General features: G+C 37.6%; 93 protein-coding genes, 6 tRNA genes and 6 pseudogenes (1 of these 105 cut by a window edge). 59 read left to right on the top strand and 46 right to left on the bottom strand.

Going from position 1 to position 115,343, the window contains the following annotated elements:
- The first annotated feature begins 9 nt into the window (after nucleotides 1-9).
- From EV694_RS02970 to pgi, 10 genes are all read left to right on the top strand, one after another.
- Nucleotides 10-807, top strand: a complete 798-nt coding sequence (locus tag EV694_RS02970) for a SirB1 family protein (protein WP_132689000.1) — start codon at nucleotides 10-12, stop codon at nucleotides 805-807.
- Nucleotides 808-822: 15 nt separating this feature from the next.
- Nucleotides 823-1,680 carry a 3-deoxy-8-phosphooctulonate synthase gene (kdsA, locus tag EV694_RS02965; RefSeq protein WP_132688997.1) on the top strand — a complete coding sequence of 286 codons (858 nt, stop codon included), beginning with the start codon at nucleotides 823-825 and terminating at the stop codon, nucleotides 1,678-1,680.
- Between the two features lie 37 nt (nucleotides 1,681-1,717).
- Nucleotides 1,718-2,659 carry a 2-hydroxyacid dehydrogenase gene (locus tag EV694_RS02960; RefSeq protein ID WP_132688995.1) on the top strand — a complete coding sequence of 314 codons (942 nt, stop codon included), beginning with the start codon at nucleotides 1,718-1,720 and terminating at the stop codon, nucleotides 2,657-2,659.
- A gap of 138 nt (nucleotides 2,660-2,797) precedes the next feature.
- Nucleotides 2,798-3,985: a lipoprotein-releasing ABC transporter permease subunit gene (locus EV694_RS02955; RefSeq protein WP_132689235.1), complete on the top strand. Its 1,188-nt coding sequence runs from the start codon at nucleotides 2,798-2,800 to the stop codon at nucleotides 3,983-3,985.
- Nucleotides 3,978-4,694 carry a lipoprotein-releasing ABC transporter ATP-binding protein LolD gene (gene lolD / locus EV694_RS02950; RefSeq protein ID WP_132688992.1) on the top strand — a complete coding sequence of 239 codons (717 nt, stop codon included), beginning with the start codon at nucleotides 3,978-3,980 and terminating at the stop codon, nucleotides 4,692-4,694. Before EV694_RS02955 ends, lolD begins: the two co-directional genes overlap by 8 nt.
- A gap of 30 nt (nucleotides 4,695-4,724) precedes the next feature.
- Nucleotides 4,725-5,978, top strand: a complete 1,254-nt coding sequence (gene lolE / locus EV694_RS02945; RefSeq protein ID WP_132688989.1) for a lipoprotein-releasing ABC transporter permease subunit LolE — start codon at nucleotides 4,725-4,727, stop codon at nucleotides 5,976-5,978.
- 99 nt (nucleotides 5,979-6,077) lie between these two features.
- Nucleotides 6,078-7,172 carry a 3-deoxy-7-phosphoheptulonate synthase AroG gene (gene aroG / locus EV694_RS02940; RefSeq protein ID WP_279386847.1) on the top strand — a complete coding sequence of 365 codons (1,095 nt, stop codon included), beginning with the start codon at nucleotides 6,078-6,080 and terminating at the stop codon, nucleotides 7,170-7,172.
- Nucleotides 7,173-7,374: 202 nt separating this feature from the next.
- Entirely contained in the window at nucleotides 7,375-8,766 is a 1,392-nt protein-coding gene (locus tag EV694_RS02935; RefSeq protein ID WP_132688986.1) for a replicative DNA helicase, read from the top strand.
- 8 nt (nucleotides 8,767-8,774) lie between these two features.
- Nucleotides 8,775-9,851 (top strand): alanine racemase, encoded by a 1,077-nt coding sequence (gene alr, locus EV694_RS02930; RefSeq protein WP_132688983.1) that lies wholly within the window; start codon nucleotides 8,775-8,777, stop codon nucleotides 9,849-9,851.
- Between the two features lie 20 nt (nucleotides 9,852-9,871).
- Nucleotides 9,872-11,518 carry a glucose-6-phosphate isomerase gene (gene pgi, locus EV694_RS02925; protein ID WP_132688980.1) on the top strand — a complete coding sequence of 549 codons (1,647 nt, stop codon included), beginning with the start codon at nucleotides 9,872-9,874 and terminating at the stop codon, nucleotides 11,516-11,518.
- Nucleotides 11,519-11,676: 158 nt separating this feature from the next.
- Here pgi and metC read toward each other — a convergent pair whose 3' ends face one another.
- The gene (metC, locus tag EV694_RS02920) at nucleotides 11,677-12,876 is read right to left on the bottom strand and encodes a cystathionine beta-lyase (RefSeq protein ID WP_132688977.1); all 1,200 of its coding nucleotides are present in this window, start codon (nucleotides 12,874-12,876) and stop codon (nucleotides 11,677-11,679) included.
- Nucleotides 12,877-13,030: 154 nt separating this feature from the next.
- On the opposite strand from metC, the gene EV694_RS02915 reads away from it, so the two are divergent.
- Together EV694_RS02915 and rng are read left to right on the top strand one after the other, a co-directional pair.
- Entirely contained in the window at nucleotides 13,031-13,633 is a 603-nt protein-coding gene (locus tag EV694_RS02915) for a peroxiredoxin C (RefSeq protein WP_132688975.1), read from the top strand.
- A gap of 387 nt (nucleotides 13,634-14,020) precedes the next feature.
- Nucleotides 14,021-15,496 (top strand): ribonuclease G, encoded by a 1,476-nt coding sequence (rng, locus tag EV694_RS02910; RefSeq protein ID WP_132688972.1) that lies wholly within the window; start codon nucleotides 14,021-14,023, stop codon nucleotides 15,494-15,496.
- Nucleotides 15,497-15,568: 72 nt separating this feature from the next.
- Here the strand turns inward: rng and dnaJ are convergent, their stop codons facing one another.
- Together dnaJ and dnaK are read right to left on the bottom strand one after the other, a co-directional pair.
- Entirely contained in the window at nucleotides 15,569-16,699 is a 1,131-nt protein-coding gene (gene dnaJ, locus EV694_RS02905; RefSeq protein ID WP_132688969.1) for a molecular chaperone DnaJ, read from the bottom strand.
- 107 nt (nucleotides 16,700-16,806) lie between these two features.
- Nucleotides 16,807-18,711: a molecular chaperone DnaK gene (gene dnaK / locus EV694_RS02900; protein ID WP_132688966.1), complete on the bottom strand. Its 1,905-nt coding sequence runs from the start codon at nucleotides 18,709-18,711 to the stop codon at nucleotides 16,807-16,809.
- 415 nt (nucleotides 18,712-19,126) lie between these two features.
- Between dnaK and EV694_RS02895 the strand changes: the two genes are divergently transcribed.
- Nucleotides 19,127-20,539 carry a YdgA family protein gene (locus tag EV694_RS02895; RefSeq protein WP_132688963.1) on the top strand — a complete coding sequence of 471 codons (1,413 nt, stop codon included), beginning with the start codon at nucleotides 19,127-19,129 and terminating at the stop codon, nucleotides 20,537-20,539.
- A 76-nt stretch (nucleotides 20,540-20,615) separates the two neighbouring features.
- Nucleotides 20,616-21,701: a lytic murein transglycosylase gene (locus EV694_RS02890; RefSeq protein ID WP_132689229.1), complete on the top strand. Its 1,086-nt coding sequence runs from the start codon at nucleotides 20,616-20,618 to the stop codon at nucleotides 21,699-21,701.
- Between the two features lie 162 nt (nucleotides 21,702-21,863).
- Here the strand turns inward: EV694_RS02890 and EV694_RS02885 are convergent, their stop codons facing one another.
- Nucleotides 21,864-22,688 carry a D-hexose-6-phosphate mutarotase gene (locus EV694_RS02885; protein ID WP_132688960.1) on the bottom strand — a complete coding sequence of 275 codons (825 nt, stop codon included), beginning with the start codon at nucleotides 22,686-22,688 and terminating at the stop codon, nucleotides 21,864-21,866.
- A gap of 81 nt (nucleotides 22,689-22,769) precedes the next feature.
- Here EV694_RS02885 and yoaA point away from each other — a divergent pair, with 81 nt between their 5' ends.
- The 4 genes from yoaA to rnd all read left to right on the top strand — a co-directional run bounded on the left by yoaA (nucleotide 22,770) and on the right by rnd (nucleotide 28,363).
- The gene (yoaA, locus tag EV694_RS02880; RefSeq protein ID WP_132688957.1) at nucleotides 22,770-24,698 is read left to right on the top strand and encodes a DNA repair helicase YoaA; all 1,929 of its coding nucleotides are present in this window, start codon (nucleotides 22,770-22,772) and stop codon (nucleotides 24,696-24,698) included.
- Complete coding sequence (gene tsaB / locus EV694_RS02875) at nucleotides 24,695-25,396, top strand: tRNA (adenosine(37)-N6)-threonylcarbamoyltransferase complex dimerization subunit type 1 TsaB (protein WP_165865493.1); 702 nt, start codon at nucleotides 24,695-24,697, stop codon at nucleotides 25,394-25,396. Before yoaA ends, tsaB begins: the two co-directional genes overlap by 4 nt.
- 78 nt (nucleotides 25,397-25,474) lie before the next feature.
- Complete coding sequence (gene fadD, locus EV694_RS02870) at nucleotides 25,475-27,157, top strand: long-chain-fatty-acid--CoA ligase FadD (RefSeq protein WP_132688951.1); 1,683 nt, start codon at nucleotides 25,475-25,477, stop codon at nucleotides 27,155-27,157.
- A gap of 57 nt (nucleotides 27,158-27,214) precedes the next feature.
- The gene (rnd, locus tag EV694_RS02865) at nucleotides 27,215-28,363 is read left to right on the top strand and encodes a ribonuclease D (RefSeq protein ID WP_132688948.1); all 1,149 of its coding nucleotides are present in this window, start codon (nucleotides 27,215-27,217) and stop codon (nucleotides 28,361-28,363) included.
- Between the two features lie 45 nt (nucleotides 28,364-28,408).
- Here rnd and hflX read toward each other — a convergent pair whose 3' ends face one another.
- From hflX to EV694_RS02815, 11 genes and pseudogenes are all read right to left on the bottom strand, one after another.
- On the bottom strand, nucleotides 28,409-29,758 hold the full coding sequence (gene hflX, locus EV694_RS02860) for a ribosome rescue GTPase HflX (RefSeq protein WP_207859776.1): 1,350 nt from the start codon (nucleotides 29,756-29,758) through the stop codon (nucleotides 28,409-28,411).
- A 5-nt stretch (nucleotides 29,759-29,763) separates the two neighbouring features.
- On the bottom strand, nucleotides 29,764-30,063 hold the full coding sequence (hfq, locus tag EV694_RS02855; RefSeq protein ID WP_132688943.1) for an RNA chaperone Hfq: 300 nt from the start codon (nucleotides 30,061-30,063) through the stop codon (nucleotides 29,764-29,766).
- A gap of 162 nt (nucleotides 30,064-30,225) precedes the next feature.
- Complete coding sequence (miaA, locus tag EV694_RS02850; RefSeq protein ID WP_132688940.1) at nucleotides 30,226-31,164, bottom strand: tRNA (adenosine(37)-N6)-dimethylallyltransferase MiaA; 939 nt, start codon at nucleotides 31,162-31,164, stop codon at nucleotides 30,226-30,228.
- Nucleotides 31,151-33,034, bottom strand: a complete 1,884-nt coding sequence (gene mutL / locus EV694_RS02845; protein ID WP_132688937.1) for a DNA mismatch repair endonuclease MutL — start codon at nucleotides 33,032-33,034, stop codon at nucleotides 31,151-31,153. The genes miaA and mutL overlap by 14 nt, the downstream gene beginning before the upstream one ends.
- Nucleotides 33,034-34,161, bottom strand: a pseudogene (locus EV694_RS02840) (N-acetylmuramoyl-L-alanine amidase); the annotation flags it as partial. The gene mutL and the pseudogene EV694_RS02840, both read right to left, overlap by 1 nt.
- A 99-nt stretch (nucleotides 34,162-34,260) precedes the next feature.
- A pseudogene (locus EV694_RS11010) lies at nucleotides 34,261-34,548 on the bottom strand (AMIN domain-containing protein); the annotation flags it as partial.
- 214 nt (nucleotides 34,549-34,762) lie between these two features.
- Complete coding sequence (gene tsaE / locus EV694_RS02835) at nucleotides 34,763-35,260, bottom strand: tRNA (adenosine(37)-N6)-threonylcarbamoyltransferase complex ATPase subunit type 1 TsaE (protein ID WP_207859775.1); 498 nt, start codon at nucleotides 35,258-35,260, stop codon at nucleotides 34,763-34,765.
- Between the two features lie 96 nt (nucleotides 35,261-35,356).
- Nucleotides 35,357-35,432, bottom strand: a tRNA-Gly gene (locus EV694_RS02830).
- A 21-nt stretch (nucleotides 35,433-35,453) separates the two neighbouring features.
- Nucleotides 35,454-35,529: transfer RNA gene (locus tag EV694_RS02825), tRNA-Gly, on the bottom strand.
- Between the two features lie 70 nt (nucleotides 35,530-35,599).
- The gene (locus EV694_RS02820; RefSeq protein WP_132688931.1) at nucleotides 35,600-36,313 is read right to left on the bottom strand and encodes a YwiC-like family protein; all 714 of its coding nucleotides are present in this window, start codon (nucleotides 36,311-36,313) and stop codon (nucleotides 35,600-35,602) included.
- Between the two features lie 70 nt (nucleotides 36,314-36,383).
- On the bottom strand, nucleotides 36,384-37,403 hold the full coding sequence (locus EV694_RS02815; protein WP_132688928.1) for a branched-chain amino acid aminotransferase: 1,020 nt from the start codon (nucleotides 37,401-37,403) through the stop codon (nucleotides 36,384-36,386).
- Nucleotides 37,404-37,958: 555 nt separating this feature from the next.
- Here EV694_RS02815 and EV694_RS02810 point away from each other — a divergent pair.
- The 9 genes and pseudogenes from EV694_RS02810 to EV694_RS10845 all read left to right on the top strand — a co-directional run bounded on the left by EV694_RS02810 (nucleotide 37,959) and on the right by EV694_RS10845 (nucleotide 44,344).
- Nucleotides 37,959-38,849, top strand: coding sequence for a transcriptional regulator GcvA (locus EV694_RS02810; protein WP_132688925.1), 891 nt, complete (start codon nucleotides 37,959-37,961; stop codon nucleotides 38,847-38,849).
- A 16-nt stretch (nucleotides 38,850-38,865) separates the two neighbouring features.
- Nucleotides 38,866-39,285 carry a DUF423 domain-containing protein gene (locus EV694_RS02805; protein ID WP_132688922.1) on the top strand — a complete coding sequence of 140 codons (420 nt, stop codon included), beginning with the start codon at nucleotides 38,866-38,868 and terminating at the stop codon, nucleotides 39,283-39,285.
- 10 nt (nucleotides 39,286-39,295) lie between these two features.
- Nucleotides 39,296-40,396 (top strand): 23S rRNA (cytidine(2498)-2'-O)-methyltransferase RlmM, encoded by a 1,101-nt coding sequence (gene rlmM / locus EV694_RS02800; protein WP_132688918.1) that lies wholly within the window; start codon nucleotides 39,296-39,298, stop codon nucleotides 40,394-40,396.
- Entirely contained in the window at nucleotides 40,393-41,205 is an 813-nt protein-coding gene (gene dapB, locus EV694_RS02795; protein WP_132688915.1) for a 4-hydroxy-tetrahydrodipicolinate reductase, read from the top strand. Before rlmM ends, dapB begins: the two co-directional genes overlap by 4 nt.
- Nucleotides 41,206-41,362: 157 nt before the next feature.
- Nucleotides 41,363-42,022 (top strand): CsgG/HfaB family protein, encoded by a 660-nt coding sequence (locus tag EV694_RS02790; RefSeq protein WP_132688912.1) that lies wholly within the window; start codon nucleotides 41,363-41,365, stop codon nucleotides 42,020-42,022.
- A 14-nt stretch (nucleotides 42,023-42,036) separates the two neighbouring features.
- Nucleotides 42,037-42,396, top strand: a complete 360-nt coding sequence (locus EV694_RS02785) for a DUF4810 domain-containing protein (protein ID WP_132689224.1) — start codon at nucleotides 42,037-42,039, stop codon at nucleotides 42,394-42,396.
- 10 nt (nucleotides 42,397-42,406) lie between these two features.
- Nucleotides 42,407-43,069 carry a DUF799 domain-containing protein gene (locus tag EV694_RS02780; protein ID WP_132688909.1) on the top strand — a complete coding sequence of 221 codons (663 nt, stop codon included), beginning with the start codon at nucleotides 42,407-42,409 and terminating at the stop codon, nucleotides 43,067-43,069.
- Between the two features lie 179 nt (nucleotides 43,070-43,248).
- A pseudogene (locus EV694_RS11100) lies at nucleotides 43,249-43,380 on the top strand (transposase-like zinc-binding domain-containing protein); the annotation flags it as partial.
- A gap of 817 nt (nucleotides 43,381-44,197) precedes the next feature.
- Nucleotides 44,198-44,344: a hypothetical protein gene (locus EV694_RS10845; RefSeq protein ID WP_165865486.1), complete on the top strand. Its 147-nt coding sequence runs from the start codon at nucleotides 44,198-44,200 to the stop codon at nucleotides 44,342-44,344.
- On the opposite strand, the gene EV694_RS02775 is transcribed toward EV694_RS10845, so the two are convergent.
- Nucleotides 44,319-44,870: a hypothetical protein gene (locus tag EV694_RS02775; protein WP_132688907.1), complete on the bottom strand. Its 552-nt coding sequence runs from the start codon at nucleotides 44,868-44,870 to the stop codon at nucleotides 44,319-44,321. The genes EV694_RS10845 and EV694_RS02775 overlap by 26 nt on opposite strands.
- A gap of 295 nt (nucleotides 44,871-45,165) precedes the next feature.
- Here EV694_RS02775 and EV694_RS02770 point away from each other — a divergent pair.
- Nucleotides 45,166-45,336: pseudogene (locus EV694_RS02770) on the top strand (ribbon-helix-helix protein, CopG family); the annotation flags it as partial.
- A gap of 347 nt (nucleotides 45,337-45,683) precedes the next feature.
- Here the strand turns inward: EV694_RS02770 and EV694_RS11095 are convergent.
- Nucleotides 45,684-45,899: pseudogene (locus EV694_RS11095) on the bottom strand (hypothetical protein).
- A 13-nt stretch (nucleotides 45,900-45,912) separates the two neighbouring features.
- Between EV694_RS11095 and EV694_RS02760 the strand changes: the two are divergent.
- The gene (locus EV694_RS02760) at nucleotides 45,913-46,083 is read left to right on the top strand and encodes a YegP family protein (protein WP_132688904.1); all 171 of its coding nucleotides are present in this window, start codon (nucleotides 45,913-45,915) and stop codon (nucleotides 46,081-46,083) included.
- A gap of 394 nt (nucleotides 46,084-46,477) precedes the next feature.
- Here EV694_RS02760 and EV694_RS02755 read toward each other — a convergent pair whose 3' ends face one another.
- From EV694_RS02755 to EV694_RS02745, 3 genes are all read right to left on the bottom strand, one after another.
- Nucleotides 46,478-47,293 (bottom strand): DNA adenine methylase, encoded by an 816-nt coding sequence (locus tag EV694_RS02755; RefSeq protein ID WP_132688901.1) that lies wholly within the window; start codon nucleotides 47,291-47,293, stop codon nucleotides 46,478-46,480.
- 44 nt (nucleotides 47,294-47,337) lie between these two features.
- The gene (locus tag EV694_RS02750; protein ID WP_132688898.1) at nucleotides 47,338-48,726 is read right to left on the bottom strand and encodes a ParB N-terminal domain-containing protein; all 1,389 of its coding nucleotides are present in this window, start codon (nucleotides 48,724-48,726) and stop codon (nucleotides 47,338-47,340) included.
- 206 nt (nucleotides 48,727-48,932) lie between these two features.
- Nucleotides 48,933-49,607 carry an XRE family transcriptional regulator gene (locus EV694_RS02745; protein ID WP_132688896.1) on the bottom strand — a complete coding sequence of 225 codons (675 nt, stop codon included), beginning with the start codon at nucleotides 49,605-49,607 and terminating at the stop codon, nucleotides 48,933-48,935.
- Nucleotides 49,608-49,732: 125 nt separating this feature from the next.
- Here EV694_RS02745 and EV694_RS02740 point away from each other — a divergent pair, with 125 nt between their 5' ends.
- Nucleotides 49,733-49,930 (top strand): helix-turn-helix domain-containing protein, encoded by a 198-nt coding sequence (locus EV694_RS02740; RefSeq protein ID WP_132688893.1) that lies wholly within the window; start codon nucleotides 49,733-49,735, stop codon nucleotides 49,928-49,930.
- A 98-nt stretch (nucleotides 49,931-50,028) separates the two neighbouring features.
- Here the strand turns inward: EV694_RS02740 and EV694_RS02735 are convergent, their stop codons facing one another.
- Nucleotides 50,029-50,670 (bottom strand): IS1595 family transposase, encoded by a 642-nt coding sequence (locus EV694_RS02735; protein WP_132688890.1) that lies wholly within the window; start codon nucleotides 50,668-50,670, stop codon nucleotides 50,029-50,031.
- A 90-nt stretch (nucleotides 50,671-50,760) separates the two neighbouring features.
- Between EV694_RS02735 and EV694_RS11090 the strand changes: the two are divergent.
- From EV694_RS11090 to xthA, 3 genes and pseudogenes are all read left to right on the top strand, one after another.
- Nucleotides 50,761-51,197, top strand: a pseudogene (locus EV694_RS11090) (phage antirepressor N-terminal domain-containing protein).
- 419 nt (nucleotides 51,198-51,616) lie between these two features.
- Nucleotides 51,617-52,342 carry a dethiobiotin synthase gene (bioD, locus tag EV694_RS02725; RefSeq protein WP_132688887.1) on the top strand — a complete coding sequence of 242 codons (726 nt, stop codon included), beginning with the start codon at nucleotides 51,617-51,619 and terminating at the stop codon, nucleotides 52,340-52,342.
- A gap of 81 nt (nucleotides 52,343-52,423) precedes the next feature.
- Nucleotides 52,424-53,224 carry an exodeoxyribonuclease III gene (xthA, locus tag EV694_RS02720; RefSeq protein ID WP_132688884.1) on the top strand — a complete coding sequence of 267 codons (801 nt, stop codon included), beginning with the start codon at nucleotides 52,424-52,426 and terminating at the stop codon, nucleotides 53,222-53,224.
- A gap of 49 nt (nucleotides 53,225-53,273) precedes the next feature.
- Here the strand turns inward: xthA and folM are convergent, their stop codons facing one another.
- The gene (gene folM / locus EV694_RS02715; RefSeq protein ID WP_132688882.1) at nucleotides 53,274-54,002 is read right to left on the bottom strand and encodes a dihydromonapterin reductase; all 729 of its coding nucleotides are present in this window, start codon (nucleotides 54,000-54,002) and stop codon (nucleotides 53,274-53,276) included.
- Nucleotides 53,987-54,877, bottom strand: a complete 891-nt coding sequence (locus EV694_RS02710; RefSeq protein ID WP_132688879.1) for a LysR family transcriptional regulator — start codon at nucleotides 54,875-54,877, stop codon at nucleotides 53,987-53,989. Before EV694_RS02710 ends, folM begins: the two co-directional genes overlap by 16 nt.
- Nucleotides 54,878-55,031: 154 nt before the next feature.
- Here EV694_RS02710 and topA point away from each other — a divergent pair, with 154 nt between their 5' ends.
- Nucleotides 55,032-57,638: a type I DNA topoisomerase gene (topA, locus tag EV694_RS02705; protein WP_132688876.1), complete on the top strand. Its 2,607-nt coding sequence runs from the start codon at nucleotides 55,032-55,034 to the stop codon at nucleotides 57,636-57,638.
- 38 nt (nucleotides 57,639-57,676) lie between these two features.
- Here the strand turns inward: topA and folK are convergent, their stop codons facing one another.
- From folK to EV694_RS02685, 4 genes are all read right to left on the bottom strand, one after another.
- Nucleotides 57,677-58,189 (bottom strand): 2-amino-4-hydroxy-6-hydroxymethyldihydropteridine diphosphokinase, encoded by a 513-nt coding sequence (gene folK, locus EV694_RS02700; RefSeq protein ID WP_132688873.1) that lies wholly within the window; start codon nucleotides 58,187-58,189, stop codon nucleotides 57,677-57,679.
- A complete protein-coding gene (gene pcnB, locus EV694_RS02695) occupies nucleotides 58,186-59,544 on the bottom strand; it encodes a polynucleotide adenylyltransferase PcnB (RefSeq protein ID WP_132689221.1) in 1,359 nt (452 codons plus the stop codon). Before pcnB ends, folK begins: the two co-directional genes overlap by 4 nt.
- A gap of 430 nt (nucleotides 59,545-59,974) precedes the next feature.
- Nucleotides 59,975-60,622 (bottom strand): glutaredoxin 2, encoded by a 648-nt coding sequence (gene grxB, locus EV694_RS02690; RefSeq protein ID WP_132688870.1) that lies wholly within the window; start codon nucleotides 60,620-60,622, stop codon nucleotides 59,975-59,977.
- A gap of 125 nt (nucleotides 60,623-60,747) precedes the next feature.
- Nucleotides 60,748-61,557 (bottom strand): TOBE domain-containing protein, encoded by an 810-nt coding sequence (locus EV694_RS02685; RefSeq protein WP_132688867.1) that lies wholly within the window; start codon nucleotides 61,555-61,557, stop codon nucleotides 60,748-60,750.
- Between the two features lie 178 nt (nucleotides 61,558-61,735).
- On the opposite strand from EV694_RS02685, the gene modA reads away from it, so the two are divergent.
- From modA to ybaL, 4 genes are all read left to right on the top strand, one after another.
- On the top strand, nucleotides 61,736-62,503 hold the full coding sequence (gene modA, locus EV694_RS02680; RefSeq protein ID WP_132688864.1) for a molybdate ABC transporter substrate-binding protein: 768 nt from the start codon (nucleotides 61,736-61,738) through the stop codon (nucleotides 62,501-62,503).
- 119 nt (nucleotides 62,504-62,622) lie between these two features.
- The gene (gene modB / locus EV694_RS02675; protein WP_165865491.1) at nucleotides 62,623-63,333 is read left to right on the top strand and encodes a molybdate ABC transporter permease subunit; all 711 of its coding nucleotides are present in this window, start codon (nucleotides 62,623-62,625) and stop codon (nucleotides 63,331-63,333) included.
- Nucleotides 63,320-64,387 (top strand): molybdenum ABC transporter ATP-binding protein ModC, encoded by a 1,068-nt coding sequence (modC, locus tag EV694_RS02670; RefSeq protein WP_132688861.1) that lies wholly within the window; start codon nucleotides 63,320-63,322, stop codon nucleotides 64,385-64,387. Before modB ends, modC begins: the two co-directional genes overlap by 14 nt.
- A 129-nt stretch (nucleotides 64,388-64,516) precedes the next feature.
- Nucleotides 64,517-66,238, top strand: a complete 1,722-nt coding sequence (gene ybaL, locus EV694_RS02665) for a YbaL family putative K(+) efflux transporter (protein WP_132688858.1) — start codon at nucleotides 64,517-64,519, stop codon at nucleotides 66,236-66,238.
- Nucleotides 66,239-66,910: 672 nt separating this feature from the next.
- Here ybaL and nagE read toward each other — a convergent pair.
- Nucleotides 66,911-68,377, bottom strand: a complete 1,467-nt coding sequence (nagE, locus tag EV694_RS02655; RefSeq protein ID WP_132688854.1) for an N-acetylglucosamine-specific PTS transporter subunit IIBC — start codon at nucleotides 68,375-68,377, stop codon at nucleotides 66,911-66,913.
- 233 nt (nucleotides 68,378-68,610) lie between these two features.
- Here nagE and nagB point away from each other — a divergent pair, with 233 nt between their 5' ends.
- From nagB to EV694_RS02620, 7 genes are all read left to right on the top strand, one after another.
- Nucleotides 68,611-69,426, top strand: a complete 816-nt coding sequence (gene nagB / locus EV694_RS02650) for a glucosamine-6-phosphate deaminase (protein ID WP_132688851.1) — start codon at nucleotides 68,611-68,613, stop codon at nucleotides 69,424-69,426.
- Nucleotides 69,423-70,562 (top strand): N-acetylglucosamine-6-phosphate deacetylase, encoded by a 1,140-nt coding sequence (gene nagA / locus EV694_RS02645; RefSeq protein ID WP_132688848.1) that lies wholly within the window; start codon nucleotides 69,423-69,425, stop codon nucleotides 70,560-70,562. Before nagB ends, nagA begins: the two co-directional genes overlap by 4 nt.
- Before the next feature lie 139 nt (nucleotides 70,563-70,701).
- On the top strand, nucleotides 70,702-71,925 hold the full coding sequence (locus EV694_RS02640; protein WP_132688845.1) for an ROK family transcriptional regulator: 1,224 nt from the start codon (nucleotides 70,702-70,704) through the stop codon (nucleotides 71,923-71,925).
- Nucleotides 71,926-72,231: 306 nt separating this feature from the next.
- Nucleotides 72,232-72,308 (top strand) — tRNA-Met (locus tag EV694_RS02635).
- A 2-nt stretch (nucleotides 72,309-72,310) separates the two neighbouring features.
- Nucleotides 72,311-72,395, top strand: a tRNA-Leu gene (locus EV694_RS02630).
- Nucleotides 72,396-72,423: 28 nt separating this feature from the next.
- Nucleotides 72,424-72,498: transfer RNA gene (locus EV694_RS02625), tRNA-Gln, on the top strand.
- A 34-nt stretch (nucleotides 72,499-72,532) separates the two neighbouring features.
- Nucleotides 72,533-72,607 (top strand) — tRNA-Gln (locus EV694_RS02620).
- 314 nt (nucleotides 72,608-72,921) lie between these two features.
- Here the strand turns inward: EV694_RS02620 and EV694_RS02615 are convergent.
- The 5 genes from EV694_RS02615 to EV694_RS02595 form a co-directional block, all read right to left on the bottom strand.
- Nucleotides 72,922-73,974 (bottom strand): AI-2E family transporter, encoded by a 1,053-nt coding sequence (locus tag EV694_RS02615; protein WP_132688842.1) that lies wholly within the window; start codon nucleotides 73,972-73,974, stop codon nucleotides 72,922-72,924.
- On the bottom strand, nucleotides 73,971-74,309 hold the full coding sequence (glnB, locus tag EV694_RS02610) for a nitrogen regulatory protein P-II (protein WP_132688839.1): 339 nt from the start codon (nucleotides 74,307-74,309) through the stop codon (nucleotides 73,971-73,973). Before glnB ends, EV694_RS02615 begins: the two co-directional genes overlap by 4 nt.
- Nucleotides 74,310-74,311: 2 nt before the next feature.
- Entirely contained in the window at nucleotides 74,312-74,890 is a 579-nt protein-coding gene (gene mog / locus EV694_RS02605) for a molybdopterin adenylyltransferase (RefSeq protein ID WP_132688836.1), read from the bottom strand.
- A 135-nt stretch (nucleotides 74,891-75,025) separates the two neighbouring features.
- Nucleotides 75,026-76,126 carry a porin gene (locus tag EV694_RS02600; protein WP_132688833.1) on the bottom strand — a complete coding sequence of 367 codons (1,101 nt, stop codon included), beginning with the start codon at nucleotides 76,124-76,126 and terminating at the stop codon, nucleotides 75,026-75,028.
- A 216-nt stretch (nucleotides 76,127-76,342) separates the two neighbouring features.
- A complete protein-coding gene (locus EV694_RS02595) occupies nucleotides 76,343-77,428 on the bottom strand; it encodes a porin (RefSeq protein WP_132688830.1) in 1,086 nt (361 codons plus the stop codon).
- A 480-nt stretch (nucleotides 77,429-77,908) separates the two neighbouring features.
- Here EV694_RS02595 and priC point away from each other — a divergent pair, with 480 nt between their 5' ends.
- The 3 genes from priC (at nucleotide 77,909) to EV694_RS02580 (ending at nucleotide 81,480) form a co-directional block, all read left to right on the top strand.
- The gene (gene priC, locus EV694_RS02590) at nucleotides 77,909-78,490 is read left to right on the top strand and encodes a primosomal replication protein PriC (RefSeq protein ID WP_132688826.1); all 582 of its coding nucleotides are present in this window, start codon (nucleotides 77,909-77,911) and stop codon (nucleotides 78,488-78,490) included.
- Nucleotides 78,491-78,617: 127 nt separating this feature from the next.
- Complete coding sequence (gene ushA, locus EV694_RS02585) at nucleotides 78,618-80,267, top strand: bifunctional UDP-sugar hydrolase/5'-nucleotidase UshA (protein WP_132688823.1); 1,650 nt, start codon at nucleotides 78,618-78,620, stop codon at nucleotides 80,265-80,267.
- Nucleotides 80,268-80,487: 220 nt separating this feature from the next.
- A complete protein-coding gene (locus tag EV694_RS02580) occupies nucleotides 80,488-81,480 on the top strand; it encodes a siderophore-interacting protein (protein ID WP_132688820.1) in 993 nt (330 codons plus the stop codon).
- 156 nt (nucleotides 81,481-81,636) lie between these two features.
- Here the strand turns inward: EV694_RS02580 and EV694_RS02575 are convergent, their stop codons facing one another.
- The 5 genes from EV694_RS02575 to EV694_RS02555 form a co-directional block, all read right to left on the bottom strand.
- The gene (locus EV694_RS02575; RefSeq protein ID WP_132688817.1) at nucleotides 81,637-82,584 is read right to left on the bottom strand and encodes a ribose-phosphate pyrophosphokinase; all 948 of its coding nucleotides are present in this window, start codon (nucleotides 82,582-82,584) and stop codon (nucleotides 81,637-81,639) included.
- Between the two features lie 57 nt (nucleotides 82,585-82,641).
- Complete coding sequence (gene ispE / locus EV694_RS02570) at nucleotides 82,642-83,526, bottom strand: 4-(cytidine 5'-diphospho)-2-C-methyl-D-erythritol kinase (protein ID WP_132688814.1); 885 nt, start codon at nucleotides 83,524-83,526, stop codon at nucleotides 82,642-82,644.
- Complete coding sequence (lolB, locus tag EV694_RS02565; RefSeq protein ID WP_132688812.1) at nucleotides 83,526-84,161, bottom strand: lipoprotein insertase outer membrane protein LolB; 636 nt, start codon at nucleotides 84,159-84,161, stop codon at nucleotides 83,526-83,528. The genes ispE and lolB overlap by 1 nt, the downstream gene beginning before the upstream one ends.
- Before the next feature lie 341 nt (nucleotides 84,162-84,502).
- A complete protein-coding gene (gene ycaO / locus EV694_RS02560; protein WP_132688809.1) occupies nucleotides 84,503-86,269 on the bottom strand; it encodes a 30S ribosomal protein S12 methylthiotransferase accessory factor YcaO in 1,767 nt (588 codons plus the stop codon).
- 191 nt (nucleotides 86,270-86,460) lie between these two features.
- Complete coding sequence (locus tag EV694_RS02555; protein ID WP_132688806.1) at nucleotides 86,461-87,705, bottom strand: chloride channel protein; 1,245 nt, start codon at nucleotides 87,703-87,705, stop codon at nucleotides 86,461-86,463.
- Nucleotides 87,706-87,895: 190 nt separating this feature from the next.
- On the opposite strand from EV694_RS02555, the gene ycfP reads away from it, so the two are divergent.
- From ycfP to recD, 5 genes are read left to right on the top strand one after another with little or no spacing between them, the layout of a single operon-like run.
- A complete protein-coding gene (ycfP, locus tag EV694_RS02550) occupies nucleotides 87,896-88,435 on the top strand; it encodes an alpha/beta hydrolase YcfP (RefSeq protein ID WP_132688803.1) in 540 nt (179 codons plus the stop codon).
- Complete coding sequence (locus tag EV694_RS02545) at nucleotides 88,435-90,174, top strand: protein-disulfide reductase DsbD (RefSeq protein WP_132688800.1); 1,740 nt, start codon at nucleotides 88,435-88,437, stop codon at nucleotides 90,172-90,174. The genes ycfP and EV694_RS02545 overlap by 1 nt, the downstream gene beginning before the upstream one ends.
- 44 nt (nucleotides 90,175-90,218) lie before the next feature.
- Entirely contained in the window at nucleotides 90,219-90,575 is a 357-nt protein-coding gene (locus tag EV694_RS02540; protein WP_132688797.1) for a DsrE/DsrF/TusD sulfur relay family protein, read from the top strand.
- 30 nt (nucleotides 90,576-90,605) lie between these two features.
- The gene (gene recB / locus EV694_RS02535) at nucleotides 90,606-94,205 is read left to right on the top strand and encodes an exodeoxyribonuclease V subunit beta (protein ID WP_132689215.1); all 3,600 of its coding nucleotides are present in this window, start codon (nucleotides 90,606-90,608) and stop codon (nucleotides 94,203-94,205) included.
- A gap of 8 nt (nucleotides 94,206-94,213) precedes the next feature.
- A complete protein-coding gene (gene recD / locus EV694_RS02530) occupies nucleotides 94,214-96,154 on the top strand; it encodes an exodeoxyribonuclease V subunit alpha (protein ID WP_132688795.1) in 1,941 nt (646 codons plus the stop codon).
- Between the two features lie 361 nt (nucleotides 96,155-96,515).
- On the opposite strand, the gene ettA is transcribed toward recD, so the two are convergent.
- Nucleotides 96,516-98,186, bottom strand: coding sequence for an energy-dependent translational throttle protein EttA (gene ettA / locus EV694_RS02525; protein ID WP_132688792.1), 1,671 nt, complete (start codon nucleotides 98,184-98,186; stop codon nucleotides 96,516-96,518).
- 449 nt (nucleotides 98,187-98,635) lie between these two features.
- Between ettA and EV694_RS02520 the strand changes: the two genes are divergently transcribed.
- From EV694_RS02520 to EV694_RS02495, 6 genes are all read left to right on the top strand, one after another.
- On the top strand, nucleotides 98,636-99,292 hold the full coding sequence (locus EV694_RS02520) for a DUF1007 family protein (RefSeq protein WP_132688790.1): 657 nt from the start codon (nucleotides 98,636-98,638) through the stop codon (nucleotides 99,290-99,292).
- Entirely contained in the window at nucleotides 99,283-100,308 is a 1,026-nt protein-coding gene (zevB, locus tag EV694_RS02515) for a zinc transporter permease subunit ZevB (RefSeq protein WP_132688787.1), read from the top strand. The genes EV694_RS02520 and zevB overlap by 10 nt, the downstream gene beginning before the upstream one ends.
- Nucleotides 100,309-100,421: 113 nt before the next feature.
- Nucleotides 100,422-101,384: an ABC transporter permease gene (locus EV694_RS02510; protein ID WP_132688785.1), complete on the top strand. Its 963-nt coding sequence runs from the start codon at nucleotides 100,422-100,424 to the stop codon at nucleotides 101,382-101,384.
- Complete coding sequence (locus tag EV694_RS02505; RefSeq protein ID WP_132688782.1) at nucleotides 101,368-102,336, top strand: iron chelate uptake ABC transporter family permease subunit; 969 nt, start codon at nucleotides 101,368-101,370, stop codon at nucleotides 102,334-102,336. The genes EV694_RS02510 and EV694_RS02505 overlap by 17 nt, the downstream gene beginning before the upstream one ends.
- Nucleotides 102,327-103,097, top strand: a complete 771-nt coding sequence (locus tag EV694_RS02500; protein ID WP_132688779.1) for an iron ABC transporter ATP-binding protein — start codon at nucleotides 102,327-102,329, stop codon at nucleotides 103,095-103,097. Before EV694_RS02505 ends, EV694_RS02500 begins: the two co-directional genes overlap by 10 nt.
- A 24-nt stretch (nucleotides 103,098-103,121) precedes the next feature.
- The gene (locus EV694_RS02495; RefSeq protein WP_132688777.1) at nucleotides 103,122-104,036 is read left to right on the top strand and encodes a siderophore ABC transporter substrate-binding protein; all 915 of its coding nucleotides are present in this window, start codon (nucleotides 103,122-103,124) and stop codon (nucleotides 104,034-104,036) included.
- 181 nt (nucleotides 104,037-104,217) lie between these two features.
- Here the strand turns inward: EV694_RS02495 and EV694_RS02490 are convergent, their stop codons facing one another.
- The 7 genes from EV694_RS02490 to EV694_RS02460 form a co-directional block, all read right to left on the bottom strand.
- Nucleotides 104,218-105,258: an immunity 49 family protein gene (locus EV694_RS02490; protein ID WP_132688774.1), complete on the bottom strand. Its 1,041-nt coding sequence runs from the start codon at nucleotides 105,256-105,258 to the stop codon at nucleotides 104,218-104,220.
- Nucleotides 105,259-105,270: 12 nt separating this feature from the next.
- A complete protein-coding gene (locus tag EV694_RS02485; RefSeq protein WP_132688772.1) occupies nucleotides 105,271-106,947 on the bottom strand; it encodes a hypothetical protein in 1,677 nt (558 codons plus the stop codon).
- Between the two features lie 26 nt (nucleotides 106,948-106,973).
- On the bottom strand, nucleotides 106,974-107,342 hold the full coding sequence (locus EV694_RS02480) for a hypothetical protein (RefSeq protein WP_132688769.1): 369 nt from the start codon (nucleotides 107,340-107,342) through the stop codon (nucleotides 106,974-106,976).
- On the bottom strand, nucleotides 107,342-108,916 hold the full coding sequence (locus EV694_RS10935; protein ID WP_207859774.1) for a hypothetical protein: 1,575 nt from the start codon (nucleotides 108,914-108,916) through the stop codon (nucleotides 107,342-107,344). The genes EV694_RS02480 and EV694_RS10935 overlap by 1 nt, the downstream gene beginning before the upstream one ends.
- Nucleotides 108,917-108,952: 36 nt before the next feature.
- A complete protein-coding gene (locus tag EV694_RS10990; protein WP_243645954.1) occupies nucleotides 108,953-109,360 on the bottom strand; it encodes a hypothetical protein in 408 nt (135 codons plus the stop codon).
- A 74-nt stretch (nucleotides 109,361-109,434) separates the two neighbouring features.
- Nucleotides 109,435-109,863, bottom strand: a complete 429-nt coding sequence (locus EV694_RS10985) for a hypothetical protein (protein ID WP_243645953.1) — start codon at nucleotides 109,861-109,863, stop codon at nucleotides 109,435-109,437.
- Between the two features lies 1 nt (nucleotide 109,864).
- Nucleotides 109,865-115,343: the 3' portion of a two-partner secretion domain-containing protein gene (locus EV694_RS02460; protein ID WP_132689205.1), read on the bottom strand. It continues 2,414 nt past the right edge of the window; the window shows 5,479 of its 7,893 coding nt (coding positions 2,415-7,893); its start codon lies off the right edge, out of view — the gene reads right to left on this strand; the stop codon is at nucleotides 109,865-109,867.

Below are 115,343 nucleotides of genomic sequence, written 5' to 3'. Positions count from 1 at the left end.
ACAGTGAATATGAAGAAATATAATCAAAAAGCATTGTTTGATACCTTAGTGAGTTTTTATTTAATTACTTGCGACGATGAGGGAGAATTGTTATCTCATATTCGATCCTCTATGGGGGGCTTAGTTCGTAAAGCACGCAAGCAGATTGGAGAAGAATTAAGCTCTAAACAGAAAGTGGAACATTTATTGAGGTTAGTTTATCAAGAATGGGGATTTCATTGCGATCCCGATCAGTATTTTTATGTGGATAATCTCTATTTAGCTAAGGTTTTTGAGCGTAAACAGGGTATGCCTGTCAGTTTGGGGGCGATTGTACTGTATTTGGCGGCTTCCCTACAACTGCCTATTTATCCTATTAATTTCCCTACCCAATTAGTGCTAAGGGTTGATCTTGAGGAGGAAACCTTGTTTATTGATCCTTGGGACGGAAAATTTATTTCACGATCAATGCTCGCTACTTTATTTGAAGGCTATTTGGGATTTGGGCATCAGTTAAGGGAAGAAGATTTATCCATAAGTTCTGAGGCAGAAATTGATCATCGTGTTTACCAAGTGGCGAAACACGCCTTAATTCGTGAAGGGCGAAATTTCTCGGCTTTGCAGGTTATTGAACATTTATTACTTTGGCATCCTGATGATCCTTATGAAATTCGTGATCGAGGATTAGTGTTAGCCAATATGCAATGTATTGATGCGGCTATCGCCGATTTAGATTATTTTGTGGAGAAATGTCCTGATGATCCTACGGCGGTTTTATTAGTGGCGCAATTAGCAGAATTAAAACAACATAATGATGTACTTCATTAAAGTAAGGAATAAAAAATGCAACAAAATAAAATTGTTAAAATTGGTCAAATTGAAGTAGCAAATGATAAACCTTTTGTTTTATTTGGCGGTATGAATGTGTTAGAAAGCCGAGATATGGCGATGCGGGTTTGTGAGGCTTATGTGGAAGTCACAGATAAGCTCAACATTCCTTATGTGTTTAAAGCCTCCTTTGATAAAGCAAATCGCTCTTCCATTCATTCTTATCGTGGGCCGGGTATGGAGCAAGGTTTGGCGATTTTTGCTGAATTAAAACGAGAATTTGGAGTAAAAATTATTACTGATGTGCATGAAATTTATCAATGCCAACCCGTAGCTGAGGTGGTTGATGTCATTCAATTACCTGCCTTTTTAGCTCGTCAAACGGATTTAGTTGAGGCAATGGCACGCACGGGAGCGGTGATTAATGTGAAAAAACCGCAGTTTTTAAGCCCGGGACAAATGGGCAATATTGTGGAGAAAATCGCCGAATGCGGTAATGATCAAGTGATTTTATGTGATCGAGGTAGCAATTTTGGTTACGATAACTTGGTGGTGGATATGCTTGGCTTTAGTATTATGCGTAAGGTATCTAAAGGTTGCCCAGTGATTTTTGATGTAACCCATTCATTGCAATGTCGTGATCCTTTTGGTACAGCTTCTGGTGGTCGCCGAGGTCAGGTTACCGAATTAGCTCGAGCAGGTATGGCGGTTGGATTGGCTGGATTATTCTTAGAGGCACATCCTGATCCGAATAGTGCGAAATGTGATGGGCCTTCTGCCTTGCCATTATCGGCATTACCTGGTTTTGTGAGCCAAATGAAAGCCATTGATGATTTGGTAAAAAGTTTTGCGCCATTAGATACTGAACGCTAATTAGAACATTAAGTAAACAACCCACTAAGGAGAGCCTATGAAAATTGTCTTTTTAGATCGTACAGCAATTCCCGCACATATTGATATTCCTCGACCGAAATTTGAGCATGAATGGATTGAATATGATCATACTTCCGCGGAGCAAGTGTTAGAACGTTTGCAAGGGGCAGAGATAGCGATTACCAGCAAAGTGGTTTTTTCTCGTGAGTTAATGCAACAATTACCACAATTAAAATTAATCGCCATTACTGCCACAGGCACAAATAATGTGGATCTTGAAGTGGCTAAAGCCTTAGGCATTTGTGTAAAAAATGTGGCGGGGTATTCTAATGTTACGGTTCCTGAACATGTTTTAGCGATGATTTTTGCCTTAAAACATAGTTTAGTGGGTTGGATTAAGGATCAATTAACGGATAAATGGGCAGAAAGTAAACAATTCTGTTATTTTGATTATCCTATTACCGATGTTCGTGGTTCGACTTTAGGGATTTTTGGTAAAGGATGTTTAGGGCAAGAAGTGGGACGTTTAGCTCAAGCATTGGGTATGCAAGTATTATATGCCGAACATCAAGGAGCGGAACAATGCCGAGAGGGTTATACCCCTTTTGAAGAGGTTTTCAAACAAGCGGATATTCTCAGTTTACATTGTCCATTAACGGAAAGTACAAAAAATTTGATTAATCAAGATACCTTAGCCTTGTGTAAGAAAGGGGCATTATTGATTAATACTGGGCGTGGGCCATTAGTGGACGAGCAAGCCTTGTTAGCGGCTTTGAAATCAGGGCAATTAGCTGGGGCAGCGATTGATGTGATGATCAAAGAACCGCCAGAAAAAGATAATCCATTACTTCAAGCGGCAAAAACCATGCCAAATTTACTGATTACACCACATATTGCTTGGGCAAGTGATTCTGCGGTAACCACCTTAGTAAAGAAAGTCAGTGAAAATATTGAGGAATTTGTTGCTACAGGTAAATAGTCGCATACTTTAAAATAATACTGCATTGGTAAGTCTTGTCTTATTTTAAATTGGAAACGGCGACAGGTTAATCTTTGATAACAGCTGAATAAGGGCTGTTATCAAAGTGTTTTTTGTTATTCTTTGTTGCATAGGAACATTAGGTTGAATATTTCTTTGTTTATTGCTTTACGTTATTGGCGAGCAAAAAGTGCCGAACGTTTTGGGCGATTAGTGACCTATCTTGCCAGTATTGGGATTATATTAGGCGTGATGGCATTAATTATTGTGTTATCCATTATGAATGGGTTAGAACGCCAGCAAAAACAACAGGTTTTATCGACTATTCCTCATGGGATAATTACCCCACAACAAGGGGAATTAAATGCTCAGTCTGTCCCTCCGCATTTCCCTTCGTGGGTACAAAAAGCCATTCCAATAAATAGTACCAATGCGATTTTACAAAGTCATCATAGTGTCAGTGCGGGCGTTGTCATTGGTATTCGAGCATTGAGTGATGATCCTATATTGGCGAATTTTCCCGCTCAAGAGTTTGAAAATTGGTTACCTGCTGGACAATTTAATATCATCATTGGTTCAAGATTAGCGGAGCAACTACAGCTAAACATAGGGGATAAAGTGCGGGTAATGTTGACGGAAAATAGCCAATATACCCCTTTAGGGCGTGTGCCTACTCAACGCCTGTTTACAGTGAGCCAAATTTATTATTCCAATGCGGATGCCTCAACTTATCAAGTGTTTACCAATTTAGCGGATATTGGACGTTTAATGCGCCTTTCGGCGGAGCAATTTCAAGGGTATCGCCTTTTTTTATCCGATCCTTTTGATATTGTGAAATTGCCAGATGTGTTAAAGTCAGATTGGCATATTAGCGATTGGCGTTCGCAAAAAGGCGAATTTTTCCAAGCGGTACGCATGGAAAAAAATATGATGGGCTTATTGATTAGTTTGATTATTATTGTGGCAGTGTCTAATATTGTTACCTCGTTAAGTTTAATGGTTATGGATAAACAAGGCGAAATTGCGATTTTACAAACACAAGGTATGACGAAAGCACAAATACGCCATATTTTCATTTATCAAGGATTTTTTGTTGGCTTAGTAGGGAGCTTGATCGGCACCCTATTGGGCGTTGTGGTTAGCCTTTCTTTAGCGGATATTTTGCAATGGTTTCATCAAGAGGTGATTCATCTGCCAACTTTACTTCATTATCAACAGATTATAGCGATCTTTTTCTTTTCTCTGTTGCTTTCGCTTTTATCTACCCTTTATCCAGCTTATCGAGCATCAAAAATTGAACCCGCAGAGGCGTTACGTTATGAATAATGCGATAAAAATAAATGAAAAATCCACCGCACTTTTAACTTGCCAGCAGTTGTCAAAGTCTTATCTTGAAGGCGACAAACAAACGCAAGTGTTAAAAAATGTGAGTTTCTCTATGCAAGCGGGCGAGCTTGTGGCGATTGTGGGCAGTTCTGGCTCAGGAAAGTCTACTTTATTGCATTTATTAGGGGGATTGGATAAGCCTAGTGTAGGGGAGGTGGCGATTAATGGACAACCGTTATCAGCATTGTCCGAAAGCCAGTTAGCCAAATTACGCAATCAATATTTAGGCTTTGTTTATCAATTTCATCATCTTATGGCGGACTTCAGTGCCTTAGAAAATGTGATGATGCCATTATTTATTGGCAAAATGAATAAAACAGAAGCGGCGCAACGGGCGGAACAGATGCTGATTTCGGTGGGGTTAAAACATCGTATGGATCATCGTCCTGCGGCGTTATCAGGTGGCGAACGTCAACGGGTTGCCATTGCTCGGGCTTTGGTCAATAATCCCGCTTTAGTGTTAGCTGATGAACCTACTGGTAATCTTGATCGGGCGACAACGGAAAGCATTTTTGAATTAATTCAAGAGCTTAACCAACAACAAAATATTGGTTTTTTATTGGTTACTCATGATTTGCAGTTGGCACAAAAATTAAATCGCCGTTTGGTGATGCAAGATGGTGTGTTACAGCCTGAAAGTGCGGTATAAAATAGGAAAATTTTTAATAGGAAAAATTTTATGAATACAGCATTTTTTATTAGTTGGCGTTATCAGCGAGGGCGACAAAAAAATCGTTTGGTCTCCTTAATTTCGGCATTTTCTACCATAGGCATTGCCCTTGGGGTCGCTGTGTTAATTTTAGGTCTAAGTGCAATGAATGGCTTTGAACGGGAGCTAAATCAGCGTATTTTAGCCGTTGTTCCCCATGTGGAAATTTTGCCTTATCAGGCTGAGAGAGAGAATGATCGTTTGTATCATTATCAAAATTTAGTGGAATTATTGCAACAATCGCCACAGATTAAAGGTGTATCTCCCTTTGTAGGGTTTACGGCTTTGGTAGAAAATGGCACTAAACTTAAGGTGGTGCAAGTTAAAGGCGTGGATAAACAACAGCTCGATCAAGTGAGCGCCTTGGGGCATTTTGTACTTGATAACGCCTGGCAACATTTTAATGCCAATAGTGGGCTTATTTTAGGTTATGGCATTGCACAGGAGTTAGGGGTAAAGGTAGGCGATTGGGTAAGTTTACTGATTTCCCAACAAAATGGCGGTACACAACTAAGCCAACCATTAAGAGAACGTATTCAAGTGTCAGGCATTTTACGCTTAGATGGGCAATTAGATCATAGCTATGCGTTAATGCCTATGGCACAGGCACAAAAATTGTTGGGCTATCAGCCTGATCAAGCCAGCGGAGTAGAATTTGCGGTGAAGCAACCCTTTGCTGTCCAACAATTCGATTATTCGCTATTAGCCCATTATCCACAAGCCTTAACCGCACAAACTTGGATCAGCAAATTTGGTTATATGTATCGTGATATACGCTTAATTCGTATGGTGATGTATATTGCTATGGTGCTTGTGGTAGGGGTTGCCTGTTTTAATATTGTGTCAACCTTAATTATGGCGGTCAAAGATAAGCAATCAGATATTGCCATTATGCGAACCTTAGGGGCGAATAATGGTTTTATAAAACGCATTTTTATTTGGTATGGTTTACAAGCGGGTATGAAAGGCTGTTTTATTGGTATTGTATTGGGGATTTGTTTATCCTTGAATTTAACCGAGCTGATTAAAGGCATTGAATTTTTATTAGGGCATAAATTGTTATCCGATGGCATTTATTTTGTGGACTTTTTACCTAGTGAATTACATTGGCAAGATGTGGTATTTGTTTTTAGTGCCGCTTTGATTTTGAGTTTACTTGCCAGTATTTACCCAGCTAATCGAGCGGCGAAGTTACAGCCTGCTCAAGTATTAAGCAGTCATTAACAAAAAGCAAAATTTAAACTTAAACTAGTTTACTAGTACAGTAATAAGTGTTAGATTAGAACAAATTTTTATCATAGCATAACAAAAATGAGGCGTAGTATGACCGACAAGCATAATAATGATATTTTAATTGAAAATGATGACACACGCATTGAACGTGTTGATCAAGTTTTACCACCTGTGGCATTAATTGAGCGTTATCCTGCTACAAAAGTAGCCGCCAATACGGTAAAAGAAGCTCGTAAAGAAATCCACGACATTATTCATCGTAAAGATGATCGTTTATTGGTGGTGATTGGGCCTTGTTCTATTCATGATCCTAAAGCAGCGTTGGATTATGCACAACGTTTATTAAAAATGCGTGAAAAGTATGCCGATAATTTACAAATTGTGATGCGTGTTTATTTTGAAAAGCCTCGTACAACTGTGGGTTGGAAAGGATTAATTAATGATCCTCATTTAGACGGTAGCTATGCGTTAAACGATGGATTGCGTATGGCACGCAAATTATTGTTGGATATTAATGAATTAACTGTGCCTACCGCAGGAGAGTTTTTGGATATGATTACGCCACAATATGTGGCAGATTTTATGAGCTGGGGAGCGATTGGTGCAAGAACCACAGAATCACAGGTGCATCGTGAATTAGCTTCTGGTTTATCTTGTGCCGTAGGTTTTAAAAATGGTACAAATGGTGGGGTGCGTATTGCCCTTGATGCAATGGGATCAGCTGAATCACCACATCATTTCTTATCGGTGACCAAATTCGGGCATTCCGCTATTGTGAGTACCAAAGGAAATAAAGATTGCCATATTATTTTGCGTGGTGGCGATAAAGGCCCAAATTACAGTAAAGAAGATGTGAGTGCAGTTTGTGCTGATATTGAAAAATCAGGGCGTATTCCTCATGTTATGGTGGATTTTAGCCACGCAAACAGCAATAAACAATTTAAGAAACAATTAGAGGTTTGTGCTGATGTGGTAGAACAGATTCGTCAAGGTTCAAACCAAATCTTCGGCGTAATGATTGAAAGTAATTTAGTAGAAGGTCGCCAAGATTTAATTGAAGGGCAAGCGGATAAGCTAACCTATGGTCAGAGTATTACGGATGCTTGTATCGGTTGGGAAGATACTGAACAGGTTTTACAAGCCTTGTCTGAGGCAGTGGTTGCTCGTCGTCAGCATAAAGGTTAAGCAAGATAATAAGGGCATAGGATTATGCCCTTATTTATCCATATAGTAAGCCTTGCCATGTGCTTTGGCGTACCGCCTCGTCTTATTTTAAATTGAAATGAGGATAAAATTTTTTTCAAAATCCACCGCACTTTTCACATTTCAATCCCGCTTGAATTTGTTATCATATAGCCTTTCATTTTAACCAGCATACCGATTTATTATGGCACAACAAAAAACAACCAATAGTATGGAACAAGAGGCCATTTCGCCCCATTCCTTAGAAGCGGAGCAAGGGGTACTTGGCGGTATTTTATTGGCTAATCAGGAATGGGATAATATTACCGATCATCTTGTGGTAGAGGATTTTTATCATCATGCTCATCGCGCGATTTTTCAGCAAATGGAAAATTTAATGCGTGCTCAAAAGCCTATTGATTTAATTACTTTAGAACAAGCGTTAAAAGATCAGGGCATTTTGCAAGATATAGGGGGGTTTGCTTATTTAGCGGAGCTATCTAAAAATACCCCAAGTGCTGCTAATATCGTGGCTTATGCGGAAATTGTACGAGAAAAAGCGGTTTTAAGAGAGCTGATTGCCACAGGACATAGTATTGCTAAAAGTGGTTATCAATATAAAGGCGAGGATATTCGCGAAGTCTTAGACAAAGCGGAGCGTGATGTTTTTGCTATTGCAGAACGCCGAGCGAATAAGAATGAGGGGCCGCAAAATATTCTGGGTATTTTAGCCGATACCATTGATAAAGTGGAAAAGCTAGGCAAAATGAAAGATCACGATGGGGTAACGGGGGTAAGCACAGGCTTTCGCGATTTAGATCGGAAAACCGCAGGTTTACAACCCTCCGATTTGATTATTGTCGCTGCTCGCCCTTCTATGGGAAAAACCACTTTTGCCATGAATTTATGTGAAAATGCGGCAATGTTAAGTGATAAACCCGTCTTAGTTTTTAGTTTAGAAATGCCAGCCGAACAAATTATGATGCGTATGCTCGCCAGCCTTTCTCGGGTGGATCAAACAAAAATCCGTACAGGACGTATTACCGATGATGAAGAATGGGCAAGATTAGCCAGTACCGCAGAAATGTTAAATAATAAGCCGAATATGTATATTGATGATACACCAGGATTAACCCCAACGGAGTTACGCTCAAGAGCAAGACGGGTTTATCGTGATCATGGTGGCTTAAGTATGATTATGGTGGATTATTTACAATTAATGCGAGCCCCAGGCTTCTCCAATAATCGAACCTTAGAAATCGCCGAGATTTCTCGTTCATTAAAAGCCTTAGCTAAAGAGTTAAATATCCCCGTAGTGGCATTAGCACAGTTAAACCGCCGTTTAGATGACCGACAGGATAAACGCCCAGTAAATTCCGACTTGCGTGAGTCAGGATCTATTGAGCAAGATGCGGATTTAATTATGTTTGTGTATCGTGATGAGGTTTATAACGAAACCTCAGAGAATAAAGGTATCGCCGAAATTATTATCGGAAAACAGCGGAATGGGCCTATTGGTAAAGTGCGTTTAACCTTTTTAGGGCAATATTCTAAATTTACCGATTATGCCGGCGAGGCTTATAGTGATGAGTATTAAACAGTTTTATGAAACCAGCAACAGCCAAAATTAGTTCCTCAGCCTTAAAGCATAATATCCAAGTTATCCGCCATAAAGCCCCAAAGAGCAAAATTATCGCGGTGGTCAAAGCCAATGCTTATGGGCATGGTGTGTTTTTTGTGTCTTCAACATTAGCGCCTTTAGTGGATTGTTTTGGCGTAGCACGCTTAGAAGAAGCCCTTGCTTTACGTTCCAACGGCATTATTAAACCCATTGTGTTGCTAGAAGGCTTCTTTTCTGCCAAAGATCTTGCCATTTTGGCGGTCAATAATTTACAAACCATTGTGCATTGCGAAGAGCAAATGCAAGCCTTAGAACAAAGTGCGTTACCTAATCCCATTAAGGTTTGGCTAAAAATTGATACAGGTATGCACCGCTTAGGCGTGCATTTGGAACAAGTAGAGCATTTTTATCAACGCTTAAAAAATTGCAAAAATGTATTGCCTCAAATCGGCTTTATTAGCCATTTTAGTCGAGCAGACGAGTTACAATCCGACTATACTCAACGTCAACTTGACCGCTTTTTATCGGTAACCCAAGGGAAAGAACAAGAACGAAGTATCGCTGCTTCAGGGGGCATTTTATTTTGGCAACAATCTCATTTGGAATGGATTAGACCGGGGATTATTATGTACGGCATTTCGCCTAATGATATTCACGGACAACAATATGGCTTAAAGCCTGTGATGACCTTAACCTCTTCATTAATTGCGGTGCGTAGCCATAAAAAAGGCGAGCCAGTAGGCTATGGTGGCAGCTGGATCAGCCCACAAGATACCCATATTGGCGTGGTTGCCATTGGTTATGGTGATGGTTATCCAAGAAATATTCCAATGGGGACACCGGTTTATTTAAATGGGCGTTTAGTACCAATAGTGGGACGTGTTTCCATGGATATGCTTACGGTGGACTTAGGGCAACACTGTCAAGACAAGGTGGGCGATGAAGTGATTTTATGGGGTAAGGAATTACCGATTGAAGAAATTGCCCGCCAAACGGGTTTACTAAGTTATGAATTAATTACAAAATTGACCCCACGGGTTATCACCGAATATATTGATTAAATTTAATAAAAGGAAATGTTATGCAAAATATTAATCCTACTCAAACCAACGCTTGGAAAGCCTTAGAACAGCATAATGCCGAGCAAAGTGCGGTTACAATTCAACAACTTTTTGCCTTGCAAAATGATCGTTTTGAACAATATTCATTAAATTTTAATGATGAAATTTTAGTGGATTTTTCAAAAAACAAGATCAACCAAGATACCCTAAAATTATTGCGCCAATTAGCGCAAGAATGTGCTTTGCCACAAGCCATTGAAGCGATGTTTAATGGCGAAAAAATCAATCGTACCGAAAATCGTGCGGTGTTACATACCGCTTTGCGTAATCGTGATAACTCGCCAGTGATAGTGGACGGCAAAGATGTGATGCCAGATGTGAACGCTGTATTGGTGAAAATGAAATCTTTCTGCCAACGTATTATTGATGGCGAATGGAAAGGTTATACTGGCAAAGCCATTACTGATGTGATTAATATTGGTATCGGCGGATCAGATTTAGGCCCTTATATGGTTACCGAAGCATTACGCCCTTACAAAAATCATCTCAATATGCACTTTGTGTCTAATGTTGACGGCACGCATATTGTTGAAACCCTAAAAAAAGTGAATCCAGAAACCACATTAATTTTGGTAGCGTCAAAAACCTTTACCACTCAAGAAACCATGACCAATGCCCATACGGCAAGAGAATGGCTATTAAATGCAGCTAAAGATGAAACCCATATTGCTAAACATTTTGCGGCTCTCTCAACCAATGCCAAAGAAGTAGAAAAGTTTGGTATTGATACCGATAATATGTTTGAATTCTGGGATTGGGTAGGCGGACGTTATTCCTTATGGTCAGCCATTGGCTTATCCATTGCCTTATCCATTGGCTTTGAGAATTTTGAACAATTACTATCAGGGGCGAATGCGATGGATAAACATTTCCGCAACACCCCGATTGAACAAAATATTCCAACCACATTAGCCTTAGTGGGCTTATGGAACACCAATTTCTTAGGGGCACAAACGGAAGCCATTTTACCTTATGATCAGTATTTACACCGTTTTGCCGCTTATTTCCAACAAGGCAATATGGAGTCTAATGGTAAATATGTTGGACGTGATGGCAAAGAAGTGGATTATCAAACCGGGCCGATTATTTGGGGCGAACCGGGTACTAACGGACAACACGCGTTCTATCAGCTTATTCATCAAGGTACAACCTTAATTCCTTGTGATTTTATTGCGCCAGCACAAAGTCATAACCCGATTGGCGATCACCATAGTAAATTATTATCCAATTTCTTTGCGCAAACCGAAGCGCTCGCTTTTGGTAAAAGCCAACAAGAGGTAGAACAAGAATTTGTCAATGCCGGTAAACCCTTGGCAGAGGTAAAAGAGATCGTGCCGTTTAAAGTCTTTAAGGGCAATAAACCAACTAACTCAATCTTATTGAAAAAAATTACGCCATTTTCCTTAGGGGCGTTAATTGCGATGTACGAACATAAGATTTTTGTTCAAGGCGTAATCTTCAATATTTATAGCTTTGACCAATGGGGCGTAGAGCTAGGTAAACAACTGGCTAACCGTATCCTCCCTGAGCTAGAAAATAACCAAAAAATTACCAGCCACGATAGTTCAACCAATGGGTTAATTAATCAATTTAAACAGTGGCGTTAATGTTTAAGTGTTAAAATGGTTGCTAATAATTTGAGGAAATTATTAGCAACCATTTGTCCATTACACCACCTATTTGTATAGTCGCCCCACTTTAAAATGATACAGTGTTGTACTCCTTGCTATATTTTCGGTGTTCCGCCTTGTGAAACGATTATAAATTATTTCGCTAAGTCTAAACGTTCAAATCCTGCTTTAAGATCGGCAATAAGATCATCAACCTTTTCTAAGCCAATATGTACACGAATTAATGTCCCCGTTAAAGTGCGGTCTATATTAGGACGAATTTTAGCGATTTCTTCAGGTTGATTAAACAAAATAAGGGATTCATACCCCCCCCAAGAATAGGCCATACTAAATAATTTAAAATGATCCATAAAGGCTTCAAGTTGCGTTTGTGAGAGTTTTTGTTGTAATTCAAAAGAAAACAAACCACTTGAACCATTAAAATCACGTTTAAAATATTCATGTCCAGGACAACTTGCTAAAGCAGGATGATAAACTGCCTTAACTTTTGGCTGTTGACTAAGCCAATTAGCAACTTCAATACTACTTTGCTCGTGTTGTTTTAAACGCACAGCCAAAGTTCGTAATCCTCTTGCTGTCATATAAGCACTATCAGCATCAAGCATTTGCCCCATAAGATAAGCATTTTCTCTCAGTTGATCCCAACAACGGGCATTGGAAACCACTGTTCCCACCATGACGTCAGAATGTCCAACAAGGTATTTTGTGCCCGCTTGAATTGAAATATCAATGCCATATTGCAAAGCATTAAATAAAATACCGCCTGACCAAGTATTATCAATCATAATTACAATATCTGGATTTATCGCTCTAACAGCCTTAACCATCGCGGGAATATCTGGAATTTCAAAGGTCAATGAACTCGGACTTTCTAAAAATAAAACTTTGGTATTTGGTTTTACAAGTTGAGCAATTTTTTCACCACATAAAGGATCATAATAACTGGTTTCTACCCCAAAATTTTTTAAGGTTTTATTACAAAACTCTTGTGTGGGTTCATAAGCTGCGCCCGTCATTAAAATATGATCACCTGTTTTCACAAAAGCCAATAATGTATTTGTCACTGCCGCTGCACCACAAGGGAATAAATAACATCCTTCTCCCCCCTCAAGCTCACACATAGCTTCCTGTAATGCAAAATGCGTTAAAGTGCCTCGCCGCCCATAAAACAAACCGCCTTTAGCACGATTGATGGTTGCCTGCTTTTTTTCAGCAAGATTATCAAAAACAAGGGAAGATGCACGCTGGATAACTGGATTAACGCTTCCCTGAGTAACACGTTTATTACGTCCACTATGAATAAGTGCGGTAGAAAAATCAGTTATTTTTGCCATAAATACCTCTATAATAAATTTATCATTCTTATTAGATAAAAATAATTGATTTAATAGATAAAAACAACTATTCAAATAAAATTATCTTTTTTAGAATAATCAGATTGTCGATCTTTTTAACCATAATGTTTTATTTTAGTAAGGAGATTTTACTATGGTATTAGTAACACGCCAAGCACCAGATTTTGATGCGGCAGCTGTATTAGGTAACGGCGAAATCGTTGATAACTTTAACTTCAAAAGACACGTTGCAGGTAAAGCAGCGGTGATTTTCTTCTATCCATTAGATTTTACATTTGTATGCCCTTCTGAGCTTATTGCTTTCGATCACCGTTATGAAGAATTTGCTAAACGTGGTGTAGAAATTATTGGTGTTTCTATTGATTCTCAATTTAGCCACAACGCATGGCGTAAAACCCCAACAGATAAAGGTGGTATCGGCGAAGTAAAATATGCTTTAGTGGCAGATGTTAAACACGAAATTGCTAAAGCCTATGGTATTGAACACCCTGAAGCGGGTGTAGCATTACGTGCTTCATTCCTAATTGATAAACACGGCGTTGTTCGTCACCAAGTGGTTAATGATTTACCATTAGGTCGTAATATTGATGAAATGTTACGTATGGTTGATGCTTTACAATTCCATGAAGAACATGGCGAAGTTTGCCCTGCACAATGGGAAAAAGGCAAAGAAGGAATGAAAGACAATCCTGAAGGCGTAGCAAGCTACTTAAAACAACACGCAGATAAACTATAATCATAGTTTAGTTTCTATTTCAGTAAATAGCCAGTTGTATGGTTATTTTTTAGAATATCAAACTTAATTTGACGTCCTCATTTTATAGAGGATGTCAAATTAATTTCATTCTAAATTCTTTTTATTCCGAATATGTTTTCTATCAAATTATTAATATATTCAGTGCAGTCATAGACTTACTTTTTTTTATTTCTCTTCAAAATTGATTCAACGATAAAAATATTCAGTATTTTGAAAATGGCGCCCATTTTTAATGGGGGAATTTCGTGTATCTTACAGTATTATTTTAAGTTGAATAACTATAATTAATTCTAATTTACCACTATTATTCCACTGCCCTTTTAGTTAGACTATTGCCAAGATAAATTGATTATTGTAAGGAAAACAATGAGTAGCATAGAGTTATTAATGAATGTTACCCCAAATGAAACCCGTATTGCTTTGGTGGATACAGGGGTATTAAGGGAAATGCATATTGAGCGAGAAGCCAAACGCGGTATTGTCGGTAATATTTATAAGGGACGTGTAACAAGAGTTTTACCGGGAATGCAATCGGCTTTTGTGGATATTGGTTTAGAAAAAGCGGCATTTTTGCACGCCTCAGATATTGTTTCCCATACAGAATGTGTGGAAGAAAGTGAACAAAAACAGTTTGTGGTAAAAGATATTGCCGAATTAGTGCGAGAGGGGCAAGATATTGTGGTACAAGTGGTCAAAGATCCCCTCGGCACGAAAGGAGCAAGATTAACCACAGATATAACTCTACCTTCTCGTTATTTGGTGTTTATGCCAGAAAATAGCCATGTGGGCGTTTCTCAACGGATTGAAAGCGAAGAAGAACGAGCTCGCTTAAAAGAGTTAGTCTTACCTTTTTGTGATGAATTAGGGGGCTTTATTATTCGTACTGCCGCAGAGGGGGTAAGTGAGCAAGAATTGCGTCAAGATGCGGAGTTTTTAAAGCGGTTATGGCGTAAAGTGCTTGAACGCAAAGGAAAATATCCCACTAAATCTATGCTCTATGGCGAGCTAAAATTAGCTCAGCGTTTATTGCGTGATTTTATTGGGGCAGAGCTGGATATTATTCGTATTGATTCTAAATTATGTTTTAGTGAAGTCAAACAATTTGCCGAAGAATTTATGCCTGCTCTGGTTAACCGCTTAGCGTTATATTCAGGTAATCAACCCTTGTTTGATATGTATGGCATTGAACGAGCAATCCAACAAGCCTTAGATAATCGTGTCAACTTAAAATCAGGCGGTTATTTGATAATTGAACAAACTGAGGCAATGACCACCATTGATATTAATACAGGTGGTTTTGTGGGACATCGCAATTTAGAAGAAACCATTTTTAATACCAATATTGAAGCCACACAAACCATTGCTCAACAATTACAGCTGCGTAATCTCGGTGGAATTATCATTATTGATTTTATTGATATGCAAACTGATGAACATCGCCAGCGAGTTTTACAATCATTACAAGAGGCTTTAGCCAAAGATCGGGTTAAAACCAATGTTAATGGCTTTACCCAATTAGGTTTAGTAGAAATGACCCGTAAACGAACTAGAGAAAGCCTTGAGCATGTTCTTTGTGGCGAATGCCCTGCTTGTAAAGGACGAGGGCGAGTGAAAACCCTAGAAACGGTTTGTTATGAAATTATGCGTGAAATCATTCGGGTACATCACTTATATAGTAGCGAACAATTTTTGGTTTATGCTTCTCGTGCAGTGGCGGATTATCTCATCAATGAAGAATCTCATGGCTTATTAGCGGAATTAGAAGTCTTTATTGGTAAACAAATTCAAATTAAAACTGAAGTATTTTATCATCAGGATCAGTTTGATGTGGTGGTGATGTAGTGGGGTAGTTGATAGGTATTAAAATAGCTAACCAAAATTGGTTAGCTATTTTTAATAAGTTAAAGTTAGAAATTACTTCGTTAAATCATCAAAGAATTTTTTTACTCCATCAAAGAAACCCGAGGATTTAGGACGTTGTTTAGGTTGCCCTTCTAGGCTTTCTTCAAGTTTGCGTAATAGGTCTTTTTGTTCTTCGTTAAGATGTACAGGAGTTTCCACAATAATCTTAACAATTAAATCACCCGCATAACCACTGCGTACACTTGCGACTCCTTTACCACGCATACGGAATAATTTACCTGTTTGAGTTTCCGCAGGAATTTTGAGTTTGACTCTGCCGTCTAAGGTTGGCACTTCCACTTCGCCACCTAATGCCGCCATAGTAAAGCTAATTGGCACTTCACAATACAAGTTATTGCCATCACGCTCAAAAATATGGTGTGGTCTAACATGGATAACCACATATAAATCCCCTGCTGGTGCACCTTGTTCGCCTGCTGCGCCCTCGCCTGATAAGCGTAGTTGGTTACCTGTATCCACCCCTGCTGGGATTTTTACAGAAAGATTTTTTGGTTTTTGTACACGCCCATCACCATGGCATTTTTTACAAGGTTTCTCAATTTTTTTACCCGTACCACGACAGGTTGGGCAAGGGGTTTCTTGAACGAAAAAGCCAGATTGACGGCGTAAACGACCAGAACCATGACAAGTAGGACAAGTTTCCACTTTGCTGTCTTTTTCAGCACCACTACCATGGCAATGATCACATTCCGCCAAGGTAGTAATTTGAATATCTTTAGTTGTACCTTTGACCGCTTCTTCAAGGCTAATTTCTAAATCATAGCGTAAGTCATCGCCACGAACGACACGCTGGCGACCTCCACGTCCACCAAACATATCACTAAAAATATCGCCGAAAATATCGCCAAAATCAGCGCCGCCGCCAAAGCCGCCGAAACCGCCAGCACCACCGCCTTGTTCAAATGCAGCATGCCCATATTGGTCATAAGCCGCACGTTTTTGGCTATCACTTAATACTTCATAGGCCTCTTGAATTTCTTTAAATTTCTCGGCAGCTTCTTTATCGCCTTGATTACGGTCAGGGTGATATTTCATTGCAAGACGTTTGTAGGCTTTTTTGATCTCTTTTTCGTCAGCCCCTCTGTTCACGCCGAGCAGTTCGTAATAATCTTTTTTTGCCATAATGTTTACTGTGTTAGGTTGTTTTTATTTGAAATAAATACACCAAAAGGGCGACAACGCCCTTATGGAAACTAGGACAAGACCAGCTTGTCCTAATAGTTGTGAAATTATTTATCTTTCACTTCTTCAAACTCAGCATCAACAACACCGTCATCGTTGTTTTTACCGCTTTGTGTTTGTTGAGCGTTGTTTTCAGCCTGTGCTTGACCTGCTTGGATCAATTTTTCTGAGGCTTGGATTAATGCTTGTACTTTTGCATCAATTTCTGCTTTATCTTCCCCTTTTGCCACCGTTTCTAATTCCTCTACGGCTTTTTCAATCGGTGCTTTATCTTCAGCAGATAATTTATCGCCCACTTCCGCTAATTGTTTGCGGGTTGAATGTACAAGGTGATCCGCTTGGTTACGAGCCTGTACTAATTCTTCAAATTTGCGATCCGCTTCGGCATTGGCTTCTGCATCACGAACCATTTGTTGAATTTCTTCATCACTTAAACCTGAAGAGGCTTTAATGGTAATTTGTTGCTCTTTACCTGTGCCTTTGTCTTTGGCTGAAACATGGATAATACCGTCAGCGTCAATATCAAAGGTAACTTCAATTTGTGGCATACCGCGTGGTGCTGGGTTAATACCTTCTAAATTGAATTGACCAAGTGATTTATTGGCTGATGCTTGTTTACGTTCACCTTGTAATACATGAATTGTTACCGCACTTTGGTTATCTTCCGCCGTTGAAAATACTTGCGATTTCTTCGTTGGAATCGTGGTATTTTTTTCAATTAAGGTCGTCATTACGCCGCCCATAGTTTCAATACCTAATGATAATGGTGTAACGTCTAATAACAACACATCATGCACATCGCCAGCAAGTACCCCACCTTGAATTGCAGCACCAATCGCCACAGCTTCATCAGGGTTCACATCTTTACGAGGATCTTTACCAAAGAATTCTGACACTTTTTGTTGTACCAATGGCATACGGGTTTGACCGCCCACTAAGATCACTTCGTTAATATCACTCACATTTAATCCTGCGTCTTTTAAAGCCACACGCACAGGCTCTAAAGAACGGGTTACTAAATCTTCTACTAAAGATTCTAATTTCGCACGTGTTAATTTAATGTTTAAGTGTTTTGGCCCTGTTGCGTCTGCTGTAATATAAGGTAAATTGACATCAGTTTGTTGGGCTGATGAAAGTTCAATTTTGGCTTTTTCAGCGGCTTCTTTTAAACGTTGCATTGCTAACGGGTCATTGCGTAAATCAACACCTTGTTCTTTTTTGAATTCATCAACTAAGTAGTTAATTACACGATTATCAAAGTCTTCACCACCTAAGTGAGTGTCGCCGTTAGTGGCTAATACTTCAAAGGTTTTTTCGCCATCTACTTCATCAATCTCAATGATAGACAAGTCAAATGTACCGCCTCCTAAGTCATAAACAGCGATAGTATGATTGCCTTTATCTTTGTCTAAACCATAAGCTAACGCTGCCGCAGTTGGTTCGTTGATAATACGTTTCACATCTAAACCAGCGATACGTCCTGCATCTTTAGTGGCTTGACGTTGAGCATCGTTAAAGTAAGCAGGCACAGTAATTACTGCTTCAGTAACAGGCTCACCTAAATAATCTTCCGCTGTTTTTTTCATTTTTTTCAATACTTCAGCAGAAATTTGTGGTGGTGCTAATTTTTCACCTTTTGCTGATACCCAAGCATCGCCATTGTCTGCTTTGATAATTTCAAATGGCATAATGCTCACATCACGTTGCACTTCATTATCTTCAAAACGGCGACCAATTAAACGTTTGATTGCAAATAATGTATTTTTTGGATTGGTTACCGCTTGACGTTTTGCAGGTTGACCAACTAAGGTTTCGTTATCTGCGGTGTAAGCAATAATTGATGGTGTGGTGCGATCGCCTTCGGCATTTTCAATCACACGTGGTTTATCGCCGTCCATTACAGCCACACAAGAGTTTGTTGTACCTAAGTCAATACCAATAATTTTTCCCATTTTGTTTCTCCTAATTAAATTTGTAAAATCATTCACGATACCTTAAATAAGGTTTGAATTTTGTTTTTCAAGGACATTTTTTTAAAAATTTATTTAATAAAAAATCACTTGATTTTGGCTTGTTGCTATAAATAAGGCTAAAAAATCAGAGTTCAAGGGCAAAGAAAAAATTATTTGAATTTTCACCGCACTTTTGTGTAAGTGGTATATTCGGTTGTTTATTATAGTCGTTTCAATTTAAAATAAGACAAGGTGGCTCGCCGAAGACAGTACGAATAGTACGGCGAGGCGTGCCAACGCTGTATTATTTTAAAGTGGGACGGCTATATGTAAAGATTTGTTTGTATAAGTCATAATCTGTGTTAAGTTAGTGCATTGTGATGAACCTGTTAATAATAAATTAAAGGAAAACAATATGAAAAAATCCACTATTGCTATTGGAATTATCGCTGTATTAGGTGCAGTTTGGACAGGCGCAGCTTGGTTTACGGGCAGTAAGGCTGAAGAGTATTATCGGCAAGCTGTGGCTGATGCCAACGTTCAATTACAACAAATTGCAGAAAGTTCAAATCAAGCATTAACCTTACATATCAATACCCTCGATTTTCAACGGGGCATTTTTTCGTCTCAAATTAAAGATGAATTGGTCATTAATGCAGAAATTAAGGGGGAAAAAAGACAATGGATCGTTCCTTTTACGGACAGGCTCTATCATGGTCCCTTACCTTTTAATCAATTAAAAACCTTTAATTTTATGCCAAATATGGTTAGCTGGGTATCAGAAGCTACGCCACACGAAAGTATTGCCCCATGGTTTAAGGCAACGCAAGGCGTTTCTCCTGTTATGATGGATTTTGTAGTGGGTTATAATCAAAAAGCGACAGGTGTATTGAAAGTTGCTGATACGGATTATTCTGATTCAGAACTTCATTTCGTTTTACAAAATCTAACCCTTAATATTAAGGATATGGATTCTCATGGTACAGGAAAAAGCCAAATACACTTAGGCACATTACAATTAAATACGCCTACAGGAGAAAGTTTCGCTTTAGATAAACTTGATATTAATGCAGATATAAAAACATTATTGGCGAATAATTTTTATATTGGCGAAGCTCAAGCTCAATTTGCCCAACTGACTTTACAAGCAGATCAACAACAGGTTTTGGTTAAAGAGGGTAAAATTGCTCAAAATGTTGAGGAAAAAGACGAATTCATTGACATTGCTTTATCGTTAAAAGCAAAAGAAAGCTATTGGCAAGAGAAGCCATTAGGGGAAATAAAGCTCTTGGCAGATTTCAAACATTTAGAAAAGCAAGCCCTTATTGATTTTGCCCAATTACCAAATATCGAGCAACCTACCGAAGAAGAGCTTTCCATTTATAGACAAGCAGAACAAAAAATTCTGCAAAATCAACCGCACTTTATATTAGAATCTTCTTTGGAAAATACAGCGGGCGAACTAGAGGCGAAAGTAAATATTGAATTATCTGAACCTCAGCAGCAATCCTTAACTCAAAGCGAATTGCTACGTTTATTTAAACAATTTGAGATTAAACTTGATTTAGATAAAGGGGCGTTAGAACAATATACCAGCATTTTGATTCAAAATATTTTGGGTCTATCGGAGCAACAAGCTCAGCAAGATGCACAACAATTCATTCGCGAGGTCATTGAGGGGTTACAAGCAGACAATTTCATTGTTGATAAAGACAAAGAAGTAAAAGCCAGCTTGATTTTAGAGGATGGCAATATGAAACTCAATGGCGAAACTTTATCAGAACAACAGTTACAATTATTATTGTTTGCTTTAATGTTTGGGTTATAATTTTATCACTATACATTTGAGGGCTGTGAAACAGCCCTTTTTATCGCTCATTTATCAAGATTTTATTGAGGAAATTATGCGTTTAGCCAAAACCTTTATCCCTTGTTTTTTAAGCACATTATTATGGGCTTGCAGTAGCCAACCTAAAGTTGACCCCCTTGAGCCACAAGCGATCTATCCAAATTCGCGAGAATTACATTATTTCGCCGATTATGTGGATTTTCTAAAACGCAAAGCCGCAGGGCAAGGCGTATCTAGCCAAACCTTACAAGCCAACCAAAATATTCGTTATATTCAACAAGCTGTGGATCTTGATCGCAAACAAGCGGCACGCCCCCGCCGAGATCCTAGCCAACCGAGAGTTGCTAATCCAAATGGAGCAACTAATTACCTTAAGCGAGTCCTCACCAATAATAAAGTGGAGGTGGCGAGCCGCCGTTATGTGGGTGTGCAATCTCATGTAAAAAAAGCAAGCCAAAAATATGGCGTACAACCTGAATATTTAATGGCGTTATGGGGTATGGAAAGCAGTTTTGGCTATTATCAAGGCAATTATGATGTGTTATCGGTGTTAGCCACTTTGGCATTCGAGGGGCGGCGAGAAATCCTATTTAGCCAAGAATTTATTAATGCCATGAAAATGCTTGAGCAAGGCGATATTAACCGCAAAGATATGCTAGGTTCTTGGGCTGGCGCAATGGGACAAACACAATTTATGCCTACTTCATATTTAAATTATGCCGTTGATGGTAATAATGATGGCGTGAAGAATATTTGGCAAGATCCTGCCGATGTATTTGCTTCCATTGCAAATTATTTATCTACTGTGGGTTGGGACAATAATTTACCTTGGGGCGTAGAAGTGGAAATTAATGGGAATTTACCCCTTGCCCTGGCAGGTACAGAACCCCAAAAATCTCGCTCCTTACAGGCTTGGCAAGCACAAAGCATTCGCTTAAAAACCCGTAGTTTGCAAGAATTACAAAAATGGAATGCCTTAGCTAACGCAGATCTATGGCTTATTCGCCCTGATCAAGAAAAAGGGCGGGCTTTTTTAGTGTCTAATAATTTTAGAACCCTATTAAATTGGAACCGCTCAAATTATTTTGCCCTAAGCATTGGTATGTTTGCCGATCGTATTCAGCAACGTATTAGGGATTGATTTTGAGTGAAAGGGCGGTGGATTTTTAGGTTATTTTTTATTTTATGTTTCCGTTTTTGTTAATGGTTTTCCCTTCTTTTATAAAGGGGACAAAGACCGTTAGCAAAAACGGAGAAATAAAAACAAAAAATCCTAAAACCCCACCGCTCTTTAGATTAGTTCTTAATAATTTTCTACCCCAATACTCAATCTAACACTTTCCCCTATGGCGAGCGGTTGATGAATTCTGGCGGTTTCTAGGCAAAGCATAGATTGATACGCTTGTTCAGTCATAGCACTGGTAGGTTTATGCCAAGGATTCCATAATACCATATCGCTGGCGTAATGATGTTCAAGCTGAATGGTGCGTTGCCAACCTTGATCTTGAATGGCGTTATGACAATGCGCTTGGGTAGGATAAATACAATCTACATTTTGCTCGATTTGACGTGGGCTTGCGACTTTTTCTTGTTGTTGAGTGAGGCTATTAAAACAAGTGTTGCCTAATCCGTAAATTTGGGTTTGTTGAATATGGCTGACTTGAAAATAGCTGTGGAGGGCAAGTTGTGCATTGTCTTGGGCGTGGTTGGTAAATTCAATGTTACATTTTTCACTAAAGGTAAACTGGATTTCTGCTTGTAATTGCTGTTCTAAAAATAATTGAAAAACTAACCGCACTTTGTCTTTGTGGATATCATATTGTTTAAGTTGCCATAAACTAATACGAGCAAAACCATGGGCGGGCGTGCCGTTGTTGTTAAACCAAGGAAAGCAAAGGGGAATACCGCCACGAATGGCTTTGCCTTGTTGATAGGGTTCAATGTCGCTTAACCAAAGTACGGGTTGTTTGGCGTGCTTGGGTTGCCATTGTAATAATTGGGCACCTTGCAAGGCAATTAAGGCGGTGCCTACGGAATGGGAAAGTTTGAGAAGTTGGATTTGGTTAATTTGGATAAGTTGCAATTCGGGGCTGAGTGTCGCAATGAGGGAGAAAGGGCTATTTAACATGATTTATCCTTATACTGTTCTTTTGTTCAGTGTATTTAGGTATAATACCCTAATTTTTTGGCAAAGCAATTTAAAATACCTATGGCTAATATTGATAATGTCCAGTCTGTTTTTGCTCCTCAAGGGGTGTTAAGCCGTAATATTACCTCATTTCGTCCGCGTGATGAACAAGTGGCAATGGCGCTTGCGGTGGAACAAGCCATTCAGGATAAAGGAAATTTGGTAGTTGAAGCGGGTACAGGCACAGGCAAAACCTTTGCTTATCTTGCCCCTGCGTTATTAGCAAATAAAAAAACCATTGTGTCCACTGGATCTAAAAATTTACAGGATCAGTTGTTTAATCGTGATTTGCCTACCATAAAAAAAGCCTTAAATTATCAGGGAAAAATCGCTTTATTAAAGGGGCGAGCCAATTATTTATGTTTAGAACGTCTTGCCCAATTAACCAGTCAAGGGGTGGTGGGCGATCGCTCGGTGTTGGCGGATCTAGCTAAGGTGGCTAAATGGAGTATTTCAACGAAAACTGGGGATTTAATTGAATGTGTGGAGCTTGCTGAAGATAGTCCTTTATTACCGCAACTGATTAGCACAACAGAAAGCTGTTTGGGCAGTGATTGCCCTAATTATGCGGATTGTTATGTGGCATTAGCTCGCAAAAAAGCAATGAGTGCGGATTTAGTGGTCGTCAATCATCATCTCTTTTTTGCGGATATGGCGGTAAAAGAAAGTGGGTTTGGCGAGCTTATTCCCAATGCTGAAGTGATTATTTTTGATGAAGCCCATCAATTACCTGATATTGCCAGTCAATATTTTGGGCAATCGTTAACCGCACGTCAGCTTAATGATTTGTGTAAAGATATTACGGTGGTACATCGTACAGAACTCAAAGATCTTGCTCAATTAGGGGCGGGAGCGGATCAGCTGTTGAAAGCGGTACAGGATTTTCGTTTATTATTGGGCGAGGGAAGTTTGCGTGGTAATTGGCGACAACTTTTGCAACAGAGCAGTGTGCAAAAAGGCTTGGCTTGGTTACAACAACGTTTAGATTTTTTAACCAAAGTGATCACGCAGGCATTGGGACGTTCGCAGACCTTAGATAATATTTTTGAGCGAATTAATCAGATTAATCAGTTATTATCACGCTTGGCACAAACGGAAATCACAGGCTATTGTTATTGGTATGAAACTATGGGGCGTTATTTTGCTTTACATATAACCCCCTTAACGGTAGCGGATAAATTTCATCAGCAGATGAAGGCACAGCAAGCCAGTTGGATCTTTACTTCTGCCACTTTAGAAGTTGGGGGAGATTTTGAGCATTTTTGTCAGCGTATGGGCATTGAACAAGCCCATAAACAGATTTTACCCAGTCCTTTTAATTATCCTGAACAGGCAATGCTTTGTGTGCCTCGTTTTTTGCCAAATTTAAATCAAAAACAGACCGCACTTCAATTAGGCGAAATGCTCTTACCTGTGATTGAGGCAAATCAAGGGCGTTGTTTTGTATTATGTACCTCTTATTCTATGATGCGTGCTTTAGCAGATTATTTTCGTCAGCATAGTCGCTTGGATATTTTGTTACAAGGCGAAATGGTAAAACCAAAGTTATTAGCCCAGTTTGTGCAACAGCCTCATTCTGTGTTGGTGGCGACTTCCAGTTTTTGGGAGGGGGTTGATGTGCGGGGCGACAGTTTATCTTTGGTGATTATTGATAAATTACCTTTTACTTCCCCTGATGATCCCTTACTTAAGGCACGAATGGAAGATTGTCGTTTACAAGGTGGCGAGCCTTTTTATGATATTCAAATTCCAGAGGCGGTGATTACCTTAAAACAAGGCGTAGGGCGTTTGATTCGTGATGTGACTGATCGTGGTGCGGTAATTATTTGTGATAGCCGTTTAGTTATGCGAAACTATGGCGGTATTTTTTTACGTAGTTTACCTAATGCGAAACGTACCCGAGATTTGGCACAGTTAATCGCTTTTTTACAACAAAAAGAGAAAAAATAGAGAACCTTATGACAACATTACTTGCATTAGATACCTCCACTGAGGCTTGCTCAGTGGCTTTATTTTATAATAATGAAATTACCCATATTGATGAGCTAGCACAACGTAGCCACACACAACGCATTTTGCCCTTGATCGATCAATTATTAGCCCAATCCGCTGTTCGGCTTAACCAAGTTGATGCCCTGGTATTTGGACGAGGACCGGGGAGTTTTACTGGGGTAAGAGTAGGGGCTGGTATTGCACAGGGGCTAGCTTTTGGTGCTGATTTGCCCGTTATTCCTATTTCTAATTTAACCGTAATGGCACAAGCCGTCTATGAACAATATCAAGCCACGAAAGTGTTAGCGGCTATTGATGCAAGAATGAATGAAGTGTATTTTTCGCAATTAACTCTAGTGCCTTCTGAAATGGCTTGGCAAGCGGAGAGGGAAGAAACGGTGATTAAACCTGAACAATTAGTGAGCCGTATTGGCAATGATACCTCTGATTATTATAAAGTAGGGACAGGCTGGGGGGCTTATCCAACCTTAGCGGAGATAAAGGGGATAATGACGGAGATTTTATTGCCGTCAGCACGTTATATGTTGCCATTGGCATTGCCTTTATGGCAACAACGAGCCGTTATCCGCCCTGATCAAATTGAACCTGTGTATTTACGCAATGAGGTTACTTGGCAGAAATTGCCCGGGCGATGATAGGGTATAAGCATTAATTTGTATTAATGAAAAGAACAAGGTAAACTCTCGCCGATAATAAAAATAAAAGGATTAATTATGGAAAAACGTTGGTTAAAAAATTATCCGCAAAATGTTGCTCAGGATATTGATACCAAACATTATACATCTTTACTTGATATGTTTGACAAGGCGGTGCGTAGCCACCCCGATCGAGCGGCTTATATTAATATGGGGCAAGTGCTTACTTTCCGTAAATTAGAAGAACGCAGTCGTGCTTTTGCGGCTTACTTGCAAAATGAGCTAAAACTGAACAAAGGCGATCGTGTGGCTTTAATGATGCCAAATTTATTGCAATATCCTATCGCATTATTTGGCATTTTGCGGGCAGGTATGGTTGTAGTTAATGTTAATCCTTTATATACCCCGAGAGAATTAGAACACCAATTACAAGATAGCGGAGCAACGGCGATTGTGATTGTCTCTAATTTTGCTTCAACGCTGGAAAAAGTGGTGTTTAATACTCAAGTAAAACACGTTATTCTCACTCGAATGGGCGATCAGCTTTCTTTTGGTAAGCGAACTTTGGTAAATTTCGTGGTGAAGTATGTGAAAAAATTAGTGCCTAAATATAAATTACCTCATGCCGCCACCTTTCGTGAAGTGCTAAGTATTGGTAAACATCGCCAATATGTTAGGCCTGATCTGGAACGTAATGATTTAGCCTTTTTACAATATACAGGCGGTACAACAGGGGTCGCCAAAGGGGCGATGTTATCCCATGGCAATATTATTACCAATGTATTCCAATCTAAATGGTTTGCCGAGCCTTTTGTGGGCGATAACAGATTGAGCCGTAAAGCCGTGATTGCTTTACCCCTTTATCATATTTTTGCTTTAACTACTAATTGCCTATTATTTTTAGAACTGGGCATTACGGGCGTATTGATTACTAATCCGCGTGATATTGATAGCTTTGTAAAAGAATTGCGTAAGTATCCTATTGTGGCGATTACAGGGGTAAACACCTTGTTTAATGCCTTACTTAATAATGAAGGCTTTCGTGAGCTTGATTTTTCCTCCCTTAAATTAACCGTTGGCGGAGGAATGTCGGTGCAACAATCGGTGGCAACACGCTGGCGAGAATTGACTGGGTGCAATATTATGGAAGGCTATGGTATGACCGAATGTTCGCCATTGATTGCAGCTTGTCCTATTAATATGACTAAACATAATGGCAGTATTGGCGTGCCTGTGCCGAATACCGATATTAAAATCTTGAAAGATGATGGCACTGAAGCCGCCTTAGGGGAAGCGGGCGAACTTTGGGTTAAGGGCGAACAAGTGATGCAAGGTTATTGGCAACGTCCTAAAGCCACAGAGGAAGTGCTTAAAGATGGCTGGATCGCCACGGGTGATATTGTATTAATGGACGAAAATTACCATTTACGCATTGTGGATCGTAAAAAAGATATGATCCTAGTGTCTGGTTTTAATGTGTATCCAAATGAAATTGAAGATGTGGTTATGCTGAATTATAAAGTAGCTGAAGTTGTCGCCATTGGCGTACCTCACGATGTTTCGGGCGAAGTCGTGAAAATTTTTGTGGTAAAAAATGATGAAAGCCTGACGCGAGATGAATTGCGTAAACATTGCCGCCAACACTTAACAGGTTACAAAATACCGAAAGAAATTGAGTTTCGCACTGAATTACCGAAGTCAAATGTTGGAAAAATTCTACGCCGCGTATTGCGTGACGAAGAACTCGCAAAACGTCAATAAATAAAATATGGCGAGGTAACTCGCCATCGTCTTTTTCGCTTAAAGTATCCCATTGAAATGATGTCCATAAAAGAATTGCAAAACGCACCGCACTTTAATCTGATTGATAATAATCAACAATTAGCTGAAGTTTGTGCCTTAGCACAAACCAAAAATATCATCGCTTTAGATACCGAATTTATTCGTGTGCGGAGTTATTATCCAAAATTAGGGCTTATTCAGCTCTATGATGGAGAACAATTAAGCCTTATCGATCCAATCAATATTAGTGATTTTTCTCCTTTACTTGCTTTATTTACCGCACCACATATTCTCAAAGTGTTGCACGCTTGTTCCGAAGATTTAGCGGTGTTTTATCATTATTTTAATCGGTTGCCACAACCTTTGTGTGATACCCAAGTAATGGCAAAATTCTTAAATTTCCCACAATCCACAGGTTTTGCCAATCTGGTACAACATTATTTTACGCTTGAATTAGATAAATCATCAGCACGCACAGATTGGCTAGCAAGACCCCTTACAGAAATACAGCTCAGTTACGCTGCGGCAGATGTATGGTATTTATTACCTCTATATCAAAGAATGTGGAAAGATTTACAACAAACACCTTGGCAGTCCGCCGCGGCTAATGAGAGTGAGCAATTACTTGAAAAATGCCAACGCATTGATGATCCAGAAAAGGCGTATATTTCAATACCCAATAGTTGGAAACTGGAGCCCATCGAGCTAATGCGGCTAAAATTATTAGCCAAATGGCGACTACAAGAAGCGATAAAACGCGATCTCGCAGTAAATTTTGTGGTAAAAGCTGAACATCTCTGGCTATTAGCTAAACATAATCCGAAAAGTATTACCGCTTTATTAGAGCTAGGATTGACACATCAGGAAGTGCGAGTACATGGTAAAACAATGTTAAAATTACTCGACCAAGTCAAACATATCCCTCCACAGGATTATCCAACGAAAATCCTACGCCTAGTGGAAGATCCACGCTACAAAACAGGGTTGAAACAGCTACAACACAAATTAAAACAAATTACCCCAGCGGATTTGAAACCCGAAGTGATCGCAAGTCGCCGAAGTTTAGAAAAACTGATGAAATGGCATTGGCAACTCACCTCAAAAGACAAGCTACCCGAATTACTACAAGGCTGGCGCCGCCCTTTTGGGGAGGCGTTGTTGCAAGAACTTGAGTATAAGTTATAGTTGTTCCAATTTAGATAATTTAACCTTGGCTGGCTTTGTTTTATTCTAATTTGAAATGGCTGTAGCAAGATAAGGAAACTGCTTAATTAACTTTAACCATTGTACTTTATCAATGGTGACTGTTAATAACAAGTTGCCTTGTTGGTCAAAGGTTTCTTGGGTGATGGCGTTTAATTGATAAAGACGATGGCGTACATTGCCTTGGGTTGGGGTGAGTTTGAGTGAAAGCTCAAGCATTTCTTTATTTAAACGCTGTTTAATGGCTTGTAATAATAAGTCTATTCCTTCGCCTGAATTGGCACTGAGATAAACGGCAATAGGGTTATTCTGTTGGTCGTAATCAATTTTCGCTCTCATATTTTCTATTTGATCGATTTTGTTATAGACCAATAATGTAGGGATCGCCTCTGCATTAATTTCTTTTAACACTTGTTCAACGGCAAGAATATTTTGTTGTTGGCGGTTATCGCTAATATCAATAACATGTAATAATAAATTCGCTTGGTTGACTTCTTGTAAGGTGGCTTTAAATGCCATCACGAGATCGTGGGGGAGGTGGCGGATAAAGCCAACAGTATCCGCTAATACTATATGACCAATATGATCCAAGGATAATTGGCGTAAGGTGGGATCTAAGGTGGCAAAAAGTTGATCGGCAGCATAAACATCAGCTTGGGTAAGTTGATTAAATAAGGTGGATTTTCCTGCGTTGGTATAGCCGACTAAGGAAATTGTGGCAATATTGGATTTTTGTCTGCTATGGCGGTTTTGTTGGCGTTGGTTCGCTACTTTGGCTAATTTGTGTTTTAATTGATTAATGCGAACTTTAATGAGCCTTCTATCCGTTTCTAATTGGGTTTCGCCTGGGCCTCTTAATCCAATAGCACCTTTTTGTTGATCTAAGCTGGTTTTTCGGCGGATTAAGTTGGTGGCTAAATAGTTTAGTTGTGCCAGTTCAACTTGTAATTTTCCTTCGTGCGAGCGGGCTCTTTGAGCAAAAATATCTAAAATAACGCCTGTCCGATCAAGTACACGACATTGGCAACATTTTTCTAAATTACGAATTTGTGATGGCGTAAGTTGATGATTAACAAGTAAAACATTGGCTTGTTGCTGTTTGACCGCTTGTGCCACTTCTTCTGCTTTACCTGTGCCGACCAAATATTTCGCTTGAGCTTGATTAAGAGGAGCTTGAATAATTTGACAGATATGTACCTTGGCGGATTTGGCTAATAAACAAAACTCTTGCAGTTCTTCTTGTTGGTGCTGCTTGTTGAAAGAAATATGTAAGATAATTGCCTGATCTTGGTTATCAGACAAAATAGAAAGTGCGGTAGATTTTTCTTTTATTTTTACCGCACTTAGGTTGTTATGTTGATGCTCAAGACTGTTCAATAGAATTATTCTGCTGTGGGTTCTGTGCCACTTGGCTGTTCAACTTGATTATCTGTGTTATGTTGTGCGCTTTGATGATGATGGTTGTTATTATGGTGTGAAATTGCTCGAGCAGGCACAACAGTAGAAATCGCATGTTTATAAACCATTTGGCTCACTGTATTTCTTAATAAAATCACAAATTGATCGAAAGATTCAATTTGACCTTGTAGCTTAATGCCATTCACTAAATAAATGGATACGGGAATACGTTCACGACGTAATGCGTTTAAATAAGGATCTTGTAATGATTGTCCTTTTGCCATTTTGTTTTCCTTCTTCTTTTTCTTTTTCATTAAACAAAGCATTGCGAGTATGCTTGTTGTCCCCGTTGGTCAATATAACAATAATTTTCGTGGTTGTCATTAACCAATGGCTTTTATAGCTAAAAATTCCCTGTTTTTGCTAAAGATTTACGCCAAATGGAGTTATATCTTGATTTGCGATAAGATTTTTTGTTGATTTTGGCTTATAGCTAAACTGTCTAGCCAAACCAAGGGCGATTTCCAACCTCTTAACCAAGTGATTTGCCGTTTCGCCAGTTGGCGTGTAGCACAAATACCTTTGAATACCATTTCATCATAATCATAATCCCCTCTTAAGTATTCCCACATTTGGCGGTAGCCAACACAGCGGATAGAGGGCAAATTAAGATGAAGATCTTTTCGTTGGTAAAGCTGTTCTACCTCTTGTTGAAAGCCTTGGGCAAGCATATTATGGAAGCGTTGCTCAATACGCTGATGTAAAAGGTTTCTGTCTTGCGGTGCGATAGCAAATTGATAGATGTCATAGGGGAGCGGATTGCCTTTTTGGCTGGTCAATTCTGTCAGGGATTTTCCTGTTAAATAAAACACCTCTAAGGCTCGGTTAATCCGTTGTGAATCATTGGGATTAATTCGTTGTGCCGACAGGGGATCAATTTTGCTGAGTTCTTGATGTAAGGCTTGCCAACCTTGTTGGGCAGCACGTTGCTCAATGTCTTGCCGAACCTGTGCATCGGCAGAAGGCAGTGGCGATAAACCTTCAAGCAATCCTTTGTAGTAAAGCATTGTTCCACCAACAAGCAGGGGGATTTTTCCTTGTTGGCAAATTTGTGCCATTTCTTGTAGAGCATCTTGGCAAAATTCTGACACAGAATAGCTTTCAGCAGGATCTTTTATATCAATTAATCGGTGAGGAGCAAGGGCTAATTCTTGTGGGGAAGGCTTTGCGGTACCAATATCCATACCGCGATAAATTAATGCGGAATCAACGCTAATAATTTCTACGGGCAGCTGTTGTCGCAGTTGAATAGCAAGATCGGTTTTGCCCGAGGCAGTTGGTCCCATCAGAAAAATGGCTTTAGGCTTTGGTTTATTCATTGTCATTTAAATATTGATTAAAATTGATTTTAATAAGTAAATCTTGTAATTGCGCTTGTTCTGTTTGCTTATTGTTTGCTAATCGTTCCGTTTCATCAAGTAAATTTACCGCTTCAGCAAGATGGCTAATTGGATTAAAGATGACTTGGTTAAAAAGTGCGGTCAAAAATTGAGAAAAATTTTCTACGGCTTGGCTTAATATCGCCATTAAATATTGTTGTAAATTTTGTTGGCGTAAGCAAGTCGGCACGCTATTGAAGGTAATACGCTGTTGAGCAAGATTTTCATGGTAGCTAAAACCAAGCTGATGAAAATAATTTTTTTGTTGTTGCCAGTGCTTGAGCTGATCCTGATCTAATCTTAATGATAGGGGGATCAAGAGGGCTTGTGGCGTTGGTGCGTATTGGAGTTTTAAGCGAAAATGGTGCTGTTGTAATTGTTTTAATGGCAATAAATAAAATTGTGTGTGTTGTTGTAATAACAAGGCTCGTTGTTCTACCAGTGCCAATGCGTGTAAATGTGGCGATGAGGGGGTTGTAGAAAATGTTGTGGTTTTTTGCTCTGTGATAAGGGGCTGTTCTTCATTATTTAATGAATGAGAGGATTGCCCAATAACGGCAGAGGTATGCTTGTTCTCATTGCTTAATAATTGTTGATAAAGGCGTTGTTCCTTTTGATTAACCTGTGTTTTATTTGTTGGATAAGAAAAGGATTTTTCGGCATTCGGTTTATGTTCATTATGGTGAGTAAAAATATTTTTGCCCGCACTGGCTCGGTTATTTTCACTTGTGGGAGCCTGAGCTAGCCAAGGTTGCGTTGGCTCGGCGATCTGTTTGGCTTGAGCAGTGGGAATAGGGTAGTCGTTTAATGTGGGTTGAATTTCCGTATTGAGGGCATTACTGATCCCTTGATAAATAAAGTCGTGGACTAATCTTGATTGTTGAAAACGTACTTCATGTTTGGTTGGGTGTACATTCACATCAACATCATTAGGATTGATATCTAAAAATAATACGAAAGCAGGAAAGCTATCCTGAGAAAGATGTTCATTATAGGCTTGACGTATGGCGTGATTAATCACTTTATCCTTAACCATTCGTCCATTAACATAACTATAAGCTAAATCATTTTGTGGACGCTGAAAAGAGGGGAGGGCAACCCAACCTGATAAATGTAAATCTTCGTGTTTCCAGTCAATATGTAAGGCTTGTTGCACAAATTCCTCGCCACAAATACTTGCTACACGCTTTAATTGCTGTGCTTGGGTTTGAGCGGACTTATATTGACGTATTATCTTGCCATTATGGGTAAGGGTAAAAGCCACATTATTTTTGACTAAGGCGATTCTGCGTATGACTTCATCAATATGAGCAAACTCGGTTTTGTCGGTGCGTAAAAATTTGCGTCTTGCTGGCGTGTTAAAAAACAGATTGGCTACTTCAACGGTACAGCCTACGGGGTGCGAGGCAGGTTGAATGATGACTTCCATATCTCGCCCTTGGGCATAAACTTGCCAAGCCTCTGCTTGTTCAGCAGTACGAGAGGTGAGGGTTAATCTTGAAACTGAGCTAATACTGGCTAGGGCTTCGCCACGAAAACCTAAACTTAATATTGCCTCAAGATCAGCTAGACAACTGATTTTACTGGTGGCATGGCGTGTCAGTGCCAAAGCTAATTCTTGTTTAGCAATACCTATCCCGTTATCCCTTACCCGAATAAGGCTAGCACCGCCTTGTTCTATATCAATATGAATTTTATTTGCCCCAGCATCAAGGCTATTTTCTACTAATTCTTTAACCACTGAAGCTGGGCGTTCTACCACTTCCCCCGCCGCAATTTGATTAGCAAGTTGTGGTGGCAAAATTTGAATATGCATTATTTTTCCCTTAATTTAATGGTTTGCCCTGCTTGAACACGACCATTTTTCAAGTTTGGATTAAGTGCTAACAGAGTCTTTAACGGAATACCATATTCTCGAGAAACCGCACTTAAGGTTTGTCCAGGTTTAATGACAAGTGTTTTAGGAATATTTTTGTTATTTTTGACCGCACTTGATGAAGATTGGCTTGTTGAACCTTGTGTTGTGGCATTATTTTGGGCTGGAATTTTTAGTTTTTGCCCAATCAATAGATTACGGCTTGTCAAATTATTTAAACTGACAATATCGTTACTTTTTACTTTGTATCGGTTGGCTAAGCCGAGTAAGGTTTCGCCTTTGGTAACGGTGTGTACCGTCCCTGAGGCTATAACATTGCTGTTATTGCTGGCTGTTTGCGGAGATTTCGGCTCAGGCAACATTTCGGCTTGAATATTTTTTTTACGGTATTCCACTAAACCATTATAGATAATTCTGGCAACACGTTTACGATAAGCGAGAGTATTTAATTTTTTTTCTTCTTCGGCGTTAGATAAAAAACCCGTTTCCACTAAAATGGAGGGAATATCGGGCGAACGTAATACCCCAAGGCTTGCGTGTTGCGGCGTACCTTTGCTTAAGGTGGTAATATTGGCAAAGTGGCGTAATACAATGCTTCCCAATTCATAGCCTGCGCGTTGAGAATGACCAAATTGTAAATCTAACACCGTTTGGTTAAGGTATTTCTCTTTATTATTGCTTAATACATCGCCTGCACCACCTAATAATTCAGATTGCTTTTCATGATCCTCCAACCAACGCCCCATTTCGCTATTGGCACGACGATTGGACAGCACCCAAACGGAAGCACCTCGTAAATTAGGGGAAACGGAAGAGTCGGCGTGAATGGAAACCAAATAATTGGCTTTGTTTTTACGAGCAATTTCAGAACGTTCTGGCACAGAAATATAATAATCGCCATTACGGGTGAGGACACCTCGGAAATTCGGATCGGCATCTAATAAGGCTTTTAATTCTCGCGCAATGGAAAGGGTAACATTTTTTTCATAAATTTTGAGATTACGCCCAATAGCCCCCGGGTCTTTTCCGCCATGTCCTGGATCAATCGCAATAGTCCAAACAGGAGCTCGTTGTACTCTGGCTTTAGAGGTCGCATTATTGGTACTCTTTGGGTTATTGGCATTTGTCAGAACAACTTGCGGATTAGGCAAATTCACGACAATATTATTACCTTGCGTACTGAATGTTGCGGCGGTCTTACGGCTTAAATCAATCACAACTCTTAGGGTATTTGGGCGTGGCGGATTATTTAAACGAACCGCCTTGACGGCACCATTATTGATCGCATAGGGAAAAAGCCTATTAGGGGCTTGACTATTAGGAAAATCAATCACTAAACGATGAGGATCCGTTAAATAAAAATAACGGTATTGAGTTTTACTGTTAAATTGAAACTGAACTTGGCTTTGTTGATTGCTATGCTTCACTTGAATATTGGTTAACGTCCCAGCCATAGCATCAGGTATCAGTAACCAAACTGCGATAAAAAAGAACCAAAAAGTACAATATTTTTTTAACGTTAATTTGGGGAAATTCGTGTTCAACATCATAAAATCACTAAAACAACATCACCGATTAAAATCCTAACATTCCATTATTTGAATCTGCTTGAACAAGTTTGTTTATTTGCTCTTGTATTTGTTTGAGGTCAGCGTCTTCAAATAGCCCTTATTTTGCTTGATCTTCAATAAATTGGCAAATAATTTGCTCACCAAGTGGCGTATTTGCTTGCAAAGAAATATGCCGCCCTTGCGAAGCAAAATCAATATGAAGGGTTAAACTTTGTTCAGGTAAAAATCCTTGCCCCTTTTCTGCCCATTCAATCAAACAAATGCTTTGTGGTGTAAAGTAATCACGAATCCCCATAAACTCTAACTCTTCAGGCTCGGCAAGGCGATAAAGATCAAAGTGATAAATGCTTTTTTCGCCAATGTGATATTCTTCCACTAAGGTATAAGTAGGGCTTTTTACCTTACCTTGATAACCTAAGGCTTGAATCATTGCTCGGCTTAAGGTGGTTTTGCCTGCCCCTAGATCCCCACCGAGAGAGATAATTATGCCATTTGAAGCAACGGGAATGTTAATGATAGCTTGGATCAACTTTTGTCCAAATTGTTGCATAGCCAGTTCATCAGCAAGATCACATTGATAATGGTTATATTTCATATATTACTCTGCATAGAAAAATAAACGAAAATTATACCGCACTTTTCATCCTAAAATGAATAAATAACACCTAATTTTACGATATTCAGGAAATTATGGAGCGGGAAACGAGGCTCGAACTCGCGACCCCGACCTTGGCAAGGTCGTGCTCTACCAACTGAGCTATTCCCGCAGAGAATAAAGAAAGGATAAATGGAGCGGGAAACGAGGCTCGAACTCGCGACCCCGACCTTGGCAAGGTCGTGCTCTACCAACTGAGCTATTCCCGCAAGCAATATCAAATTGCGGACTGCATTATACAAAAAAAATGGCGTAACGCAAGGGGAAGTAAGAAAAATTTTAACGTCCGCAAACCAACATCACAAAAAATAACAAGGAAATCGCCATTTCCCATAATCCAACTTGTTTGACGGTTAATTTTATCTTGGGTAAATAAACGGCACGCAATAATGGCGGAAGAAAGGCGACGGCAATGGCATATTGTTGACATAACAGCAGCCCAATCACACAAAGACTATGAAATAAAATAGAAGCATAGCCATAATAAGGATTTTTGCGTTCTCTTAAAACAGATTTGACATATAGGGTTGTCCCAATAAAAAATAATGAGGGATAAAGAGCAATCAGCCAAATGCCTTGATCAAATTGTTGCTGTGGAAAATAATAGGCCGCCATACCAGCTAGGGCAAAGATCATAATGGCAGAGAGATCATTAAGTAAAGCCCGTTCATTTTTTTGTTTGACATAATAAATATGTACTAAGCTAAAAGGTAGCATAGCCATTAAAAAATATAATACTTTCCAATTATGATAAAGGGCAGGTAAAGAAAAAAGTAAGCCAAATATGGCATAAATCAGCGTCCATTTCGTATATAAAGCGAGCTGGCGGCCTTTAAAAAGATTGAAAAAAGGATAGGTCATTAAATATAAACAACACCAAGCCAATAATAAGAAACATTGTTGCCAAATAAAAGGGCTATTGAACATAGCATATAAAAATGGCATTAATGCCATTACAATGGCACCATGTTGGTTAGAGATTAATAATTTCACAGACTATTTATCCTCTTTATATTTGCACAAGAAAATCCCCCTTGATAGGGGGATTAAGTGCGGTCAATATTTAATCTACTTTGACAATCCAACCCTCAGGCGCCTCAATATCGCCAAATTGGATACCCACTAATTCGTCATAAAGACGTTTTGTGACATCGCCAACTTCGGTTTCTGAATAGAATACATGAAAATCATCACCATTTTGAATACCGCCAATTGGGGTAATGACTGCCGCTGTACCACAAGCTCCCGCTTCTTTAAACTGATCTAGCTCTTTAATGTAAACATCACCCTCTTCAACTTCCATACCTAAGCGATGTTGAGCAAGGTAAAGCAAAGAATATTTGGTAATACTTGGTAAAATAGACGGCGATAATGGCGTCACAAATTTATTGTCTTTGGTAATACCAAAGAAATTGGCTGAACCTACTTCTTCTATTTTGGTATGTGTGGCGGGATCAAGATAAATACAATCGCCAAAATTGCGTTTTTTCGCTTCTTTACCCGGCAATAAACTGGCTGCATAATTGCCACCTACTTTTGCGGCACCAGTGCCATGAGGAGCAGCACGATCATAGTCAGAAACAATAAAATTGGTAGGCTTCATTCCCCCTTTAAAATAAGCGCCCACAGGACAACAGAATACACAGAAAATATATTCAGGAGCAGGGCCGACACCGATGTTATCGCCTACGCCAATTAATAATGGACGTAAATAAAGGGTTGCTCCAGTACCATAAGGGGCAAGCCATTGCTCATTGGCTTTAACCACTTGTTTACACGCCTCAACAAACATTTCTGTCGGCACTTCAGGCATTAATAGACGCTGGCAACTACGCTGCATACGCTCGGCATTTTGATCGGGGCGAAATAAGTTAATTGAACCGTCTTTACAACGGTAGGCTTTTAACCCCTCAAAGCATTGTTGACCATAATGTAGAGCAGTCGCTCCTTCACTCATATGAAGCACATTATCTTGGCTAAGTTCGCCCTCCGACCATTTCCCATCTTTCCAACGTGCAATATAGCGATAATCTGTTTTGATATAGCTAAAACCAAGATTTTTCCAATCAATGTCTTTTGTCATTTTTTCTTCCTTTATGATTTATACGATTAATATAATTTGTGTTTGAACCTAAACTAATTTACACCATTCTGTTAAGAAAACAAATAAATATGAAAGGAAAAAGGGATTTTGTGAGTGATAGTGAGGATATAGAAAAAGTCATTGAAAAAATAATTCCAAAACTGACCGCACTTGAGCTTTAATTTTATACTATGAAAATAAACCTATTATGCTAAAATCCACAAGAAAAAAGCCACTCATTTTATTGAGTGGCGAATGATATGAAAAACCAAATTAAGGTTAATAATTAATACAGGAAGTTTAAAAAAGTAATCAAAATTACTTTTTTACGATGTTCAGCGAACTGAACATATGCAAACACAACATCATACTTAAATTTGAAACTCTTTAACCAGTAAGGAATTACTTCTCATTAAGTATGGTCACTATTCTATGTAGAATAATAATAAGATACAACAGACTTTTTTTTATTTGATTAATAAGAAAAACTAATGCGAAACGGGAGTTTATGCGATTTTTGAGTAAAATCGGATAAAAATAATTAGGGTATAATTTATGAGTAAACGTTTGCCTCCCTTGAATTCACTGAAAGCCTTTGAATCAGCTGCAAGACATTTGAGTTTTACTAAAGCCGCTGAAGAACTCTTTGTGACACAGGCGGCAGTGAGCCATCAAATTAAATTGTTAGAACAATTTTTAGGCATTGTGCTTTTTAAACGAAAAAATAGGGCATTGGAATTAACTGAATTAGGTCGGCATTATTATGCTGATATAAAGCATATTTTGCGTAAATTAGCAGAGGTAACCGATAAATTATTAAGCCAAAATGAGGCGAAGCATTTAACGATCAGTGTGCCGCAAACCTTTGGCATTCATTGGCTTGTACCAAGATTAAGTGATTTTAATCAACAATACCCTGAAATAGAAATTCGATTAACAGGCGTGGATCAAGATGAAGGGCTATTAAGCCAAGATATTGATGTTGCGGTCTATTATGGTCGAGGAAATTGGAATAATGTGCATATGGAGTGCCTTACTGGGGTAGAGGAAAATCGATTACAAATTTTGGCGTCTCCGCAATTATTGGTGAAAAAACCGATTTATTGTGCTGAAGATTTAAAGCAACATACTTTATTACATATTCATACCCGTGATAATTGGCAAAATATGGCGACAGCGTTGCATATTGAGGACATTAATATTCAGCATGGGCCTGTTTTTAGTCATACTTTTATGGCTCTTCAAGCGGCAATTCATGGGCAAGGTGTGGTGCTAGCCAATGAAATCTTAGCTAAACAAGAAATCGAGCAAGGCAAATTAAGAGTTGCATTAAACAGTGAAATTCGCGATCCTAAGGCGTTTTATTTGGTAAATCATTTAAATAATATGAATGATCCTAAGATTATTGCTTTTCGCCGTTGGATTACTCAAGCGATGCGCAATTAAGAGATAAGAGGAAAAAATGGGAAATCGTTTTTTAGTTTTTGCCAGTATCAGTGGCTTTATTGCTGTGGCATTGGGGGCATTAGTGGCTCATCGCCTTGAAGCCACTTGGTCTGCTAGTCAATTAATGTGGTTTGAAAAGGCTTGGCGTTATCAAGTATTTCATAGTTTGGCGTTGCTTGCTTTAGGCTTTTATTCTTCTGCCACGCAATCTTCTGCCCCAGCTTGTCGCAAAAGGGCGGTCAATTTTATCGGGATTTTTTGGTGTTTGGGTATAATAGGCTTTAGTGGCGGATTATATGCTATGGCTTTGGGACAAGTTCATGAGCAATGGCGAGGCTTGGTGATGATTGTGCCAATGGGCGGTATTGCCTTTTTAATTGGCTGGGCAGTGCTGATTTATGTTAGTATTCGCAACAGTTTATTGAAACAAAAATAATGGAATTGTCGTGAATAAATTAATGTTTTATTGCCGAGCTGGTTTTGAAAAAGAAATGGCGGCAGAAATTAGTGATAAAGCCAATGAATTAGGGGTTTTTGGCTTTGCTCGAGTGGAAGAAAATAGCGGTTATGTGTTGTATCAATGTTATCAAGCAGGGGAGGCGGATCGTCTCGCTCGACAATTAGCTTTTCAGCAGTTGATTTTTGCACGTCAGATGTTGGTGGTATCTGATTTACTGACTGATCTCCCTCTTGAGGATCGGATTAGCCCTATTATTCAAACTTATCAACAAGTTGCAGAGCAAATACCTTTAACCCAATCCACAGAATTATGGGTGGAAACCGCTGATACCAATCAGGCAAAATCTTTATTAACCTTTTGCAGTAAATTTACCGTACCATTACGTCAAGCCTGTAAGCAACAAGGCTGGTTAGCAGGACATCAGGCTAAGTGCGGTATCAGTTTACATATTTTTTTCTTACAATCCCATTGTTGTTATGTGGGGTATTCTTATAATTATAATCATTCCCCTTATTTTATGGGGATTCCACGCTTAAAATTTCCGGCTCAAGCACCAAGCCGTTCCACCTTAAAATTAGAAGAAGCGATTTTGACCTTTATTCCTCGTCAACAAGAAAAGCAACGAATGAATGAAACGATGATTGGGGTGGATTTAGGAGCTTGTCCAGGAGGTTGGACATATCAGCTAGTAAAACGAGGACTCTTTGTTTATGCGGTGGATCACGGTAAAATGGCGAGCAGTTTACACGACACAGGACGTATTGAACATTGCCCAGAAGATGGCTTTAAATTTCAGTTACCGAAACGGAAAAAAGCGGATTGGTTAGTCTGTGATATGGTGGAGCAACCGAAACGAATTGTACAGCTAATCAGTAAATGGCTAATCAATGGTTGGTGTCGAGAAACGATTTTTAACCTAAAATTGCCAATGAAAAAACGTTATGCCGAAGTCCAACAATGCTTACAATATATTGAACAACAGTTGGACAATCATCAACTTAATTATGAGATACAGGCAAAACAACTTTATCACGATCGTGAAGAAATTAGCGTACATATTAAATTGAATGAAGGAAGTAAAAAATGACATTAAAAATTGCGGTAGTCGGAGCAGGCGGACGTATGGGACGCCAATTAATTCAAGCGGTTAATCAAGCGGAAGATGTGGTGTTAGGGGCAGCCTTTGAACGTCAAGGTTCTTCATTAGTGGGAGCTGACGCAGGTGAATTAGCAGGTATCGGGCATTTAGGTGTCAAGGTTAGCGATGATCTTACACAACAAGCGGATAAGTTTGATGTATTAATTGATTTTACTCGCCCAGAGGGAACTTTAGCTTACCTTGATTTTTGTGTTAGCCATAAAAAAGCAATGGTAATTGGCACAACTGGCTTTGATGAGGCAGGCAAGCAAGGGATTCAACAAGCCGCGAAAACAATACCTATCGTTTTTGCCTCCAATTATAGCGTTGGGGTGAATCTTGTTTTTAAATTATTAGAAAAAGCCGCCAAAGTGATGGGTGATTATTGTGATATTGAAATTATCGAAGCACATCATCGCCATAAAGTTGATGCCCCTTCAGGCACTGCATTATCAATGGGCGAGCATATTGCTAAGACCTTAGGACGAGATTTAAAAACTGACGGCGTATTTGCTCGTGAAGGCATTACGGGAGAGCGTAAGCAAAACGAAATTGGTTTTGCCACCATTCGTGCCGCTGATGTAGTGGGCGAACATACCGTTTGGTTTGCCGATGACGGCGAGCGTGTTGAAATTAGCCACAAAGCCTCAAGCCGAATGACCTTTGCAAAAGGGGCAGTAAGAGCAGCAAAATGGCTCGCCACTAAGCAAACGGGATTATTTGATATGACGGATGTGTTGGATTTGAATAATCTTTAATTCATTTTTGATGTATAGGTTTGTTAAGCCTATACATACTTTTCTTCTATAAGTTCCTTGTTGAAAGCATTGCAAATTTTTTTATTTAAGAGTAAATTTGTTTCCATTGTTTACCTCTAACAACAAAGATGTTTTATCACTTAATAAGGAAACTATAATGAAAAAATTATCTATTTTAACAACGGTATTGGCGCTTGCATTGACGGGTTGTGCAACAGAGAGTGCAAAAGTGATTGAACCTACTCAAGTAGCGACAGCAAATACCACTTATCAAGGTCCTAAGTCGTTAATTAGTGTCGGAAAATTTGATAACAAATCCAGTTACCAAAATGGGATTTTTTCTGATGGGGTTGATCGTTTAGGCAATCAATCAAAGACGATTTTAATTTCCCACTTACAACAAACTGGGCGTTTTAATGTGTTAGATCGTTCTAATCTTGGTGAATTAACACAAGAGTCAAAATTTTCGGGCAAAACACAACAAATAAAAGGAGCAACTTATGTTGTTACTGGTGATGTTACCGAATTTGGGCGTAAAACCGTTGGCGATCACCAGCTATTTGGTATTTTAGGGCGTGGTAAGCAACAAATTGCGTATGCAAAAGTAACCTTAAATATTGTCAATGTCAAAACCTCAGAAGTGGTTTATTCTGCACAAGGCGCTGGTGAGTATAATCTTTCTAATCGTGAAGTATTAGGGTTTGGTGGTACAGCAGGCTATGATGCGACCTTAAATGGTAAAGTATTAGATCTCGCTATTCGTGAAGCGGTCAATAATTTGGTGAAAGGCATTGAAGTGGGACAATGGAGACCGTAAGGAGAAATGCAATGATGAAAAAATTGATAATTTTATGTGGTATTGGGCTATTGGTGGGATGTAGCAGCGGCATAAATGGTCCCAAATCATTATACTATTGGGGTAATTATAATGATGTTGTTTATGCTTACTATAATGAAACTGGGAATTTTTCTGAGCAAGAACAAGCCTTATTGGAAATTATCAGTAATGCCGAGAAAGCTAATCAGCAAGTAGCGCCTGGGGTTTATGGTTTCCTTGGACTTGTTCAATTAAAACAAGGAAAATCAATAGAAGCACAGCAAGCATTTTCTCAAGAAAGTAAACTTTATCCTGAATCAAGCGTTTTTATGCAATTTGTGCAAGGGAAACGTCAGGCAGAAATTGTAAAATAAGGAATACGCAATGAAAAAGTTATTTGTCATCAGTATAGCATTTGTTTCGTTAATGCTTTCAGCTTGTTCATCAGTGAAAAAAGAGCCCTATGATTATACCGCATTTAAACAAAGCAATCCTAAATCTATTTTGCTTGTTATGCCAGTTAATAATTCAGTTGAATCGAATGCAGAAGTTTCTGTATTAGCACAAGCAAGCAGACCTATTGCTGAATTAGGCTATTATGTGTTTCCTGTTACCTTAGTTGATGATGTATTTAGACAAAATGGCTTGATGAATGGTAATGATATTCAGCAAGCAAGTATTCAAAAAGTCCAACAAATTTTTGATGCCGATGCTGTAATGTATTTAGATGTTTCTGAATATGGTTCAAGTTATCAAGTTTTTGATACGAAGATAAAAGTGAGTGTTTCAGGCAAGCTAGTGGATTTACGTACAGCCAAAGTGTTATGGGAGGGAGAAGCAAAAGTTGTTTCTTCATCGACAAATGCTAATGATGGTGTTCTCTCTGCTTTATTGAAAGCCGCAATATCACAAATTGTTAATACAGTAAAAGATAAGGGCTATCAAGTTTCTCAACAAGCAACCCATTCATTATTTAATTATGGTAAGAATGGTGGATTGTTGAAAGGTCCAAGATTGATTGCTGAGGAGCAAAAACAGAAACAATAAATGTTATGCTGTAAGACTATCCAACAATTAAAATAAAGTGAGACCGCACAGGAATTTTTAATTCAAAGTGCGGTTATTTTTTGAGTATTTTGGTGTAATGGACAAAATGGCCACTAAAAAGTGGCTTGAAGCCTTATTTAACTCACTTTTTTGAAAAATGAACAAAAAATTGCCCATTCTGTTTAAATAAACAGATAAAAAAATATGGTATTAGAAACCATATTCAACGCTATAAATGTAATTATTGTAACAAAACTTTTACCTTTCAAAACGAATTAAATCTCACCGAAATTTGGCTTTATTATTCTTAAGGAAAACAGACATATAAAGAGCTTTCTATTAAATATCAATGTTCTGTTAAAACAATTCAAAGATATATTGATAAGCCTCCTAAAACGGCTTTAAAACTTTCTAGAGCGGATTAAATATTATGAAAGGTATTTATTTACTTTTGAAAAGTATGTAGAGAATTAAATATTGAAAAAGCAATAAATCGGTTAGAAGGTTTATTTAGTGAATTCCTGAATGCATAATGGACAGATTAGTAACTATTTTGTCCATTACACCAAATAATATGAAATAGAATAAACAAGAAAGCCTTGTAATAACAAGGCTTTTAGCTATTTTTGAAATGAATTGAACACGCATTGAAATGCGTATGTTTTATTTCCACTCAATTATCTACTTTGCATATAATTTATTGATTGCAAAGGAAAATAAGGTGGTAGGGTTATTGATTTGTCAGATCAAGTCTGATCTTTTACATATTAATATATTTCTTTTTCTGCTATTGAATTCAATTTGACACGTTTTATCTGTTAATCCTAAGTCGTTTTCAAGAGTAATAACAAATCTCTTAATTTCTCGTTGCAACTGTAATTGTCGTTCAAACAACTCTTTTTGAAAATCGTTATGTTTTTCACATAGTTGTTGGTAAGTTATCATTGTATTCTCCTATAAATTTTATAGTCATTTAAAATTAGTATACCGTAATATCTTGGGCGGTGGGTGTCAAATCTATTTATTAAAGTGCCTTTCTTTATCCTTGTAAGGCTCAAGTCCCTTATTGTCTCTCACAACCCTAAGGATTATAATTTAATCTCTCACAACTCAAATAAGGATTAAATTATGTCTGAACAAAAGCCAGCTCAACCTAAACCACAGCCAAAACCTCAGCCTAGCCCTCAACAAACCATTTATAAAAAACCTGATACGGTATATATTGGCGATAGTGCCGATAAGCCTTTAATTAAGCGAAAAAGCATTTTAGGCTAATAGCAACGATAAGCAGGGTAATAACAGGCGTACTAAAAGCAATGATTATTGCATTGTCTGTATAACGACGATATTCGCTATTTATTTTAAGTAATTGAGCAATGTAGTTATTACTATTGTGTAATTGATATTTTCTTAAGATAGTTAATTTATTGCTCTCTTTGCTTAATTTAAAAGTTTCATTATAGAGATTTTGTGGCATATTTGTTGTCAATGGTCTTTTTTTGCTGAGAATAACATAAAACAGCAACATAATTGATGAAATAGCCCAGCCAGTCATTAGAGCAATACTCGCTAAAATAAGCAAGATGTGTATGTTCTGAATATGATTAAGTAGGATTAATATTAGTCCCCCTATCCCAGCAATTAAATAATTCAATAGCCGATAAGCCTTTTCTCTATTTTGTTCATTTGATTTTTGTATTTCTTCAATACTTTGTTTCGCTTGACTTTCTAAATATGCCAGCATTTCATCATCTGTATCAAGAAAGTAGTCATCAGGTAAATTAGCGGTATTAATAGACATTTTGTTTTCCTTTTGATGAGATTATTGAAATTAATAAAAAAGCCCACAAAAATTGCGGGCTTTCTTAAAATATTTGTTAATTTTATCGGTATACCGATATGCAATAATCTCACTTTCAAGGGGATATCTTGAAAGTGAGCGTAAGGCTTAAACCTTACAATGAAGAGAATAATAATATGTTAATCCGTATTATCCTAGTTATCGTTTTATTACTCTGGTCTTTGCCAGTTTACTAACTTGATAACTTACTGGGGGAGTACCAGTCCCCCAGTTATTCAAATCATAGGAGATTTTTATGGCATTGTCAATGAATGAAATAAGAGCCCGTAGTGATGAAAAGCGTGGTGTTAAAGCTAAAAGCTATAAACTTCCCATTGCAACTATCGCTAAAATCGAGCAATTAAGTAAACAACTTAATATCCCACAAAATCAACTCATTATTCAAGCGGTTGAGCTGTTTGAGCAAAAATACTTAATTTCTTACCCCCTTTGGGGCGGTTTATTTTTCCTTTTCTCTTTCCATTTCAATGCACATTAAGAGCATTCCCTTCTGTGCTAGCTTACATTGGTTTTCTGTGTAATGTGCTTTGAATTAGCGACAGTTGCCTGTCGTATATTTTCACCTTGCGTTTGGCTTCACGATTCATTGCCGTTGCTAATATTTCCGCAAGGTGGCATATCGCTTGGTTTGGGCTTTATTCCATTCTGTTGAGCGGTAGGTCTGTTACTACACTTTGACTAACTCTCACCATCAGGCAAGCGATATTTTTTGGGATAAATTGTTAAAGAGCATAAAATCAAGATGAAATAACACTATTTTTGTAGTAATTTGGTAATTAACCTTGCAACCCACGATTTTCCTTTTACTGGCACGTAAAATGAGTTATAGATAACCCCAACAATGGTTGCTTGGGACATTGCTTTGACTTTTTCTTGTGCTTATTCAAGTGAGTTGGCGTAAACATCTGAATATCATCTATTCCCATCGAATAAATAAGAAATTGCATAGCGTTTCATTTCTTTTTGCATAAGGATTACCTCTATGTATTTTGAAATTTTCAAAGGTGTTAATAGTCAATGGTACTGGCGATTAAAAGCGGCTAATCACGAACCGATTGCCCAAAGCGAAGGTTATACAACCAAACAAAATTGCTTGAATTGTATCAAGCTTGTTATGGACACTAACCGACAAACACCTATTTATAAAGTTTAGTTATTACCCAAGCCCTGTACATCAGGGCTTTTATTTCATTTCGATTTTTTAAAGAGCGTTGAGATTGACTTATCTCTATCATTAATCCACCGTCTCTGCTTACTCTCGGTTTCCCTGCTCGGATGTGTTGTTTTGATGTGCTTATTAAATTATAAATTTATGAAAAGTAAATATTTGATTTGATATGTAAATATGAGGTTTGTTTAAGGTGTAAATAAATAGTTGGTTTATATGAGAAAATAATTTGAAAAATTTTTGATTAATTTATGGATTTGTGAGTGAAATCACAGAAAAATGGGGGGGAATGTGTAAGAAAGGAGAATATAGGGGATTTGTTTATTGGATATAAGGGGATTTTATAGGTTGTAAGTAAAGGAAAACCGCCATTAGGTGGTCATAGAAGCAAATTATCACTATAAATAATTATTTCAGTTGCTTTCATTTTTTTGTTGGCTGAATAGTTTAATTGATATTCTGCTTGGCGATATTGTTGGTAAATTTCTTTGATATTTAGATTATTATCATAAGACACAATCCAAGGCGTTTTTACATTGGCCAATTTATGGCATATTGCAGCATGATCATTATGCTTATAAAAATTACGATATAATCCTTGCCCTTTTTCATAATAAGGTGGATCAAGATAAATAAGAGAGTTATCCGGTACTTGTTTATCAATAGTGGATAACCAAATCTCTGTATCATGGTTAGATACATGAATATGTTTAGCCATATTCCCAATTTTTTCAATTCGTTTAATTAAATCAGATTTATTAAAGCGACAGTCTATTTTGTAATTACCAGTTTGTTTTAATCCTCCAATAACGCCTGCTTTTAGAATTCCTGAACGATTAGTTCGATTTAAGAAAAATGCAGCAAAACCATGTTTTAGTGGCGATAAGTCATATTGTTTCAGTAATATTTTTTGCTTATGCCATTCATCAATAGTAACTTTAGTATCATTTACTAAACGGATAAAATCTTCCGTTTGTTCAGTAATAGATTTCCAAAAATGATAAATAGCCAAGTCAAAATCGTTGATATGGATATCTGTACAATAACCACTAAATAACACATCTAGAGCAACACCGGCTCCGCCAGCATAGGGTTCTATGTAGTGTCCTGTGAGATTATTTTTTTCAATAATTCGTTTGATCGTTGAAGCAAATTTGGATTTGCCTCCAGGATAACGTAATGGAGTATAGTGCATAGCCGTAACTTTATTTTTTAGAGTATATCGGCTATTATAGCTTTCTAATTTCCATTTGGCCAGGAATATTTTTCCCAAATTGCGATAATAAATGGTTTGAGATTGTTATGTGCACTAATAATTTGCTCGGCATTAATATTATGAGCATAGTTGTGTAAAATACTATGTAGTAGGTTGAGTGTACCTGTGCCATCTTTTTTATCTGCGCATTCATTAATTAACATAGCTAATTCTTTCGGCTCTAATAATGTCTCTTTTTCCAAATGTTGTGCAATACCTAATATTTTTGCTCTTAATGTGGAGTTTTCATTAATTAAGGTGGTTTTTCCTTTGTCGTGAAATAGAATACCTTTAGTTTTAGTTAGGAAATAGTCACAACTTTGCTCAATTAAAGCTCGTAATAAAGAAGCTGTCGCATAAGGGGTAATATGGACATTTAATTTGTCTTTGATTTCAAAGTAAATAGATTGAATTTTATCAACTGAAATTGATAATTCATAATCAATAATTGATTCTTTAGATTTTGCTTGAGATTGATTTTTTATAGGTTTTGGTTTTACTAATGTAGTAGATGTAGGTGATGTTTGTTGTGGAGGCTTACTTCCTGTTGATGCGATTCCTGAAATTAAACTTATTCCATTAGATAAACGGACGTTTGGAATTTTTCCATGATTCTTGAGATATTCAATATATTTTAATCTATCTACTTTAGTCGAACGTGAACCTATATTATGTTCTTTGTTATCTACATCTTTAAAGTATTGAATTAATATTTCTTTAAATTCTTTTGGTTGAATATTTATTTGGATATTACGCTCTTTCACGCTAGTTAATATTCCAAATGCTTCTCGGACTTCTGGAGTGCTTAACATACGGGTAATTGTAGTAATCACTTTTTGTGACTGTTCAGGTTGAATAAGGTTATTTTCTAGCGAGAAATCAAGAATAGTTAATGCGGCAGCATGATTAGGTTGCCCATTTGTAGATTGTTCAAAACGAGTTTGCTGTTCGGTACTCCATGATTTCCTTGCTGCTTTTGAGCTTGCAGAGTGTAATTTTGCTAACCAATGAGAAGCTTCATCCCTTGAGTCAAACTGATGGACAATAATTTTTTTAATAGGTTGCTTAATATTTTGTTTTAGCTTATTAAAATATTTTTGATATTTTTTAGGGGCAAGTTCTGGATTAAGAAGTAATTTTAATGCACAAACACGTCTATTTCCTTCTAAAACAATTCTTTTATTATTTTCAATCGTAATACCAACCAGATCTAAAGGATTAGTAAGTCCTTCTTCTGAAATATCTTTTGCCAAATCCTTTATCTTTTCATTTTCTATTAGAGATTTAATTATTTCTTTTTGCTTTTCAATAGGTGAATGTCTAGGGTTTTTTGTATCTAAATATAGACGATTAATGCTAATTGTTTTTTTCATTTACTCTCTCCTTAATATCTTTTTATATAAAATCTCTATAGAAAATTCCTATATTAACTAATCATAAGTCATAAAAATATTTACTGATATTTATATTCAATTATTATGCTAGATTTAGCCAACATTACCCCATCACAACAAAACCGAATACCAGAACACCCAATCAGTCGCCAAGTATCCAGAATATCTATAAAATTTGCCTACGCTCAACCACCACGCCAAATTTGACGTCCAACAATTTGTAAATCTTTTAATTGATCACCTGAAATATCGATCGGATCATAATCAGGATTAAAGCTGATTAGGGTAATTTTATCTCCATTGCGGACAACTTGTTTAATATAAAAGTTCTCTTTATAAATCAGTGCATAAACTTCACCATCTGCGATTTCTGTATCATGGATATTTACAATAACTGTATCCCAATCTTTTAAGACAGGGGCCATACTGTGTCCTCTGACATACATGGCTTTACAGCTATCTGGGAATACATATTTATGCTTAAACCACGCCTGACGAAATAATAAAGGTTCTTCGGATTTTCTCGGTACCCATTCAACAACACAGCCTTTTCCTGTCCCTGCTGATAATTTAATATCGTATAAATCGATTTTAATATGCGTATCGCTATAATCTTTGTCTTCGATAATAGCAACATCAGGCTTATTTAATGCTTTTTCACTTCCTAATAGCCAATTCACAGAATAACCTAATTTATCGCAAATCAGTCTAGCAGAGGCTACGCTGATTTTTCCATTATTAAACCAGTTATTCACTGCTTGAGGGGTCTTTTTAGCTATCCGACTTAGTTCCGCTTTGCTAATACCAGTTTCATTAATCAGCTGTTTTAAGCGGTTAATAACAATTTGATCTCTATCCATTCCATTCTCCATTTTTTAGCAAGTTTAAACAAAAGATTTAATTTTTCAATAAATTAGATATTTGCATAATTAAATATTGAATTTACAATCTAGTTGATTGATTTAAATTATATATTGAGGAAAATATGACACCTATTGAGAAAGCAATAAAGGCAGCTGGTTCACAAGTTAAATTAGCTCGATCCTTAGGTAAAACCTCTCAATTTATTTATCGCATAAAAAAATCAGGTGGAAAAATCTCTACTCAAGATATTTCAGCTGATAAATGGAAAAAGGTTACAGGCCTCCCTAAAAGTGAGTTATTTCCTGAATATCAGGACTAATGTAACAAGGAATCATCGCAATGGCACGCAATGAACCGACTAGATCCGCAAGAGAGATTTCTGATCTTTATTTTAAATAAAGGGGCTGTACTAGATAACTAGAACAAATTACTCTTAACTAATTGTTTTAAAATGGGAATTTGAGACTTTATGTTACTGTGATTAAAACGCCATTCACACTCTTTTAAATATAGCTCAAAATGGGTTTTAGGAATACCATTAAACTTACGCAAATAACGTTTTGCTTGACTCCAAAAATTCTCAATGCCATTAATATGGTTATGATGTTCAGCAAAATGTGTGCTGTGATTAATGCGAAAATGACTAAATTCACTCACATCAAGTACATCATAATTGCGATAAGTATCGGTGTAAACAATACTATCAGGTTTTACTTTTTCTCGAATAATAGGCAGTAATATCGCTGATTTTGTATTAGGAACAGCAACAGTATAAACCTTACTATTACGCTTCAAAAGCCCGAATACAGCGAATTTACCTGCGACACCACGTCCTCGTTTACCCTTACGAGCACCACCAAGATAACTTTCATCAACTTCTTCCTCAAACATTTCTAAATGAGGACTATTTTGATAAATGAGTAACCGTAAGCGATGAAAATAAAAGGCTGCTGTATTTTTATTGACATTCAGTTCGGCGGCTGTTCGTGCCGTAATGCCTGCCACGAAAAGCTCAATAAGTTTGTGTTGTTTATATTGACTTAGACGACTTTTTCTCATTGAACTATTGTATCCTAAGTGGGAAATTTGTCAGTTATCTAGTTCAGCCCTAAAAACAATAATTTTTCTAACCCACAAAAGGAATATCATATGGAAACATTAAAAGAAGAATTTTTAGGACAACAAATCACATTAGTGGATGACAATGGTGTAGCCTATGTTGCTATGCGTGAGATTGTTGAAGGGATTGGACTTGATTGGAAGTCTCAACATAGAAAATTAATCGATCAGTCAAGTAAGTTCAGTTTTACTCATATTACTACAACGGGAAAAACGGAAAAAGATATAAAAAACTCTGTATGCCTATTTCAAAATTAAATGGTTGGTTACTTTCGGTGAATCCTAATAAAGTGAGAGCAGGCTTGAAAGAACGCTTAGAAGCCTATCAAGAGGAATGTTTTTCAGTTTTATGGGAAATACTTAAAAGAGTAAAGCAAAAAAAAGCAATGTTAGAGCTTGAGTTTTTACAGCTTAACGTCAATGTCAAAGGTCATAGCCAATTAAAGGAGATTTTAATTACCAGCTAAGCAGAGGCGGAGAAAAATCCTTTTAGAACAGGCAGTATAGTTTTACAAGATACTCAAAATCACAGAAAATTAGAAACGCAAAGTGTTAGTGTTTCGGTAGATAGCAATGCGCTAACGAGCATGAATGTTATGCAAACAGCGTTAAGTTTATTTAGTAATCAACATAAATAATCAACATAAATAAGTGCATAGTGAGGCTCGTAGAATATTAGTATAGAGATTACTGATGAGCAAATACAACAAGCTTGAACAGGCGAAATTAGTTTTGGGTAAAGCATAGTCTTTGGCTTATAGTTCGTAACTATTTAAAATCACATTAACAATCTTATGACTATTCAACAAAAATTTGTGTTAGCTCAACTTTTTTAATGACAAATTCTTTTACAATCCTTCCACTTAAATGAAGGGGAGTATTAAAAATGAGTAGTTTTTTTATTACAGGAACGGATACCAATGTGGGGAAGACGATTGCTAGTCGTGCGATTATTCAAGCGTTACAGCAACAAAATATTCAAATCGTGGGCTATAAACCCATTGCCTATAATGCCAATGATAATGTTTATGCCGAATCGCAACCCTATTCAGAGAATTTGCCTCATCAACAAGATAACCTTGACGTAAAAATATTGCTTAATAGTAGCCGAGAAAATTTGTCTTATGAGCAAGCAAATAGTTATACCTTTGAACAATCGCAAATGCTTACCTTGGCTTGCCAAGATCTTGTGGATCTCAACAAAATTAATCAGCATTTAGATCATTTAGTCAATAATTATCAATCCGTTTTGGTGGAGGGGACTTTTGGGTGGTTGACCCCCATTAACCGAGAAAAAAGTTTTGCTCATTGGGTAAAGGATCGTAATATGCCAGTGGTTTTGGTGGTTGGTATAAAAGAAGGCTGTATCAATCATGGTTTATTAACGGCACAATCTATTCTTCACATGGGAGTGCCTTTACTCGGTTGGGTAGCAAACCGAATTAATCCTTGCCTTGGGCATTATGCGGAAGTGATTGATATTTTATCGCAAAAAATTGATGCACCTTTATTAGGGGAAATCCCTTATCTTTATAAACCTGAAGAACAAGAATTAGGGCATTATCTTACCAATATTGATCGGTTAGGTTATATGCAAACTGCGTTGGTTTGATTTTTATGCGATAAATATTGTGGGTAGGCAACTTTTTGGCAATCAGGTATAATCAGTCCTTTTTAGGATTAGGATTTTATCATGAAATTTATCTCTTTTAATATTAATGGATTACGAGCAAGGCCACACCAATTAGAAGCCGTTGTTAAGCAATATCAGCCCGATGTATTGGGTTTACAAGAAATTAAAGTGGCGGATGAAGCCTTTCCTTATGAGTTAGTGGAACATTTAGGCTATCATGTGTTTCATTATGGGCAAAAAGGGCATTATGGGGTAGCCTTATTAACAAAGCAACAGCCTAAAGCAGTGAGAAAAGGTTTTCCTACTGATGAGGAAGATGCACAAAGACGCATTATTATGGCGGATTTTGAGACAGAAATGGGATCTTTAACAGTGATTAATGGCTATTTTCCACAGGGTGAATCACGCCAGCACGAAACGAAATTCCCGGCAAAAGAAAAATTCTATCAAGATTTACTTCGTTATATTCAACAAGATTTGCCAAGTGATAATGTGATTATTATGGGCGATATGAATATTAGCCCAACGGATTTAGATATTGGTATTGGTGAAGAAAGCCGTAAACGTTGGTTGCGGACAGGAAAATGCTCATTTTTACCTGAAGAGAGAGAATGGTATCAACGTTTATATGATCAAGGTTTGGTGGATACGTTCCGTCATTTAAATCCTTTAGTTAATGATCAATTTTCGTGGTTTGATTACCGTTCTAAAGGCTTTGATGATAATCGAGGTTTACGCATTGATCATATTTTGGCAAACCAAGCCCTAGCACAACGTTGTGTGCAAACAGGCATTGCCTTGGATATTCGTGCAATGGAAAAACCTTCCGACCACGCTCCTGTTTGGGCAGAATTTAAATAAAAGACAACCGCACTTTATAAACAAAGTGCGGTCTGTTTTGAGATTATTTTTATTTTAAATAACGACCGCCATCAACGGCTAGGCAAGTGCCTGTCACATAATCGCTTTTCATTAAATATTCTACGGCTAAAATCATTTCTTGATAGCCGCCACATTTTTGCATTAAAGATTTTTGTTGTGCTTTTTGTTGATAATCTGGGGGATCATCGGTATTAAAGGCAATCAATGCGGGGGCAATGCTATTTACTTTAATCTTAGGGGCATATTTTTGTGCAAAACTACGGGTTAAATTTTCCATTGCGGCTTTGCTCGCTGCATAGGCAATATGCTTGGCACTGCCTTTCTTGGCGACATAATCACTAATATGAATAATATTACTTGTCGATGTTGTCTGCTCTAATAACGGGGCGAGATATTGATTGAGTAAATAAGGGGTTTTTACATGAATTTGGAGCATTTCGCCCATAAGTTGCCCTAGCTGGTTTATGGGCTGATCCTGCTCCGCTTGCCAGCTTGAGGCATTATGAATTAAGCAATGGATTTGCGGACATCGCTGTTGAACTTGTTCAGCAAATTGCATAATGCCTTGTTCATTGGAAAAATCGGCTTGTAAGGTAACGACCTTTAACGCTTGTAATTGAGCCAGTTGTGGATAAAAAGTGCGGTAGGAAATCAGCACGTTTTTTCCTTGTTGGGCAAAATGTTGAGCAAGGGCAAAGCCGATACGTTTTGCTCCGCCAGTGATGACGATCCAAGAGGAAGTTAGTTGGTTTGACATAGTTTTAACTCGGTTAAAAAATCAATAAAGGCACGCACTTTGGCGGGGAGGTAACGGCGATGAGGATAAACCACATGAATATCAATGGTGTCTTGTTGGTAATCCGTTAGGAGTTCAACTAACTCCCCTGAGCGTAATTCTTGTTCAATAAAGAAAAGTGGGCTATTGATAATCCCTAAGCCCGCTTTTGCCATTTCTACTAAGACTAAGCCATTGTTACTGGTAAATTTCGCATTCACTTTGGCTTGATAATGTTGGTGATTTTTTTGTAATGCCCAAATTAGGCTGTAATTGAGTTTATAGATAAGGCAATCATGTTGGCTTAGTGCTTCGGGCGTAGTGGGGACGCCTTTTTGTGCTAAATAATGTGGAGAGGCAACGATATGCATGGAGGAAGAGGCAATTTTTTTCGCCACAAGGGTGCTTTCGGTAAGCTGTCCAATGCGTAGAGCCAGATCATAGCCTTCACTAATTAAATCCACTTTGCGATCGGTATATTCAATATTGACGTGTAAATGAGGGTGTGCATTTAAAAACTTGGCGAGATTGGGGGTAATAAAACGCATACCAAACTCTCTCGGCACTGACACAGATAAATTTCCTTGTAATGCGGAATTATGGTTAGCAATACTGGCGTCCGCCTCTTCCAATTCCATTAATACGGATAAACAACGTTGGTAATAAATTTGCCCTGCCTCAGTAGGGGTAATTTTGCGTGTGGTACGTTGTAATAAGCGGGTTTTAAGTTGTTCCTCAAGTTGAGAAATCAATTTACTTACCATTGCCACAGAAATATTCATTTGTTGTGCCACTTGAGTAAAACTTTGGCTTTCAATCACTCGACAAAACACTGAAATCGCATTAAGTTTATCCATTTTATTGCCTTTGGGTTGTAATTATAATTAATCCTTGCTATTGTTGCGCCCAAATCTATTACATTTTGGCGATATGAGAATTTTGGATAAAAACAGATAAAAATGCAAATAAAACGCCTCATATCTTTTCTTATTATTATCGTTAGGAATAAAAATGAGCAAATCATTGGTCATTGTGGAATCGCCAGCCAAAGCGAAGACAATTAATAAATATTTAGGCAAAGATTATATTGTTAAATCAAGTGTGGGACATATTCGTGATTTACCTACGGCGGGGACATCTACGGGCGAAAAGGCAAAACCCGTTTCAACAAAAGGCTTGAGTGTAGAACAAAAGCAGAAAATGAAACAGGAAAAAGAGCGTAATGCCTTAGTAAAACGTATGGGCATTGATCCTTATCACGATTGGCAAGCCAATTATCAAATTTTACCCGGTAAAGAAAAAGTGGTGAGTGAGCTTAAAAGCCTTGCTAAAAAAGCGGAGCATATTTATTTGGCTACCGATTTGGATAGAGAGGGAGAAGCGATTGCTTGGCATTTAAAAGAGGTGATTGGCGGTGATGATCAACGTTTTAGCCGAGTGGTATTTAATGAAATTACCAAAAATGCTATTCAACAAGCCTTTGATAAACCTGAACAATTAAATATGGATCGGGTTAATGCCCAACAAACACGCCGTTTTCTCGATCGGGTAGTGGGATTTATGGTTTCTCCATTGCTATGGAAAAAAGTGGCAAGGGGCTTATCGGCAGGGCGTGTACAATCCGTTGCAGTAAAATTATTGGTGGAGCGTGAACGAGAAATTAAAGCCTTTAATCCTGAGGAATATTGGCAAATTTCTGTCCAAACGCAAACAAGTCAACATCAATTACTTAACCTTGATGTAGTTGAATTTCAAGGGAAAAAATTTGAGCCTAAAAATGAACAGCAGGCGCAAATTGCCACAGATTTTTTATCACAAGCGGATTATGTGGTGACTTCGTTGGAAACAAAACCAACAAGTTCTCGTCCGAAAGCACCTTTTATTACGTCAACCTTGCAACAAACGGCTAGCACCCGATTAGGTTTTGGTGTGAAAAAAACCATGATGTTGGCACAACGTTTATATGAGGCAGGCTATATTACTTATATGCGTACTGACTCAACCAACCTGAGCCAAGACGCATTAACTATGGCAAGAAATTATATTCAAAGCCAATTTGGTGAAAAATATTTGCCAGAGAAACCGCACTTTTATTCCAGCAAAGAAAATGCCCAAGAAGCTCACGAGGCGATTCGCCCTTCTGATGTGAATACCTTGGCTGAGCATTTAAAAGAAATGGATAAAGATGCCGTACGTTTATACGATTTAATTTGGCGTCAGTTTTTGGCTTGTCAAATGCCAGCCGCACAATATGATAGCAGTACCGTTACTGTGATGGCGGGCGAATATGGATTAAAAACCAAGGGACGTATTTTGCGTTTTGACGGTTGGACAAAAGTATTGCCAGCCTTAAGTAAATCCGCCGAAGATAAAGAATTGCCTACGCTTAGCATTAACGAGAGATTACAACTTAACCTTGTTCAACCAGAGCAGTTATTTACTAAACCCCCTGCTAGATTTACTGAGGCTTCTTTAGTTAAAGAGCTTGAAAAGCGAGGAATTGGTCGCCCTTCTACTTATGCCACCATTATTTCTACTATTCAAGAACGAGGTTATGTTCGCAGCGAAAATCGCCGTTTTTATGCGGAAAAAATGGGCGAGATTGTTACTGATCGCCTTAACCAATCCTTTGCAGAATTGATGAATTATGATTTCACTGCCAATATGGAAGATGTTCTCGATCAAATCGCTAAGGGAAATAAAAATTGGAAAACGGAATTAAATCAATTCTTTAAAGATTTTTCTGCTCAATTAAGTCAAGCGGAGCTTGATGAGCTTGAAGGGGGAATGAAACCTAATAGCCTTGTACCAACAGAAATTAGTTGCCCTACTTGTGGGCGTCCTATGGCGATTCGTACCGCCAGCACAGGGGTATTTTTAGGTTGTACAGGCTATGCCTTGCCTGTAAAAGAGCGGTGCAAAACGACCATAAATTTAATTCCTGAGGCTGAGTTACTTAATGTCCTTGATGATGCCAGTGAAACCAAAGCCTTGATGGCACGTAAACGTTGTCCAAAATGTGGTTCGGCAATGGATAGTTATCTTATTGATGGGCAACGTAAATTGCATATTTGTGGTAATAATCCAAATTGTGATGGCTATATTATTGAACAAGGTAGCTTCAAAATTAAAGGCTACGATGGCCCTGTGGTTGAATGTGATAAATGCGGTGCGGATATGCATTTAAAACTAGGACGCTTTGGCAAATATATGGCTTGTACAAACTGCGATAATACACGCAAAATTCTAAAAAATGGCGAAGTTGCACCACCAAAAGAAGATCCGATTCCTTTTCCTGAACTAAAATGTGAAAAATCCGATGCGTATTTTGTATTGCGAGATGGCGCCAGCGGTGTATTTATGTCGGCACATAATTTTCCAAAATCTCGTGAAACTCGTGCCGCTAAAGTCTCAGAACTCGCAAAATATCAAGAGAGATTGCCTGAAAAACTGGCTTATTTAGCTCAAGCCCCTCAACAAGATCCAGAGGGGAATGAAGCAATTATTCGTTTTAGCCGAAAAGAAAAACGCCAATATGTTACTTCAGAAAAAGAGGGTAAAGCGACAAAATGGCGTGTAGATTATGTTGATGGTAAATGGGTTGAGGTTGGGAAGTAGTAAGCCCTAATGATTCTGTTCTAGAAAATTTTTTTATTCTAGAACAGATCTGGTTTAAGTGTGGTATCAGATGATATTAGTAACATACTATGCCCTACAAATTTTTCAGCGAGATCTTTCAGTTTTTTTCCATTAGGCAAGATTAAATCAGGGGCAATTTCAATAAGAGGAATAATCACGAACTCACGATTTTGCATATCATAATGAGGAATTGTGAGCCGCTCTGTTTGTAATACCAAATCATCATATAACAAAATATCTAAGTCCAAAGTCCGCTCTCCCCAACGGCGTAAGCGTATTCGTCCTTGTTGCTGTTCAATTTTTTGCAGTTGCTCAAGCAATTCAAAGGGAGCAAAATCTGTGATAATACAAGCCACTGCATTCACATAATCAGGTTGATCCTGAGGCCCAAGGGGTTTACTTTGATAGAATGAACTTACCCTGTTTAGCTGTGTATTGGGCAAATGAGCAATGGCTTGTAAAGCTTGATTTAATTGTTGAATAGGTTGAGCTAAATTGCTTCCTAAAGCGATATAAACTTGGTTTCTCATACTTTTTTGCTTTTATTTTTATATTTTCGGCGATAGTATTTTTTTCGCTTAGGTTTTGGCGAAAGATTTTGTTGTTCTTTAACTAAATAGTCTCGCTGTTGAGGATTACTGAGCTGATATTCATGCCACCAAGTAACCAGCTCAATACATTCCCCACCTTCAATATTAGCTCGCATTGCCAATAAATCAAAAGCGGCTCGGAATTTTGGGTGAGCCATTATTCGTTCAGGATTTTTTCCTGTACGTTTTACAAATTGTAATTGTAATGCCCAAATATCTCGAATCACGCCAGTATGACGGCGTGGTGCGGCTAAGGAAGCACAGAGCAAATCGATGATTTCATTACTGGCTAAGGCATAGGCATCATGATTATTTAAGCCTCCCTCATTTTTTAGCACCTCTACTTTTTCACGCAATGGATACCAAAAGAAAGCCGCAAACAGGAAAGCGGGATTAATGGGTAAATTATCGGCGATACGTTCGTCCGTTGAGGTTAATGCTGTTATGATCATACGTTCAGCAAAGCTATCTTGTCGCTCAGTAAAATATGGCATTAAGGCAGGAAAAAGTTGTTCAAATAAACCAAATTGACGCAATAAACCATAGGTTTTTATCCCATAGCCTCCCTGCAATAACTTTAATGACTCATCAAATAAACGCGCTGGCGGAATGTTTTTCAGTAAAGGTGCTAAACGCTTAATGGGCGCTTGGCTTGCTTGATCTAAAAACATATCCAGTTTTGCCATAAAACGAATGGAACGCAACATTCTAACAGGATCTTCCTGATAACGGGTAACAGGATCACCAATAAGCCGTAATTTCCCTGCTTTTAGATCATTAATCCCTTGATAGTAATCATGTAATTGATTACGTTGTGGATCATAATAAAACGCATTAACGGTAAAATCTCGGCGTGCCGCATCTTGTTCTAACGTGCCATAAACATTATCTCTTAACAACATACCTTCCGCACTTTGGCGAGCTTGGTTTTTATTTTGGTTATTTTCGTGATTAGCACGAAAGGTAGCCACTTCAATAATATCTCGACCAAACATAATATGTGCTAAACGAAAACGGCGTCCAACTAAACGGCATTGACGCAAAAATATTTTTTGAATTTGCTCTGGACGAGCATTGGTAGCAATATCAAAATCTTTGGGTTTTTTACCCAATAAAATATCTCGTAAACAACCACCGACAACATAAGCCTCAAAGCCATGACGTTGGAGCTTTTCTACCACTGTTAGGGCATTTTTGCTGATAAGGCGAGGACTAATCCCTTGTGAGCTGGCTTTAATAACATTTTTTGTGGTTACTGTTGTTACAGCAGGTTCCATTTCAATCTGTTGAGGCATTTGGCATACGCTGTCATTTTGTTCTTCGCTTGGCATATTTTGAATCACAGCATTTTTTTTATTGCCAAATAATTTTTTAATATAGGTTAAAATAATATACTCCAATTTATACGAGTTAAATATCCATAAAACTGACGAATTTTAGTCGGATTTTGGGTTAGGGTCAAATATTCGGCGATAATTTTAGAAAAAAGCTTTTATATCGTCATTCTACTTTAAAGTGATATAAAATTGGTACGCTTTGTCGTACGCTTTATACTGTATTCAACGTACTGTCTTGTCTCATTTTAAATTGAAATGACTATAAAAATTGATATTTTGACGTTTAAATGTTTGATTGTATTTTTTCATAGAAAACTGCTCCTTAATCGGTTGGTCGTTTAGTCCAGCTTTTGGGGAGCAGAGAAAAAATCAATCACACTTTATCATTTTAACAGGCTTTAGAATAATAAAGATCAATACGGCTTGCGACAGCCATATTTGCCACATATTGTGCGATATTAGTTGGGAGTATTAAACCTTTTACGCAGGTTAAGTTACGTAATATTGGGAATAATAAAATATCTTCATAGGAAAGATGCCCATTGACCGCCTCATCATTAATGAATAATGCCGAGAGTTCTTCCAAATCTCGATGTAACCTTGTTAAATATTCGGTTGTTTTTGATTGATGAGTGTCAAAATCACCGATAGCTTCCGTTTTCTTTTTCACAAAATAATCAACAGCAGATTGGGTTTGATATTCAGGTAAACCCAGTTTAATAAAACGTGGTAATAATAAATAATTCACATATTGGCTTGCTTTAGAGATCCAATTTTCAATTTCTGGTCTTACATTGTCTAACAAACATTTTGTGCCATAATGGCTATCAACATAGCAAACAATATCAAGACTTTCAGGCATGGCTTTTTCTTCATCAGTGATTAAAATAGGCACCGCTTTCTTGCCAATTAAATTTACAGGTGTTTGTTCATCATCATTGAGTACCATAATAAGATCAACAGGTAATTTTTTTAAACCAAAAATCATTCGAGCCCGTACACAATATGGGCAATGATCGTAAACATAGAGTTTCATAGAGGACCTCCTAGTATAGGTTCTGTTTTAAGGTAATATAGTGTTGGTATGTTTAATCATCCTGTATTATATGTTGATATTTTAATCAAAAAATAAGTAGTTTCTAAAAATTTATTTAAAACTAATCACAACAACCCAGCCAAAATAATAGATTCAGGTTCAATATATGTCCAAACAACTTGATTAAGTTGAAAATCATTTGGTTTATTAACTAATGCACAAAATTCAATGTCATTGCCTACTTGTACAACAATTTCTTGATGGGTTCCTTGGGTTGTTATCGCACTAATCTGTCCTTTAAAGCTATTTTTACGCGTTAAGGGAGTGGGCTGTTGAGTGGATAATTTTAACCAAGGTGCTTTAAACATAAGCATAATTTCTTTATTCAAAATTAATTGTAAACGCACCGCACTTTTCTGGGTAATTGTGGCATAAATAAGTTGGCTCAGCCCCGCAATATCAATACCGATAAGGGTTTGAGCATTATGTTGCTCAATAATTTTTACTTTACCAAATAATTGATTACGGGCGCTACTTTGTAAGGAAAATCGAGCAGTGGCATTAAGTATATTGGTTAAGGGAATACTTTCATCTTGTAATATTTCAAAGGCTTTTTGTTGAGTTTGTATTAATAACTCATAAAGCTGAAGTAGGCGAATTGCATATTGAGTAAGTTGTGTTCCGCCACCATTTTTGCCCCCAGTATTGCGTTCCAATAAAGGTTTTGGGCTAATGTCATTCATTGCTTGCAGGTGATCCCAAGCGCTTTTATAGCTGACTTTGGCATTTTTAGCCGCTTGGTTAATAGAGCCACATTGTGCTATTTCTTGTAATAAACGAATCCGTTTTGGATCAACAAATAATTGTTGATGGCGTTTTATACTTAATAATATTTCATTATCTGTACTATGTTCTGGTGTAAACTTTACTGACATCATTATGCTCTTATCATTAGCGTTGTTATCGTCGTTTCAATTTAATGTGAAACAATGATACTTTGAAAAATAGGGATATTTTAGAATAATTTTAGCTTATACAGTAGCTTTTATTTTTTAATTCATTATATAATAATTTACATATATTTTTTGTTATATAACTAAAAGAGGAAAAGCCATGTTATCTATTAAGAAAAAGTTAGGGGTGATTTTTGCCTTATTTACGCTGTTAATCAGTTCTGTGGTAAATGCGAAAACTACGGTTTATGCCGCCGCATCTTTAACCAATGCGCTACAAGATATTGCTGTAGCCTATGAGAAAGAATATCCAAATAATGAGTTGGTCTTTTCTTTTGCTTCTTCTTCAACTTTAGCCAAGCAAATTGAACAAGGGGCGCCTGCCGATATTTTTATTTCAGCGAATAATAAATGGTTACAGCATCTTTCTGCACAAGGATTTACGCAAAAAAGCAGTGAAAAATTGTTGTTAGGTAATGATTTGGTTCTTATTGCACCAATAAGTTCAACCTTAACGGAGGTAAATATTCCACAAGGTGAATGGTTACCTCTCTTAGATCAACAATTTTTGTCAGTGGGCGATCCTGATCACGTCCCAGCAGGGCAATACTTGAAAGAATCGTTAGTCTATTTAAATTTATGGGATCAGGTTGCAAATAAATTAGCAAGAGGAAAAGATGTGCGTGCTGCTTTGGCATTAGTTGAACGAGCAGAAGTGCCTTTAGGGGTTGTTTATGGTACGGATGCTAAAGTTAGTGATAAAGTTAAAATTGTCGGGGTATTTCCGCAAGAATCTTATACGGCGGTTGAGTATCCTATGGCGATTTTAAAGGGACGTGATAACCCTGAGGTAGAGGCTTTTTATCACTATTTACAATCGCCAACCGCAAAAAATATTTTTACCCATTATGGTTTTTCCATAAAATAATGCTCAGTAACAAAAGTGCGGTTAAATTCATAAATTTTTCACTGAAATTTTGTGATTTTATCGTGGCTTTGAATTGAAAATAAGACAATAAAAATGGATATAACGTGACAGAGTTTTTAATGCAATTAGGCTTAACTAACGTGGAAATCAATGCCATTAGGTTAAGCCTATCCGTTGCGCTTAATGCAATGCTATGGAGTTTACCTGTTGCTATATTGGTGGCTTGGTTATTAGCTCGCAAAAAGTTTTGGGGAAAATCTTTTGTAAGCGGTATTATCCATTTACCCTTAGTTTTGCCACCCGTTGTGATCGGTTATCTTTTACTTGTTGCTATGGGACGCAATGGCTTTATTGGCAAATATTTATTTCATTGGTTTGGCATTAGCTTTGCGTTTAGCTGGAAAGGGGCAGTATTAGCCTCAGCGGTGGTGGCTTTTCCGTTGCTGGTACGAGCTATCAGATTGTCTTTAGAAAGTATTGATCTTAAGTTAGAACAAGCCGCTGCCACATTAGGTGCCTCAGGTTGGCGTGTCTTTTTTACCATTACATTACCCTTATCCTTACCCGGTGTGTTAGCTGGCGTAATATTGGGATTTGCTCGCTCTCTAGGGGAATTTGGGGCAACCATTACCTTTGTTTCCAACATTGTGGGCGAAACCCAAACAATCCCTTTGGCAATGTATGCCTTTATTCAAACTCCCGGGGCAGAAGCCCAAACCGCAAGGCTTTGCTTCTTTGCCATTATATTATCCCTCATTGCCTTATTGTTATCAGAATGGTTAGCAAAAAGAATGCAAAAACGTCTAGGAAATCATTATGTTACAAATTAACGTCAAAAAACAATTAGGAGCAATGTTACTTGATGTCAATGTGACTATTCCCGCCCAAGGCGTTACCGCAATTTTTGGTTTATCGGGGTCGGGAAAATCTTCCTTAATCAATTTAATCAGCGGTTTATTACAACCTGATGAAGGAAAAATCATACTCAATCAACAAGTTTTAGTTGATGATAAGCAATGTCTAGCGGTACATAAACGTCATATAGGCTATGTTTTCCAAGATGCCCGTTTATTTCCACATTATAAGGTAAAAGGCAATCTACTTTATGGGGTTAAACAACGAGATAAACAAAAATTCAAGCATATTATCAACTTATTAGGGCTTGAACCTTTATTATCTCGTTATCCTAATACCTTATCAGGTGGCGAAAAACAGCGAGTAGCCATAGGGCGAGCTTTATTATCCGATCCTGAAATTCTATTAATGGACGAACCCTTATCAGCATTGGATTTACCTCGTAAAAATGAGCTAATGGCTTATTTAGAACGCCTCACAAAAGACATCAATATTCCAATTTTATACGTGACACATAGTTTAGATGAGCTTGTTCGGTTAGCGGATCAAGTGATTTTAATGCAAACAGGCAAAGTATTAGCTTATGAAGCCCTTGAGAATTTATGGCATAACCCTCTATTTTCACCTTGGAAACAGCAAGACTTAGAACAACGCTCGGTATTTTGTTTACCTATTTCTTATCATCACCCCCTTTATAATATGACTGCATTAGCCCTTGATGGGCTAAATGGGCAACAACGTTTATGGGTAAAAGCCATTGAACAACCCATAGGTAATAATGTTAAAGTTTGTATTAATAGCTCAGATGTCTCTCTTTCCCTTGAGTTACCTCAACACACCAGTATTCGCAATATTTTACAAGGTCAAATTAATAAAATTGAAAGCAAAGAAGATCAAGTGGATATTGAGTTAAACATTGCTGAACATAAAATTTGGGCAAGTATTAGCAAGTGGTCAAGACAAGAACTAAAATTACAACCTCAGCAATGGGTTTATGTACTTATTAAAGCGGTTTCGGTGGTGAAGTGATTATATAAATATATAGAATAATTTTTATATAAAAATATTAAAAATAGGTTAATAAATTTTCTATTAACGCTTGACCTTTCCAGCTAAATCATTCATTATTCTATGGTTTTTTGTTTGAGAGGAGTTATTATGCACACATCTACACCGCTGATTAGTATGATTGCTATCGGATTTGCTGTTGCTTATCTGTTAGGTATGATTGCTAATCGTTTTAAATTTTCTCCATTGGTGGGGTATTTACTTGCAGGGATTTTAATTGGGCCGTTTACCCCGGGGTTTGAAGGGGATTTACATATTGCTCATGAACTTTCAGAGCTAGGCGTTATGCTTCTGATGTTTGGGGTAGGATTACATTTTTCTTTAAAAGATCTTTTATCTGTTAAAGCAGTAGCGATTCCTGGTGCATTATTACAAATTTTCACCGCCATTGTTTTTGGTTGGATTTTTTCCGTATTTTTAGGCTGGAGTACCATTAGTGGGCTTGTCTTTGGCCTTTGTTTATCCACAGCAAGTACCGTTGTGTTATTAAGAGCGTTAGAAGAGCGTCAGCTAATTGAAACATTGCGTGGAAAAATTGCTATCGGTTGGTTAATTGTGGAAGACTTAGCGATGGTATTGGCATTGGTATTATTGCCAGCGGTGGCTGATGTTTTACAACAAGAAAATGCCAATTTTGGCGATATGCTAATGGATTTTAGTATTACCATTGGTAAAGTGATTGCTTTTATAGCAGTAATGTTAATTATTGGTAAACGTGTTATTCCTTGGTTAATTGCGCGTAGTGCAGCCACAGGTTCAAGAGAGTTGTTTACCTTATCTGTTTTAGCGATTGCCCTAGGTATTGCTTATGGTTCGGTGCATTTATTTGATGTGTCTTTTGCCTTAGGGGCATTTTTTGCGGGTATGATTTTAAATGAATCTGAACTGAGCCATCGGGCAGCCAATGATACATTACCATTGCGTGATGCTTTTGCGGTGCTTTTCTTTGTTTCTGTAGGGATGTTATTTAATCCGAGCATTCTTATTCAATCGCCTATTTCGGTATTAATGACCGTTGTGATTATCGTGTTTGGTAAATCCATCGCGGCTTATTTATTAGTACGTTTATTAAGAAAACCAAAACGTACTGCTTTAACCGTATCTATTAGCTTGGCACAAATTGGTGAGTTTGCCTTTATTCTTGCAGGTTTAGCGGTGTCCCTGAATTTACTGGATGAACAAGCGCGTAATTTAGTGCTTGCAGGTTCAATTATCTCTATTTTGCTTAACCCTGTATTATTTAGCTATTTAGAAAAATATATGAGCAAAACAGAAGAGCAAGAAAACCTAATGACCGTACCAGAAAAAGAAGAGATCGAGGAAGATTTCCATCAATCTCCTTTGGTATTGCAAGATCATATTGTGCTTGTAGGGGCTGGGCGAATTGGTAGCATTATTGTTGATAAAATGAAAAATAATGATCTTAATTTTGCGGTTATTGAGTCTTCTCGTGCTCGTGTAGAGCAATTACATGAAGAGGGCGTTAATGCGGTATTAGGTACAGTAAAAGATAAAGATTTTAGTGTACTAGATTTAGCAGCAATACAAGAGGCAAGACTTGTGATTTTTGCTACACCAAATGCTTATGAAAATGCCGATATTATTAAACATTTAAAAGAGCAATATCCGCAAGTCAAGACAATTTCTTATGCTACTTATAGCGATGAAAAAGAAGCCTTACTTGAAAATGGCTCTGATGTTGTTATCCATGGGCCAAGAGAAATTGCACGCAGTATGTTTGAATCTTGCCTTGTCATGGGAGAATGTAAGATTGAACCAGAAGTGGAAGAACAACCGATTTTGGTAAAATAAGATTATCATAAACAATAACCCCATTTATTCATTTTATAAATGGGGTTATTTTTTGAGGTTAATATGATGATGTTTTTATAGGGTTTAATGTAAAATGGTGCTTAATCTATTTTTTTGAAAATAAATAAAAAATTGCCCATATTGTTAAAATAACTCAATCCACAAACATGGAAAGAAAATACTATTTAACGCTATAAATGTAATCATTGTAATAAGACCTTTACCTTTCAAAACAAATTAAATCCCACAGAAATTTGGTTTCATTATTCTCAAGGAAAACAGACGTATAAAGAGCTTGCCATTAAATATCAATGTTCTGTTAAAACAATTCAAAGATATATTGATAAAGCTCCTAAAACGGCTTTAAAACTTCCTCTATTAATACATTTAAATATTATTATGGATATCACTTTCTTTGAGCGAAATTTTAGTGTGTTAGTGTTAATGGATACCCTGATAGAAAAAGTGATTTATTTACCTTTGAAAAGTATGCGGAATTAAATATTGAAAAAACAATAAATCGGTTAGAAAGTTTATTTAGTGAACTCTTGAAAGCATAATGGGCAGATTAGCAACTATTTTGTTCATTACTCTTTTTATACTTTCTTATTAATTAAAGCGCGGTGGATTTTAAAATAATTTTATCCACCGCGTTGTTTATTGGGTAAAGGGTTATAAGATTTGTTTAATGCGATCTGAAATTAATTCAGCTTCTGCACCTAAGATAACCTGTAACCCATCATCACCAATTTTTACATTACCTTTTGAGCCTAATTGACGGAGGTAATTTTCGTCCACTTTATTACGATCAACTAAGGTCAAGCGTAAGCGTGTGATACAAGCATCTACGGTTTTTAGATTTTGTTTACCGCCTAATGCCACAACGATTTCTTGTACACGTTGTTCACGAGAGGTTGGTTGTGCCGTAGAGGTGTTTTGGGTGGTATTTTCTTCTTCCTCCTCTCTGCCTGGGGTTTTGAGATTAAAGGCTTTGATGCAGAAACGGAAGATAAAGTAATAAATAACAGCAAACACTAAACCTTGTACTAATAGCATATACCATTTGGTTGCAAGTGGGTTTTGGGCGGAAAGTACCAAGTCTACTAACCCTGCACTGAAACCAAAGCCAGCGATCCATTGCATTGTTGCGGCGATAAATAATGAGATCCCTGTGAGTAAAGCGTGAATGACATAGAGTACAGGGGCAACAAACATAAAGGCAAATTCAAGTGGCTCAGTAACGCCAGTAAAGAAAGAAGATACTGCCGCTGCTAACATAATGGAACCAATAGCCGCTTTTTTCGCTGGTTTTGCACTGTGGTAAATGGCAAGTGCTGCGGCAGGTAAACCAAACATCATAATTGGGAAGAAACCTGCTTGGTACATACCAGTTTTACCGAGTACCGCTGTGCCTTCCGCTAAGGATTTTGCTCCACCAAGGAAGTTTGGAATATCATTGATTCCTGCAACATCAAACCAGAATACAGAGTTAAGGGCGTGATGTAATCCCACTGGAATGAGTAAGCGATTGAGGAAACCATAAATTCCTGCACCCACTGCGCCTAATCCCGTAATAGATTCACCGAAGCTGACTAATGCGTTGAAAATTACCGGCCAAACGTAGATTAATACAAATGAAACAAAAATCATCACCACTGATACAATGATAGGCACAAGTCGTTTACCATTAAAGAATGATAGGGCTTTTGGTAATTCTACTTGATAGAAACGGTTATAAATTTCTGCCGAGATTACCCCGATAAGAATACCAACAAATTGATTTTTGACTTTGCCGAATGCCGCTGGGACTTGATCCATTGGAATGGCTTCAAGCTGTGCAATAACATTTGGCGATAATAGGGTAGTCACCACAAGCCAGCCGACTAACCCTGAAAGGGCTGCGGAGCCATGTTTATCTTTTGACATACCAAAAGCAACACCCACAGCAAAGAGTAATGCCATATTGTCAATGATCGCAGCACCAGATTGAATTAATAATGCGGCAACTTGGCTCTTGGCTCCCCAACCCTCTGGATCGATCCAGTAACCTATACCCATAAGTATTGCCGCTGCCGGCAATGCTGCAACAGGTACCATAAGTGCGGTACCTATGCGTTGTAAATAAGTGAGAATACGCATAAATTGCTCCTTGTGATATTTTTTATAAATTATGAAATTAAACTCCAATTTCAATCCGATTATAATCATTTAACTTCTTTGTTGGCAAATATCTTCTGTGTGTTTTGTGATATACATCACTTTTATTCAGCAAATAACAATATTTTATTGTTAATGGAGTAAAATTTTATTTATAATGATTTTGTTGAAGTTTAATTTTAAAAAATGACATTTAATTTATGGAGGAAAAAATTATGCGTCTGATTCCACTACAAAATGCGGAGCAAGTCAGCAAATGGGCGGCTCGTTATATTGTCGATCGTATTAATCAATTTGCACCGAGTGAAGAAAAGCCCTTTGTTTTAGGTTTACCTACAGGTGGTACGCCATTACAAACTTACAAAGAACTCATTGCGTTGTATCAGAAAGGCGAGGTAAGTTTTAAATATGTCGTTACCTTTAATATGGACGAATATGTGGGATTGCCGAAGGAACATCCTGAGAGTTACCATTCTTTTATGTGGAATAACTTTTTTAATCATATTGATATTCAAGCGGAGAACGTCAATATATTAGATGGTAATACAGCGGATCATGATGCAGAATGTCGCCGTTATGAAGAAAAAATTAAATCCTATGGCAAAATTCATTTATTTATGGGCGGTGTGGGCGTTGATGGTCATATTGCTTTTAATGAGCCGGGTTCGTCATTAAGTTCACGCACCAGAATTAAAACCCTTACGCAAGATACTTTGATTGCCAATTCACGTTTTTTTGATAATGATGTGAGTAAAGTCCCTAAGTATGCGTTGACAGTGGGCGTGGGAACTTTATTAGATGCTCAAGAAGTGATGTTATTGGTTACGGGACATAATAAAGCTTTGGCGTTACAAGCTGGAGTAGAGGGTTGTATTAATCATTTATGGACAATCAGTGCCTTACAATTACATCGTCATGCGATTTTTGTGGCAGATGAGTCAGCGATGCAAGAGTTAAAACTTAAAACAGTGAAATATTTTACAGAATTAGAAGCTCGAGCCATTCATTCGGTGTTAGAAGGAGAAAAATAATGTACGCATTTGTTAATGGGGTAATTTATACCGGAAAAGAGGTGCTTTATGGTTATGCGGTGGTTGTTGATCATAAGGTTATTCAAGCTGTGCTCCCTGAAGCTGAGTTATCCGCAGATGTGCAACGTATAGATTTGCAAGGGAACAATATCACCGCAGGGTTTATTGATTTACAATTAAACGGTTGTGGTGGCGTAATGTTTAATGATGATATTTCTGTCAAAACCTTAGAGATTATGCAGCAAACGAATTTGCGTTCTGGCACAACCAGTTATTTGCCTACATTTATTACCGCTCCAGATGAAGGGATAAAAAGTGCGGTGCGAATTATGCGAGAATATTTAACTAAGTATGAAAATCAAGCATTAGGTTTGCATTTAGAAGGCCCTTATTTGAGCGTTGAAAAGAAAGGGGTGCATCGAGAGGAATATATTCGTGCGATTTCGCCAGAGATGAAAGAATTTCTTTGTGAGAATGGTGATGTGATTACCAAAATTACCTTAGCCGCAGAAAATCCTACAGCAAATTATATTGAAGACTTTATCAAGGCAGGGATTATTGTGTCATTAGGCCATTCTAATGCAAGCTATGAGGTGGCTCAACAGGCTATTGCGAAAGGGGCAAGTTTTGCAACACATTTACATAATGCTATGTCGCCGATCAGTTCAGGACGTGCTATGGGCGTGGTGGGTGCTGTCTTAGATTCGGATATTTATGCTGGTATTATTGTGGACGGACTGCACGTTGATTATGGCAATGTGCGTATTGCTAAGAAGATAAAAGGGGATAAATTATGCTTAGTAACAGACGCAACAGCGGCGGCCGGGGCGAATATTGATTCCTTTATTTTTGAGGGGAAAACTGTCCATGTGCGTAATGGGAAATGTTATGACGATAACGGTACATTAGGCGGTTCTTCAGTAACGATGATTGAATCGGTTAAAAATATGGTAGAAAACGTTGGTGTGCCATTAGATGAAACCTTAAGAATGTGTAATTATTATCCGGCTAAAGCCATTGGTGTGGACGATCGTTTAGGGCTTATTGAAGCAGGAAAATTTGCAAATTTGACGGTATTTAATCATAAATTTGAAATTATAGGTACAGCAGTTAATGGGGATTGGCAAACACATTAACAGAAACTATAAATAAATAGATAAGGGAAGAGAGAGGGCTTCCCTTTTTTATTGATCAGAATTTTGTGTTTAAAGTATAGGAATTGCGAGGGTTTCATTTTAAAATAGTCCGCATTGTGGAATGTTTTAGGGAAAATTAATGAAAGAAAATCACCAAATAGCCAATGTTGATTTGGTTAAGCAAATGAATAGTGCAACGGTTTATAGCTTAATTGATCAACAAGGCCCTATTTCTCGTATTCAAATTTCAGAAATAAGTCAATTAGCCCCCGCAAGTGTAACAAAAATTATTCGTCAGCTACTAGCAAGAGGGCTGATTAAAGAAGTGGAACAACAGCAATCCACAGGCGGTCGCCGAGCAACCTCAATTATTGCGGAAACAACGCTTTTCTATACATTATTGATTCAGTTAAACCAACAGAGTTGCACACTCGCTATGATGGATCTTGGGGCTAAGTTATTAAAAAAACAGTTAATAAATCTACCGCACTTTGAGGATATTGAACAGCTTGAACAATTTTTATTAGCACAAACCGACATATTTTGGAAAAATCACGCCAAAAAATCCGCAGAATGTATTGCCATTGGGGTAACAGTGAATGGGCTTGTTGATAGTCGTCATCAGATTATTCATTCTCTTTCCTATATGGAACTTGCGCAACCTTGGGCATTGGCTTCCCAATTAGAGCAGCATTTTAATCTCCCTGTTTTTATTGGTCATGATGTGCGTAGCTTAGCCTTAGCTGAGCATTATTTTGGTGCCACAAAAGACAGTGATGATTCTTTATTATTACGCATTCATCGTGGCGTAGGTGCAGGTATTGTGATCAATCACGAAATTTTTTCAGGGCATAAAAATAATGTGGGAGAAATTGGTCATATCCAAGTAGATCCCTTAGGACGGCGTTGTTTATGTGGCAATGTGGGTTGTTTAGAAACGGTGGTGAGTAACACCGCCATTGAAAGCAAAATGCAACAGCTTTTAGAAGATGGTTACCAAAGTAAATGGTTGTCCCTAGAAAGTCATGATATTGAAACCATTTGTAAAGCAAGTAACAAGCAGGATAGTATTGCCACTGATTTGATTGAGCATGTAGGTGTTCAAATTGGGCGTGTGTTGGCAATGAGTGTCAATATGTTTAATCCAGAAAAAATTGTGATCTCAGGGGAAATTACCCAAGCTAAAAATGTGCTTTTCCCTGCAATCATTAAAACACTAGAAAGTCACGCATTACCACAATTTGTCAAAGATATTCCTTTAGTGGCTTCCGAACTTGTTGATGAAGATGTCATCGGCGCTTTTGCAATCATCAAACAAGCCTTATTAGATGGACGCTTATTGCGCCGTTTAATTAATATATAGTATTTCTAATTATGATTACTGAATGATTGTTAATACAGCGTTGGCACGCCTCATTGTACTCTTTGTGCTGTATTCGGCGTACCATCTTGTATTTTATTTTAAATTGAAACGACTATAGAATAGCGAAAATAAAATTTCATATAGATATAGATTTTAAGTAGTTAGTTATAAAATCAGCATGAATTGTTTATTCTCTAGTCTAACAGATAAAAAAAAGAATTTTCCATAAAAAAACAGTTGACGAAAGGTAGGAATATCAGCATAATTAGCCCCGCAAAGCCGATGAGGTGTCGCAGAAAATAAAATGGCTATGTAGCTCAGTTGGTTAGAGCACAACACTCATAATGTTGGGGTCACAGGTTCGAATCCCGTCATAGCCACCATTGCGGAACTGGCGAAATTGGTAGACGCACCAGATTTAGGTTCTGGCGCCGAGAGGTGTGTGGGTTCAAGTCCCTCGTTCCGCACCATTCATCAGCTTGCAGTCTTAGTAGTAGGTGGGGTATCGCCAAGCGGTAAGGCACCGGGTTTTGATCTCGGCATTCCTAGGTTCGAATCCTAGTACCCCAGCCATACTGTCTCAAAATAAATTATATTCTTATCCTATTGGGGTATCGCCAAGCGGTAAGGCACCGGGTTTTGATCTCGGCATTCCTAGGTTCGAATCCTAGTACCCCAGCCATACTATAAAAATCTTATCAGTAATAGTGAAAATATTATTTTTGTCGTGTTTATGTTATCACATAGCTAAAATATTGCAATTTTCGTAAAAAGAAATGAATAGGACAATGTTATAATTGCCCCATTTCAAAATGATATAGCGTTAGTGTTCCTCGTCTTATTTTAAATTGAAACGACTTAATAAGAATAAATGAGTAAGTTAATTCTTATTTATATTAATAAAAAACGAGAGAACGTATTTTTCTCTCGTCTTTTCCTTTTTATTTGTAATCAATATGATTTAATATTTTTGATGTTTACTACTATAGCATCACGCTATATTTGCTTATTTTCATCAATTTCCCCTAATAGTGCTGCATATTTTTTGGTTTGAGGGCTTGATTCTAATGCAATTTTTAATGCCATTGTTAAAGGGACAGAAAGTAACATACCTACTGAACCCAATAGCCAGCCCCAGAATAGGAGAGATAAAAATACGATAAGCGTAGATAATCCTAAGGTTTTTCCCATTAAGCGAGGTTCAATCACATTACCGATCACCATATTAATTCCCACTAAACCAGAAGCAACAATAATACCCGTAGAAAAACCATTGAGTAATAATACTTGTACCACAATAGGAATTGCCGCAATAATTGAACCAATATTAGGAATATAATTTAACAAGAAACTTAATGTTGCCCATAATACAGCATATTGCACGCCTAATATTTCTAATAATATCCAGACACAAACCCCTGTCGCTAAACTAATAAGGGTTTTTACCCCTAGATAACGAATAACGCCATTGAGAATACGATCAATATTACGTTCATGTTCATTGACATCGCCATCAACTTGGCTAAAGGCAAGTGCCATTTTATGCTTAGCTGTTGGGGCTTCAATCAGCATAAAAATTACTACTAAGAGAAGAATAAACACATTGCTTACCGCACCAGAAAAGCTGAGTAAAACTTTACTGACAAAGTCCATAATCACACTAGGGTCAAAATTTTCAAGAATGGCTTCTTGCGAAATGCTTAAGGGGTAATTAATGGATTGGGCAAAGGCAGATATTTCATCAACTCGGCGTGTGAGTAAGGCACGATATTGTGGAATTGAGCTTGTAAATTCCTTGATTGTGCTATTAATCAGTCCGACTAAAAAGAAGAAAATTAATAATATAAGCACAAAGAGTAAGCTAATTGCTAGCCAACGAGGAATTTTCCGATTTGTCATCATGGTAATTAATGGCGAACAAATAATTGCTATAAATAAAGATAATAAGAAAGGAACAACGATTTGTACGGCAGATTTTACCCCAGCGAGAATAATCACTAAGCAGGCAGCAATAATAAAAGCTCGAATTAAAGAGTTAGATTGTTTCATAGTGCTTCTTCGTCTTGTTCTCCAGTGCGAATGCGGATAACACGTTCCACATCATAAATAAAAATTTTTCCATCGCCAATTTTACCTGTTTGTGCCGTATCAATAATGGCATCTAAACATTGTTCCACAATATCATCGGCGACAATGATTTCCAGTTTAACCTTGGGCAGAAAGTCGATCATATACTCCGCACCACGATAAAGCTCGGTATGTCCTTTTTGTCTACCAAAGCCTTTGACTTCGCTAACGGTCATACCTGTAATACCAATATCGGATAGGGCTTCTCTTACATCATCAAGTTTAAAAGGCTTAATAATGGCTTCAATTTTCTTCATCTTTATTTCCTCGCAGATTTTGGTCTAAAAGCGGTGACTACCGCAGGATCGGTTTCAATGTAAATACCGCTTAATAATTGCAAACAATAAGGAATGGCAGAAAAAATACCTTTAACAAGGGAATTGCCTTGTTCATCTTTTAATCCCTCTAAGGTTTCTTTTATGGCTTTAGGCTGTCCGGGGAGGTTTAAAATCAGGCTTTGCTTACGGATAACGCCCACTTGGCGTGAGAGTATTGCAGTAGGAACAAAATGTAAACTAATTTGACGCATTTGTTCTCCAAATCCCGGCATTTCACGATCGGCAATCGCTAAAGTGGCATCTGGCGTAACATCTCGTTTAGCGGGGCCTGTTCCTCCTGTGGTTAAGACTAAATGGCAATGATGAGTATCTACCAATTCACATAATGTTTGTTCAATTTGCTGTTGTTCATCAGCAATTAAGCGTTTTTCTACTTCAAATGGTGTGGTTAAGGCTGAAGCGAGCCAAGTTTCTAATTCAGGAATACCTTGATCCTGATAAATCCCTTGTGAGGCTCGATCAGAAACAGACACTAAACCAATTTTTAAAAGTGCGGTCATTTTTTTCTCTTTTTTAGATTGTTAATGGCTAAAAAGTATAAACTATTTAGGGGAGAGGATAAATAAGAAAAATAGGGTATAAATAAAAAGCCAACATTATGTTGGCTTTTATCATGATTAAATAATAATTAATTATTAGAAGTACACGCGTAAACCAACACCGAATACGTTGTCTACATTAGTTTGGTGTGCTTCGCCTTGTACAGAAATTTTTTCTCTTTGTTGTGCATATTCAACATAAGTTAAGACGTTTTTATGTAAGCGATAATCAACACCAGCAACATAACGGTTTACGATAGCTGCTTTTTCAACTCCGTTTGCAACAGTAACGTCACTTTTACCATCTAAACGTTCCCATTGTACATAAACACGAGATGGTTCAATTACACGGTAACCTGCATCAACAAGGAAATAGTTCCCTTTTCTACTAGTTTCAGTTAATTCACTACTATCAAATGCACCAATAGTTGTACCATTTTCAAATTTATTTCTATATTGACCGTAGTTTAAACCTAAATCAAAACCAGCGAAATTATAACCTAAGTGAGTTGCCCAAGAGGTATATTTACGACCTGTTGCACTTTCAGCATTAAGAAGACCTGAATCATATTTATCCTGAGCATAAACAGCTGCAAAATTGAAATTATGATCACCTAAAGCATAATCATAGAATACGCTAGCAGCATAACCTTGTTTATATTCTGTATCTTGAGATGTTTTATCGGCATCACCAAATAAATAATCTAAACCAAAACTTAAACCATTAACTTCTGCAGAACGGAATTTAACAACTTTATTTCCTTCAAACGTTAATGGATTTAACCAACCACTGTTAAAGTAAGCGCTGTCTTGTAATACATCATCCGCATTGGTTGCTTGACGACCAAAACTTAATGAACCCACATCTTTGTGAGCGAAACCTGCATAAAGGCGTTTGGTGCTTGGGTTACCAAAAGTATTAGTCGTTCTGTTAGTAGAATTAACTCCTTGAGCAAAACGTAATTGATAAGCTCCAAATGCAGATAAACCGTTACCTAATTCTTGGTTTACTTTGATATTGATACGAGAACCATCGTTTACTAAATCACCACGTTGTTCATCACCAATACGACCTAAGTATAAACGAACAGAACCACCAACTTCTACTTTTGTGCCATCTGCTTCATAAACAGTTACAGCGTTGGCGGAAGTGGCTGCGGTGGCAGCGATAGCTAATGCAACTAATGTCTTTTTCATAAGATTAATCCTCTTAGATTTGATTAATTTTTATTGTTTCTTGTTTTTTCATTGAACTTTTTCATTTTTTTATAAATGAAATGCCAACGGGTTAGAATAATTACAAAAAGCCATAGTCCTGTCAATAAAAAAAAGCAAAAAAAAGCCAACAATCTAAAATTGTTGACTTGGATCACAGTTTTTTGTTCGTTAATCGTATGATTTATTCTTATCGGTTTAGAATAGAATTCTTGTACCGATTAACACACGATGATTTGTTTTACCATTAACATTCATGGTTTCACCTCCTTGTTTCACTTTTCCTTGCCCACCTTCAACATAGACAGCAACATGGCGATTAAAGCGATGATCCGCACCAATCATCCAACCACGCATTTTGTATTTTTCAATACTTGAATCTGCTTTTTTACCTTCAGCAAAATAATATTGTGTATAAACAGCATTTTTTTCTGTTACATTCACTTTTGCGCCTAGTAAGAAACGATTGATTTTATTGAGAGAGGTATTATAGCCTGCGATTTTTTGGAAAACCAAATTGCTAGAGTCATAGCCTTTAGTGGCTTTACCAAATGCCCAGTCAAAGCCCACCGTCACTATTTTATAACGGAGATCAAAGCCAACTCCTCCGCGTTTTAAATCATATTGCGTGGTTTTTGTACCATCAGCGGATTGGGTAACTTCAGAATAGCCTGAACCAAAACGCACAGCAAGGTCATTCCATTTACCGTCATAGAATAAACCTACCCCATAACCTTGACCTTCATCCCAACCGCTAGAACCACTAGAAGCGTTATTATTTTTTATAGAGTTACCGAAATAATAATCAGCCGCTACGCGTACTCCACCAAATGGCACTGACATAAAATGTGCGGCTTTTTTATGTGCATCAAATAGAATGTTACCACCCCATTCATAGGTATAGTTAGCTTTTGGAATATGATCACCTAAATGTAATTGACGTCCAAAAGTTAATGTACCAATATTTTTATTGGTAAATCCGGCAAATAAACGGTGGGTACGTAGATTGCCTCCAATTGAGCTTGCCGCACCATTATCATTAGAAAAACGTAATTCAATGGCACCTAAGGCAGTGAAATCATAGCCTAAATCTTGGTAAGCACGAAAACGTACGCGAGAGCCTACATCTCTTAGGTCTGTACGGTTATTGCTATCGTTTCGTAATTCAAAACTGGCTCGACCGTCCAAATCAATTTTTGTACCATCTTGCTGATAAATCACAGTTGAGTTTGCTGTAGTAGATACCAATGCTGTAACCGCTAGTGCAATAAGAGTCTTTTTCATATAATCACCTTCGTTATTTGTTAATCATTTCTTTTACGAGGCTATACCACAATAAATTAATGAATTGACTTATTAATTTATTTAGCTCGCATTGAAAGTAGCAAAGATACAAAATTTTGTCAAAAAGTGAATATTTACTTCATTTTTAAATGTCTAATTAAAACAATATGTTATTTTTTATGGCAATATTTTATGTTGTTATAAACCTCACAAATATTTATATTCATTTGGAGTGAGTTGTTATAGAGTAGCGTTTAACTTATTGAATTTTATATATAAAAAGATTATCTATTACTTTATGGATTATTTTTTTCTTTGCCATTTTACTTTACGGCATTTATTTTCATAATTTGTGATTTGTCTCACAAATTTAAATATAATTTTATCAATATTCACCCCTTATTTTTTATAGTAGGCGATGTTTATAAAATTCGCTATAATTGATAACAATCATCAAGTTATTTAGAAAGAGTATGATTTATGTTCAACAAACAGCAACTTGTCGAACAACTTGCACAGAAAATTGAGCAATTATATCAACAATATCAACATCAACTTAATAAAAAAATTTTTGCCAAATTTGACCGCACTTTATTTACGGAAAGTTTTGCTAATCTCTCGCAATATTTACAAGAAATTCAGCAGACATTGGATCAACTCGCAAGTTTGCAAGAAAATGATGTACAACAAGGGGCATTTTTAACGGATAAATTATTCGCTCAATGTCGTGCTTTAAGTAATGCTTTACAAAATAAGCCCCTGTACTTCGCAAGAAAAAATTCCTTGTCTCCCTCAATTTCTGCTACCACACAAACTAAACAAGACATTCATAAATTACCGCCTAAACAGCGATTAGAGAAGTATTATGAAGCCTTGCAAGCCTTAAATACGAAACTTGATGGGCAAGTGTCTTTACTTTATGATGCACAGTCGCAACAACAAAGAGATTATTACCAACAACAAATTGATATTACTCAACAACGTAAAAAACGTTGTTTAGAGGCGATAGAGTTATTGGAGGAATATTTAGCTTATCAACAAAATACAGTCGTTCCACTTTAAAATAATACTGCGTTGGCACGCCTTGCTGTACTTTTTCTACTATCTTCGGCGTGCTGCCTTGTCTTATTTTAAATTGAAACAACTATAATGCGTTTTTATTATGCTGCTTTTACTTAAGGATACAACAATGAAATTGAGCAAAACATTACTTTCACTGGCATTACTTGCTAGCAATACCTTATTCGCTTATGAAGTGGATAAAACTTACCGCTTTACCTTGTTACATCTTAATGATACCCATGGGCATTTTTGGAAAAATGAACGTGGTAAATATGGATTTGCGGCACAAAAAACCTTAATTGATAATATTCGGCGTGAGGTAGCGGAACAACAAGGCGAAGTGATTTTATTGCACGCTGGGGATTTTAATACAGGGGTGCCTGAGTCTGATGTACAAAATGCCAAACCTGATATTGAAGGGTTAAATATGTTAGGGGTTGATGCCCTGGTATTGGGAAATCATGAGTTTGATGCGCCACTACAATTATTAGATATGCAGGAAAAATGGGCGAATTTTCCGTTTTTATCGGCAAATGTTATCAATAAAAGTAATAATCAACCTTTAGTGAAACCTTATGCGATGTTTGATAAATCGGGTTTGAAAATTGCGGTAATCGGTTTAACCACAGAAGATACCGCAAAATTAGGCAATCCAGAGGTAACGGAGAAAGTGAGCTTTGAAAACCCCATTGCGACGGCTCAAACCTTGTTGACTGATATTAACCAAAAGGAACAGCCTGACGTGCGTATCGCATTAACCCATCTCGGTTATTATTTTGATGAGCAACATGGTATGAATGCTCCGGGCGATGTGTCTTTAGCAAGAAGTTTAGACAATAAAGCCTTAGATATTATTGTTGGCGGACATACGCATGATACCTTGTGTATTGATGATCAAGGGCAATTTAAACAAACTTATACGCCTGGGGAAAGTTGTCAACCTGATTACCAAAATAATACTTGGATTATGCAAGCAGGAGAGTGGGGAAAATACCTTGGGCGTGCGGACTTTGAGTTTAAAAATGGCGAACTGACTTTAGTGAATTATCAGCTTATTCCAGTGAATTTAAAACAACGTGTGAAACAAGCGGATGGCAAGGTCAGCTATGAATTGTATCAAGCAGAAATCCTTGAAGATCAAGCGGTGTTTACTCATTTAAAACAATATCAAGATCAAGGCGATAAATTGCTTGGTATTGAAGTTGGGGAAGTTGTCGGAGGTAAACTCGTGGGAGATCGAGATATTATCCGTTTTCAACAAACCAATTTAGGTCGCTTAATTGCACAATCTCAAATGGAACGTGTTGGCTCAGATATTGAGATTATGAATTCTGGTGGTATTCGTACCTCTATTGAAGAAGGAAAAGTAAGCTATAAAGATCTGCTTACAGTGCAACCTTTTGGCAATATGATTGCTACTGTAGATTTAACTGGGCAGGAACTTTTGGATTATTTAAATGTGGTGGCATTAAAAGAAGTGGATATGGGGGCTTATCCTCAATTTGCGGGCGTGTCTATGATTGTTGATCGTCAAGCTAAAAAAGTATCCAATGTGAAAATTGCTGGTCAGCCTTTAGAACTAAATAAGGTTTATAAACTTTCGTTACCAGATTATTGTGCTGCAGGTGGCGATGGTTATCCTGTACTAAAACAGCACCCAAGCTATGTGAATACTGGCTTTATTGATGCTGAAATGCTAAAAAAATATTTTGAAGAACATTTACCAATTCATATTTCTGATTTTGATCCGAAAGATGATGTGGTGTTTGTGGAATAAGTGATATTTAGGGGAAAGTTATCTACTTTCCTCTTTATCTTTTATTATCGTTGTCCTACATTTAAAATAATGTGGTGTTCACGATTCTCACCGTATTGCCTTGTCTCATTTTAAATTAAAACAATTACAATATAAAAATAATTCTCATTTACTTTCTTAACCTTAACCCTTAAGATATTCCACCAATATTTCCCTTATTTAAAAATATTAAGGATAAACAATGACAGAAAGAACGGCGATTAATGATATAAATCGTAAATTGGATATTATTGAGCATGTCAATGATGATCATTATAAGGAATTACTTGCTATTGCTCAGGTCTTTATCGATCCTAAGGTTGAAAAAGCCTTTTTTACTGATTTATTTGAACAAGGTATGGAGTTAGAAGTGAGTCTTGAAGGACAGACTCAAATTCATTTTGTACCATTTTTAACGGAAGGCGAAATAGAGTTAAAAGTAAGGCAAATTGCTATTGCAGCCTTACGACAATTAGATAACAGCATGACATCGCAACATTACTATTTTCAAGTGCAAGATAGTCAATCTCTTAGTGCGAATTTTATGCGTCTTTGGCTCAAGCCCTTGCAACCCTTAACCAGAGTAGAAGCAGGCTTAGCTTGGGTATTTACTCTTAATCGTTTTTCACAGCAACCCGATGAACAACAATTAATTGGTCAAGCTAAACGTTATTACAGTTTACGTCAAAGAGAAATAAGAAACATTGCGGGTCAATCAATGGAAATCGTTGCTGTGGATATTTATTTACACAATGATAGCCTTGGATCAAACTGGGCAAAGGCCTTACAAACTGGCGATATTTTGCACGCAAGTTCTTTACACTATGAAAAAACCGCCCATTTAAATACTGGGCAAGCGGTATTATTTGGTGATGAAACCGCATTTCCAACCTTAGCAAAAATTTTGGAAGATTGGCAAAATCCCCAGCCTCCTATCGTGATTAGTATTGCACATCAAGATTCGGAACAGGAATATTTAAAAGATTATTTCCCAACGGATACTCAAGTTTATTATTTAAATCAACAAAACTTAACAGAACAATTAATCAATATTATGCAACAACTTCCACGTATTGATAACGTTTGGGGGGCAACTGAGCAAAAAACCGCAAAGGCCTTACGCCAATATTTTAGAGAAATACGTTATCTTAATACGGAGAATAGTAAAGTTAAGGCTTATTGGGTTAAGCGTTGATGTCTAATATAGTAGGGTAGTTCCATTTTAAGTTAAAACGATTATATTTGGTTCCAAAATTTTGCTAAAAATTACCGCACTTTATCGTTATTCTAAAGTGGAAAGGCTATAAATAAAAATGGCTACAAACTGTAGCCATTAATCAGTCAATTAATATTAGCTAAACATTGCAGAAATAGATTCTTCGTTGCTAATTCTACGTATCGCTTCAGCGAGCATACCTGATAAGGTTAATACTCTCACTTTATTTAAGGCTTTGATTTCCGCTGAAAGAGGAATAGTATCAGTTACAACAATTTCATCTAAAGCCTCACTGGCAATATTTTTAGCTGCGGAACCAGAGAATACTGCATGGGTTGCATAGGCAAATACACGTTTCGCACCACGTTCTTTTAATGCCTCTGCGGCTTTGACTAGCGTTCCCCCTGTATCGATCATATCATCCACAAGGATACAATCTCTGCCTGCTACATCGCCAATAATATGCATCACTTGTGACACGTTAGCACGAGGACGGCGTTTATCAATAATTGCCATATCGGTATCATTGAGTAATTTTGCGATAGCTCTTGCTCGTACAACACCACCAATATCAGGCGACACCACGATAGGATTATCCAAATCTGTTTTCTTCAACATATCGTGAATTAAGACAGGAGAACCAAAGACGTTATCAACGGGTACATCAAAGAAACCTTGGATTTGTTCAGCGTGTAAATCACAAGTTAATACGCGATCCACACCTACGCTAGATAAAAAGTCAGCAACAACTTTTGCGGTAATAGGCACACGAGCAGAACGCACACGACGATCTTGGCGAGCATAACCAAAATAAGGAATGACGGCAGTAATACGTCCAGCAGAAGCACGACGCAAAGCATCAACCATAACGATTAATTCCATTAAATTATCATTGGTTGGCGCACAAGTGGATTGAATGATAAATACATCGGCACCACGCACGTTTTCATTGATTTGTACTTGAATTTCGCCATCGCTAAAGCGACCAACGGTGGCATCGCCAATAGAAATATAAAGGCGTTCAGAAATTCGTTTCGCAAGTTCTGGCGTTGCATTACCAGCAAAGAGTTTTATGTCAGGCATTGTTTGACCTCAAAAGTAGAGTAAGTTTAGGATTGCAAGCAATCCGAGAAAGTAATGTTAAATATCATTTAATCGCTGTTGTAAAGGAGAAATATTTGCTCCTTTTGCCACAAAACCTTGGTATTGTTTAGGTTTTATATTAAAAACGGCTTGAGCTTGCTGTTCCTGTTCAAATTCGGCAAAAACACAAGCACCTGTACCTGTTAAACGTGCTGGTGCATATTGTAACAACCAGCTTAGCAATTCTTCAACCTCAGGATAATGATTTCGCACAACTTTTTCACAATCATTGCTAAAGGATTGTGCCATTAATTGATTTAAGGTGAGTTTTGGCGTATTTCTTGGTAAATCAGGATCTGAAAATATTGTTGCTGTGGAAATCGCAATATCAGGTTTTAACACCAAATACCATTTCTCAGGCGGACTACAATAATTGATTTTTTCTCCGACACCTTCGGCAAAAGCCGCTTGACCATGAATAAAAATAGGAACATCAGCACCTAATTGTAAACCGAGCGTTGCTAATTCATCAGGCGTAAGATTAATGCCCCATAATTTATTAAGCACTAATAATGTTGTTGCCGCATTGGAAGATCCTCCCCCAATACCACCGCCCATAGGCAAGATTTTATCTAAGTGAATTGTTGCTCCTTTTGAGCAACCACTTACTTTTTGTAATAAACGTGCAGCGCGATAGATTAAATTATCTTGCATAGGGAGATGGGCAATATAAGGCGATAAGCGAATATCATTGCTATTTTCTATAGGATCAATGGTTAACCAATCCCCATAATCGAGAAATTGAAATAAGGTTTGTAATTCGTGATAACCATCGGCACGTTTGCCATTAATATAGAGAAATAAATTAAGTTTAGCTGGGGAGGGAAATCGATTGCTCGCATTTCCCGATAAAAGTGCGGTGGAAAATCGGTAAGTTTTCATTAATAAATCCAATTATCTACACGAATTTTTAAGGTTTTATCTTGGTTTTTAATTAAAATATCTTTCGGTAATGGGGGAGTGTTTTGGCTATGATAACTTAAATAATCAACATTCCAAATTTCTCCTTGATGGAGATAATTAAAATTTGCCAATAAATGATTTTCGCCCACATAATAAGGCTGAGAAAGATTAGGTTGTCCTTTTAACCAATCACTAAATTGATCTAATGGAAAATTCATTCCTACAATATCTTGTAATAATTGTTGCGCATCTGTAGCACTATGTTGGTTACCTTTATTATCCGAAATTGTCATACCTTGTGGCGTCATTTTTATGGATAAGGTTGTGCTAGTGAGCATTGAAGATAATTGTAATTGATAGGATTGAGAATTTTGATAACGCCAATCAAAACGGCTAGAAAAGCGATCATCGGCACTGATATAACCTAATTGCCCATTAGCTGCATAAGAATGAATTTGTTGAATTTGCTGTAAATTCGCAAGCCAAGTGGGATCTTGAGGATCGATATAACGCCTTTGAGATGGCGAATTCTCTGTTATGGTACAGGAAATTATCATCAAACTTAACAATGTAATAAGGATAAAATTTTTTGATTTTGCAATAAATTTTAACATATTCATACCAAATTAGAATTTACGAGGGGCATTTTACGCAGTTAGGGGGAGTTAGTAAAGTAAAAATGGAAAATATAGACTTTCGCTTTACACTAATATAATGTTGGCACATTGCTGTACTATGTGTGCTGTATTCGTTGTGCCACTGTATTTTATCGTTTTATAGTCGCTCAACTTTAAAGTGATACACTGTAGGTACACCTCAGTATACTACTTGTACAGTATTCGACATACCGCCTTGCTTCATTTAAATTGAAACGGCTATATTTTAAATTAAAAAGTCTATATTGGGCATTATGCGTGATACCTCACATAATGCCCTTTGTTTTTTATACTAGATTTTACTGTTGCCAATAGGCTCGTTTGGCTTTTTGCAGTTTTTCGTAAGCCGCTAGCAGTTTTTGATGGGCGGTAAAATGCTGTAATCGCTCATCATCGGCGAGCAAATCATAGAATGGGCTTGCTTTACCTTGAATCGCTTGCCAAGCCGCAGTAACGGTGTTTTCTCCGTACATTTTTTCAAATACCTTGCGATATTGTTCTGGATCTCGTTGTGTATCAAGATAGAGTTCAAGAGATTGAATTAAACAACGGTAATAATTAGCCCGCTCCGCTGTAAAGACTGAGCTATTCATACTGATTGTCCAATTTGCCCAATCAAGCGCTTCCTCAAGTTGCCCTAAGGCGAGGTGTAACATTGATTTTAATTCACCAATGCGTAGGGTTACCCAGCCTGATTTAGGTGGCGGCACAATACCAATAAATTCACGCACTCGGGTGGCATCATCAATACCTTGTTCATCAAGTTCATCAAGCAATTCTTGGTAAGTGGCTTGATCGTGATGGAAATGCGGTAGGTCAAGTAAGATTTCTCGCCACGCCATTCCCATATTATTATTGGCATAAATCAAATCATCTTGCGGATAAATATCGGACATACTTGGTACGATAATACGGCACGCATAAACACCGAGGTGGTTATAATCCATAATATAGACTTCTTTATCCAGTTGATTAAAAATCTGCATAAGGTTTTGATATTCTTGTTCAGTCGTACCAGAAAAATCCCAATCCACAAAAGGAAAATCAGCGGTTTGTTTGAAAAGATCCCAAGAGATAAGCCCACTTGAGTCAATAAAATGGGTTTCAAGGTTAGCGTGTTCCGCCACATCATCATTATCAAATGACGGCGCAGTAAAGACATCAAGATCTTTTAAGCTACGTCCTTGCAATAGCTCGGTAACCGTACGTTCTAAAGCCACTTGGAAATTTGGGTGAGCACCAAAAGAAGCAAAGCAGGTGCCGTTTTGTGGATTTAACAAAATCACACAAATAACAGGATATTTACCGCCTAATGAGGCATCATAAGCTAAAATTGGAAAGCCTTCTTGTTCAAGTTTAGCGATAGAGGCTTGAATAGAAGGATAACGAGCCATAACGTCCGCCGGAATTTCGGGGAGACTAATTGCCTCAGCGATAATTTTGTTTTTCACATAGCGTTCAAAGACTTCGGATAAACCCTGTACACGAGCTTCATATTGTGTATTACCTGCCGACATACCATTAGACACATAAAGATTCCCAATAATACTTTGAGGAATATATACTACCTGTTGATCCCTTTGGCGAACATAAGGCAAGGCAACAATGCCTCGTTGTTCGTTACCCGATTGTAAATCAATTAATAACTCAGGGGTTAATGCTCCCTCAGGATCATAATAAGCACGCAGATAATCATCTAAAATTCCCTCAGGTAATTGTTCAGGATCATCGATACTAAACCATTTTTCGTTGGGATAATGAACAAATTCGCCTTGGGCAATATCTTGTCCTAAATAATAATCAGCAAAGAAATAATTGGTGGATAAACGTTCAAAATATTCACCTAAGGCGGAGGCTAAGGCTGATTTCTGGCTTGCCCCTTTGCCATTGGAGAAACATTGCGGACAATCGGCATCACGCAAATGCACCGACCATACATTAGGCACAGGATTAAGCCAAGAGGCTTGTTCAATGTTAAAACCAAGTGCGGTCAGTTTTTGTTGAAATTTTTCAATACTTTCTTCTAGGGCGGCATCTTTGCCCGGGATAAAGGTTTGTTCTGTCATCTGATTAGGATCCTTTTTTATCATGTAAGTGGGGCATAATAGAGAATTTTAGTTGTGAGTTCAAGGGGATTTATTGGTTAATCAAATGGTTAGGGTATTTATTCTATGAGGAGTATCCTTGTTGTTATTTCTTAAATTTTGCTAATAGTTTTCCTTCAAGCAACCTATTAGTTAGGTTACTTGAAAATAACTTATGCTTTGTCTACTTGTCTGTTTTTTAGCCAGTATTGAGTAAAGTAAGCCCCAGCGGTGGCGATTGCCATGGGGAATAAAAATGCTGGGGAAACCCTTGTTAGTTCTAAGCAGAATACCAATGCTGTAATTGGCATATTTAAAGAGGTTGCTAAAAATGCAGTTGCGCCAATAAGGGCGGCTGATTCGAGGGGAATGGTGGGTAAACCGAGGGCATTCCATAAAAATACTGAGCTAAAGGCAAAGGTGCTTCCCAACATCATTGAGGGGGTGATAAGCCCACCATAAGCCCCAGCGGCGAGAGCAAGCAAGATCACTAACCATTTGATAAGCATTAAGGCGAGGCTATCGTGCCAACCAATTAATCCCCAAAAGCTGAGTTGGTTGCCCGCTTTTCCATTACCTAAAATGGCTGGGAAATAGATGGCGAGTAGGGCAATAAGGCTAAAACTGAGGAGACCTATTAATATAATGCGTTTGTCGTTACGTTTGAGCCAAGGGAAATATTGGGTAGTTTTTTTGAAGAAATATACAAGTATGCCGATGAGGGGGCCGATTAATGCTGCCCAATAGAATAATGAAAGGGTTAATTCCGTTTCAACTAAATGATATTGTACTAAATCGCCTAGACCGATACGAGATACGAGGGTGGCAATGGCACAAGCGATAAAGGCTGCGATGATAGGGATACCAGACCAACATAATAATAGGGTTTCAAGGGTAAAAATAATGCCAGCTAAGGGAACGTTATAAATCGCAGATAACCCCGCCCCAGCGGCACAAGCAATAAGCAATTTGCTTTCTTGTTCAGATAATTGTGTTTTTTGACACCATAAGGTTGCTAATGCAGCACTGATTTCACGCGGGGCCACTTCACGCCCTAACGGTGAGCCTAAGCCGACACTGATGATTTGTAATAAACCATGATAAAGCGTGCGGAAAAAAGGTAAACCTTGGTGAGGTTGATTTAGGGCGGCTTTGATGGAAACAGGCGAGCCGAGATAACGGTGTAGCAGATACCAACCTAGGCTGACAATCACGCCACAAAGTAGCACGATACCAAAGCGTCTTGCGCCTGAGGCTTGGCTTACGCCGACTAAAAAAGGAATATCTTGTCCATTTGTGGCATAACCATAGGCATAATGTTGTACCCAATGTAATAAATGCGATAATAATACCCCAGTAAGCCCGGCTAACATGCCAATAATGATGAGGGAAATAAAGAGTTTTGCTGAGATTTTCATTGTTAATTGCTTTCCAAAGGAGGAGTAAGGCGGATATTTTAAATAACTTTTTATCCTGCGTCAAAGCGAGTGCAGGATAAAATGATCATATCCGCTAAAATCGCTTGTTGAATGGGGGAATTTTTGGTTCAATAGGAAGTGTTTTCGCCAAGTGCGGTGTGTTTTGAGCATATTTTTTAGGGAGGATAAAATGATTATTTATTTACATGGTTTTGATTCAAGTAGCCCGGGTAATCATGAAAAAATTTTACAATTAAAATTTATTGATGAGGATGTGCGTTTTATTAATTATAGTACTCGTTATCCTCGTCACGATATGCAGTTTTTATTAAATGAAGTGCATAAATTGGTAACGGAAAGTAAAGATCCTAAGCCACTGATTTGTGGCGTGGGATTAGGGGGATATTGGTCTGAACGTATTGGGTTTTTATGTGGGATCAAGCAAGTGATGTTTAATCCTAATTTATTTCCACAGCATAATATGGAAGGGAAAATTGATCGTCCTGAAGAATATGAAGACATTGCGACAAAATGTGTGGAAAAATTTAGAAATAAAAATCAAGGAAATTGTCTCGTGTTTTTATCAAAACAAGATGAAATCCTTGATGCTAAAGCCAGTGCAGACTTGTTATCCCCATTTTATGAAGTGATTTGGGACGAACAGGAAAGCCATAAATTCAAAAAAATCTCACAACATTTGCAAAAAATTAAGGTATTTAAGCAAGCATGATGTACAAAATAAAAAAATATAAAGGGATAGGGCATATTTTCTTGCTATTCTTTCTTTATGGCATATCCCTTACCTTATCCGCCAATTTATTTCAGCGTCACACCTCTTTTTTACCTGCTCAACAGGCTTTTGCCTTTAGTATGACTGAACAAGAAGGGCAGGGATTACAGCTACATTGGGATATTGCGGAAGGCTATTATCTTTATCAAAAAGAAATTAACATCATTGCAGAAAATGCCGAAATTGGACAGGTTTTGTTGCCAGAGGGCAAACATTATCAAGATGAGTTTTTTGGCGAAGTGGTTATTTATCAAGATCAACTCAGCCTTAATGTGCCAATTTTAAGCTATCAAAAACAGGGAAAATTATTGGTACATTACCAAGGTTGTACCTCAGGATTTTGTTATCCCCCCGAAACTCAAGAAATCGATCTGGCATTATGGTACAAAGCCACAACCCATGAGCCACAAAGTGCGGTACAAAATAACAAAATTTTTAGCCAAACCTTATCATCGCAACAACTTGCTGATCAATTAAGTTCAAGTAAATATGCCATATTAGGCTTTTTTCTATTAGGTATAGGGCTGGCGTTTACCCCTTGCGTTTTACCTATGTTGCCCCTCTTATCAGCGATTGTGATTGGGCAACAACGCCACTCTCAATGGCGAGCTTTTACTTTAAGTTTTGTTTATGTACAGGGTATGGCATTAACCTATACCTTATTAGGCTTGATTGTGGTTACCCTTGGATTGCCTTTTCAAATCGCCTTACAAAGCCCTTATGTGCTAATAGGATTTTCTATCTTGTTTATCTTATTAGCCTTATCCATGTTTGGTTTGTTTAATTTACAATTACCACAGCGTTGGCAAACTAAGTTAGTGCAATTTAGCCAGCGTCAACAATCGGGGGCTTTTGCTGGGGTATTTATTATGGGAATGGTGGCAGGGCTTATTGCATCTCCTTGCATCACAGCCCCTTTATCGGGCGCATTATTATATGTTGCACAAAGTGGAGATATGTTCATCGGCGCCATAACCCTGTATTTACTTGCTCTAGGTATGGGAATTCCTTTGTTATTGATCACGCTATTTGGTAATAAAGTATTACCAAAATCAGGGGCTTGGCTAGAAAAGGTCAAAATTGCCTTTGGCTTTGTATTACTTGCGTTACCCATTTTCTTATTTTCTCGAGTTCAACCAGATTGGGCGCTAAGATTATGGGCATTACTTGGCACCACGTTCTTTTTATGGTTAGCGAACCAAATAAAACCACAAGGTATCGGACAAGGATTACGTTTACTTTGCTTGATTTTCGCCTTAGTGCTTGTAAAACCTTTGCAAGATTGGTTATGGCAACCCTCATCACCTCAACTCAATCAAGCACAGCATCACTTATTTGAACCTGTTAAAAATTTAGCACAATTAGAGCAATATTTAACAGATAACCAAAAACCTTTGGTTATGCTCGATCTCTATGCGGATTGGTGTGTGGCTTGTAAGGAATTTGAAAAATACACCTTTAGCGATCCCAATGTGCAACAAAGATTCGCTAATATGTTGTTATTACAAGTGGATATGACCCAAAATTCCGCAGAAAATAAAGCAATTATTGACAAGTTTAATGTGCTAGGGCTGCCCACCATTTTATTTTTTGATCATGAGGGCAAAGAAATTGAATCTCTGAGAATTACTGGCTTTATGAATGGGGAAGCATTTTTGCGGCATCTTGCTCAGAAATAAAATGTAATGGAAAAATATTTTTCACTTAATACGGAGAAACACCTATGCAAAAATTATTGTTTATTTTAAATGAATCCCCTTATGGAACAGAAAAAACCTTTAATGGCTTGCGGTTAGCCATTAATTTACAAGAGGAATATGGGCAACAAGTGCAGATTAAGTTATTTTGCTTTTCGGACGCTGTGCTAGCTGGGTTAGCCGGTCAGTCGCCGAAAGAGGGGAATAATATACAACAGTTAATTGAGATTTTGACCGCACAAGGGGCGGAAGTAAAACTTTGTACGACTTGCACTAATGCTCGAGCTGTCAGTCAATTACCTTTAGCTCAAGGGGTGAGCTTGGGGACATTAGATGATGTTGCTCGTTGGACATTATGGGCTGATAAGGTCATTAGTTTCTAATTTAATCAATAATAGGTAATCATTGTGGCGATGCAAACCCTTGATCCAATTCGTTTACCTCTGAATGGGGTAAGTTTAATTGAAGCCTCAGCGGGAACAGGTAAAACCTATACAATGGTATCATTGTATTTACGTTTATTATTACAAGTGGGCGAAAATCCTTTTCCTGTACCTTTGGGGGTAGAAAATATTTTGGTGGTGACTTTTACGGAAGCAGCAACAGAAGAACTTAAGAAAAAAATCAGGGAAAGGGTGAGCCAAGTTAAGCAAGCCTTGATCCAGTATCAACAAGAGAAAGATGTGTCGTCTTATGATCCTTTTTTGGTCGAGTTAATTCATCAGATTCAGGATATTGATCTTGCTATACAGCGTTTAGTATTAGCGGAGCAAAATATGGATATTGCGGCAATTTATACCATTCATGGTTTTTGTCGCCGAATATTGACGCAATACGCCTTTAATTCAGGCATACATTTTGATTTGGAGTTAAGCAAAGATCAAACGGCGCTTTATCAACAATTAGCTAATCAATATTGGCGAGAGCATTATTATCCTTTATCGCCAGTGGCAAGCCAGTTTGTTTATCAACAACTGGTGTCGCCAGCACAAGTCGTGCAACAGTTAAAGCCTTATTTATCAGGAGCAAGATTAAATCCAAGCATAAATCAACCCCACTTATTAACCTTGCCTTTTGAGCAATTTATTCAACAATATATTGAAGCCAGTCAAGCAAATATTGTTCAGTTAAAACAACAGTGGTTGGCTGATCAAGCGGAAATTAAAACGCTGGTTTTTACTGAATTGCAAAAAAGCTATAAAAAAGGCGAGCCAAAGCGATTAAAACGCACCAGTTTTAGAGCGAATAATGTGGAAAATTGGTTTGCCAATATTGAGGCTTGGGCAAGTAGCGATGAACAAAATTTGCCATCACATCTCTGTAAGTATTTTAGTCAGCAAGCGTTAATACAACAATATTGTGATGAGGGCGCTGAGCCATTAACACATCCTTTATTTGAGAAAATTGATGAAATAAATCAACAAGTTGAACAATATCCTCTTTATACTAAAATCCTGTTATGGCATTATCTTTGCTGGTTACGTGAGCAATTAGCGAAATATAAGGTAAACCATAAACAAAAAAACTTTGATGATTTATTAACCTTGTTAAACCACGCCCTTTATGGGGAACAGGGCGAAGCCTTTGCGAGTTTAATTCATCAGCAATATCCCTTTGCGATGATTGATGAATTTCAGGATACGGATCGCATACAATATGATATTTTTGCCAAAATTTATCTTCAATCAGCGCAAAAACAAAATGGCTTTATTATGATTGGCGATCCTAAGCAGGCGATTTATAAATTTCGTGGTGCGGATATTTTTACTTATCTTTTTGCCGCGGAACAAACTTCACAACGTTTTAGCTTAAATAAAAATTGGCGTTCAGATGTGGCTGTGGTAGAAACCGTTAATCAACTGTTTAATTTTCATCAACCTCATTCTTCTTTTCTTTATGACAAGATTCGATTTGAGCCAGTACAAGCCCAACAACGCCTTAAGTTTCAGCTTGATCAGCAAGAGCAACCCCCTTTGTTATGTTATATACAGGAAAAAAATGACAAAGCCGAATCCGCTTGTATTTGTGCAAAGAGTATTCAACAATGGCTCGCTCTTTCGGAGAAAAAAAGTGCGACTCTTAATGGCGAGCCGATTCAAGCCCGTAATATCGCAGTATTAGTGCGAAATTGGCAAGAGGCTGCCTTAATTAAAAATGCCTTAGCGGAATTGAAATTACCTTCGGTTTATTTATCGGATAATCAAAATGTGTTTGATAGCAAAGAGGCAGAAGAACTTGCTTTAATTTTAACGGCTTGCTTAAATCCCTTTAATGAACGGGCAATCTTAAATGCCATTTCTACCGCCTTATTTGCTTTAGATAGTGCAAAAATTTATCAGGTCAGACAAGATGAAAAATCTTGGCAATCTAGGTTAGAGCGTTTTGTCAATTATCAACGTATTTGGCAATATCAAGGGGTGTTGGCGATGTTACATCATCTCTTGTTAAAAGAAGAAATTCCACAAAAATTAATGCAACAAAAAAATGCGGAACGCCGTTTAACCGATATTTTGCACCTAGCGGAGTTATTGCAACAAGCCAGTGTATTGCACGAAAGCAATGGGGCATTATTACGTTGGTTTGAAGATCAAATTTTAGGTAAAGATCGCCAAGAAGAACAACAAATTCGTTTGGAAAGCGAGCGAGATTTAATCAAAATTGTTACTTTCCATAAATCTAAAGGTCTAGAATATGATTTGGTTTGGTTACCTTTTTTAGCAGAAGCGATGAAAATGCCGTCAGGCAAAATTCAAACCTATTATGATGAACATCAACAACAAATTTGTTGGGATATGGATTTGCAACATCAAGACGCCATTCGTTATGAAGCTATGGCGGAGGAATTGCGTTTATTGTATGTGGCTTTAACTCGAGCGAAATATCAACTGGTTATGAGTTTGCCACAAGAATTTACCCCTAAACAAGGCTGGAATGCCTTTTTATATGTGCTTACTCAAGGCAAAATTGGCACAGAAAAAACCTTATCCGAACCATTGAATACCAAGGCGTTTTTATCTCGTTTTTGTGATGAGCAGGCAATTTTAACGCCTGAGATATTTGCACCAATGGAATCTCCGCAAAAGCAGCAGCAAGCCGAGTTGCCAATGCGAGAATTTTGTGGGCAAATTGAACGAAATTGGCAAATTAGCAGTTTTACGGCGTTAAATTATCAGCAACAAAAAAAACAAAGTGCGGTGGAAAATCAAAATATTTTCTTTGATGATGCCCAAGATCACGATCTGCATTTTAGCGATAAACCTCAACAGTTATTGGAAGAGAATTCTGACATTAACAATGATGAACATTATCCAGCAGGTTATAGCCCCTTTGATTTTCCGATGGGAATGCAAGTGGGCGTGGCGTTGCACCGTTATTTTGAATTAGCACAATTTCAGCAAGGGGTAGATCAGGCGTTGATAGAACAGTTATGCCAACAATTACAACTTGATCCCCAATGGCAACAACCGATACAACAATGGTTTGAAGCGGTAATTCATACCCCATTAGTTAAGGGAACAAATTTAACCTTTGCCCAAATTACACCTACCCAAATGCTAAGAGAATGGCAATTTTACTTAAAATTGGGTAAACCTTTTAACCTGCATAAATTTAATCAAGTATTGGCACAATATCATCGCCCTCGCTCCGATTTCCAGTTTGAGGCGGTACAGGGTATGCTACGAGGCTTTATTGACCTAGTTTTTTGCCATCAACAGCAATATTATATTGTGGATTATAAATCCAATTATTTGGGCAGTTCGCCACAAGACTACCAACAAGATAAGCTACAAGAATATATGCTATCAGCAAATTATGATTTGCAATATTTAATCTATAGCTTGGCATTACATCGTTATTTACGTCAGCGAGATCCTCATTATCAATATGAAAAGCATTTTGGCGGCGTGATTTATACTTTTATACGCGGTATGAATGGCACAAATACAGAATATGGCGTGTATTTTGATAAACCTGATGTCGCTTTGATTGAACAGCTTGACCAATTATTTTAGGAAGAACTATGCTATCCCTTTTAGCCCAATTAACCCAACAGCAAATAATTAGCAAGGCGGATTATTATTTTGCCAAAATGATTGCCGATAAACAGCAACCCTATGCTTATGCTCAACCCCTTCAAAATTTGGCAATTTTATTGGCGGCATTGTGCAGTTACAGCTATCAACAAGGGAATACCTGTTTATCGTTGCAGAACAATCCAAATATGGATTTTTTTGGTTTGGCATATCGACAAGGAGAGCAAGATTATTTGGCGGAAATTTGGCAAAAAATTGATCATCTGCCCGTAACACAATGGCAAGAGGCATTAGCTGAGCATATTGCTTTTAGTCAAGATCCACAACAACATATCGCTCCTTTGGTGTTTCAATTTGGACGGCTTTATTTTTATCGTGTCTGGCAAGATGAATCTAAATTGGCGAATTACTTACAAAGTGCGGTCAAAAATTCACAAAATTTTCACCCCGATCCACAGGCAATCAATGCCATTTTGCACCAACTTTTTGAACCCACAGAGCAAGAAATTAACTGGCAACAAATTGCTGTGGCAACAGCGGTTAAACAATCCTTTTGCTTAATTACGGGCGGGCCCGGCACAGGTAAAACCACCACCGTTTTTCGTTTATTAGCCATGTTACAATTATTACGTCAGCAACAACATTTACCCTTGCTAAGAATAAAATTAGTGGCTCCCACAGGCAAAGCCGCCAGCCGATTAAGCGAATCCTTGCAACAAACCCTTGATCGAGAAGTAAAAAAAATCCCTCAGCTAGCGGAGCTGATTCAGACACAAGCCTCTACCATACATCGCTTATTACGCATACGTCCTCTTGATGATCATTGCTATTTTAATGCCAACAACCCCTTGCCCCTTGATGTTCTCGTGGTTGATGAAGCCTCTATGGTGGATTTAGCTATGATGGAAAAATTGTTATCTGCGTTGCCTGCTCAAGCAAAATTGATTTTATTAGGCGACAAAGATCAGCTTTCTTCCGTAGAAGCAGGGGCAATTTTAGGCGAATTAGGGCAATTTTTGACCCAAGTTGAACAACAAGGATATAGCCCCGCCTTAACCCAATATCTTTTACAAACCACAGGGCAACAGCTTACAGAGAATTTACAAGCAACGCCCATTGGCGATCATTTATGTAGCTTACGCAAAAGTTATCGTTTTCAGCAATATTCAGGCATAGGGCATTTAGCCAATGCGGTCAATCAATGCCAAGATAATTTAAGTCTGAGCTTATTTTCACAATATCAGGATATTGATTTTATTTTGTTACAGGATAACGTGGCACAAAATATCGCTTTGATTGTGGAGCACGCGGTGCAATACTACCAACAATATTTACAGCAATTACAAGGCATTAATGTTGAGGAAGTGAGTTCTCAACAGCTACAACATATTTTCGCCTTATTTAAAAAATGCCGTTTTTTGACCGCACTTCGGGCAGGGGATTATGGCGTAGATAACCTTAATCAACAAATTGCTTTACGTTTAAACCAAGAAAAACTTGTGAATTTTCGTTATACACGAGATTGGTACCTTGGCAAGCCAATTATGGTATTAGAAAACGATAACCAAGTTGAATTATATAACGGTGATATTGGCTTGGCGTTGCTTGATGAACATGGGCAAGGCAAAGTTTGGTTTGAAGTAGGAAATAACCAATTTAAAGGCGTAATTACCAGCCGTATTCCACGCCACGAACCCGCTTTTATGATGACAGTACATAAATCACAAGGCTCAGAGTTTGAGCATACGTTATTAGTCCTCCCTAATAAATTTACCCCCTTATTATCAAAAGAGCTTATTTATACCGCTGTTACACGAGCAAAACAGCAATTTAGCGTATTCAGCAACGAAAATATCTGGAAAACCGCCGTACGCAATCCTGTAAAACGACAGAGTGGATTGGCGCAGTGGTTGGGGAAACTGGGATAATTAACAATAAATAGGGCATTAATATTGGGGTTTTATCCATTTTTCTTGCAAGTGAACTAAAGTGTTGATTCTATTTATTTTTGATTATGGTTTAAAAGTATACCCACTAGATTTGGCCGTAGTTGATATAATGAAATAGCAAATCACAAACTTAAAGTGATAGGTTCATTTCTTAGAAAAACAGTAAGTTTTCCTAAATATAGTCGCCTTACTTTAAAATGATACAGTGTTGATATGCATAGCCGTCCTACCTGTACTGTATCCAACGTACCACCTTGCCTTATTTTAAATTGAAACGACAATAAGATCATAAAAAACCACTTCATCATAAAGTGGTTTTCTTATAAGTGATATTACTAAATTACTTCGCAATCCGTTTATATTTAATTCTATGAGGTTGGGTTGCGTCAGCGCCAAAGGTTTTCTTTTTCCATTCTTCATAGTCGGAGAAGTTGCCCTCGTAAAAGGTGACCTTGCCCTCATCGCCATAATCTAAAATATGGGTGGCGATTCGGTCTAAGAACCAACGGTCGTGGGAGATAACCATCGCACAGCCTGGGAATTCTAAAATGGCATTTTCTAATGCTCGCAAGGTTTCTACATCAAGGTCATTGGTCGGTTCATCGAGTAATAGAACATTACCGCCACGTTGTAATAATTTAGCGAGATGTAAACGTCCTCGCTCGCCCCCAGAAAGTTCGCCTACACGTTTTTGTTGATCAACCCCTTTAAAGTTAAAGCGCCCTACATAGGCACGGCTTGGGATTTCAAAATTACCAATGCTAAGAATATCTTGTCCATTGGAGACTTCTTCCCATACGGTTTTATTATTGTCCATGGCATCACGGAATTGATCCACTGAGGCAAGCACCACCGTTTCCCCTAAGGTGATGGAGCCCGAATCAGGTTGTTCATTGCCCGCTAGCATACGGAATAAGGTTGATTTACCTGCACCATTTGCACCGATAATCCCCACAATCGCTCCTTTCGGAATGGAGAAAGATAAATCATCAATAAGGGTACGATCGCCATAGGATTTGGTAAGATTTTGTACTTCAATGACTTTATCGCCTAATCTTGGACCAGGTGGGATAAATAACTCATTGGTTTCATTACGTTTTTGATATTCATTGGTATTGAGCTCTTCAAATCTTGCCATACGGGCTTTACTTTTCGCTTGACGACCTTTTGGATTTTGGCGAACCCATTCTAATTCTTTTTCAATGGATTTTTGACGAGCCGATTCGGCGGCTTGCTCTTGGGCTAAGCGTTTTTCTTTTTGTTCTAACCAAGAGGAATAATTGCCCTGCCAAGGAATTCCCTCGCCACGGTCTAGCTCTAAGATCCAACCTGCTACATTATCAAGGAAATAGCGGTCGTGGGTAATGGCAACCACAGTGCCTTCGTAGTCGTGTAAGAAACGTTCTAACCAAGCCACAGATTCTGCGTCTAAGTGGTTGGTTGGTTCGTCTAATAACAACATATCAGGTTTTTCTAGCAATAAGCGACAAAGGGCAACACGACGGCGTTCGCCCCCTGAAAGATGTTCAATTTTGGCGTCCCAGTCGGGTAAGCGTAGTGCATCCGCTGCTCGCTCTAATTGATTTTGTAAATTATGTCCGTCGTGGGCTTGAATAATGCTTTCTAATTTCGCTTGTTCTGCTGCTAATTTATCAAAATCGGCATCAGGATCGGCATAAAGTGCATAGACTTCATCTAAGCGTGTTAAGGCGTTTTTCACTTCAGCGACAGCTTCTTCAACGGCTTCACGTACTGTTTGTTGTGGTTCCAATTTAGGCTCTTGAGGAAGATAACCAATTTTAATACCCGGTTGTGGTCTGGCTTCGCCTTCAAACTCTTTATCAACCCCTGCCATAATGCGTAATAGGGTGGATTTTCCTGCCCCATTTAAACCTAGCACACCAATTTTGGCACCCGGAAAGAAACTTAAAGAAATATCTTTGAGAATATGACGTTTCGGCGGAACGACTTTGCCTACTCGGTGCATCGTATATACAAATTGTGATGACATAATTCGTCCTATTGCTTGATTAGTAAAGTGCGGTGGAAAAATAAAAAATTTTCCAAATCCCTTTATTGGAAAGGCATAATTTTACTTGAATTTTGTCAGTTTGATAAGTAAAAAAAACCCTCCGAGCCGGAGGGAAGGAAAGTAGTTTAGCTATTTTAATTATTTTATTTAGGAACTTTATGAATTACCAAGTTTTCACTTAGCGAGGAGAATAATATAGAAAGTGGTTCTAATAGAAAAGAGGTATTGAAATAATATTTGACTTACATCACAAAAAAACGCATTGTTTGCTGACATTTTACGCATTTTTACATTTTTATATAAATGCTTGCTATAAATTTGTGCAGTTTGAATAATAAAGGTTGTGGGGTAAGAGGTAAAACTTTCAAGTTGATTTAGCCAATCATTTTGTTAGCATAGATTTTTTTATTCATAGGGAACAAGGAAAAATGAAAAAGAGCGGTTGGATTTTGGGATTTATTTTGTCTTATTGCTTTTGTTTACCAACACTTGCTCACCCTCATGCTTTTGTGGAAATGAAAAATACGTTATTGGTTGAAGAAGATCGTTTGTTAGGCTTTCGTATGCAATGGATTTTAGACGAAGCCAGCTCTTCTGAAATGTTATATGATTTGGCGTTATCAAAAAATGATCCGAAAAAGCAACAAGCGCTAGCCGATGAAATTATGCAAAATGTGGTGGCGGAGCATTATTTTAGTTATTTTTACGATAAACATCGTCAGCCCATAAAATACCTTGCGAAACCAGAAAATTATGGTGCCACCTCAATGGGACAGCATATTATGTACTATTTTGATTTTATGTTAGCGAAACCACAATTATTGAAAAATAATCAATTTGAATTAACCACTTATGATCCCACTTATTATGTGTTTATGTATTATGATGTGCCAAATAAACCCAATATTGTTCAATCAGCGGTAGATTTTTCTGGGCTGCCCTCAAATTGCCAAGGGGAGATTATTGAGCCAAATATTGATGAACAATTAAGACGTTATGCTGAATCTTTAGATAAATCACAGCGTGATGAAGATGATACGCTTGGGGCGCAATTTGCACAAAAAGTGGTGGTGTTATGTCATTAAAATCAAAAACGAGTGCGTTATGGTTATTAGGCTTGTTGTGCCTTATTTTGCTTGGCGTTATTTATTTTTCACCTTGGTTGGTTCATCAAGTGGCTCAAGGGCAAAAATTATTTAATCAGCTTATTTCCAATAATTTACAGCATATTAAGCAACAACCTTTAAATGCGGGCGCTGGGCTTATTTTGGTAAGTTTTTTGTATGGTATTTTTCATGCACTAGGACCGGGGCATGGCAAATTTATTATTGCGAGTTACCTTGCTTTACAACCCACCCAAATGCCTATAGCGATGCGTTTAACCTTACTGTCTTCCTTAGTGCAAGCATTGGTTGCCATTGGGCTGACTTCTTTGGTTGTGGTTTTGCTTAACCTTTCTTCGGCGTATTTTAGATTAAGTCAATTATGGATCGAACGTATTGCCTTCATTTTATTACTGTTGTTAGGGCTTTATTGGTGTTGGCAAGCCTTGAGCAAAATAAGACAAAAACAAGAGAAAAAACTACCTCAAAGGGTAAAAATTCATCAGCTAACCCCTATACAACAGGGGCAACTTTTGCCAATGCCATTGCAAAGTGAGGTCAAAAATACAAAAATTTTATCTGTTCCCCAATGTGATTGTGGGCATCAACATCTGCCTTCCTCTACTCAATTACAACAAGCAGAAAGTTGGAAATCGCAGGCATTAATTGTGTTAAGCATTGGTATGCGTCCTTGCACAGGGGCAATTTTTGTGCTGTTTCTGGCTTATATGCTCGATCTCTATGGGTGGGGAATACTTGCCACATTAGCAATGGGAATTGGAACAGGGATAACCCTTTCGGCATTTGCCTTATTATTACAATATGCCCGCCGTCTTGCTGTTGGGGTGGGTAAATGGTATTTTTCGCCAAATATTACTCATCATTTTGGCATAATAGCGAAATTTTTAGCAGGAATTATCCTTATCTTTTTTGCTATTAGTTTATTTTATAGCACCACATTACCCAGCACAGGCGGTGCAATTTTATTAGGTCGTTAGCATTTATGGTCGTATGAGTTTAAGGTGGAATGACTATACTTGCGCATTTCTAAATGTTATATTAGCACTCAATTATCAAAATTATTCTCATTTAGATTAAGTTAAGCCTTAATATGATTAAACGCCGTTATCTTTTTGCATTATTGATTACGCTATCCGTTGTATCATTATTTTTAGGTGTCAGTACCGTTAATTTACAAGGATTGTTCGCTTTTGATCCCTATCAATGGGAAATCTTACTGATTAGTCGACTTCCCCGCTTAATCAGTATTTTAATTGCTGGTGCAGCATTGAGCATTTGTGGTTTAGTGATGCAACAACTTAGTCGCAATCGTTTTGTGTCGCCCACCACCGCAGGCACTATGGATTCCGCTCGTTTAGGTATCCTCATTGCTATGTTAATTTTTCCTTCCGCTTCTATGTTAGCGAAAACAGGTATTGCGATTCTCGTATCCTTTCTAGGCACATTATTGTTTATGAGCATTTTGGCAAGGCTAAAATTTAAAGACACGATTTTTGTTCCTCTAGTGGGCATTATGTTTGGTAATATTGTAAGCTCCATTACGGCGTTTATCGCCTATCAGCAAGATTTATTACAAAACTTATCAGGTTGGTTACAAGGGGATTTTTCCTTAGTAATGACAGGGCGTTACGAAATTTTATATATTAGCCTGCCCGCCTTAATCTTAGCTTATCTTTTTGCTCATCGTTTTTCTATTGTGGGTATGGGAGAAGATTTTGCCACAAATTTAGGCTTAAATTACAAACAAGTGCTTTATCTTGGGTTAGGCATTGTGGCAACCGTCTCTTCCATTGTTATTGTTTCTGTTGGCGTTATTCCTTTTCTTGGTCTTATCATTCCCAATATTGTTACCCTTTATTTAGGCGATAATCTCAAAAAAATCTTATCCCATACCGCCCTTTTAGGGGCAGTATTTGTCTTAGCTTGTGATATTTTAGGACGCTGGATCATCTATCCTTATGAAATTTCCATTAACGCAATGGTGGGGGTATTTGGCAGTGTGATTTTCTTATATTTACTCTTAAAGCAATATCGTTATGGTCATCAAAAATAAACGCAGTGCTTATCAACTTTTGGCGTTAGTGCTACTCGTGCTAGTTTCTTCCGCCATTTATTTGACTTATCAGTTACCAAATCGTTGGCATTATGCACTTCATCATCGCACATTAAGTTTACTTGCCATTATCATTACAGGGGCAGGCATTGCTTTAGCGACGATGATTTTTCAAACCATTGTGAATAATCGTATTTTAACCCCAAGTATTTTAGGATTAGATTCTTTATATTTATTAATTCAAACGCTCATTATTTTTAGTGCAGGTTCCGCCACCTTATTATCCATAGATTCCATTTTATTATTCTTATTTTCTACGGGCATTATGGTGTTATTTGCCCTTGCCTTATATTTCTTTCTATTTAAACGTGATCAACAAAATATATTCTTTTTATTATTAGTGGGTATTGTTTTTGGCACATTTTTCCAAAGTATGACCACCTTTATGGAAGTATTAATTGATCCTAATGAATTTCAAATTGCACAGGATATTGGTTTCGCCAGTTTTAATCGTATTAATACCAATATTTTATGGCTAGCCTTAACCATTTTACTCATTACTATGGGCTATGCTTATCGCTATATTCATTATCTTGATGTCTTAGCTTTAGGGCGTGAACAAGCCATTAATTTAGGCGTACCTTATCATCAATTAACCAAAAAATTACTCATTATCGTTGCCATATTAACCTCAGTTTCTACTGCCTTAGTGGGGCCTATTACTTTTTTAGGTTTATTGGTAATGAATATTACCTTTGAATTTATCCGAGATTTTCGGCATAAAATATTAATTCCTGCTTGTATGTTAATTTCCATTATGACATTAGCCATAGGACAAGTATTGGTTTCACAGGTATTTACCTTTAGTACCACCTTAAGCATTATTATTAATTTTGTGGGTGGCGTTTATTTTATTTATTTACTATTGAGAACAAATAAAAAATGGCAATAGAAATTAAGAATATTAATAAAAGTTATGGTACAAAAAAAGTAATAGATAATGTGTCTATGACTGTACCAACAGGAAAAATTACCTCATTTATTGGGCCTAATGGTGCGGGTAAAAGCACCTTATTAGCCATTATCAGCCGTTTATTAAAGGCAGACAGTGGCGAAATTTGGCTAAATGGTCAATTACTTTGCCAACAGAAAACGGAAGACATTGCCAAACAATTATCCATTTTAAAGCAATCCAATCATATTAATTTACGTTTAACGGTGGAAGAGTTAGTTTCTTTTGGTCGGTTTCCTTATAGCAAAGGAAATTTAACCAAAAACGACCGCACTTTTATTGAACAAGCCATTGATTATATGAATTTACAAGATTTCCGCCAGCAATATATTGAAAATTTAAGCGGTGGACAACGACAACGTGCTTATATCGCTATGACCCTTGCTCAAGATACCGATTATATTTTATTGGACGAACCTCTTAATAATTTAGATATGAAACATTCGGTACAAATTATGCAAGTATTACGCCGATTAGCAGAAGAATTACATAAAACCATTGTGATTGTTATTCATGATATTAATTTTGCCTCTTGTTATTCCGATTATATTGTCGCAATGAAAGCGGGAAAATTAGTCCAACAGGGAGCGGTTGAAGAAATTATGCAGCCTGATATTTTGCAAAATATTTATGATATGCCGATCCCTGTACAACAAATTAACCAGCAAAAAATTGCGGTTTATTTCCGATCCCCTTATTAATCACTGTTTATTTAGGAGAACACTATGAAAAAAATGCGTTTAACCCTGGCTTCATTAATTGGCGTATTTGCTGTGGCAACCGCACAAGCGAATGACGTTACCGTTACCACCTTTGTTGGCGAACAAGTGGTACCACAAAACCCACAACGTGTAGTCGTATTAGATTATGCTGCGGCGGATACAATGCGAGAACTTGGCGTAAAAGATCACATTGTTGGCATTTCCAAGGGAATGCGTATGCCTGCTTATCTATCAGAGTTCCAAACCAATGATAACTATGCCAATGTAGGCACATTGCCCGAACCGGCTTTTGAAAAAATTAATGAATTAAATCCTGATTTAATTATTGCCTCAGGGCGTCAAGAAAAAGTGTTAGATCGGCTCAAAGGCATTGCCCCAGTCTTATTTCTTAAACCCGATTATGAACACCATTATGAAAGCATCGTCCAAAATGTATTAGCCTTAGGTAAAGTGTTTGACAAAGAAGCCTTAGCACAAGAAAAAGTGGCTTTATTAGAGAAACAGATTTCTCATTTAGCCAATCAAGTGGCAGGTAAAAATGCTTTGGTAATTTTAGTTAATGAAAGCAATATTAGTGCTTATGGCGATACTTCTCGTTATGCTATGGTTTACCAAAAATTTGGTTTCACACCAGTGGATAAAAAAATTAAATCTTCCACTCATGGTATGAAAGTCGGTTTTGAGTATGTGGCGGAACAAAACCCTGATTATTTATTGGTAGTGGATCGCACAGCAGCAATTACAGATAAAGCCAATAATGCCCAAAAAACCTTAGATAATAATATTATTAAGCAAACCAACGCCTATAAAAACCATCATATTGTTTATCTTGACGCCGCAAATTGGTATCTCGCTTTCGGCGGATTAGAATCTACCGCAGCCATGGTAAAAGAATTAGAGCAAGCGGTGCAAAAATAGGGGCTGAGGGTGGAATAATACAAAATTATTTCAAAACTGACCGCACTTTGGCATTCTTTTTAAGAATAATAAATGTAGGTGTAATGGATAAAAATTGAGATTTTATCCATTACATTAAGCAAACGTACTATATACTCTCAATATTAAAGCCATTAAAACTCGTTATCATTGTCACATAGGATTACTTAATAAATATTTTTATAATTGATATTAATTCCTGAAACCAAGAGGGCTTTTTACGGTTCTTTTTTGCTTCACGTTGATTTTCTTCAATAATAGCATTCCAATAATTGATCCAATTCATAATTGGCTGGTTATAGTCAAATTCTTTCATAAAATCGTAAGGGTCTTCATATTCCCGTGGTTTGAGCGGTTTATATTCAATTAACTCCTTAGGGGCGATAGGGCTATCAATGCCTAAATCAAAGCCGTGAATAGCCGCAATTTTGGCATATAACAACACCTGTAGTTGTAAATAAAAATCAAACCATACATTGGTATCATATACCGCACGTTTTGCTTTTTTTAGATCGAGTAATTTATTTAATGCGGTTTTCATACCCTCAATATCTTTATCACATAGGGCAACGTAAAATTCATGATCAGGTATACGTTTTAGATAATTACGAGCTTTACGTTCATCATTGAGGAAAATTTGGCTTCTATTTTTTAATAGTTCCCATTCTCCTGATAATGCCAATAAGGTATTGGCATTAAAAAAAGGGCGTGCATCATAGCGTTTATAAGGTGCCTCTACCGAAACGATTTCATCACGGTGTTTAATTAAAAAGTTAATTAAATCAGGGCTATCCGACATAATGCTGGTAAAAAAATATCTTATATTGACATCATTGTATGCCCATTGATAATCATATTGTGAGAGCATTAATAATTTACCTGCAATATAAGCATGTTTTTTAAATGCCTTAACATCGGCGTTAAGCAATAAATCCAAAGAGGCTTGAGCAGCATAATAGTTGCTAATCCACCTCATACTATATAAAGGATGTTCTTTTTTCTCCTTAATGCATTTTAACTCTTCTTCAAGCATACTGAATGGTTTATTTCTTAAAGTTCTTGTTCCTTTAAATAAATCCACTTCATAGAGGTCAAAATGCCCTTTTTTATAGAGATAATCAGCTTCACTTTGACATTTTTGAATACATTCTTCATAATTTTGCTCTGTTACGCTACCCAAAAATATCTTGTAATTGTTTGACATAACATTTCTCCTCTATTGTTTGACTTTATCGGGTATTTTTACGGGGATTAACTTAATAGTGCCATCTCGTTTATCCACTCCAGCAACAATGGTTTTTACTTTATTTGCTTTCAAGGATTGCTGAATTTGTTTTGACATCTCATTATCCTGTTTAGCTAATTTACCCGCTACTACACTTATCCATTCTGGTGATAGTTGATTGCTATTCCCCGCCGCATTATTACTTACCTGAATAGCCCCATTTCTTAATTGTTTGCTATCAATAATCACAATGCTGCCGTCTTTGCCCACTAAAACATGATCAAAACCATTATTACCACGATATTTACCATCACTGATTACCTCAAACCCGGAACGTTCTGCAAGGCTGGTGATTAATTGCTCGGTTTTGACCCCTGTGCGGTCACCATTTTTAACAATGCTCTCAATAAGATCTCTTTCTTGATTGCTGGTCGGTTTTAATTCACAGGCGGATTGGCACACTTTTGATGGATTAACATACCCCTTGTCTGTAGAAGTAACTACTTTGTCATCAAATTCATCTACCACACGATTTAGCACAGTGCGATTGGTAACTCGGTTTATCTGATGCCCACCTTGTTTAATTACTTCTTTGCTACCAACAACCACGCCTTTTCCAGCGGCGCTTACTGCCTTACCAGCTGCGATAAGCTCTAAGCTTGACAAGGCAAACCGTGATGAAGAAATAATTGCTAAATCAGCCTCAACATCACTGCCATATAATTCATTGAGCTTATCTTGGTCAATTTTAACAAGATTTTTCCCCATATCTGCGCCGCTTGTGGCAGCCACATTAGCTGTATTAGTCGCTGCTTCTATTACACAATCAAGCGGGGATTGAACACAATCTTTAGCGCTATTTAAGAGTTCTGTACCAACATTTTTTGCTATTTCTATTGGATTTGATGTAATGGCTTTATAGACTTCTCCTGCTTTATCTTTTACCCCTTGAAACGTTGAGCGTGTTACATTGTCCGTTAGGGTTTTATTGATAAATTGCTGATTGTCTAGGTTAAATTGATAGGCTTCTTTGGCATAAACTAATGGACGCCAGAAATCATTACCTTGCGCAACAAAATAATGCTGACTATTTCCATCACTATCAATAAATGTGGCTGATTTTTGTTTTTCTAAAAATGCAGCAGCTTCTCTAGCCATAGCATCTTCATCAGCTAATTTTAAGTTCCATAATATATCTGTTTCTCGTGCAGCTTGTTGCATCAGTTGTTGCTCTGCCTCGGTTTCTGAAATGCCCTGTTTTTTGGCAAATTGTTTTGCGTTTTCTTTTATCCATTTCATTTCACTCGGATGCAACTGGCGATTATACCAATCGGTATTTATCCCCGCACTGATTGCTCCCATATTACCCTTGCCTATAGTTGCCCCAATGGCTAAACCAGCGGTCATATCAACCACCGCTTTTCCAGCGTTGCCAAACTGGGCTTGGGCTTTATCGCTTAGTTGTTCAATCAGTGGAGCAGAAAGGGAAGTCGCACCTGAAGCAGCAGCACCGCTGACATTGCCTGTTAATAACCCGCCTGCGGTTGCGTGCAATAAGGCTCTGCCCATGCCCCCATCTTTCCAAAGGTCATAGCGAGTTTGGTTGTCGTTAAGATAGTCGTTTAATTGGGTTAGCTCAGCTTGTAGTTGAGCTTGTTCTAATATCAATCATCGTATGCATGGTATTTAATTAGTTATAAATGACAAATATTTTTTTTCCAACATTCAGTAGGATTAGCGAAATAATATCCTTTGTCTTTCATACATAAAGCAAATTTACGAATACCATTCACATTTTCTTCATCAAAATCATCTAAACGAGGAACAGTTTTATGCACCCAACCATCTTCAGTATATTTTGCCCCACAACTAATAGCGTCTTGCCAACGTTGTTCTTTATTGGTATTTCCTAAAGAATCAGGTTTTTGATATTTCGTTATATCAGGATAATCAAAATAGTTATAGTTATAGCAATGTACCATTTGTGGTGTATAGATACAACCATTAGAATACCAACAAGAATTTATCAACATTGCTAAAAGAATTACTATCAATAATCGCATTAATTGCCCCCTATTTTTGTTAATATTTCTACAAAATCAGAACTCATAAAATCCGCCAAGGCAAGAGGGGCGGTAACGGGTATGGCGACAGCTGTAGTAATATCTGCTCTTAATTGGGTTGCAGGATCTTTAGCCATTGTATTTCCGTCCTTATCATAGAACCCCCAAACTTGCCCACCTAAAAGGTCATGTGGACCAGCAAAGGCTTCTACTATGTTGTCAGAGAAACTATTAATTTTATAAGGAATACCCGGATTAGAAAAATACCAACCTCCTTGTATAGCTTGTAGCCCCCCTGTCTGTCCATACATACCTTTTATTCGTGCATCGTCATTTAAGTTTGGATTTAAAACATCCCTTAATGTTTGATATTGGTTATCGCCAATATAAGTAAAAGAACCGTCTGAATTTTTTTGACATCGGTCTTTATCACAAATAGCATTAACATCAAGTCTAACCCCACCTAATTTAACCCCATCAAAATAGCCACTATCATAAGAGACATTTGTCATAACTTCGCCGGTTTTCTTATCAATAATACCTTTAAATTTTCTTGAGTTTGCTAAGGTTTCTTCTCGCATTCTCGTTGCGGCGAGTTGTAATGTACCCTGTGTTATGGCAATATCAGGCGAGCCACTGACAATCCCTACTACTGTTTCAAGTAAACGTTTTTGATATTGTAATTTATAAATTTCATCGTAAAGTGCGGTCTTTTCTTCCTCTGTTTTGGCTTGTTTAATTTTCTCTCGTAATTCTGCTTGTTTAGGTTCAACATAAGCGTTAATGGTACTAAAGGCATTTTGTCTAAATTCTTTTGTTACCTTGACTTGAATATTTAATTCTTTTAAGGCTTTATCTTTATCAAAATGGTTTTCCAATTTCCCAGAATGTGCCGCAGCGGTATCGGTAGTAACCTCCGTTTTCACGGCTGCTAAGGTTTCGCTTAGGGTTTTGCCTGTTTTCTCAAGCTGCTCCTGTTCATTACGGATATAAATATTCTTGGTATTAATACCGCTTTGAGTAATAGAGGATTGGCTATCACTATCATAACCAAAGCCTATTCCCATTTGAGTTTGTAGCGAACCCTTACCACTCGCTAAAACTGGCGCATTCGCCTTACCATCCGCCCCTTTTGCTTGTGTGGTTTGTTGTCCTTGCTCATTGGTATAAAGGGCTTCGCCTTTTTCATTAACGGCTTGTTTATCGCTTTGCGCTTGTGCATTTTTGCCTAAGCCTAAATCAGCGTTAAATGCCATTGAGCCACTAACGCCAAAGGCCGAGCCTTTATAATTAGCATGGTTTTCTATATCTTGGCTAGCTAACGTGCCTGTGCTAAAGTGATTTTTGTTTTCTAATTCCGCCTTTTGGGTGGAAGTAACCATACCGCCCACCAGTTTTGTATGGTTACCAATATTAATTTGATAGCCCTCATCACCTGCATAAATGCCTGATTGCTCAACCACACTGGCATAATCGGCATTGATATTTGATTGGTTATAGCTAGCAGAGCCAGAAGCGCCATAGCCAACGGTCACTTGCCCACTGACATTCATTTGTTTACCTTGATATTTCATGGTGTCTTGTAGGCTTTCAATGTAAAACTTGCTATATTATCCCCAAGGTTTAGCATCAGGTTTGCTGTGTTTTGCTCGCCATTCAATACATAATGGATTATCCCATCTTAATTCATTTTCACAATAAGGACCGCCTTTTTTATACCAACCTTTTTGCTCTAAACATAAATTGACTTTAATATCATTACTATATCCACTAACAAAATCCATACCGCAATCTGTCATATCTTTTCTACGTCTATCAATAATGTCTATATTTTTATCGGCTAGCCCCTTTTTTATATAATCATGGTTAAAATACCAAGTATATAGTTTTCGTTCAGGTTTATCTTTACACCATCCGCTTAGTGATGGGCATTTATAATAATCATTCGGAAAAATCGTAGCTAATATACATCCTTGCAGGATAAAAATAGCTAATAAAATAATTATGATTTTTTTCATATTATTTTCCTTTATTTGAGTTAAGTTCAAATGTAGGTTTTCAATTCTTAGATTTGTAGTGGTATATTGTTATATTATCCCCAAGGCTTAGCATTAGGTTTGCTGTGTTTTGCTCGCCATTCAATACATAGTGGATTATCCCATCTTAATTCATTTTCACAATAGGGACCGCCTTTTTGATACCAGCCTTTTTGCTCTAAACATAAATTGACTTTAATATCATTACTATATCCACTAACAAAATCCATACCGCAAGTTTTCATATCTTGTTTACGTTTACTAAGCCATGCATCAAATGTAGTGATATTATTTTCTCTTGCATAAGTACGTAATTTTTCCATTTCAATTTTATTTATATCCCAGCTATATAGTTCTCGTTCAGGTTTATCTTTGCACCATCCACTTAGTGATGAACATTTATAATAATCATTTGGAAAAACCGTAGCTAATATACATCCTTGAAGGATAAAAATAGCTAATAAAATAATTATGATTTTTTTCATATTATTTTCCTTTATTTGAGTTAAGTTCAAAAATTGTTCTTTCTTTGTTCATAATTAGATCTCCCTCTTTGCGATAACCATCTTTGATACATTGTCCTTGCCCTAAACCATGACAATTATGCACAGAAGAATCATCACTAAACATATCCAATAGTTTTTTGCCTAGCCAGCGATTTTTCCAGTTATCCGTCATGGTTGCGGGGTTGCCACCTAATAATAATGGTACACTGCCAACAGGATCTGATTCATGATTTTCAATACGGATAGAATCTAGTTTATTAGATTCATTTCTTAGAGAGCCAGTTTGCAATAAACTTAAGGTATTATCAGCTCGAGTAACATCAGCGGCAGGGCCTACCATTTTGATTCTGGTATCAGATAGAATGGCTTTTTTCTGATTTTCTTTGGTACTCAGTGCATTTAACGCATTTGTAACCGTTAATGTTCCTCGACTATGAGAACCAATAAAGAGCCTATCTTTACCGTAGGTTTCCATTAAGTTCATGGCTTGTAAACTTGAGTTATCCATACCTAATAAATTACCAAAGCTAGTTTCAAACATTTTTTCATAACCTGCTATAAGAAATTCTGAAATTGGGTTTGAGGCTTGTGGGTGGTGTACAAAATAAATATCTTTATAGATTTTGGTATCAATATTTCCGCTTTCGCCTGTTTGGGCGACATAATTTTGTGAGGCAAATTTAGCGGCTGCATTTTCATCATTGAAAATACCATTAAAGGCAATAACCGTTCTGGTTTCTGATTTCCCTGTAACTGGATCAGTATAAGTAACCTGTTTTAAGTGTTCTCTTTCTTGATCAGAAACTTCTCTTAATTGATAAATATTACGCCCTTTATCGAATTCTTTTTTATAATATTTATCTATTTCATTATCTATTTCATCTTCGGTAATTTCTTTCCGTAGAAGTTTCTTATTAACTTCTTTTTTAGCTTCATCTATAATTTCTTGTTTAAGTTTACTATCTTCAATAGGTTCTCCATTTTCATCAGTTTTTACAGTCATCATACGATGTTCAGCAATAAACATAGTACGATAAGCTTCATCAGTAAGCGAGGATATATTGGTGTAAAAACGTCTTTTAATACTTGAAGCTGTATCTACTTCTTTTTGTAATGCTTGATAATCTTGCTGTTGTAAGCTGTTTGTTGCAGAGTCAATGCTTTTTATAATACGGTCAAGATTGGCTTGTCCAGCTTTTTCCTTAATATTAAATTGTCCATCGCTAATTACAGAGAAAGTGGTACTTGAATCGTTTTTAGCAGTTTTGGTATTGCTCAACAGATTGACTAAGCCAATTTTGGATATAGCATAGAGATCAGCACTATGTACATCATTTTCGCCCATACCAAATTTAATCGGACTACTATTTGTTTGATTAGGATTTGCTTTTTTAAAGGTTTCGCCATTTTTTTCTCTTTCTGCACGATAAATATCATTATTTTTCTTATCTTTTTCAGAAGTTTGATCTCGTCCAATAGAAAATCCGCCCGCAAATCCAGTAGAGCTTGCATTAGCATTTGAATAGTTTTCAATATTTTCAAAACTTAAGGTTTTAGCGGATAAACTATTTTTGCTAGAATCGGCTTGAGAAAGAATTGCTCCTCCTGTTAGTTTAACGTGATCTCCTACATCAATATGGTAGCCCTCTTCACCAGCAAAAATACCGGCTTGAGTGGTAACACTCGCATAATCCGCATTGACTTTTGAACGACCATAACTGCCACCTGCCGAGAAACCATAACCAACGGTAACTTGCCCTGAAATGCTTTCCTGTTTACCCTCATATTTCATGGTATCTTGTAGGCTTTCAATATTGAGATTTTTGGCAGCCACTTCAACTCGTTGCCCTTTAACTTGGCTACCTAAAATTTTGAGGTCTTGACCGCTGGTTAATGTGGTTAAACTATTTTTATCGCCGATATGGCTAGCAACCCAAGCCTGACTATCGCCGTTACCATAGCCTCTGGCTGCATTTCCGCCCACAGTCAAGCCAGCCGCAATGCCATTACCAAATTGTATTGCCACCCCAACATTAAAGCCTTCTGATTTATTTTTACTCCGCTCCATATGCTTTTCTTGAGCAGCAGCAATGGTTATATCTCCAGTGGCTGCAAGATGTGTACCTTGTAAACCTGCAATATCAGCACCTTTGATTTGTAAGTGGCTATTTTGCCCTGCTCCAGAGGCTTGAATATTGACATTCCCCCCTGCATTTACTTGACTTTTGGTTACCGTATTGCCCTCGGTATGCTGGGTTTGAGTGGATTTTTGTTGTCCATAAGTAATGCTCACACCCACAGCTCCGCCAGTGGCAGAACCCTCTTGAATAGCTTGACCGACTTCTTTAACAGCCTCAACGGTACGCATGGCATCAAAACCCGTATTGGCTAATGCCATCGCATTAATACGTCCACTATCGCTATCGCCAGCGGTTTTAGCTGATTTGAGGGTAGAATCCGCAGCTTGTAACGCAGCGACCACCGCACCTGTTAAAGCAATCGTCAACCCTTTTTGCTCGTAAGTATGTTTATAATTGGTATCATATTTATCACTTGCCGCTAGAATATCTACCTGTTTGGCTTGAATATTCACATCGCCCTCAACGGCGGTAACTGCACTGGCCGTTTGGTGGTATTTGTTATTTGCCAGTAGGGTAGTGTTGCCGGTTAAGCTCCCCACTTGGCTTTGGCTGGCATAGTAACGGGTTTGGTCATTTTCGGTAGTGTCTTTACGTAATCCCACACTAAAACCAAACCCACCGCTGCCCATTAGCCCAGATTTTGAGGTTTTTTCAACATCTTGTTGATAAATTTTGTTTTCTGCATGCTGAATATCAATATTGTTTGCACTGGCAACAAGTTGATTTTCCGCCACCACAGAAGACCCCTGCACCCTTATATTGCCCTTATCGGCTTGTAATACAATGTTGTTGGCATCAATGGTTGAGCCTTGAGCCATATCATATTGATGTAAATGTTTGGTAACGGTGGTGGTTTTTTGTAGGAAACCACTTTGGCTACTTTTGGCGCCAAAATCGAGTTGTTCTTGATTGCGTCCTTCTTGAATATGGATATTACCTTGAGCAGCTTGAATAGCGATAGTGCCGTTATCGCTATGGAGCGCGGCTTGACGTAAAGTGGTGTTATTTTTGCTAACAATTTGAATATCGCTTTGAGCGTTAAGTTGCGAGCCGATTTCTTGTTGTTGGTCTAAGCGATAATAATTATCTGCATCAGCTTGATAATGCTGTTTATTGCTGGTGTTTATGGTAGCGAGTTCAACATTATCCCCTTGAATATGAATCACATTAGCAGCCACATTGGCAGCATTAAGTACCACATCTTGCGGACTATAAATGGTTAATGTGCCGTTGACAGAAATATCACTTTGTTTGTCTAAATGAGTATGAGCAAACTGGTTACCAAAAGCATCATTATTGGCGGAACTGCTAGTGGTGCTGGCAATATTAACCCCTGTTTTACCCACGAGGGTTGCTGACTCTAAGGCTTGGATTTTACCACCGAGGTTGATGAGTTTTTGCTGGGCAAGCAAATTCACATTATTGCCAAATAAATTGCCTTGTTGGGTGATGTTTTGAGCAGAAAGTGCGGTTAAATCTCGCCCTGCAATAGTACCGCTATTGTGAATATCGCCATTAATATCTGCCACAATTTCACGGGCAGAAATTAATGCTCCTTCGGTGGTTACCTCTGTATTACGAGAAACCAAATAAACTTGTGGTGTAAGTACATCTAAGGTGGTACCGTCAGCCAGCGTAACAGGTTGATTAACAAACCAAACCATATCAGAGGTAAGTTGTGCCATTTGGTTGGCGGTTAAGCCTATACCTGGGGTCAAATTAAATTTATTAGCATAATAAATGCCGTTATTCATTAATGCTTTGTATTGTTCAAAATCTGAACTGTAATTGTCTAAGAATCGGCGCCCTGTTAATTGTTGGATTTGTTCGTTGACTAAACGTTGTTCATAGAATCCGTCACCAAGGCGTTTTTGCACATTATTATGATCATAACGCAGAGCTGTAAACATATAATCAGAACTTAGCCATTGTTTACGATCGGTAAATTGGCGATCAGTTTCTACTAAATAGCCATTCGGTGCATCAGGATTGATTTGATAAAGACTCTCCTGCGGTAAGTGAATTGGCGTTAAGTGGGTTTTAATTACAGGTAAGGTTCCTTTCGCTAAGTTTTCAGGGGAAATGGCTGAAACTTGTCCTGAAATGACAGGATTTGGGGTTGAGATAGTGATGTTATTAGGTTCAACCGTCAATGATGTGCTTGTTGTGGTAATATTTTTTAATAATACTTGCTCAGCAGAAGGTTGGTTATGGATATTCGTATTGGTACTAGCTATTTCACTGCCAATAGTATTTAATACTTTATTAAAGTTAAAATGTTGTACAGGGTGGATTTCATTGATATTGCCAGAACCGCTACCATAGATTGCCCAGCGTTTTTTACCTCTAACACCATAGCGATGACGTTGTTTACCAAAACTTTCCCATCTTCCTGTATCGGTAATATTGATAGTTCCCTCAATATCAATATTTTTTAAGCTGGTATTACCCGCAGTTAAATTTTCGTTATTAGTATTATTGGTAAACAGACGATCACCTAATGAAAGTGTTTTACCTATTGATAGGGTAGAGGCGTTATTTTCTAAATCTGCACCTGACAGGGAGAGATTGCCACCAATTAAAATTTGAGCAGGATCACGATGTTCAATAGTGCTAGTTACGGTATGCCTATTATAATTCCAGTTTGTCCAATAGCGAGAAGCAATGCGTTGACCATTTTTCAATACAAAATAGGAATTAGAATCGTGCTTATCATTATTTTTGGGTTCAAAATAGCCTTCTCCCCCATCTTTATTTTGTGTAGCATAACGGGTTGAGCTCGTTGATGGGGCGTATTCAATAATACGTTCATCGCTATGATGTTCACCTAGAGTGAGATAGAGATCGTGATTTAATAAACGTTCTGCTTTGATTTGACCATTGCCTAAGGCTTCAATCGTAGCGCTGCCATTATCAATAAATGTGGCATAACCTTCCGCTTGATGTTGTCCATTTAATTGCCCACCAATCGCTAGATCACCTAAACTAAGAATTAAGCTATGATCTCGGTTAGTTAAAGTGCCTACGGCTAAATCTAATCGCTCTCGTGCTGCAATGGTTGCGGATTTTTCACCCTCTTTTAGATTATTAATATTATTCGCTTGAATGGCTAAATGATTACCGTAAACTCGTCCTGTTCCTAGGTTATTTAAGGTTTGGGTTTTAATGATATTTTCGCTGCCGTCTAATAAACCGTAGTTGGTTATGTTTGTTGCATTAATAATAGTACGATTTGAAGAAATTTCGGCATATTGCGTATTAAGCAAATTTATAGCATTAAATATAGCTTGATTGCCGATAACTTGTTTAACATTATTG

Origin of the sequence: Volucribacter psittacicida, assembly GCF_004339025.1 — a bacterium.
GTDB lineage: Bacteria > Pseudomonadota > Gammaproteobacteria > Enterobacterales > Pasteurellaceae > Volucribacter > Volucribacter psittacicida.
This window is presented reverse-complemented; position numbering and strand designations above follow the sequence as displayed.

What these genes read in the sequence shown, in the direction of transcription:
- EV694_RS02970 (WP_132689000.1), top strand. Translation starts at nt 10, where the DNA reads ATGAAGAAATATAATCAAAAAGCATTGTTTGATACCTTAGTGAGTTTT.
- kdsA (WP_132688997.1), top strand. Translation starts at nt 823, where the DNA reads ATGCAACAAAATAAAATTGTTAAAATTGGTCAAATTGAAGTAGCAAAT.
- EV694_RS02960 (WP_132688995.1), top strand. Translation starts at nt 1,718, where the DNA reads ATGAAAATTGTCTTTTTAGATCGTACAGCAATTCCCGCACATATTGAT.
- lolD (WP_132688992.1), top strand. Translation starts at nt 3,978, where the DNA reads ATGAATAATGCGATAAAAATAAATGAAAAATCCACCGCACTTTTAACT.
- lolE (WP_132688989.1), top strand. Translation starts at nt 4,725, where the DNA reads ATGAATACAGCATTTTTTATTAGTTGGCGTTATCAGCGAGGGCGACAA.
- aroG (WP_279386847.1), top strand. Translation starts at nt 6,078, where the DNA reads ATGACCGACAAGCATAATAATGATATTTTAATTGAAAATGATGACACA.
- EV694_RS02935 (WP_132688986.1), top strand. Translation starts at nt 7,375, where the DNA reads ATGGCACAACAAAAAACAACCAATAGTATGGAACAAGAGGCCATTTCG.
- alr (WP_132688983.1), top strand. Translation starts at nt 8,775, where the DNA reads ATGAAACCAGCAACAGCCAAAATTAGTTCCTCAGCCTTAAAGCATAAT.
- pgi (WP_132688980.1), top strand. Translation starts at nt 9,872, where the DNA reads ATGCAAAATATTAATCCTACTCAAACCAACGCTTGGAAAGCCTTAGAA.
- metC (WP_132688977.1), bottom strand. Translation starts at nt 12,876, where the DNA reads ATGGCAAAAATAACTGATTTTTCTACCGCACTTATTCATAGTGGACGT.
- EV694_RS02915 (WP_132688975.1), top strand. Translation starts at nt 13,031, where the DNA reads ATGGTATTAGTAACACGCCAAGCACCAGATTTTGATGCGGCAGCTGTA.
- rng (WP_132688972.1), top strand. Translation starts at nt 14,021, where the DNA reads ATGAGTAGCATAGAGTTATTAATGAATGTTACCCCAAATGAAACCCGT.
- dnaJ (WP_132688969.1), bottom strand. Translation starts at nt 16,699, where the DNA reads ATGGCAAAAAAAGATTATTACGAACTGCTCGGCGTGAACAGAGGGGCT.
- dnaK (WP_132688966.1), bottom strand. Translation starts at nt 18,711, where the DNA reads ATGGGAAAAATTATTGGTATTGACTTAGGTACAACAAACTCTTGTGTG.
- EV694_RS02895 (WP_132688963.1), top strand. Translation starts at nt 19,127, where the DNA reads ATGAAAAAATCCACTATTGCTATTGGAATTATCGCTGTATTAGGTGCA.
- EV694_RS02890 (WP_132689229.1), top strand. Translation starts at nt 20,616, where the DNA reads ATGCGTTTAGCCAAAACCTTTATCCCTTGTTTTTTAAGCACATTATTA.
- EV694_RS02885 (WP_132688960.1), bottom strand. Translation starts at nt 22,688, where the DNA reads ATGTTAAATAGCCCTTTCTCCCTCATTGCGACACTCAGCCCCGAATTG.
- yoaA (WP_132688957.1), top strand. Translation starts at nt 22,770, where the DNA reads ATGGCTAATATTGATAATGTCCAGTCTGTTTTTGCTCCTCAAGGGGTG.
- fadD (WP_132688951.1), top strand. Translation starts at nt 25,475, where the DNA reads ATGGAAAAACGTTGGTTAAAAAATTATCCGCAAAATGTTGCTCAGGAT.
- rnd (WP_132688948.1), top strand. Translation starts at nt 27,215, where the DNA reads ATGATGTCCATAAAAGAATTGCAAAACGCACCGCACTTTAATCTGATT.
- hfq (WP_132688943.1), bottom strand. Translation starts at nt 30,063, where the DNA reads ATGGCAAAAGGACAATCATTACAAGATCCTTATTTAAACGCATTACGT.
- miaA (WP_132688940.1), bottom strand. Translation starts at nt 31,164, where the DNA reads ATGACAATGAATAAACCAAAGCCTAAAGCCATTTTTCTGATGGGACCA.
- mutL (WP_132688937.1), bottom strand. Translation starts at nt 33,034, where the DNA reads ATGCATATTCAAATTTTGCCACCACAACTTGCTAATCAAATTGCGGCG.
- tsaE (WP_207859775.1), bottom strand. Translation starts at nt 35,260, where the DNA reads ATGAAATATAACCATTATCAATGTGATCTTGCTGATGAACTGGCTATG.
- EV694_RS02815 (WP_132688928.1), bottom strand. Translation starts at nt 37,403, where the DNA reads ATGACAAAAGACATTGATTGGAAAAATCTTGGTTTTAGCTATATCAAA.
- EV694_RS02810 (WP_132688925.1), top strand. Translation starts at nt 37,959, where the DNA reads ATGAGTAAACGTTTGCCTCCCTTGAATTCACTGAAAGCCTTTGAATCA.
- EV694_RS02805 (WP_132688922.1), top strand. Translation starts at nt 38,866, where the DNA reads ATGGGAAATCGTTTTTTAGTTTTTGCCAGTATCAGTGGCTTTATTGCT.
- dapB (WP_132688915.1), top strand. Translation starts at nt 40,393, where the DNA reads ATGACATTAAAAATTGCGGTAGTCGGAGCAGGCGGACGTATGGGACGC.
- EV694_RS02790 (WP_132688912.1), top strand. Translation starts at nt 41,363, where the DNA reads ATGAAAAAATTATCTATTTTAACAACGGTATTGGCGCTTGCATTGACG.
- EV694_RS02785 (WP_132689224.1), top strand. Translation starts at nt 42,037, where the DNA reads ATGAAAAAATTGATAATTTTATGTGGTATTGGGCTATTGGTGGGATGT.
- EV694_RS02780 (WP_132688909.1), top strand. Translation starts at nt 42,407, where the DNA reads ATGAAAAAGTTATTTGTCATCAGTATAGCATTTGTTTCGTTAATGCTT.
- EV694_RS10845 (WP_165865486.1), top strand. Translation starts at nt 44,198, where the DNA reads ATGTCTGAACAAAAGCCAGCTCAACCTAAACCACAGCCAAAACCTCAG.
- EV694_RS02775 (WP_132688907.1), bottom strand. Translation starts at nt 44,870, where the DNA reads ATGTCTATTAATACCGCTAATTTACCTGATGACTACTTTCTTGATACA.
- EV694_RS02760 (WP_132688904.1), top strand. Translation starts at nt 45,913, where the DNA reads ATGTATTTTGAAATTTTCAAAGGTGTTAATAGTCAATGGTACTGGCGA.
- EV694_RS02755 (WP_132688901.1), bottom strand. Translation starts at nt 47,293, where the DNA reads ATGCACTATACTCCATTACGTTATCCTGGAGGCAAATCCAAATTTGCT.
- EV694_RS02750 (WP_132688898.1), bottom strand. Translation starts at nt 48,726, where the DNA reads ATGAAAAAAACAATTAGCATTAATCGTCTATATTTAGATACAAAAAAC.
- EV694_RS02745 (WP_132688896.1), bottom strand. Translation starts at nt 49,607, where the DNA reads ATGGATAGAGATCAAATTGTTATTAACCGCTTAAAACAGCTGATTAAT.
- EV694_RS02740 (WP_132688893.1), top strand. Translation starts at nt 49,733, where the DNA reads ATGACACCTATTGAGAAAGCAATAAAGGCAGCTGGTTCACAAGTTAAA.
- EV694_RS02735 (WP_132688890.1), bottom strand. Translation starts at nt 50,670, where the DNA reads ATGAGAAAAAGTCGTCTAAGTCAATATAAACAACACAAACTTATTGAG.
- bioD (WP_132688887.1), top strand. Translation starts at nt 51,617, where the DNA reads ATGAGTAGTTTTTTTATTACAGGAACGGATACCAATGTGGGGAAGACG.
- xthA (WP_132688884.1), top strand. Translation starts at nt 52,424, where the DNA reads ATGAAATTTATCTCTTTTAATATTAATGGATTACGAGCAAGGCCACAC.
- folM (WP_132688882.1), bottom strand. Translation starts at nt 54,002, where the DNA reads ATGTCAAACCAACTAACTTCCTCTTGGATCGTCATCACTGGCGGAGCA.
- EV694_RS02710 (WP_132688879.1), bottom strand. Translation starts at nt 54,877, where the DNA reads ATGGATAAACTTAATGCGATTTCAGTGTTTTGTCGAGTGATTGAAAGC.
- topA (WP_132688876.1), top strand. Translation starts at nt 55,032, where the DNA reads ATGAGCAAATCATTGGTCATTGTGGAATCGCCAGCCAAAGCGAAGACA.
- folK (WP_132688873.1), bottom strand. Translation starts at nt 58,189, where the DNA reads ATGAGAAACCAAGTTTATATCGCTTTAGGAAGCAATTTAGCTCAACCT.
- pcnB (WP_132689221.1), bottom strand. Translation starts at nt 59,544, where the DNA reads ATGCCTCAACAGATTGAAATGGAACCTGCTGTAACAACAGTAACCACA.
- grxB (WP_132688870.1), bottom strand. Translation starts at nt 60,622, where the DNA reads ATGAAACTCTATGTTTACGATCATTGCCCATATTGTGTACGGGCTCGA.
- EV694_RS02685 (WP_132688867.1), bottom strand. Translation starts at nt 61,557, where the DNA reads ATGTCAGTAAAGTTTACACCAGAACATAGTACAGATAATGAAATATTA.
- modA (WP_132688864.1), top strand. Translation starts at nt 61,736, where the DNA reads ATGTTATCTATTAAGAAAAAGTTAGGGGTGATTTTTGCCTTATTTACG.
- modB (WP_165865491.1), top strand. Translation starts at nt 62,623, where the DNA reads ATGCAATTAGGCTTAACTAACGTGGAAATCAATGCCATTAGGTTAAGC.
- modC (WP_132688861.1), top strand. Translation starts at nt 63,320, where the DNA reads ATGTTACAAATTAACGTCAAAAAACAATTAGGAGCAATGTTACTTGAT.
- ybaL (WP_132688858.1), top strand. Translation starts at nt 64,517, where the DNA reads ATGCACACATCTACACCGCTGATTAGTATGATTGCTATCGGATTTGCT.
- nagE (WP_132688854.1), bottom strand. Translation starts at nt 68,377, where the DNA reads ATGCGTATTCTCACTTATTTACAACGCATAGGTACCGCACTTATGGTA.
- nagB (WP_132688851.1), top strand. Translation starts at nt 68,611, where the DNA reads ATGCGTCTGATTCCACTACAAAATGCGGAGCAAGTCAGCAAATGGGCG.
- EV694_RS02640 (WP_132688845.1), top strand. Translation starts at nt 70,702, where the DNA reads ATGAAAGAAAATCACCAAATAGCCAATGTTGATTTGGTTAAGCAAATG.
- EV694_RS02615 (WP_132688842.1), bottom strand. Translation starts at nt 73,974, where the DNA reads ATGAAACAATCTAACTCTTTAATTCGAGCTTTTATTATTGCTGCCTGC.
- glnB (WP_132688839.1), bottom strand. Translation starts at nt 74,309, where the DNA reads ATGAAGAAAATTGAAGCCATTATTAAGCCTTTTAAACTTGATGATGTA.
- mog (WP_132688836.1), bottom strand. Translation starts at nt 74,890, where the DNA reads ATGACCGCACTTTTAAAAATTGGTTTAGTGTCTGTTTCTGATCGAGCC.
- EV694_RS02600 (WP_132688833.1), bottom strand. Translation starts at nt 76,126, where the DNA reads ATGAAAAAGACATTAGTTGCATTAGCTATCGCTGCCACCGCAGCCACT.
- EV694_RS02595 (WP_132688830.1), bottom strand. Translation starts at nt 77,428, where the DNA reads ATGAAAAAGACTCTTATTGCACTAGCGGTTACAGCATTGGTATCTACT.
- priC (WP_132688826.1), top strand. Translation starts at nt 77,909, where the DNA reads ATGTTCAACAAACAGCAACTTGTCGAACAACTTGCACAGAAAATTGAG.
- ushA (WP_132688823.1), top strand. Translation starts at nt 78,618, where the DNA reads ATGAAATTGAGCAAAACATTACTTTCACTGGCATTACTTGCTAGCAAT.
- EV694_RS02580 (WP_132688820.1), top strand. Translation starts at nt 80,488, where the DNA reads ATGACAGAAAGAACGGCGATTAATGATATAAATCGTAAATTGGATATT.
- EV694_RS02575 (WP_132688817.1), bottom strand. Translation starts at nt 82,584, where the DNA reads ATGCCTGACATAAAACTCTTTGCTGGTAATGCAACGCCAGAACTTGCG.
- ispE (WP_132688814.1), bottom strand. Translation starts at nt 83,526, where the DNA reads ATGAAAACTTACCGATTTTCCACCGCACTTTTATCGGGAAATGCGAGC.
- lolB (WP_132688812.1), bottom strand. Translation starts at nt 84,161, where the DNA reads ATGTTAAAATTTATTGCAAAATCAAAAAATTTTATCCTTATTACATTG.
- ycaO (WP_132688809.1), bottom strand. Translation starts at nt 86,269, where the DNA reads ATGACAGAACAAACCTTTATCCCGGGCAAAGATGCCGCCCTAGAAGAA.
- EV694_RS02555 (WP_132688806.1), bottom strand. Translation starts at nt 87,705, where the DNA reads ATGAAAATCTCAGCAAAACTCTTTATTTCCCTCATCATTATTGGCATG.
- ycfP (WP_132688803.1), top strand. Translation starts at nt 87,896, where the DNA reads ATGATTATTTATTTACATGGTTTTGATTCAAGTAGCCCGGGTAATCAT.
- EV694_RS02545 (WP_132688800.1), top strand. Translation starts at nt 88,435, where the DNA reads ATGTACAAAATAAAAAAATATAAAGGGATAGGGCATATTTTCTTGCTA.
- EV694_RS02540 (WP_132688797.1), top strand. Translation starts at nt 90,219, where the DNA reads ATGCAAAAATTATTGTTTATTTTAAATGAATCCCCTTATGGAACAGAA.
- recB (WP_132689215.1), top strand. Translation starts at nt 90,606, where the DNA reads ATGCAAACCCTTGATCCAATTCGTTTACCTCTGAATGGGGTAAGTTTA.
- recD (WP_132688795.1), top strand. Translation starts at nt 94,214, where the DNA reads ATGCTATCCCTTTTAGCCCAATTAACCCAACAGCAAATAATTAGCAAG.
- ettA (WP_132688792.1), bottom strand. Translation starts at nt 98,186, where the DNA reads ATGTCATCACAATTTGTATATACGATGCACCGAGTAGGCAAAGTCGTT.
- EV694_RS02520 (WP_132688790.1), top strand. Translation starts at nt 98,636, where the DNA reads ATGAAAAAGAGCGGTTGGATTTTGGGATTTATTTTGTCTTATTGCTTT.
- zevB (WP_132688787.1), top strand. Translation starts at nt 99,283, where the DNA reads ATGTCATTAAAATCAAAAACGAGTGCGTTATGGTTATTAGGCTTGTTG.
- EV694_RS02510 (WP_132688785.1), top strand. Translation starts at nt 100,422, where the DNA reads ATGATTAAACGCCGTTATCTTTTTGCATTATTGATTACGCTATCCGTT.
- EV694_RS02505 (WP_132688782.1), top strand. Translation starts at nt 101,368, where the DNA reads ATGGTCATCAAAAATAAACGCAGTGCTTATCAACTTTTGGCGTTAGTG.
- EV694_RS02500 (WP_132688779.1), top strand. Translation starts at nt 102,327, where the DNA reads ATGGCAATAGAAATTAAGAATATTAATAAAAGTTATGGTACAAAAAAA.
- EV694_RS02495 (WP_132688777.1), top strand. Translation starts at nt 103,122, where the DNA reads ATGAAAAAAATGCGTTTAACCCTGGCTTCATTAATTGGCGTATTTGCT.
- EV694_RS02490 (WP_132688774.1), bottom strand. Translation starts at nt 105,258, where the DNA reads ATGTCAAACAATTACAAGATATTTTTGGGTAGCGTAACAGAGCAAAAT.
- EV694_RS02480 (WP_132688769.1), bottom strand. Translation starts at nt 107,342, where the DNA reads ATGCGATTATTGATAGTAATTCTTTTAGCAATGTTGATAAATTCTTGT.
- EV694_RS10935 (WP_207859774.1), bottom strand. Translation starts at nt 108,916, where the DNA reads ATGAAATATCAAGGTAAACAAATGAATGTCAGTGGGCAAGTGACCGTT.
- EV694_RS10990 (WP_243645954.1), bottom strand. Translation starts at nt 109,360, where the DNA reads ATGAAAAAAATCATAATTATTTTATTAGCTATTTTTATCCTGCAAGGA.
- EV694_RS10985 (WP_243645953.1), bottom strand. Translation starts at nt 109,863, where the DNA reads ATGAAAAAAATCATAATTATTTTATTAGCTATTTTTATCCTTCAAGGA.